This is a genomic window from Roseburia sp. AF15-21, assembly GCF_003479505.1.
GTDB classification, from domain to species: domain Bacteria; phylum Bacillota; class Clostridia; order Lachnospirales; family Lachnospiraceae; genus Roseburia_C; species Roseburia_C amylophila.
Genome location: NZ_QUHG01000010.1, coordinates 1 through 115,343, shown reverse-complemented (window position 1 = coordinate 115,343; position 115,343 = coordinate 1). Strand labels below are relative to the sequence as shown.

Genomic DNA, 115,343 nt, shown 5'->3' with positions numbered 1-115,343 from the left:
GCTTGGAATTTTCAATTCTCATCTTAAATCCGGTAATCTCACCGTCCTCTGCCACCTCCAGAGAATTGCAGAAAATGGTAGGCCAGCCTAATTTCTTCATCAGAGGTCCTGCAAACTGGGTAAAGGTATCACTGATGATGATAACCTGTGTCATGGAACGAAGTTCATCTAAGAACTCTTTTGCTCCCGGCATCGGGTCGATTTTTGCGATGGTTTCCTGAATCTCTTTTAATCCAAGTCCATGTTCTTTTAAGATGCCAAGTCTCCATTTCATCAATTTATCGTAATCCGGTTCGTCTCTTGTAGTTCTCTTTAATTCAGGGATTCCGCTTGCTTCTGCAAATGCAATCCAGATCTCCGGTACCAATACTCCTTCCAGATCAAGGCATACAATGTTCATGTCCATAATTAATCCTCCATACAAACATATTTAATTCAACAAATTACTTCCCTAAAGTATACCTTATTATGAATAAAAGTACAAGAAAGAACCTCATTTTTCAGAAAGCTAAAGCTTTTCTCATAGCCAATATGTGACAAGCTATGTTAATCTTACCAGAGGTATCGGTACACCATACAATTACCTCTGTTGGAAATGTAAGCTTCAGTCTTGCGCAGATTTTCCTGGGTGCAACTCTTTCTTATATTTCCTTAAAGAATCTCGACTTTATTTATGATTATTTCTTTCTGGTAATTGTCAAAATGATTCTGATTCCGGTTGGTGTTGCAGCCGTGGTATCACATTTCCTTACTCCGACCGAAACAACCATTCTTACCCTGATGGCATGTATGCCAGCCATGTCCGCCATTCCGATGATGGCAGAAAACTACCATTCCGATGCGGAATTTGCTTCTAAGACCTGCTTTGTCATGACACTTTGCTCCGTCTTTACGATTCCGCTGGTCTTCTTCCTCTTAGAACTTCTCGGCATCCACATTGGCTGATGATTGGTCTTCTTTCTGAAATATGCTATAATGAGCAGTGCCATCCCATAAAATAATAACCGGTTTTGCTTGCAAAACACCGGTTATCATTTTATGGGATGATAGTGCGAAGCACGTACATCTTGAAAATCTTCGATTTTCAAGATGCACTGCGTACTAACTTAATAGTGACTTATCAAATGCTTATTTTAACTTTAAGAAACCCTTCAGAAAGGAGTCTCCATGAGTATCTTATCCAACCTATCCAGTAAAAAACGTACCTTTGAAGTAGCAGAACCGGACCGGAAATACCTGGCACAGGGCATCTTCTTCATTGCCCTTGGAACCATTCTTATTTCCTGCATTACCGTTACAGAGCTTGATCTGATGCCTCGTTATCTGCTGCTGGCTGCCGGTATTATCCTTGGTATCTTCGGCTGTTTTTGTTTATTGAAATTCTATAAAGACGCCAAAGCTTTCCGGGACTACGAACCTGCCTGGGACAAAGGCAGAGGCATGTATGACCGGTTTGCCAAAGAATATAACCAGTGGAACGAAGATGAAACTCCTCCGGTAAGCTGTGATGGTGATATTACATATTTTCTGAAATTACAGCAGGAACGTCTTAAGGAAAAGGGACTTCATATGGAAAACCGTGTCATTCCGGGAAAGGGAAATACTTTTGGTACTGCCTGTCTCACCCACAAGAGTGCCTGGTATACCTCGGATACAACTTATGAAGAAATCCGCCATAAGTTCTCTTTTTCCAATGCTTCCGGCGAACTCTATTCCCGTGATACCGAGCAGGTTATGTATGAAACAATTGTACACAGCCTTAACGAACAGCAGCTTCCCTTTATTACCGCAACCTGTCCAAGCTGTGGTGCCGTTAATCTGGTTTCCAATCTGACGGAAGGCTGTCCTTACTGCGGTACAAAATTTCGCATAACGGATTTATTTCCCCGTGTCATGAATTTATCCTTTGTAATAAATCCATCCTCCAACCGGAATATGCAGGTATTTCACAATACCATTTTACTTACCATGCTGGCATTTTTTGCTGGATTCTTCCCATTCTTTCTCATTGGAAAACAGGAAATTCTTCCTCTGGCACTGTTCTCTGCTTATCTTGCCGCACTGATTGGTGGCGGATTCTTAGGCTTGCTGTTAGGAGATTTGCTGCTTCTTATGGGGCTTGGCAACCGGGATGGCATGAAACATATTTCGGCTTTTGGCTTTCTGCGTACGAAACGGAAGTTAAAGGATACGATGCTTCGTTATGATCCGAATTTCTCTTATGAAAAGTTTGAAGGCCAGATGATTTCTCTTGTACGCATGGCGGTATTTTCCAATGACCCATCCACGCTTTCTTCCTATCGTGGTGGTACATTAGACGAGCGTTTCAAAGATATCATTGAAATGACTTATACCAGTGGCATGACACTGAGAAATCTGTCCGTGGAAAACCATCAGCTGCATATGACCTTACGAACCTGGTGGATAAATTACAGCGAAAAAAATGGAAATATTTCCAAAACCGGTGACTGTATTGATGTCACTCTTTTGCGAAATATTTCCACTCCGGAACCACCTGGATTCTCCATCAGTTCCGTTATCTGTAATAGCTGCGGTGCCAGCTTTGATGCAGTACGACAGCGGTATTGTCCATTCTGTCACAGCGAATATCATATGGAAGATAAGACTTTTATTATCGAAGATATGAAATTAATCCGATGAACTATTCTTTTTCTTCAAAACCATGCTGCAGGAATTCATTCCATGCAGCATTGGTTTTTTCTAATTCTTTTTTCTGCATAATCGCATTCCGGTCACTTAAAATGGCAAGCATTTCATCTACAATTTCACCCTCCGGCAGATATTCATAGTGTGATAAATACCATAACATCCTCTGTGCTGTAAAATCCGTATTCAGATTCCGGGTAATGACATCACAGAATTCTTCCGGATACCCCCGCTCTGTCATGATATGATAAAGCTCTATACTTTTTTCCGACTTCGGTTTCATTTTCCATTCCTGCCCTTCGTCTCTTAGAATTCATATTTTAATATGGCACAATTCTTCACGCCAAATGCAGCATATTCTTCATTGGTCATTTCATAAAAATAGGACTGCACAACTCTTGATATGCCATTGTGTGCCACCAGAATATAAGTCTTATCGGAAGCTGTTACTTCATCCAGAAGATTGTAAATCCTCTGTGCCAGATGCAGCATAGATTCTCCGCCGTCATAGCGGGTGATAAACTGTCCCTTTGCAATCTTAAATTCTGCTCCATCCCGCGGTGTGGATTCAAATCTGCCAAAGTTCTGCTCCTTTAAACGAAGCTCTTCCCTTGCCGGAATTCCGGTAATTTCTGAAATATGCAATGCAGTATCTTTTGCCCGGATTAATGGGGAATATAATATTTCATCCGCCTTTATGCCTTCTTCTAATATTTTCTTTCCGGTCTCAATTGCCTGCTTATGTCCAAGCTCAGTCAGTGCAATATCTGTTGCACCACATATCTTATTTTCTACATTCCATATGGTCTGTCCGTGCCGGACAAAATATACATATCCCATACTGTTATCTCCCTTAATGCCTTATTTATGTTCTTCGTCATTTTAGCGGTTCACCGGAAAAATGTCAATTTTCATATGTTTAAACAAATTTGAGGAATAATCAGTTTCCAAGTCACTTATTGTCTGAATAATTTTGACATATTTCCCATAAAGTAGTAAAATTATGATAAATATTTAGATTTTCGCTTTTACTTTTACTGTTGCATAACGCAATTGGTGCCATAGTGCCATTGTATATAACAAAGGAGGAACGTTATGTTTGAGAATCTTAAAATTAGAAACCGTCTGGGGAAGGCATTCCGTATTATCGTGACCACCTGCTCCATCGCAGCCACCCTTGGTGTGGTTATGCTGATTGTAACCATGACTCTGTATAAGAGTGCCCTGAACAATTATGGTTTTTCACAGGGTGACATCGGCAAAGCAATGGTTGCCTTTACCGATACCAGATCTGCCACCCGTGCTATTGTCGGATATGATGATGACAGTCTGATTAGTCAGATGTCCGATACCCATGACGAAAGAAAGGCCACTTTTGAACAGTATTGGGAAATTGTAGATGAAGTTACTACCACCAGCAAAGAGCAGGAAATCTATGATTCCATTGATGCCAAGCTGGAAGATTACTGGACTACTGAGCAGAAAGCAATTGATACCGGCAAAACAACCGACCCGGGTCAGAGTGCAAAAGCCCAGAATATAATGATTGATGAAGTAGCCCCATTATATGACGAAATCTATTCCGGAATGAGGGACTTGATGAATACCAAAGTAACAGAAGGAGATCATTTAGCAGATACACTTTCTGTTGTTTCCCTTATTTTTATCATTATCATTGCTGTAATTATTATTGTATCCATCCTTGTTTCTTCCAAGATGGGAGCTTCCATTGCAAAGGGAATTTCAAAACCTTTAGTCGCACTGGAGAATCGTCTTAGCACTTTTGCACAGGGTAATTTACATGACCCTTTCCCGGAAGTGAAATCCAACGATGAAGTTGCAAGTATTGCAGCCACTTCTACTGAAATGGCTGAAACACTGAACGCAGTCATCACTGATGTAGGTGTTCTGATGGAGGGCATGGCAAATGGTGATTACACCATTCAGTCCGAGCATTCCGACAAATATGTCGGTGACTTCGAACAGTTACTGACCGCAATGCGTGGCATGCGTGATGCAATGGTACATACTATCCAGATGATTGGAGAAGCTTCTTCCCAGGTTTCTGCCGGTTCCATGAACCTTGCAGAATCTTCCCAGAGTATGGCAGAAGGTGCTACTGAGCAGGCCGGTGCCGTACAACAGCTTCAGGCAACAATCACTGATATTACAAGTAATATTGAACAGTCCGCTGATCAGGCTCAGATTGCTTATGATCAGGCAAAGCAGTATGCTGCTGAAGCAGAAGACAGCAGTGCTGAAATGAAAGCCATGGTTGATGCTATGGCACGTATTGATGAAACTTCTAAGAAGATTGGAAATATTATTTCTGAAATCGAAGATATTGCTTCCCAGACCAACTTACTTTCTCTGAATGCTTCTATCGAGGCTGCAAGAGCCGGCGAAGCAGGACGTGGATTCGCCGTTGTTGCTGACCAGATTCGTCAGCTTGCAGAGCAGACAACCAAATCTGCTGTAGATACCAGAGACTTAATCGAAGGTGCCCTTCAGGAGATTGCTGAAGGTAATGCTGCTGCAGACCATGCTGCTGAATCTATCGGAAACGTTGTAAATGGTATCCAGCAGATTGCAGAATCTTCCAAGCACATCAGTGATGTTGCTAAGACTCAGGCAAATGCCATGGATCAGGCAGAACAGGGTGTAAACCAGATTTCTGAGGTAGTTCAGTCCAACTCCGCATCCGCAGAAGAGACCTCTGCTACCAGCCAGGAGTTATCTGCGCAGGCAACTTCCTTAGATGAACTTGTTGGAAAATTCATCTTACCAGAAGACACTGAACAGTAAAATATACCAAAGCCCATGAAATCACAAAACAACTTTGATTCCATGGGCTTTTCTTTTATTCCAATTTCTTTATTTCAATTTTCCCTGTTCTTCTGCCAGGCTTCGCAGTTCTTTATTTAACATATTATAAGGTCCGAAATTCTCGCAGGTGCAAATACAGGTTTCACAGCCTGCAAGTATTTTCTTAGCTTCTTCCAGTTGTGCTTCTTCCATCGGATAAAAAGCTTTTGCAGTAATGACTTTTGATGCCAGTGCCGTTGCAACAGGATATTCTACGTCATTTTCAAATAAGATTCCTGCTGCAAATGGAATATGTTCTCTCTGCAGTCTGTAATAAGTTGGTATTGCAGCACCACCGCCTCCGATTACGAATACGTTCGGGGCAGCTTTATTTCCCGGCATCTGCATGATTCCAAGCATGGAATCAAAGTTCTTTTCCTCAATTCCATAAAGCTTCTGTACCAGCGAACCCTGAAAAATTTCCTCCGGTGGTCCAATATGGCTGACGGTGGTCCCATCTACACAGGCTACCATATCCGATACTTTCTGTACCAAGTCAAGTTCATGCAGTGACATAATTACTGCTATATTCCGTTCCCTTGCCAGTTTCCGGATGCTGTTTAAAATATCAAGCTTATAGCGGATATCCAGATAAGAGGTAGGTTCATCCAATACCAGGATTGCTGTATCCTGGCAGATGGCTCTCGCCAACATAACACGCTGTCTCTGTCCGTCACTGATTCTTGTAAATGACTGCTCTGCCACCTCTTCCGCATGAACCATGGTAATTGCCTCATCCACCAGTTTCCAGTCCTGCTTATCTAAGATTCCAAGTCTTCCGGTATAGGGATATCGCCCGGTTGCAACCACATCCCAGCAGGACATCAGTTCCGGATGAATATGCTCTGTCATTACCATGGAAAGGCTCTTTGCAATTTCTGCCTCTTTCATTTCCGAGGTTGCTTTCCCGTTCAGGTATACTACACCACCAAGGGATTTCAACTGCTTTACAATACTCTTTAGAATCGTAGATTTACCGGAACCATTGGGACCAATCAATGTCAATACCCTTCCCGGCTCTGCCATCAGATTGACATTCGAAAGAATGACCTTTTTTCCATATCCAACTGTGAATTTGTCTGTTACAAGCCCCTGTTTTCTTTCAGAAGATTTCATTTTTCCTGCCATGCGTTCTTTCTCTGTGTACTCTGCTTTTCCTGCCATCTGTTTTGTCATCCCCGCTCCTCCTGTCTGCGCAGCATCATTACAATTACCACCGGAACCAAAAAGACCGCTGTAACGGTACTGATACTTACTTCTGTCGGTGCAAAGAGTGTTCTTGCGATTCCATCACAAAACAGTGTCACTACCGCTCCCCCCAGAAAGCAGCCCGGTATCAGCACCAGTGGTTTTGCTGTTCCTGTGGCAGATTTTATCAGATGTGGCACTGCAATTCCTACAAAGGAAATCGGCCCTGCAAAAGCTGTTACACAAGCCGACAATAAGCTGGATAACAGAATCAGGCTTACCCGGAGTACCGTTATATTAACACCCATATTTCTGGCATAAGTCTCTCCCATCTGATAGGCACCAATCGGCTTTGCAAGAAACATTGCCGCAAGAAAGGACAGCAAGGTCAGGATAAATATCATCAGGATATTCGACCAGTTCATTCCGGAGAAGCTGCCCTGGGACCAGTTGTGCAAATTTACGATATTCGAATCATCTGCAAAAGTAACACAGATGTCTGTAATTGCCGAGCAGATATATCCGATTAGAATTCCGCATACAATCAGAAGAGACATTCTATGTACCTTCATGGAAATTAAAAGTACAAATCCCATTGCCAGAAGTGAGCCGGCAAAGGCTGCTGCTACCATTCCAAAAGAACTGATTGCAATGCCCCTTCCCAGAAGATAAATCATTGCCAGTGCTACCATAAGTTTGGCACCGGAAGAAATTCCAAGCACATACGGACCTGCAATTGGATTTCCAAAAAAAGTCTGCAGTAAAAATCCGGAAATGGACAATGCTCCCCCCAGCATGACAGCAGCAAGAATCCGTGGCAGTCTGATATCCCAGATAATATGATAAGCGGTGCCTTCTTCTGTCTGTTTCAGTAAAATATTCCAAAGCTCATCCCAGGAAATCGAAATACTTCCAGAACCAATATTCCAAAGAATTAATCCCACCAGCAATATAATAATTGTTATAAAAGAGACTGCATACCGCTTCATTTTCTTTTACCTCAGTTTCTTTAAATATCCTGCTTCTTCTGTATCTGTATTCCGAATTATTTTATTCAGATCTTCCATAAAATCTCCGATTGCCGTGGATTTCTGGAAGAAATTATTTGTGGTACAATAGACATTTCCATCCTGTACTGCCTGAAAATCTGCAAACAGTGCATTCTTCTGCTTCAATTCCTCCAGCGTACTGATTTCGCCTTCAATTGTACTGTTATATATTAAGATATCGGCATTCTTTGCATCTGCATAGAAATCCTCCATCTGTATGTTCATTGTGGAAAGTGCATTTTCTTCTTCGCCCGCCAGTTGTTCCGGCACATAGGTTCCACCGGAAAGAGCAATCATCTGTGCTACATAATCATTTGATTTCCGTACACTGATTGTTCCGTTTGCTGTCACACTGAAAAATGCTACTGTTACATTGCAGCTTTCTTTCTTCATAATCGGCTCTAATTTTTCTAATTCTGTTTCATAAAAAGAATCTGCTTCTTCCTCTTTATCAAATAATACTCCATATAAACGGATCCATTCCAGTCTGCCCAGCGGGTGTGATTCATAACTGGAACGCTCCACAAGTACAGGTATTCCAAGTTCTTCCAGCTTTTCTTTTACTTCCGGGTTATGATAAATCATTGTATTTTCAATTGCCAGATTGCAGCCTTCATCCAGAATCAGTTCATAGTCCGGAGCATTGTATTTTCCTGCATATAAAATGTCTCCTTCCTCCATGGCTTCCCTGGCTTCTTCTACATACCAGCCATCTTCCTTCGTTCCGGAGAGCCGGATATCTGACATGGCATCAATCTGTCTTACCAAATCCATGACAGAAGTGGATACCAGATATGTTTTATCCAGCGGCTGCTGTAAAACCGTAACATCCTCCGGGATATTCTGCGGCACCACCACGCCCTCCGGAATAAGCAAAAAACGACCGCCATCCACGATCGTAATCATTTTGTACCCGCCATATTCATCGACACTATACTGTGTTGCATAATTTAATTCCATACTCCCAGTCTTGCTGAGAGAACTAAAATCTACGGTATCTGCTTTTTTCTCCTGCTTCTTTGTACCACAGGCACAAAGAGTCAGAAGAAGTATACAGATAACGCTCACTATCATAATTCGTTTTTTCTGCATTTTATTTTACCAGTTTAAAATTCAATGTATATTCAATTTCATGAGGTGTGCTCATTGCAACAGTATCACCCACTACTGCAATGTCACAGTCAAAGCCGGATACCGGAATCGTAAAGGTGGAATTTCCGCCCTTGTTCTCATTCAGATACTTCGTTCCATCTACTAACATGTAATCATAGTTTGGACTGCTCCACACAACGGTTGCAGTAATTTTTCCATCTTTTATCACAACCTTCGCCGGTGAATCCACCGTTGCTCTTCCGGTTCCGCCCCCTAAAGTTACTTCTGCCTCATAAGAGCCATCAGCTAATTTTTTTTTTCAGGATTAGAAACAGATACTTTGTGGTCGTACCATTTTCCCTTTGTTCCAATTAATGCAAGATCAAAGTCTTCATCCACTGCAGGAACCGGAACATCAAAGCCGTATACTTCTTCGCTGGTTCCATCACTGTATTCTACCGTATCTGTAGTAGGCTCAAGAAGCTTCGCACCATCTTTCTGTGCATCTGCTGCTGTTCCAACAAATAAATTTACAATGTTCTTAGATGGAAGTGTGATATGTGCTGTCATTTTTCCATCCTTTACCGTAAGTTCTGCCTTGCCTTCTTTTGCTTCATTTACGTGAAACATTGTGCTGTCTGTGTTGAAGTCTACGGTATAAGTTCCATCCTCTAAGGCTGCAGAGGAATTGGAACCACCTGCTGTTGCAAGTGGTTCTGCCTCTAAAGCAGCCTTTGTATGTGCTACATAAATATCCTGGACTGCTTTGATTCTTCCAAGACCTTCAATCTGTGTATCTACACTGTCAAATGCTTTGGATGCTTCAAACTGGCTCTTCCAGGAATCTTCATCATCTCCAGCCATATCGTTGTTTGCATGGTCTCCGGCAACAACCATTAACGGACGAAGAATTACTTTTTTGTATCCTGCTTCTTTTACTTTTTCAATAACAGCTTCACATGCGGTATCTTCCGGTTCACCCTCTACGGTTCCAACGAATGCATTCTTGTAATTCAGTTTTTCTAACTGGGTCTGCATCTGGTCATAAGTTACATTTGCAGTATGGGAAGTACCATGTCCCATAAATACAAATGCTGTTCCGTCTTCTGCTGCAGCATCCATGCTGTCATATCCAGCAAGTTTAACTGCTTCTGCTGTAATTGCTTCTGCAACGGCAGCCTTGTCTTCGTTGATTACAGTTGCATCGCTTCCAACTTCACCTAACAGAGGTTCTGCGATACGGACTGTTTCAAATTTATCCTGATACTTCTCAATTGCTTCTGCCAGTTCATCATATTCTGCACCATGCATTAAGTGGGTCGGCTGTACCACAAGATTCTTAACGCCATTGTCTACCGCACGCTCTAATGCCTGATCCATGTTATCGATTTTTTCATCATCACGGGCCTGTATATGGTTAATAATAATCTGTGCTGTAAATGCTCTTCTTACAGACCAGTCAGGATTTGCTTCCTGTAATGCTTTTTCAATGCCGCCGATATCCGTTGCGCGGCTGTCATTAAAGGATGTACCAAAGCTTACTACCAAAAGCTCATTCTCTCCAATATCATCCTGATTTAAAGGATCATCCTTTGATGCATCTCCGGTATCTCTTCCAAAGTAATCCGGGTCTGCATTTTCTCCGGATACCAGTTCCTTCTGAGCATCTGTCAGTGCATCCCATGCTTCTTTTGCTGCCTTACACTGTGCATCTGTCTCATCAGTTCTTTCCTGCACATAAATTGCATCAATCAATGCTGCTACCTCATCTGCTTTTGCCTGATCATCCTTTTCATCTTCTGTCGAAACAGCTTCTGTTGTTTCAGTTGTCCCTGTTGTTTTCTTATCACCACATCCTGCAAACATGGTTGCAGCCATAGTAAGTGTAAGAACTACAGTCAATGCTTTCTTTTTCATTTTTTTCTCCTTTTCTCATGTTCTGGTTTCACTTACACATGAAAAAACTCCGTTCCATATTGCTATGAACGAAGTAAATGACATACTAACTACAGGAAATACGCTTTACGGATTTCCCTTGTTATCAAACAGTACAGCCAATTACTCGTGACCCGGAATCTCTTCCCGTACCAGATAAACGGCAGGTTTCCTGACTCAAAGATTAACGCTCCGTAATCACCTTCCCAATGTCTGTGCATCAGTGGCGCTTTTAAAAGCCTGACTACGTTACTCCCTTCTTACAGTGACGAGTTCGTACAGGATTTACACCTGTTTCCCTTTTACCCTGCATATGAATGAATTTCATTGCAGGCACCGGTTATCTTTCTATGAAATCGCTACTATACTAACACACTTTTTATTTTTTCACAAGCCATAGTTCACCCTGCCTCAACAAACTTCACCCTTAAAAAGTCCTCTAGCCTTTCAGCCGGTGGGTCAGTACCTTCATAATGGCATCATAATGTTCTGCCTGATGGGGATACGTACAGTTGGTACAAATCTTAAGTTTTCTGCCATTTGTCTCTTTGTACTCCGGTGTTCCCGGACAATGCTCCATTTCATACATCGGGCAGTAGCAGAACATACAGTTAATCTGCTCAATGTCCCTATGGCAGGGATAATAAGCGCATGCACGATTCTCAAAAAAGCGGCTGCTGTTATGCACCGGCTCATCTTTGGTCTTTACAATCACGATGGTAAAATACCCGCTGTTTTCCGGTATGTTATCCACACCGGAAAAGACTTTTTCTTCCTCTTTTCCACAATCGGAAACACTATACACTTCTAACGGACGGATGGTGCTTTCCTTTTGCAGCATTTCTTTTAACTGCTTCAGCTTCCTTCCGGACTTCATATAGATTCTGGTGCCGGAAAATTGTCTCGATTCTTCTATCTCATAGGAACCGGGAATAATATGAATCTGCTCTTCCTTTTCTCCCAGCGAAATGCCAAGTCTTGCTGCCACTGCACAAAAAGACGGTACACCGCTGACCATTTCCGTATGGCCACCATGCTCTTCGATTTTCTGTGAAAGATAAGTATAGGTGGAATAAATTGCCGGATCCCCCAGCGTTAAAAAGGCAACCTTTTCTCCCCTTGCAAGATATGCTTCTATATTTTCGCATATCTTATCATGGGCTTCTTCTAACTTTTTCTCATCTCTGGTCATGGGAAAATTCCATGCCACAAGCTGATGCTTCCGTATGTCCGGCACCAGTTTTTCTACAATCTGAAAAGCATTACACTCTTCTATCGGTTCGGACGGCACTACTATGGTATCGCAGCATTCTATCACCTGAACCGCTTTATGGGTCAAAAACTCCGGCTCCCCCGGACCTACTCCGATTCCATATAAAATTCCGCTCTGTGCTTTTTCTTTCTGCATCTGTCTTCCTCTTATTTTAAATTATCTTTTACTTCTATTTATCTTTTTGCTTCAATTTCGATTGTTGATACAATCCTGCCTGCTGATAGAAATGCTCCGCAAAAGAAGGGTTGGACGGATAATAAAGATGAGGAAATCCCCACCAGTGGTTTTCTCCTTCCCAGACACATTCCCACCTTCTGCTTCCGGTCGGTTTCTTTGCCACGCAGTCCGTTCCATTTTCCGTACTGTCAAAATAATGGAATTCGTGTCCCCGGATTCCTTCTTTTTCCGGCAGGAAACAGCTCTCTTTCTCAGTAAGCTCCACATAGCCAAAACGCACCAGTTTTCCCCGGTAATCTGCATCTGCATCAATTACGCCCGCCATGGAATATTGTCTGCCTTCCATATCCTTCAGTGATTTATGAAGATAAAGAAAACCCCCACATTCTGCCAGTGACGGAAGTCCGCCCCGGATGGCTTCCCGTATGGCTGTCTTCATGCTGTCATTTTCGGATAATTCCTTTGCAAAAAGTTCCGGATATCCCCCGCCTAACAGTAATCCGCTGATATGCTCCGGCAATTTCTTATCATGCAGGGGAGAAAACGGCACCAGCTCAAAGCCCCTTTTTGAAAGCAGTTTCAGGTTCTCCTGATAATAAAAACAAAATGCCTCATCTCTTGCGATGGCAAGGCGGAGTTTACTTTCATGGGTGTCATTTTCTTTGATATCTGCTCTCTGGAATACCATATCATTTTCATAGATATCTGCTCTCTGATATGTCACTTTGTTTTCGTGACTATCAACTTTTGGGGATGCCGCATCCTTTTCTCCGGCTCCCCCAATTGCTAAAATCCGCTCTATCGATACCGTTTCTTTTAAGCTGTCTGCCCCGCGGCATACCTGTTCTTTTAAATCACGCTTTTCTTCCGGAAGTTTTAAGCCTAAGTGGCGGCTCTCCAGATGAAGCCCCCTCTGTTCCGTAAAACAGCCCAGCACTTCTATGGATAATTCGGTTTCGATTAACTCTTTTAATGACGCATAGAACATTTTGCTGACCCGGTTTAGTATCACGCCCTTTATGATTCCGGCTTTGTCATAGGATAAAAGTCCCTGTATCAGCGGAAGTATCGTTCTTCCCATGCCATGTGCATCAATTACCAGAATCACCGGCAGAGAAATTGCTTTTGCCAGATGATAGGTGGAACCTTCTTCAAAAATTCCGCCAAGTCCGTCATAAAGTCCCATGACACCCTCTACCACTGCAAATGCATCTTCCGGTGTCTCTTCCATAAATATCTCTTTTGTCTTTGCTTCGCCGGTAAAATAAGTATCCAGATTCCCACCCGGTACGCCTAAAATCGTCCGGTGAAACATCGGGTCTATATAATCCGGTCCGCACTTAAATGTGCAGACATTGACTCCTGCTTCTTTCATGGCTTCGATTAACGCACAGGCAATCAATGTCTTTCCACTGCCACTTTTCGGTGCTGCAAGAACTACTCCTTTACGCTTCTGCATCCGCTTCTCCTCCCTGCAAATCAAAGGAACATATCATAACCGGATTTTCTGCCTTTGGCATATAATAAGAACCAAACTCATGATAACGGCTGACCTGCATCTGAATCATTTCAAAATTGCATACCGAAAACCGTTCTTTTACCTGTTTGAATTCTGCCACCGTCTCAAGACTTATAGCATTCATTACAACTCTTATTCTTCTCTTTTTTGCTGCCAGTACTTCTAAAATTTCCATCAGGTGTCCACCGCTTCCCCCGATGAAAACATGGGTTGGCTCCTCTAATCCATTGCATGCTTCCGGTGCCGTTCCCCGGATAATCTCCATATTTGCTACCTGAAACTTCTCTTTATTCTGTGCCAGAAGTGCTAGCGCCTCTTCTTTCTTTTCAATGGCATAGACTTTGATTCCTTTGGATAAATGGGCTGCTTCCACAGCAATCGAACCCGTTCCGCTTCCAATATCATAAAGCACCGAATCTTTCTGAAGCCGCAGGCTACAAAGGCTGACCTGACGCACTTCCCCTTTGGTCATTGGAACTTTCCCACGAATAAAGGCTTCATCCGGGATTCCCGGTGACAAAGTTGCTGGCTCTTCCTGCGCTTCCTGTTCCCTGCGCTTTCCCTGCTCCGCACATTCTTCATTCGCTTTCTGTTCTTCCTTCTCTATCATGACAACATACAATCCTTCCTGTTCTGTCTCTCTGCACGCTTCCGGTGTAAGCACCATCAGCTTCTGCTGCGGATAAGATAACTGGTACCCCACTGTAATTCTGCAATTCTCTTTATCCGAAAAAAGTGCTCCTAATTTCCGGATGTCTTCTGCTCCGGATACCAAAAGAAACAGCCGCCCATTTTCATGCATCCTGCGTATCACTTCTGCCTGCCAGCCATCCGTATCTGTTTTGCCATGTATACTGTAAATTCCGGCATTTTCCCAGCTTACGCCACAGGCTGCTGCCATCATCTGAATGGAAGAAATGCCCGGAATGCTTTGCAAGGTTCCATGAAGTATGCCCTTTTGCAGCGCTTCCTGCAGACAGATTCTTACCTTGCTCCAGCCACTATAAAAACCAATATCCCCGGAAAAAAGGATGACTACCTTCAGTTTTTCATGCACCGCATACTGTCTGCTCTTTTCCTTAAGCCATGTAAGGATTTTATCCGGCAGATAAAGTGCCTCTTTTTCAAGCTTCGGTGTCACCGCCTCTATCAGACGTTTCGCACCTAATACAAGGTCCGCTTCTGCCAATGTTTCCTTTAACCGGACGGTCATCATATCTGCATCCCCCGGTCCGATTCCTGCCAGCGTAATCATAAGCTCCGCCGGTCTTAAGGAAAAGTTTACCCCTGTTAATGTTTCGATTTTCTCACAGACTGCATCAAAGGAAAGTCCGTCTTCCTCTGCTGCCTCCTGACGAATGACCAAAAGCGGGATATGATTTTTTAAAGCTGCTTCTTTTTTTTCTAAAAAGCCTCCGGTAATGCCGCCCTGCTTTGTTACCATACATTTTATCCCGTACTGATGAATCAGTGCATCATTGAATTCTTCAGAAAAAGGTCCCTGCAGTGCCAGAATCTGTTGTGGCAGAATTCCTTCCCTCCGGCAGATTTCAAGACTTTCCAGCCCCGGCAGTACCCGGACGTAAAGACGTTTTTTTACTTCTTCGGATGCGGTATATACGGAAAGTTCCTTGCTTCCTGTAGTAAGAAGAATGTTTCCCTTGATTTCCTTTAATGCTTCTGCACAGGCCTCATTGCTGTCAAAGAAACGAAGTCCTGCTTCTTCTGACGCCTGGATGCTCCGTTTCAGCCGTAAGTAAATGACCTCAAGTCCATCCGCTTTCATTCCGGCAACGCAGCTTTTTATGGTTCTGGTCACTTCCACCGCATAGGGATGAGTGGCATCGATTACAAGGTCAAAGGATTCTTTCCTTAGAAATTCTGACATAGCTTCTTTGGAAAGGCGTCCTTCCTGAATCTTCACCTTCGGATGCGCCTTCATAACCAGCTTTCCATAATCGGTTGCCACCGATACGGTGTGGGCTATGCCTGCTGCCGCCATCAGTTCCGATAATTTTCTTCCTTCTGTTGTTCCTGAAAAAATGATTATTTTTTTCATTGCTCTATCTTATAGCCTCTTGGTGTGATTAATTTTCCATCCTGAATTCTGGTTCTGGAATTTCCAACAAAAACGGTAGTAAACATATTTACTGATTTACTCTGTAATTCTTCTAAAGTACAGGTAACTGTGCTTTCTCCGTCTCTTCCGATATTTTCCACATAACCGCATGCGCGCTCCGGTTCTATCTCCTGAAGCAGAATTTTGCATGCTCTTTCCAAATAGTCTGCCCGCTTCCGGCTGGATGGATTATAAAGTGCAATAGCAAAATCTCCCCGTGCCGCCATAATCAGCCTCTTTTCAATTAACTCCCATGGTGTCATAAGGTCACTGAGACTGATTACACAGTAGTCATGATTTAATGGTGCTCCAAGAACCGCTGCTCCGCTGTTGGCTGCGGTAATTCCCGGTATCACTTCCAGTGAAATCGCCGGATATTCTTTTCCGATCTCATACATCAGTGATGCCATTCCATAGACACCGGCATCGCCGCTGCATACCATTGCCACGCTTTTGCCTTTTTCTGCTTCCTCAAAACACATTCTGCAGCGTTTTTCTTCCTGCCGCATCGGCGTGGAAAGAAATTCCTTGTCTTGAAAACGTTCTCCTAACAAATCAAGGTATACGGTATATCCGATGATTACGTCCACCTGTTCTAATACTTCGATGGCTCTGCCTGTCATCATCTCTTCATTTCCCGGTCCCATTCCAACAATCCATATTTTATTCTTCATATAAAGTCAGTCTCCAATCTTCTTTTGCTATTGCCAGTGTCATTCCATTTTCCGCTTTTTTCTGAAGCACCAGCCTTCCATTATCCCGGCAGGCTGCCATGGCTGCCCGCTCGCAGACATTGTCTACGCCCACCTGGCTTTCCACAAATACCGATGAATCAAAGGTACCGGACACACGGCTTAAGGTTTCTGCATCAAAGGTGAGAAATGGAATGCCATGTTCTGCCGCAAGTTTTAGAATTGCATTTTCATCCTTCTTTTTATCAATCGAAGCAATCGCCCGTATCTGTTTCCAGTCTACTCCGGCTTCCTTTAAACAGTTTTCTGCAAATGCCTTAAGTTCCTGTTCTTCTTTATTCCTTCTGCATCCGATTCCAAGAATATATTCTTTGGGGATTAAGTTCAATAATGGTTCCGGCTTCTGCCCATCCTCTGGTGTGCCGATTGCCACATCCACTTTGGCAGCATATTCCGGAGCGATTGTCATGGAAAGCTTCTTTTTTTCCAGCACCTTTGCAGAAACCTTCTTAATGCCTTCTTTTTTATCAATGGAAAGGTCATGCTTTTTTGCAAATACATCTATGGCAAAGGCATTATTAATGTCGGTCGCTGTGGTAATTACCGGAACTGCTCCTAATAACTCTGCCAGCTGCAGTGCTATCTCATTGGCGCCTCCTACATGCCCGGATAAAAGAGGAATGACATAATTGCCTGCCTCATCCAGTACCAGCACCGGACTGTCTGTCAGCTTGTCCTTAAGAAATGGGGCAATTGTTCGCACTGCAATTCCACATGCTCCGATAAAAATGATTGCATTTCTTAGGGAAAACTGTTCCTTTGTCCACGCGTTCAGATTTTCCACCTGTTTTCTGCCATGATAAGTATGAATTTCATAGGGAAGCTGCTGCTCTTTGGAAAGTCTTTTTATCTTTTCGGCAAGCTCTGCTCCCTTTTCGGTAAAGCTGATGACACTCCATTTCAATGACTGCATTTTCTTTCCGCCTTCTTATGATTTTTTTGCTGCCCGGAATTCTGTGGAGAAATCTTCTGCATACAGTCTGGATTTGCTGTATCCGCTCTTGTTAATGACATCTCCAACGAGAACCAGTGCCGTTTTGGTAATTCCATGTTCTGCCGCTGTCTGTGCCAATGTTTCTACCGTGCAGATATATATTTCTTCCTCCGGCCAGCTTACCTTATAAGCCAGTGCCGCAGTGGTATCCTTTGAATAGCCGCCCTTTATCAGACGCTCAGATAACTTCTCCAACATTCCGGTGCTTAAATAGATTGCCATGGAACACTGATGGGCAGCAAATGCCTCAATGCTTTCTTTCTCCGGAACAGCCGTCCGTCCCTCCATTCTGGTAATGATAAGGGACTGGGAAATATCCGGCAGGGTATACTCCAGATTCATGGCTGCCGCTGCTCCAAAGCAGGCACTTACTCCCGGCGTAGAATCATAGGCTATCTTTTTTGCATCCAGCTCCTGCATCTGCTCCTGCACTGCTCCATATATGCTTGGTTCTCCGGTATGCAGCCGCACCACATCTTTTCCTTCCTGCTCTGCCTCCACCATAACTGCAAGGACTTCTTCCAATGTCATCACTGCACTGTTATATACCTGACAGTCTGCTTTGGCATAATTTAAAAGCTCAGGATTTACCAGTGAACCGGCATAGATAATCACATCCGCTTTTTCCAAAAGATGCATTCCTCTTACGGTAATCAAATCCGGTGCTCCGCACCCTGCTCCAACAAAATGAATCATTGCTTTTCCTCCAACAGTTCTTTTAATAATGCCTCTGCTCCCGGCGTTACACCTAAAAGTCCGATATCATTACTATAAACCATACATTCTATTTCCAGTCCATCCCCGGCACGATGCTTAAGATGGTCTTCAATTTTTTCCATGACATATTCCATGGCAGGTTCTAAAAGTCCGGCTTTTCGAATCCGGTCTACGGCATCCTCTGTACCAATGCAGTCTAATATTTCCCGAAGCAGTGTCACTTCTGCGCCCGCCCGGATTGCTGCCGCCGCCAGAAGCTCCATCCGGCAGTCTGCCTCTTTGGAATGGGTGTTCATAATGCCGCCGGATACCTTTATCAGCTTTCCGATATGACCGGTTAAGAGCATTTTGGAAAATCCAAGTTCTTTTACCATGTCAATGGTCTGTCCGATAAAGTTGCTGCATTTTACACTGCGCTCCAAATCATAACCATAGGTCCGTTTCATAAATTCCAATCCGTAGTTGCCCGGCGATATGGCAACAATAGAATGACCTTCTGCCCGCTTCTGTTTCAATTCCACTGCTATGGTATCCAGCAATGCCTTATCACTCATAGGCTCAACAATACCGCTGGTTCCAAGTATCGAGATTCCGCCCTTTATTCCAAGTCTCGGATTAAAAGTCTGTGCCGCAAGATTTTCTCCTTCCGGCACTGAAATTACGACTTTGATTCCGCCCTGAAAATCAAACAGATGGCAGACCTCTGATACTTCTTTTGCAATCATCTGCCGTGGCACCGTATTAATTGCGGCATTTCCTACCGGCTGGTCTAATCCCGGCCGCGTAACCCTGCCAACACCGTTGCCGCCATCTATTTCTATCTGATTGTTATTTTCTTCACAAATGCTCACCGTTGCATAAATCCATGCCCCCGTTGTCACATCCGGGTCATCCCCGCCGTCCTTTTGTACCGCGCAGGAAACTTCTGTTTCCTGAATTTCGATATACTCCACCGTTGCATGGTAGGGAATTCCCTTTGGTGTCTCAATGGTAATCTCTGTTTTTCTTCTTCCACTCAGCAGCATATAGACTGCTGCCTTTGCTGCGGCTGCGGCACAGCTTCCGGAGGTAAACCCATATTGCATCTTTCTTCCCCCTGATTTTACTATCGTCTTAATTGATACAAAATTGCATTGCAGATAGCTGCGGCAACATTGCTCCCGCCCTTTCTGCCCCGGTTAATGATATACGGTACTTCTGTTTCCATAATCAATTCTTTTGCCGGTACCACATTTACGAAGCCTACCGGAACTCCGATAATAAATGCCGGCTGGTAGCGTCCCTCCGTTATCATTTTATGAAGCTCGATTAACGCCGTCGGTGCATTTCCCACCGCAAAAATAACTGGTTTTTCAATGGCTGCGGCTTTCTCCATGCTGATGGTGGCTCTTGTTACCTGCCGCTCTCTGGCAAGCTGTGCTACATCCAAATCCGCCATAAAGCAATGGGCTTCTCCGCCAAATGATGCCAGTATTTTCTTATTGATTCCGGCAAGTGCCATATTGGTATCCGTTACAATATCGGCGCCCTTAAGAATCAGTTCCTTTGCAATTTCTACTGCATGGTCAGAATAACACATTGTCTCTGCATAATCAAAATCTGCGCTGGTATGTATCACACGCTTGGTAACAGGCTCCTGCTCCTTAGGCAATACAATCTGACGCTTTTCTAATTCCTCTGAAATAATCTCAAAGCTGCGTTTTTCAATCTCTCCCGGCAATACAAATTCGATGGGATTCATTTCTCTGTCACCTCTCTTAATGCGCTTATCAGCCGCTCATTCTCTGCCTGCCCTCTTACTGCAATCCGGTAATATCCTTTGGACAGACCTCTGTAATTTTCACAATTTCGAATCAAAATCTGTTTCTTTAAAAGTAACTCATATAACGGTAACTCTGTGTAAAATAGAATATAATCCGCCTGGGACGGATACACCCGGAAGCCTAAGGATGTCAGCTCTTTTGTCAGAATACTCCGCTGCTCTTTTATGAGTTTTCTGCTTTCCCCGATAAATTCCGTTTCTTTTGCTGCAGCGCATCCTGCCATCTGGGCAAATACCGATAAGTTCCATTCCGGAAGCTGTCTTGCAATCTTCTGACATACTTCCCTGTTCCGGCAGATAAGATAACCCAGCCGGACTCCCGGTATGGCAAAGGTCTTGGTAAATGCTCTCACCTGAATCAGATTCCCACATTTCATGCCCGCTTCCATTTCTTCATAAATCGAAGCCTCCTCACAAAATGGCAGGAAGCATTCATCTACCACCACTATTATATCAAGCTCCTGACACCGCTTTAAAATCCCTTTTAAAATCTCCGGTGGAATTAACTGTCCGGTGGGATTATTGGGATTAGCAAGGTATATAAGCTCCGTTTCTTTATCTAATGCCTCAATAAAGTCCTCTCCCAGCACAAAATTATCCTGTTCCCGCAATGGAAAATAACTTACTTCACACGCTTCCGTTCCGGCAGCCCACTCGTAACCATAAAAAGAAGGAACCGGAATCAGTATTTTCTTTGGTTTTAATGCATGAAGAATTGCAGGAAAAAGTTCAGAAGCTCCATTTCCGCACAATATCTCATCTGCCGCTACCTTATCCATCTCAGCAATGGCTGCCTTCAGCTTCTCCTGCCTGATATCCGGATACCGGCTGCATAAAGACACCGCTTCCCTAAGGGCTGCCTCTACAGATGCCGGTATGCCCAGAGGATTGATATTTACAGAATAATCTAACGATATGCAATTACGGTAGATGTCTCCTCCATGTACCATATTCCTGTTCCTTTCCTGTATTGTTATCCTTTCAATCATATAAAGAATAACAATCCCATCACCAAAAGGCAAATGCCTTCACATAAAAATGCAGTCGCATACAAAAGCCGGTTTGCTCTTCTGATGTCCTCGTATTCCACCGGACGCAGTGCATCTCCGATAAACGGCTTTTTCACCCGTTTGCCAAAATACCAGGCATCTCCTGCAAGCTGTATGGACAGTGCTCCTGCACAAACTGCCTCTGTCTGAGCAGAGTTCGGGCTGGCATGATGATACCGGTCCCTTTTATAAATGTAATATGCATGCTTCCCGTCATATTCCTTTCCAAGGAAATACGTCCCTACAATCATCAGGTATGCACTGATACGGGATGGGATATAATTGCAGATATCATCGAATTTTGCGGCAGCTCTGCCAAAATGAAGATAACGTTCATTCTTATATCCTACCATGGAATCCATCGTATTGACTGCCTTATAAAAAAAGCCCAGAACCGGTCCGCCAAGTGCGGTATACAGCATCGGTGCAATGACTCCATCCGAAGTATTTTCCGCCACCGTTTCAATGGCAGCCCTTGCCACTCCGGTTTCATCCAGCCGCCCGGTATCTCTTCCTACAATCATGGAAACAGCATGTCTTGCCGCTATAAGGTCATTCTCCTTTAAACAATTATATACCTTCATGCTTTCTACTTTCAGGCATTTTGCAGCAAGAATCTGATAGGTCATAATCATTTCCAAGATAACACCTGCCACCGGATGAATCCGGTACGCAAGAATCAGAAGAAGTGCGGTCACCATAAGAACTGTCAGCAAAACAAGCGCAACCACTCCAATGCCTGCTCTTACAAGGTATTTCTCACTGCACTCCTTTTTATTCATTCTTTTTTCCAATATCCCTATAAAATTTCCAATCACCCGGATGGGATGTGGCAGCCAGTATGGATCTCCCAAAAGAAGGTCCAGGCAAAATCCCAGTCCGAACGCAATCATGTGATAAATCATATTGTAATCTCCTCAAGGGAATCTAATTTCCATTCTTCCCCGCAAAGTCTGAGCTTACAGCAGTAGCCGCCTCCATTTTTCACCTGATAATCAAAATAATTTCCGCCTGCAAGAATGTGAAGCAGTGCCATAATTGTGCCGCCGTGTACAACCGCTGTTATATTCCGGGGCTGACTTTCTGTCATCTGATTTTCTGCTATTTGATTTTCTATCATCTGACTTTCTGCTATCTGTTTTTCAGGCTCCCGGAGTTCTGTTATTCGACTCTTTGATAACGGCATTGCAGCATCTGCGATTTCTCCGGTGATTTTTCCCTCTATGATTTTTGTTGCGGCATGAAGTCCCCTTTGGCAACGTTTTATATATTCCTGCTGGCTCTCGCCTTCCGGAAAAGGCAGTGTGCCATTGCTGTCAATCCATTTCTGATAATAGGAATCATTTTTCAAATCTTCGTAATTCTTTCCCTCATATGCACCAAAATTCATCTCCCGCCATTCTTCTATCGGATAAGCTTTCTTTCCCGGAAAAAGTATACCAGCACTCTCCTGACAGCGCAGCATCGGACTGATGAAAAGCAGCCATGGTTTTTTTAAAATGTCTTTTTCTGCAAGAATCTCCAACTGCTTTCTGCCTTCCCCGGATAAAGCTTCTTCTGTTACACCCAAATACCGGTGTTCCCGATTTGACGGGGTCTTTCCATGACGGATAAGCAATAAATTTATTTTAATCTCTGGCTGATTCCACATACAATGCGTTCTACCCTTTCTGCCTTCTCGGCAATCCGTATCTGTAGTCTTCCGGTCCGCTCCCTGTAATCCCGTTCAAGAGCATCCATCGGTACAATTCCGTTTCCAATCTCATCACAGATGAAAATAAGTCCCGGATATGTTTCCAGCAGTTTATCAGTTAACAGTTCCACATCCGCCTGCTGCTCAAGACATTTCCGGACCCACAGGTGTAAATGGTTAATGACCGGATTCTCAAATTCCTGCAGTTCTTTTATCATTCCATCCCAGTCTGCAGGAAGGTTTTCGCCCTCTATCACCTGACCTTTACATTCCGGATGAAGTTTTAACACATATTCCTTTTTTCCCTGGTAACATCCGCCCAAAAATAATTCCATGATTTTTCCTTTCCAGCCTGCTATAAAACAAAGAATGTGCCTTGGCACATTCTCGTGCCTGCGGCGGTCGCTTGCAGCATCTACCTTATACGCCGCAGTGCGCATACTCGCGGAGCGTTTTTTACTTTACAGGAAAGCAATTTCCTATAAAGTGAAAAACAACTACCACTGCAACTGCCATGGCATTTTCGCATAATGACACAAAATATCCTGCGGTATCACCATTGATTCCGCCAAATTCCTTCCGGCTTTTCCAGCTATAATATCCATAACAGAGCAATGCCACAACTACTGCTGCAAGCCCCGCCCACAGGTTTACATAAATCATACATCCACTGTAGACAACTGCCTCTATGATGAGGACTGCCAGCACTCTTTTTTTCTGGGCGCTGTCTGCAAAATAAGCAAGCATACCGTCCTTTTTTGCCGCCTTCAGGCTTACCACACCAATTCCGCTTAAGCTTCGTGATAACGCAAAGCCAATTCCCACTACAAGAATTGCAGACAATTCCGTAAGCTCCGCATATGCTGCTCCATAAATAAGATAATATAAAACCAGCATCAATACGGAAAATGCTCCAATATGCGGGTCCTTTAAAATTTCCAGCTTCTTCTCCTTATCCTGATAGGAATGAAATGCATCCATGGTATCCATAAATCCATCCATATGAAAGCCACCGGTAACAAGCAGTGGAATTGCCACCGCTATCAGTGTTTTGCAAAGATGGCTTATCTCGACTGCATTTCCCAAAAAGAACCAGCCGGCTTCCAATGCACCAATGATAAGACCAATCAATGGGAAGAAGCAGAGGTGATACTGCATATCTTCTTCCTTCCAGTCAAACTGTGGCACCGGTATTTTTGAATATATAGAAAATGCAATGACGAATCCTTTTATAATTTTCATGTATTCCTCTTCTTTCTTAAATTCCATCCTTTTTTATGAAAATCGGAATCCCTGCTACTACTTCAATAACCTGCTCTGCCCGCTCTGCAATCTGCCGGTTTATATCTCCTAACAACCGGATATAATCCATTGTGGATGCGTCATAACGGATTCCGTCTTCAAATATCTGATTCGTGACAATAATCAGTATATCACAGGAATCCTGCAATGCTGTTACTCCACTTATAATTTCATGAGAAAGCTGCTTTATTTTCGCTTCATCCATCACAGCAGACAGATTTTCTTCTGAAAACATTTCGTTGGCAACGAGGTTCGACATACATTCCAGCAAAACTATTTTCCCGGCCGACACTCTTTCTGCTGCAACTTTTCCTGCTGACACTTTTTCGGTTGCCACTTTCTTTGCTGCCTCTTTAAGTCTTCTCGGCTGCTCTATCGTAAGAAAGCCTTTTCCTGCCCGCATTTTCTGGTGACGCTCTACTTTTTTCTTTCCTTCTTCATCATACACCTGCATGGTGGCTACATAAAAGAGGCTGCCGTTGCCTGCGGCTTTCACTGCCATTTGTTCTGCATATGCGGATTTTCCGCTGCCGCTTCCGCCGATTACCAATGCAATCATTCTTCATACCTCTTGTACTGTTCTATCTCAAAATTTGCAAAGGATGCTCCCTGCAAATACACGCCCAGTGCCACATCCAGCAGGGACATCATCATCACTGCACCGGTTCCCTCACCCAGTGCCATATCCGCATCCAATACCGGATCTAAATACAGCTTTTTCATAATCGCTGTCTCTGCCAGTTCCCGGCTCTTATGGGATGGTATCATATAATTTACGGCACCCTTGCAAAAAGTCTCTGCCAAAAGTGCCGCAACGGCACTGATGACGCCATCGATGACAACCGGTATCTGCTCGATTGCTGCTCCGATAAATACGCCTGTCAATCCGGCTATGTCCAGTCCACCTACCGTCTTTAATATGGTAAATGCATCCGCATCACGAAGGGAATATTTTTCTATTGCTTCTTTAATTACCCTGCATTTTCTTTTTAATGCTTCATCCGTTAATCCGGCGCCCTTGCCGGTCACCTGCTCTACCTCTAAATCCAAAAGTGCTGCTGCAACGGCTGTACTAGTGGTTGTATTTCCGATTCCCATCTCTCCTGTAGCAAGTATCTCATACCCTTCTCTATGGCATTGCTGCACCAGTTGTATTCCGGTTTCTATTGCCTTTAAGACCTCTTCTTCTGTCATTGCAGGTTCCTTAGCAAAGTTTTTCGTTCCCTTTGCAACTTTTCGTGGCAATACTCCGGGAATCACTTCGTCTGTATCAATTCCAATGTCCACCGGAATTACATCCACGCCTGCCACTGCTGCCATCTTTCCTATAGAAGAATTATTTACTCCCATGGCTTTTGCCACTGCAAGAGTTACTTCTTTTCCACTCTGGCTGACCTGCTCTTCCACCACGCCATTGTCTGCACACATAACAAGAACTGCTTTTTTCTGAATGGATATTCTGGTCGTCTTCTCTATGGCTCCAATCTGTGCAATCAGATATTCAAACTTTCCAAGCCCATCCAATGGTTTGGCGATTCCATCCAGCTTCTCTTTTACCTTTCGATACCAACTATCCTCCAAAGGCAAAATCTTTATGCTATCCAATTCTGCTTTTGTCATATTCTGCCTCCTGCAGCATTCCATAAACCGCTTCCATATCAAGATATTTCCGCAGTGTATCCGCCAGCAAATCGTACTGGCTCTCCTTATACTGCTGATAATTCATGCCCTGATTATCTTCATAATGCACTCCCTTTTTCTCCGCTAATGCCCGGATAAAAGTGGATGCGATATCTCCCTCATCAAAAATACCATGGACATACGTTCCGTAGACATTTCCCTTCTGCACAACGACTGCATCCTGTGTACTGGATTTCTCCTGTGCATGCACATGAGCTTGAGGCTGCGCCTGTATCTGCTTTGGTGCCTGTATCCGCTCTGGCTTCTGTGTTCCGCCGGTATGTCCCATATGAATCTCGTAGCCTTTGTATTCTTTGCCGGAAAGGGAAGCTAACATACCGGTGAGAGAGTCTATGGTTCCCGTTACCTGACGGCGTACCTTTTCCCGGCTCATCACGGTCTTAAGCGGCAATAGCTCCATGCCCCGTAAGCTGCCGCCTTCCTCTACCGAATAAGGGTCTTCGAGGCTTTCTCCTAACATCTGGTAACCGCCGCAGATTCCAATGACCGGAGTGTCTGCGGAGAGTTTCTTTATCATAGCTTCCATGCCATTTTCGCGCATCCATTTCAGGTCACCCATTGTATTCTTACTGCCCGGCAGAATAATGGCATCCGGATGATGGATTTCCTGCACCGAAGTCACATAGCGCACCGATACTCCCTCCATATGCTCGAAAACATCAAAATCCGTAAAATTAGATATTCTCGGATAACGGATAACTGCCAAGTCTATCAATGCCTCTTTTCGATGCTTGAATTTTCCGGTCAGGCTGTCTTCATCCTCAAGCTGTACCTTCATATAAGGCACCACTCCGCAGACCGGAATGCCGCCTTTTTCCTCTAACATCTGAATGCCCGGTTCCAATATGGATACGTCTCCGCGGAATTTGTTGATGATTAAACCTTTTACACGGGATTTTTCCTGCTCTTCTAAAAGCATCAGTGTTCCTAAAAGCTGTGCAAACACACCGCCCCGGTCAATATCTCCTGCCAGAAGAACCGGTGCATTTACCATCTCCGCCATGCCCATATTTACAATGTCATTTTCCTTGAGATTAATTTCTGCCGGACTTCCGGCCCCTTCTATTACAATAATATCCGCCTGCTCTTCCAGTTTGTGAAATGCCTTTAATATATCCGGGACAAGCTTTTTCTTATAGTTAAAATATTCCCGTGCCGGCATATTACCAATGACCGTACCGTTGACAATCACCTGGGAGCCAATGTCATTGGTTGGCTTTAAAAGAATCGGGTTCATACAGACCTGTGGCTCGATTCCTGCTGCCTCTGCCTGCATAACCTGTGCCCGCCCCATTTCAAGCCCTTCTGTTGTAATATAGGAATTCAATGCCATATTCTGCGACTTAAAAGGTGCCACACGATAACCGTCCTGATGAAAGATGCGGCATAAGCCTGCTGTAATCAGGCTTTTTCCGGCATTCGACATTGTTCCCTGTATCATAATCACTTTTGCCATGTGATAAGTTCCTCGATTTCTTTTGTTTTCTATACTATCTCGCTTCCAGTCCCTGAAGCAGTACCACATAACATGCGAAGTCTCCGATTCGTTTTCGCTCTTCCCCTAACCAATCATCCCAGTCATTGCCCAGCTTATGCTCATACATATAGACGGACAGCTTGTTTTTCGCACTGATTACAAGATTATGACAGCAGGTGCGCTCCGCATCTGCCTGCCCTTTCTCTGCCAGCGATTTCTGGTTCCATCCGTTTCTGATTCGCACATAGTCTACTGCACATTTCAAAAAACGGTCTATGAGTTCCCTGCAGGCTGCATCCGCCTCCCCCTGCTCTGCAATCTGGTTCCAGATCTGCATGGCTTCTTCAAAGGGCAGTGACGTCTCCTGTTTTAAGTACTCTTTGTATGTTGTATACATCGGACATCCTCCGTATATTTTTATCTTAACAGATATATTGTATAACATTCCTTGTTTTTAGAAAAGATACTTTCCCTTTTGATTTAGTCAAAAATAAGACAGTCTCAATTGAGGCGACTGTACCGCCCCCCAAAAGTGGCTGTCTTTTTTTATTTCTGGATTCTATCATCAACACAATTTCCCTTTTCTCTCTTTTCTTCTGCTGAAAATAAAACATCGGATTGTCTACACGCTGTGTCGACAATTTCAAGAAAAAACTTATAAAACTTCAGACAAGATATACATTACTTCTTGAATTTATATTTTCCTTTTCCGTGACCGGACACTGGTTCAATAATATCTGCCTGCACCAAATTGGAAAGAAGTTTTGAAGCACCTGAACCTTTCAGTTCAAGAAGTTCCATAACTGCACTTCTTCCAAACACCTCATCAAAGCCAAACTTCTCAAAAAGTCTATGGATATGAATCGTCGTTTTTACCAAGAAATCACTACTTTTTTCGGAAAGTACACTTTCAATATCCACTTTTATATCCTCAATATCCACTTTTACATCCCCAATGTCCACTTTTTCTTTGTTCAAAAGTCCACTTATATGAAGATTTCGATTATGAAGCTCATTTTCCTCGTTCAAAAGCAAATTTCTGAGAAATGTTTCCAAATACTCTGTTGTTTCGTGAATACCTTTTTGCAGGTTTGTATAGTTTGCACGGACAAGTGCATTTCTGAAATACCACGCATTTTCTGCAAAAATATCATTGGTTGCAGAGAACCCAAGCGTCCTTAAATATTTGATGAAAAACACTGCCGTTGTTCTCGTATTGCCTTCCCCGAAGATATGGATTTGCCATAACCCTGAAATGAATACCGCAAGATGATGAATAATCTCGTCCATTGAAAGCCCTTTATAACTAAAATCCTTCTCCTTCGAAAAATCATATTCAAGTGTAGCTCTCAGTTCTGAAGCACTACCGTACATAACAGTTGCTCCATCAAGCACCCATTCTTTCTTTGTGATGTTGTAATCTCTAATCTTTCCGGCGTGTTTATAAATACCCTGAAAGAGTTTACGGTGGATAGAGATATACTCGTTTGGTGAAAATGAAAACGCTGTTTCCGAAAGAATTTCTGCGATACGGGACGAAACCTTATCTGCTTCTTCGGTACGCTCATCATCGGACAAATGCACTGGTCTTTCTTCATAATAGCTGTCAATAAGACTCTGTGCTTCTTTCATCGTGATTTTACCTTCAATGTTCTGAATGGCGGTATCAATCAGATATTTAGATGGTTTGAGTCCGTCCACTGCCTGAAGTCCAATTGCCGTACTCCAAGCATATCCTTTATGAGCTTTATCCGGTTCAGACTCCCTCAAATATTCCTTAAACGGGTCTTTTTCCATATCCACTACCTCGCTTCATAGTTATTCTAGTCAAAGTTCTTTATTCAGAAAACAACTTGATTTTAGAAAACATTTTATGCAATCTGTACTCATCAAATATCTTATACTCTTCCTTCATTGCTCTTACTTTCTTAACATTATATATCTGAAGATTAGCTTTTTCAAGATTTTACAAAGCTTTGGAGAGCTTGTGGGGATATCCTATTTTCTGCTTTGAAATGTTATAAAATATAATGGGACAGGAACTCAAATAATTTCTGATTCGTTTCTTCATTCAGTTCTTCTGCCTGCAAATATTCCGGCAGTGGAATTCCCTGCTGGCATTCTCCACAGATATCAATGCCAAGTATATTTCCGTTTTCCAGAAAATGTGAGAGCAATCGCTCCAGCATCGGAAGTGACATGTTTCCCTGGCTCCAGTTTGTCTCCGTATATTGTTTATCTAAGATGTCCTTATCTATGGATATATAAACCGGCAGATTCTTTTTTATTTTGGAAATCTTATTTTTATCTTCTCCGGCACGAATCTCTTCTGCAGAAAAAGTAAGGAGTTTTTCTGATATTTCTTTACGATTCATCAAGCCATCATTTTCCCGATAAAGCTGCTCTATATCCTTCGCCTGCGGTCCGATTAATATCAGTTGCTGCAACCATGGATTCGTCTCTAACACCTTTTCTGCCCAGTCTCCGCAGCTTGTCATGTGCTCAATCATCGGCTTTTGCATGTCCGTATGATGGTCAAATACAACAAGCTGGAATTCCTTTTGAATCTGGCTTGTCATAATTTCTGTCACATAATGATAATTTCCGGAATCCAGAAAATGGATTCCATGAATTCCATATGGCTTGATTTTTTCTCTGATTTTCTCTTCTGCCTGTCTGGAACAATACAAATCACACTCCTCAATTTCAGAGCAGTCCAGCCAGTGGATGCCGGTATTCTTTGGTATGTTTTCATCGCAATATACATGCGAAAAATCTAAAATCAGATGATTGGTTGTCATTGTTGTGCCTTTCTTAGTCTTGCTACTTTTCCAAAGGGTGGATTCACATCTTCATTATCAATCAACCAGAGAACCGGAATATCAAGTATATCTGCTTCTTCTGGAAATAAACCATATCCATCAGTAAATATAATAATGACAGCTGACAGGTCGTGTTTCATATTACTTTTTATATAATGAAACACAACCGTAAAATCAGTACCACCTCCACCATATGGTATTATTTTTTCTAATTCATTAATATTTTCAAACGAAATTGGTGTGGTTACATCTGTATCAAAGAACCCAAGCTTTCCCTTTATTTTACCATTAAATTGCTCAATAACACCTCTAATTTCTGCATATACTGCTTCAAGCGCATCTTGATTTACTGAACCGGAAGTATCTGCCCAAAACAAAATTTCTTTTGCGACAAAATCTCTTTCGTTAAAATCTGGCAAGTCTGAACTGTTATATCCAAACAATATCTCGTTTCTTACGAAATCATAAATGGCAGCTATTTTGTTATATTCATCTAATTCTATCCATTTACGATTTTTTATGAGAGACTGTATACTCTCTACATCGAAATTTAGCATTTTAGTCATTTCAAGATATTTCTTCTCCATAATATCGCCTCTCTTTCTTCTTATGGCTCTATTATAGAAAACAAACCTCTAATAAACTTTCAAAAATTCGCTATCTTTTACTGTACTTCTCGCCGGAAGTCCCATCATCCTTTTTACTGTAGATGCAAAATGTGGTGGTGAATCAAATCCTGCGTTTAATGCTGCTTCCGTTATCCGTTTCCCAGCTAATAAATCTTGAAATGCTCTTTCTAACTGATGCAGTGTTAAATATTTTTTAAGCGTTATCCCTACCTGTTCACTAAATAAATGAGATAATCGGCTTGCTGAAATACACAATTTTCCAGCATATTCCTCTATCGAATGTTCTTCACAACTACATTGTTCCAATTAATGACACGATTCGTTCGTTTAGGATATAAATACTTATCTACTAAAACTTACGCCAACACTTCTCTTTCAAAAATGCCTTAATCTCATCTTCATTTCGACCTTCATAATAAGCTACAAGAAGACCCTTGAATTCAGACACAATATTCTCCGGCACAACTAACAATCCAATACCTTTTCCAATCATAAAATGATTAGCAAAGATAATAGAAGCTCTCTTATTACCATCAATAAAAATCTGTGTCTTCATACAATAAAGCGTAAGCTCAATTGCAATATCAACGTCCTCAAGTCCTGAGTTTATAATTTCATCTATTTTCTCTTTTACATCCAACTCATTTGGAATTGGAGGCACATAGCTTGAACCACCAATCGTAACAGGAACAGCTCTAACGGAACCACCATTTTCGAAGAACCCTTCATTTACCAGGCGTGCTATATGACTTACCATATAATAATTGCAAGGAGAAGCCACTACATCCGGATCCACAATAAACTCCCACGCATGCTTCAAATTTAAGATTTTTTGGACATCAGTTGCTTTTACTCCGTTAACTTCGCCATTTTCCAAAATAGTTTCTGTCTGTGGAAATGTAGTGGAAACACCTTCCAATACAGCCTGATCATAAATCAGACTTTTGACATTAGCTCTAGCAAAGTCAATATTAAGCTTTACTCTTGGTGACAGTTCGCTTTCTGTATATCCAAGCTTTGCTAAGTCCTTTTCGATTTTTCTAAGTTGCTTTTTAACCGCTCTTATTTGCTGCGATTGATTAACTGCAAGTGCGTAGAGCTCCTCAGAATATTTATCTATATAATTTGATTTGTATTTTCCAGCTTCTCTTTTTCTAACATAAATATATTTCTGATCATTTACAGTCTTGATTTCAATACTTCCATCAAATGCAGAGATATTAATTTGAGCCTGCAAATCAGCTTTTTCATTTAGTAATCTTTGGATTTCTGTTATATTACTCATTCATCCATCTCCTTTTAGGGTGATTTTATAATTATATATTGGCACTTTTTCACCCTAAATTCAATATATTTTTTAAATTTAGGGTGATTTTTTATTATATTTTTTTCAAATTCACCCTAAATCATATCGGACAGGTTTATTTCTTACTCGCCACCTGTAGAGGCGGGAGTCTTCTCCGATGAGATAAAAATGTTTTAGATTCGTTTCTATCTTTTGTATTCGAAAGCATCCCCTGTGAATTTAGTGCTAATTGTGTTGGATCCTTGGGACATCCGCGATTTACAACTCTAGTAAATGAATCTCCTGTACTAATCATCATAACATCATAATTCCCAGTTTCCTTATTAGTTATTTCAACCATTCGGTAATGATGTTCTTCATTATTAACCCTTGTAATTTTTGAACTTCCACTGTCATCCTTTACATATTAGATAAAAGCATGTAAAATTTCTTTTACATAGCTTAATTGCGGTCTATTTAGCTTGTTTCTTGACTACTCAGGAAAAATATTTCTACCCTCGCCCCACCTGTATTTTCAGAATTTGAAAGTTTAATACCTCCACCATATTTTTCAGCCACAGTTTTTGCAAAAAATAGTCCCATCCCATAATGGGCTTCGCCATTTCTACTTGTGTCATCCATAAAAAACTGCTCTGTGCCATGCAATAATGCTTCTTTTGTAAATCCTGATCCGCTATCCTCCACAATGAATGTCAGCCGGCCATCCTGCTCCTTTGCGTCAATATAAATGATTCCATTTTCTTTTGTATGCTCCACTGCATTCTGAATCACATTCATTACGGCTCGGAACATTGGATCATAAGCAATCGTTACCTTTTTATCACTTTGTTCCGCCTTCCAATCTATCTTCTGGTGATAGATTTCTACCAGTCCGAGTGCCTGTTCCTTTATATCTGCGAAAAAATCTTCTAACCTCACCGTTGTATAGGTAACATCACTGCAATTCCATGATTTTGTGACATCTATCAACTGTTTTACATAACTTTGTATCTGTGTTGTGCCGTTCAAAACATAAGTGATATTTTTCTTCTGTTCTGTGGTCAGTTCAGTCTCTGAAAGTAGTTCTGCATTTCCCCGTACAATCGTAAGAGGTGTTTTAATATCATGCGCCAAAGCAGACATCTGCTGTTTCTTTTCCTGCTCTGTTTTCCACTGCTTTTCTAAAGATTCTCGCAATGCATCTCGCATATCATCGATTGCCGATAAACAGTCATCAAACTCTTTGATACCGGAACAGGATGTCTCATATTCCAGATTTTGATCCTTTATTTGTCCGATTGCGTCTAATACAGGCTGCATCTGCTTTTTGATTCTTTTTCCAAAACGTATGGACGGAATGATGATAATCGCTACCGCTCCAATCACAGACATAATACTCATCACATTCTGTGGTCCTATAAAATGCTCCCTCAAAAAAGCTGAATGATATTGAGGTGTCAGGCGATATTGCAATACAACATATTCATTTTCCCTTACAATTACTTTATAAAAATATTTCCCGGATGCGTTTCCGTACTTTGCAACATTCCATGCTATCTGTTCGTATTGTTCTGACAGATCTCCACCTATTTTCTCTCCATTCTCTGAAAAGATTACATAATCACAAAGTGCAGGAATCATCTCAGCAGTTACTTTATCCGCACGTAAAATCGTATCATATGCTTCATTAATCTTTTGCTCTGCATAATTCGCCGGATAGATACAGCCCACACTAATCAAAAGGTACAGCAGCAGCCAAGCAACAATCACCAAACCTACTAATGATCCAAGCATGACCAGTACATATCTCATAAAAATCCAGCTGAGTGCATTGCTTCTCTTTACTCTTCCCATTTATATCCAATCCCCCAGACTGTTTTTATCGGTGTATAATCATAATCCGCAAATTTTGCTCTTATATTTTTGATATGCGTGATAATGGTACTGTCATTACTCTCACTGTCAAAACCAAAGACCTCTTCTAAAATCTGTTCTTTCGAGAAAACCTGTCCCCTGTTTTTAGCTAGGAATTCACAAATTTCGTACTCCGCTTTTGTAAGAGGAAGTTCCTTATCATCAACCAATAGTTTCTTTTGAGATATTTGAATGCAGACTCTCCCTAAAACCATCCGGACAGAATGTTCCCTGTGCTCTCTTCTAAGATGTGCATGAATCCTTGCCCGAAGTTCCCTCACTCCAAATGGCTTTGAAATATAATCATCTGCTCCCAACGAAAGTCCGCTCACCAGACTTTTTTCCTCCGTTTTTGCGGTAAGAAACAAAATCGGACAATCCACAAGTGCCCTGATTCTTTTGCATAATTCAAAGCCGTCCATTCCAGGCATCATAATGTCAAGTAAAATCAGGTCATAACGATGTAATTCTTCCATATTAAGTTTCAGCGGATTACTTACTTTGGTAACCAGATGTCCATCCTTATTCAAAATGCTTTCTATCATTTCCAGAATTGCCGGTTCATCATCAACTGCCAGTATTTTTGCCATAGTTTCCCTCGATTCTATTCCGATATTCTGTTTCCTTCCCAGTGGTTTACCCACCAAAAATAGTATACCATACTAATCCCTGTTAATATTAAGCAACCTGGTATGAATGACAACCATTCACCTACACTAGTTTCTCCCAATACAGATTGCAGATAAGTATATGGTACTCTACCCGTCCAGCAGACAAATACATATTTCCACACATAATCTCCAAGTCCGGTAAGCATCAATGCACTAATTAGTCCTGATATAATCCCTGCTCCAATGGATACCCCTTTTCCAAACTGAAAAGCCAGAATCAGCTGCCACAGATAAAGTGGAACACTGCTTCCCCACAGTAGCAATGCTGCAACAACACATATTTTTACAATTTCCATATTGCTGTTACTCCAGCTACCACTTGCTGATATCATTCCAAATCCAGTTCCAAATATTAAAGTAGTCAGTAAGACAGAGCCAAGACAAAACATCAGTAACAGCAGAAGTTTCGATATAAATGCCACTCCTTTTTTCGATAAGGATAACATATTCTGAAAGTTACCTGCATTTTGTTCCTGCTCCATCACACTTGCTGTAAAAATTCCAACAAGTACTGGAAGTCCTGCTCCTATTGCCTGATAAAATGCAATCACTTTCATATTTTCATTCCATGGTGAAAAAAGGTAATACACTAAAAATATAACGCTGGTTAGAATCGGAATCAGTACGTGTGCCAGAATCACAGATGTTCCTTTCATCTTTCGCAAGTCTGCATTCAGAGATCTTCCAAGCATCCTATCTCACCTCTCTTTTCTCAAACCATTTCAGAAACAAAAGCGTTGCAAGAACAAACCAGATCATTGAGAGGCAGATCCCCGGAGCAATGACTCCCGTATTCAAAAATGGATTCCCCGATTCTGCCGCAAGACCATTCGGTAAAATATGAAGTAACGGACACATCATTCGCATAGGGATTGCCGAAACAAGTACATACCAGATCCTGGTTTGTGATATTACCACACCACTGACGGTAATAAACAGGCAGACGAACAGGTTTACAATCATTCCAAAGCGTTCGCTTAAAAACAAAGCTACCGGAATCTCCCATAACTCAGAAACCGTCAGAAACAATACTGCAATCAACGCTCCTCCAACTGGAACATGTGTCGTTAGAAGAAAGCCTCCAAGCGTTGCTCCTGCAAACACAATCACATTGGAAAACAGAATCATGTACCCAATATAAATAATTTTCCCCAGCAACAATTTTCTTCTGTCTGTGGGAATAGTCATTAAATGATAGTATTTTATCTTTTTCTCCTGCGCCACAGAAAGATAACAAAATAGGGCAATCATCCCCGGCAGCAAAAGTGTATACCACCAGTTCCAAACACTTTCTGCATAAGCATTTGTCATCCCAAGAGTAAATATAAATGCCATGACAAATGTAAGAAGAGGAAATCCCCAGATAAACTTTTTTCGCATGGTTCTTTTGGCTTTTTGATGTTCTGCTTTTATAATATTAACCATGGATTTCACCTGCTTTCTGGTTTTTTCTTACCACATTCATAAACAAATCTTCAAGATTATCTCCCTGCTTTAATGCTCCTTCGTATCCTAAGATTCCACCTGAAATAATCCCGACTTTATCTGCAAGTAACTGTACCTCTGAGAGAATATGACTGGAGAGAATTACAGTGATTCCCTGTTCCGGAAAAGACCGGATCAGCTCTCGTAATTCCTCGATGCCTATTGGATCTAATCCATTCGTAGGTTCATCCAATATCAAAAGTTCCGGTTCTCCAAGCAATGCCATTGCAATGCCTAGTCTTTGCTTCATCCCCAAAGAAAACTGTCCTGCTTTCTTCTTTCCGGTGTTTGTAAGTGATACAATCTGCAAGACCTCATCAATTCTGTTTTCATCTGTACCAAGCAATAATTGTCTTACCTTCAAATTCTCTCTGGCGGAAAGATTTTCATAAATAGGCGGATTTTCAATTAACGCTCCTATTTTTGATAAATCTTTCCTATCCAAAAGTTTTCCATCAAAGTAAATCTTTCCTTCAGTTGGTTTCATCATACCGGTCAGCATTTTCAATGTGGTAGATTTACCAGCGCCATTCGGTCCAAGCAGTCCATAAATCTGTCCCTTTTCGATATTAAGTGAAACATTATTTACCGCTTTCTGTTTTCTAAAATATTTACATAGATTTTGTGTCTGCAACATCATTTCCATCTTTACTATCCTTCCTTCTATATTTCATTTCTCACTGAAATATAATCTATCAGGGAAAAATAAAGATTTGATGAAGATTTATTCCCGTATGGAATAAACCAACAATTGAATATCATTATCAGAACTCGGCTTTCCACTAAAATCAGCAAAGCTGTTACAAATACAAAGTCCCAATTTACCGAATATCTCCGTGATTTCATCCAAACTATATAACCTTATAGGATTTCCTTCTTTCATTTCAGGCTTATAAAGTGCTTCTCCATACATATAGTCTACCTGCCCATATATCAGCGTTTTTCTATCCTTCTCCCATTCAAAAGCAGATAATGTAAGTCCCTTTTCTCCTGCATCCCATAACTTGCAAGGGAAATGTGTTTGGGCATAGCTTCCATTCATGATATCCATAAAGTGCTTTGAGAAAAGGATTTCTCCTCTCTCAAAGGGCAAGTTGGCAAACTGGAATTTATCTTTTCTTATATGTCACCACAACTCCAACCACCGAAGTCAAAAAAACAATCGGTGCGAGTCTTACAAACAAGAATTCAAACCCATGCAGTATTGTTCCTGCCACTGCCAACTCAGGATCATTGTAATTGTAATTCCAATTCAAATAAAAACTATTCGTAGATGCAAGTGCGATAAATATTACCACTATAACCGCACACAATGAAATAAGAATCCATCGAATCGTTTTTACCTTTGTTATACTTCTTTTTGCAAGCTGCAAATTAATAACTTCTAATTTTTCAGAAAGAATCTTTAAATCATCGGTAGTCGGTTCTGCTACAGGTTCTCCAAGTAATTCACTTACAGTAGTATCCAGTTCATTCGCCAAAATAATCAGCATACTGGAATCTGGAACTGACAAACCATTCTCCCATTTTGATACTGTCTGTCTTACTACGTTCAGTTTAATTGCCAGTTCTTCTTGCGACAGCCCTTTTGACTTTCTAATTCTTTTGATATTTTCATTTAGCATAATCTCTGCCTCCTTGTTTTTGATAGCTCAATTCTATATTCAATAGAGCCGTTGCCACAAGCAATACATATTAACATCCGCTTATTCACGGGCTTTTCACAGACAGTCGAGTAGACTTACACCTCACAATGTAAGCCCCTCACAGAACCGTACGTGCGGCTTTCCCGCATACGGCTCTTCATAATAATATTTACAGTCTCAAAACAAGCTGACATAAATCTTTGGCATTGCCAATGGATAATATTTCAGCATTTCAATGAATCCTTCTCTTGTATAACTCTTTCTGTCACTTCGTCTATTCAGCACCTTAAACAGAAGTTCTCTCACTTGTTGTTTGTAGTTTGAAATCATTCTGCCATTAAAACTTATGCCATAGTATCTATAATGACCTATTAGCTTCAGATTTAGCATACCCATTAGTTTCTTTAGCGATTGGTCTCTATTCGCATATAACCATACCTTGATGTCTCGAATTTTCTGTCTGAATCTCTTAGAGCTTGTCTTTGGCATTATATATGGCATGCCTTTGCGTGAACGCCCACAATAGAATGTGAATCCCAGAAAATCAAATGTTTGTAATCTGATACACTCACCGCTCTTTTGCTTTGCCCTTGCAATATAAGCACCGCTTTGTAAGAGACGACTTTTACTATCTTCTAATTGCAAACCGAACTTTCCCATTCGTTCTTTAAGAAGCTTGTAGTAATTCTCTGCTTCCCATTTATATTGAAATCCTGCAACAAAATCATCTGCATATACAATTAGAAAGTTATCTCCCTTGCATTCTTTGGTAATAATAAACTTATACCATAGTGTCAATACATTGTGCATATATATGTTTGCTAGGATTGGACTTATGATATTGCCTTGAGCTGAACCTTCCTCATTCACCATAAGTTCACCATTATCCAGCACTCCCACTTTAAGATACTTTTTGACAAGACCAATTATGTTGGGGTCTTTAATATAAAGTTTGAGAAACTTGATAATCCATTCATGCTTCATATGGTCGAAGAATCCTTTGATGTCAGCATCCACAATATAGCAGATTTTCGTGTTGTTTAATCTCTTATACAGTTCTTTTATTGCGTTATGACATCCTCGATTTGGTCTGAATCCGTACATGCAGTTCAGAAATCTCGGTTCATAGATAGCTTCCAATATCTTCTTTAATGCTAATTGGACTATTTTGTCCTCATAGCACGCAATTCCTAATGGTCGAAGTTTTCCATTGCTTTTAGGGATATATACCCTAATTGATGGCTGTGGTTTGTATGATTTTCTTTTCAGTCTTTCTACCAAGTCATCTATGTTTTGCTCCAGATTTCTCTCGTACTCTTTCTTAGTAATCTCATCAACACCGACTGCTTTGTTTCCGTCTAATTCTTTGTGACATTGCAAAAGCATTTCTTTATTGATTAAATGATACAACGATGTGAACTCTGGTCTCGGCGAATTTGCCGATATTACTGCTATTCTTTCTAATTTCGTTTCCATCAATACCTCCGTCCCTGAGTACGGTTGATGTGTCCTCAGAAAGACCATTATTATGTAGCTCCCTTTCCTCCGTTAGCATTACCCAACTTCTTCAGTACTATGAAGCTATCCGACTGCCTACTGTTCTTTTGACATTCTCCTGTTTTGCAGTTGTTTGCCATACTTGCATTGGCAAGAAACAATAGGCTCTCCCCAGTTGACTGAATAATCACAATGTAAAACATAAAGTGCTCTTTGACCCCGCAGAAGCAAACCATTTCTCACCAATTCGAATTGATTTGTATTGCTTTCCGTCGAAATTAGAACGTCAGCCTTCTAGATGTCAAAATTTCGAGGCTCAATCACACTCTCTATTTTCTCGCTGTCTACGCTTAGCAACTACCATTACTGGCAGTCACCCAAGACTCGCTACTGGCGGTTGGTTAGACCTTACCAGACAGGCATTCCACCTGCTAGACTACTCGCCCTTGTCTGGGCGCACAATCTCGATTTGTATTTCTGTTTGTTTTAAAAATGGGCAACTCCGATTGGAATTGCCCACTCATTGCACTAATTATGCGATTTTTTCTTGCTTGCACCGATTTCTGCATCAATTGATGTAAATCGCTGTTTTTTCAGTTTTTTATCAAATGAAATACGTCCCGTCTATTCGGTAAAACGGTACATCTTTACATCACGTCGACTGGCGTCTCCGTGCGTTTTTCGCCTTATGTCGGTGTTCGCAAGCGCACACCGCCGCAAGGCTCAGTTTCTCATCTTAATAGAGCTTTGCACCTGCTGGAATGTGGTCATCTACCATCAGAAGATGGAGCTTTTCTTCGCCTTCTTCTTCATGAATAGCACTGAGGAGCATACCGCAAGAGTCAATGCCCATCATCGCTCTCGGTGGAAGATTTGTGATAGCAATAAGAGTCTTTCCAACCAGTTCTTCCGGCTCATAAAAGCTATGAATACCGCTTAAAATGGTTCTGTCTGTGCCTGTTCCGTCATCAAGAGTAAACTGTAACAGTTTCTTTGACTTCGGTACTGCAACACACTCTTTAACCTTTACTGCACGGAAATCTGACTTGCTGAATGTATCAAAGTCTACCATTTCCTCAAACAAAGGCTCAATCTTTACTTTAGAAAAATCAATCTTTTCAGACTCAGTTTTTACATTTTTTTCAGGTGCTTCAGAAGCTGTATTATTTACATCATTTTTCTTATTTACACCATCTAAGGACTTCATTGTCGGGAATTTTTTTAGCATTTCTTCGTTATTCTTCATAACGCTTCGCTGGGCTGTTTCTATTAAATTGTCTTCTCTTCATCATTATTCATGATGAACCATTGTCAGATTATATTTGTTGTCAATTTGATGTCATTTGGTTATTTCTGTTGTCAGATGGAAGTCTTCATAAGCCCTTCTTAAAATACATCCATTGTTGCAGCCAAATGTTCAAATGTTTCCTGTTTTTTCTCCTCGGTCGCTTCGGCATAGATATCCATCGTAGTCTGAATATCCTTATGCCCCATGATCGACTGGATAACCTTCAGGTTGGTTTCTCTTTCACAAAGCCTTGTGCAAAAAGTGTGTCTCAGATTGTGTGCCGAAAAGTTGGGTAACAGCACCGGCTCTCGATGCTCTTTTCTTGCTTCTACTTCTTCCGTCGCATTGTAAGAAGAAGCTATCCTCTTGATTGCCCGATTGACTGACTGCGCATTCATTATATTTCCATAACGGTTACAGAAAATAAATCCTGTCATTCCGTCAATCTCTGCATCCGTCCAGCCTTTCTCTTTCTGTTCTTCCCAGATCATTTCAAAAGCATCTTTGACCGCATCCAACATAGGAATGGTTCGCATCCCAGCTTCTGTTTTCGGTGTTGAAATGTGATTTTCTGAAGCACGATCTTCACCTACCGGATAATACGTCAGATTATGATTGACGCAGATAATCCGCTTCTCATAATTGATGTCTTCCCATCTCAATCCCAACACTTCACCAATACGACAGCCTGTCCCAAGAAAAACCGTAAAGATTGGCCACCAGTGATAATAAATCGGATGCGTGGCAATATATTCCATAAATGCTCTCTGCTGTGGAATTGTCAGTGCATGTCTCACACCGATTTTCATACCTAAATTTTTCTTTAATTCTGCCATGACACCATCCGAAGGATTTTTTCTGATAATGTCATCCCTCACTGCCAGTTGAAAAGTCGGATGCAGTAACGTATGAACTGTTTCCAATGTATTGATCTGCAATTCTTGTTTCTCAACCAGATAATTATAGAATTGCACTACATCTGAATACTTGATTTCTGCTATATTCCGCTTTCCAAATGTATCTCGCACAAAGCGGTCATACATATACAGATAATTGCTCTTGGTCGTCGGTTTCAGATTGTTTTTGAGACTCATGTAACGGTCAAATACAAAATTTACAGTAGCCTTTCCGGCAACATAGATATCCAGACCGTCCATCTGATCTTTCATGAGTTGTGCTTCTTTTTCCCGAAGCGTTACAAGGTCTTGTGCATAAACATACTTACGTCTTCCAAGTGGGTCCGTATAAGTATATACATACCTCTCATCGGAACGTCTCTGTGATTCACCTTTCCGCAGGACTCTGCCCCGCAGATCTTTTCTTGTCTGTGCCATATAAATCCTCCTTCAAATAAAGGAAGGACTCCATATTATTCAGGTCTGTTCAAAACTTTCTCCAGTCCCTGCAAGACAACTTCTGTCACAGTCATTTTGTGTTTTCCGGCATAATCACAGATACGCTTATACATAGAATCTTCCACCCGGATACTCAATACTTTCTTTTTTACATTTTCCGATTTTGGTCTCCCTGTTCTCGCCATATCTGTTCTTATTCCTCCACATCCACATTATAATTTTCGTATGACAAAAAGTCAATCCCTGTTTTTCGTCCTTCCGCAAGTTTCTTCTGTTTTCTACGCAATCCGAAATGTCTCCAGATACTTTTCAAAAATCTCACAGTTTACAAGAGCAACCTTGTCAATCTTATACACTGCTTTGGCTTCTTTCGCCAGCTCCTGGAATTTCGTCAGTCCAATGCTGTAAAGCTCTGCCCCTTCCTGATAACGGACAAATTTCTTTGCTATTTTCTTTGTTTTCTCTACATCTTTACGTGCATATCCCATACACAACACCTCCTTTTGGGCATGAAAAAAGCAGCTACCCTATTTTTTTCATAGACTAACTGCTCGTGTTAAGTTCCATATTCAGTTTTATTCTATAAATCCGACAGTGAAATTCGGTCATATGCGCCATTTTTCTTATCTTCAGGGTGTGGTTCCAGTCCGATAATCGTAATGTCTTTCTGGTCTGGTCCATAAACCCAGTACATTCTCATTGCGCCACTGGTTTTGTTTTCCAGATAAGACTGCCACACTTTCATTCCATAACGTCTGGACAATGGCTCTATCTCATGGGTTTGAAGACTTGGATACCCTGGATCTGCCGATAACAGATTTAAAGCCTTTCCCCATTTTTTATACAACTGTTCTTCCTTCTTTTTTATATTCCCAGAACGATATTTCTCCTGCAGATCTAGCCAAAGTTCCTGCATTTCAGGGATTCCCATTCGTATATTAAAGTTCATTCTTTGTTCCTTTTAAAAATCTGACAGGTCAATAGCCGGAGAAACATCTCCTCTTTTAAAGTTACTTACTGCACGATCCATATCTGCCAGGGTTCTGGCTGAAATGCTCTCTGGCACTGCCAGTTCCCGAGGTTCCAGAATAATGCAGCCATTTCCATATTCTTTTACATTATAATACTGATAAGCAGCTCCTCTGAGGGTAATCCTTTTTTTATTGTCCAGATGAGCAACATAATCTTTCATTGCTTCCATTATCAACACCTCCTACGCAAGCATTTGTGTGGGAAATCCCACCTCTTGCTATTATAATACGCTTTTCTATATTTTCTGTCAATCCAAATTTACTTATTCCTATACACTTAAAAATATCCATACGCCGGCAGGTGGCAGACGGCAGATAAGGTATCTATAAAACGCTGTACCTTCTTAATCTGTCTGCCACCATCCGTTTTTTAATCAGATATTCCTGTTTATTCTTCATTCGGTCTCTTACATCACACATTATCTGCCTGAATGTTTTCTGCTTTTTCACTTTCTTTAGTACACTCATAATCTTCAATGCTTTCCGTCAGTTCATTCTCTATTCCCTGTTTTAATCCATTAAGAATTTTCTCACCTTTTTCTTTATGAACTTTTTTCATTGAATAAAGTTTTTTTGCTCCAACTATTAGTCCTACCCCAGCAAGAGTTGCTGTTGCACCAAACAATGCGCCTTTTCTCATACCGTTTTCTTCAAAAAAATCTACCATAATTTTCATTCCCTCTTTCATATCCCCATCACCGATATTTTTCAGACCATGCGTCATATCCGGTGCAGCTTTACATTCATTAGACAATAACTCTGTTATTTTTTTACTAAGATCACTCATTTGCATCCCCCTTTACATTCTCAATGTTTTTCAATAAATATTCCAGGCTTTTTACCTTTGTTTCTTCATCAACTATTTCCTGTTCAAGCTGGGCAATAGCCTTCTTCTTATTTTTTATATTTGCATTAACCGTTACAAGATTCTCTTTCAATATCTTTTTTATTTCCTCCGAATCAACAGTAGAATTCTTTATTGCTTCACCTTTTTCAATATTCTTTGCTACAAAAGTTCCTAACAACAATGTCGAGGCAGCAACAATTCCTCCTATCGGATTAGCCAATGCAGCTGCATATTTAGGCGTATTCCTTGTGAATTCTCTCAACATTGCATCAGTGATAACACTCCCCTTCTTCCGCGAATCCATATTAGCCTTTAATTTCCCTGAGCGAATCCATCTTCTAACAGTTTCTTCAGACGTATTCATCATTTTGGCAACTTCTTTTACTGTGTACGTGTCCAAAGAATCTCACCTCCTAAAATCAAGTATACGTTTTAATGCTACATTTGTCAATTTTTATAGCATTAAAATGTAGCATTAAATTCAACGATCTATACAATTGTTAAACGTTTCTGATTGGTTGGATTATTCTTTAATATTAATCACACTTTTAACCGAATACAGTTTTCCTGCTTCTCATTTATCCAATACTCCAGTTCATTCTTCATCCGGCTTCTTACATCACGCATTGTCCTCCCGGATATTCCCTGTTCCTTTGCTTTGTCGTCTAATTCCCTGATTGAAATTTCGTTTTTATCAACAAGCAGTTCCTGAATCAGCTTTGCTCCTCGTTCCAGCTTTGTTTCGGTTGCTTTTCCTTCTTTTCCATCTAACAATTCATCTGCCGAAATTTCATAAGCTCCCACCCATCGGAAACCTTCTTCATCTCCCAGTTTAAAAGCCATTGTCTCCCCTGGCGGTGCAAGAGAACTTTTTTCATGAATCAACACTCTCGTTGTCGGATCTTTTCTCACTTTTCCAATAAAAATCAAGCTTCTTACTGCTGCCATGATATCAATAGAGCCAAGCCCCCGGTAAGTACTCTGTGTCCCAGAAGATTTGTTCAAATGACCAATCAGCACGATAGCACAACTGGTTTTCTCTGCAATCATACCCAATTTGCGAAATACCGGACGAACTTCATTTGCCCGGTTCATGTCCACATCTGCTCCGATAAATGCCTGTACCGGATCAATGATTACAAGCTGGACATGATTCTGTCTGACCGCTTTTTCAATCCGATCATCGGATAAGGTCAATACTTCTTCCGAATCATCAATTACCATAACCCGGCTCAGATCTGCTCCTGCTTCCACCAGTCTTGGCTTAATAGTATCGCCCATGCCATCCTCTGCTGTCTGGTAAATCACATTGAATGGCTCAACATCTTCCATGTTTGGAAACAACTTACGGTTCGTGCACGCTGCTGTCAGCATCATGGCAAAATAGGTTTTTCCCTCTCCCGGATTGCCCTGAATGATTGTTAGTTTTCCAAATGGAATATAAGGGAACCACAGCCATTCCACACTGGTCTGTTCAATATCTTTATAACATAACATCGGCACCAGTGCTTCTTTCTCCTGCATTTTCATTGTAACGGTTTCCTGTATCACTTTCTTTCTGTCAGCATTTTCGTCACAGAGAATTTCATTCCAGTCTTTTCTGGCAGGTTTCAACCGGATCACACGATATCCATCCGGAATTTCTCCTGCCAATTTTTCACAAGCTTCATTTCCTGTGTGATCATTATCCAGGCACAGAAAAACCGAAGTAATCTGAGGGCGTTCAGAAAGAAAAGTCATCAGTGCCACACTGGAGACTCCGCCCAGGCTCAGGTAGCTACGTTTCTTCCAGTCTTTTGGAAATAACTGGATAAATGACAGCAGATCAATGGCTGCTTCAAATACAAACAGTTGATTATCCTCTCCTCTGTGACAGAATCCATAAGATTTATCCGAACCAGCTACATCTCCCCGATATTTTATCCCGCCAGTTCCCCTGCAGTGCGCATATCTCGGAATACCGTCTGCATCTCTGCCGACAAATACAACATTATGGTGTTTCTTTTCTTCGTAAATATTCCCACCGGCAATCCATTCCTCCACCAGATCTTTCTCAAGCCTCCTGATTTCTGTCAGATATTTTATGACCGTCTCATTCGTTTCACTTTTCTCCGGTAACCGGAAGTCAGGTGACGGGGCGAGGCAGGACTTCTGCCTGCCTTCGCCTTCTTCACCGATCAACATCTTCACCGCTTCCGGAAATGTGACATGATAAAATTCCATCACAAAATCCACCGGATAGCCACCCTTATTCTGGCTATGACGATACCAGCGATTTCCTGATACCGTTACACTGTCATGCTTTTTCCAACGGTATTCTCTGCCACTTTTTACCAACTGTTCTCCCTGTGCATTCAGAAAAGAAACAAGATCTGTCTGGTTTGCTCTTGCGATCTGTTCTTCTGTATACTGCATTTTCATCATCCTTTCCCGTCTGTCCTGCAACAGATTTTTATAAACTTATCTCATTACTTCGTTTTTTCTTCATTTGTCGATTTTTCACTTTTTTTTCCTCAATCAGTTTCTGGTTCTCCGCCAGTCTGCCATGAATAGAAGATTTCTGTTTCGATTCCCGCTCCGGCATTTCTCTTTTTTCTTCTGAAAGCCCGGAAGTACCTGTTTCTGGCATTTCACGATCTCGCCTGGCAATATCAGCACATCTCTGTACCTTTTTCACAAAGGCAAGCTCATCCTGATAGGGCTGATTATCAGCTTTTAATTCTTCAATCATTATACGGAGATCTTCTTTTTCTTTTTTCCATCTGGATTCTGGCAGCCGTCCCTTTTTATCCCGGTATGGTTTTAGTTCACGCTCACATTTACGATAATAATTGATCGCTTTTTTATGCTCCGTATAAAACTTTTCCCGTCTTTTCTGGAAAAAGAAGTGGTTGTATTCATCTATCAACGGCTGATTCTGCTTCAATACCTGCATCTTCTTTTCCAAATCTTCCAGGTTTTTCAGTTGTTCTCTCTTTTCACTGATTTCAGCTTTGCTGGCAGAAATAATTCCATTCAGTTCCTGAATTCGTGTTTGTAAATCGTCCATTGTCTCAATGTTGTGTACCTGAAGATAATTGATGGATTTTGCAAACTCCTGTAAGTTTGAAATTTTCTTTCCCCTTCGTTCCATCTCCGCATAAAAATTTGAAAGTTTCGGGCTATTCTGCGTTTTTTTATCATAATAATCTTGCAGACTCTCCAAAAGCGTCGGGTTCTGCTGCCTTCGATCCAGTTCCATTTTCATTTCTTCATAGGCTGTTTTCATCCACTGGATAGATTCTTTTAAGGAAATGAACATCTGATTGAATTGCCGGATCGCCCGATTCAACTCTCCAATGATTGTTTTGATTCCCTTCTTCTCCATTGCTCTGACTTCGTACCCTTCATGAATTGTCGGGATCAGATCAATTCCCTGTTCTTTATAGGAACGATGGTCGATTCTTGCTGCCATATGACACTCCCGGAATTTATCATTCACTTTCTCGGTCCATGCCTTTCTCCATTCCTTTAAAAGTTCAGGATCGTTCCAACCGGTAGTAGAAACAGCATTGAAGACATACTTTCCTTTGGCATCTTTTATCCTGTTTCCTTCTTCGTCTAAAACATATTCCCGTTTCTGTTTATTTCCCCAAATTCCTTCTTCTGTAAAAGGACGAATTGGAGCAAGTACATGAAAATGAGGATTATCCGGTTCATCTCCATCTTTTGATTTTCCCTCATGAACTGCCAGATCCACAATCATGCCACGTGCCACAAATTGTTCCTGGCAAAATTCTCTCGCCAGTTGGATATTCTCCTCTAACGTCAGTTCATTCTGCAATGCAATGTCAAAAGAATAGGCAAGCTGTGCCCGCTTGCCCTTTTCTGCTCTCTCTACCTCGTTCCATAATGTTTCCCTGTCTGATAATCGTTCCGGCACATAATCCGGTTTGAGGATTTCTGTAAACATCACACCGGATTTCCTCGTGTAATCATGGACTTGTCCATAATAATCGTTATACAATTTTTGCCCGGAAATATACGCAGCCGAATTCACCACTGTCTGCCCTTTTCCTCTGGATACCTGCTTTACAGAAAAATGATAAAGTGCCATCAGCTATCATCTCCCTTCGTGGTTTTCTTTACTTCTTCAGCAATCTGCTGTCGTTCCTTTCTTCCTGCCTCCAGATATCTATCCCGGACTGTATCTCTGTTGTATTTAAGAACTTTCATTTCATTCATTACTTTCTGGAAATCCTCCTGCTCAAGATCTTTGGACATAGGAAACGCTTTTTCAAACTCAGCACCTTTAACCACCAATCGGTGTGATCGTTCTTTCCTCTCGATCAGCTTTTTTCTCTGTTCCAGAATATTCTTATTGTGCATTGCCTGTTCAAGTTCCTTTTTACTTTTTTCCATGTTGGCTTTCAATTCTTCCAGTGACATGGATTCATATTTGGGGTTCTTCTCTCTGGTCATTGTCTGTCTCTCCTTATTTTCACAAACAAAAAGAACCAGCTTTCTCTCATAAATGCTGATTCCCTGATATAAATGAGATAGGCACCTGTGCCGCAAGGGGAGCTATCCCCTTGTCCGAAATCTATGATTTCGCTACATTCCCGGATTAAGATTTCTCAAATCCGGGAACAGCACCGCAGGTCGCACGATACAGGCAGATGTAATTGCCTGTATAGAAGTGCGCTCTTAGCTTGCTAAGAGAATTATGCCGTATCCGGCGTGCTATTTTCATCATCCGTAAATTCCATCATCTCATCAATGGTACAGTCCATTTTTTTACAGATCTTCTCAACTGTCTCCATGGACACATACTTGTTTTTTCCCATCCGGGCAAGAATATTTCCGCTGATTCCGGCGAGGTATTGCATCTCTACTCGCTTCATATTTTTATCAATGAGCATTTTCCATAATCTGTTATAACTCACACCCATAATCCACACCTCCAACCACTTATTCCAGATTAGTCAAATGGGATCTCACCTTCTGCTGCTTCCATAAATCCTTCCTTATCTGTTTTCGGTGTACCAGTTGAGTTTTCACCACCGCTGTTGTCCTTGTTCTGAGCAAATTCATGCTCTTTCACAATTACATCCGTGGTATAAATCATCTTTCCATCCTTGTCCTTATAATTACCAGTACTGATACGACCACCGATCACAATCCGCATTCCTTTATGAAGATATTTCTGTGCAAACTCTGCACTCTTTCCAAATGTTACACAGGAAATAAAATCTGCTTCCTGTTCCCCATCACGTTTATATCTTCTGTTTACTGCCAGCATGTATCTTGCTACTGCCATATCATTATCTTTCCAGGCATATTTAATTTCCGGATTTTTTGTCAATCTTCCCATTAAAATAACCTTATTCATAGTCATTATCATCCTTTCCAGGCATTTCGCCCTGTGAATATTATTATCAGTTACTTTTTCGCCAGCGGTTTCCGTGCGTTTCCCTGTCACCTGCAGCCATCTCAGACTGCCTCTGCCTGCATATACAGGTCACTGACCATAAGGCTCCGGTCAGCCGCCCATCATCGGGAGTGTCATTATGATCTCGCTCACTTTCAGAAAAGAAAGGTCATAGCAAGACTCCTGGTAGACTTCCAGGGTGCACTTATCAGTTGTCAAGGTTCAACAAAGGAACATTTTCAAAACGTCCTCTAATTACTAAAGTCAAATGACCTGGCACGATGCAAAAAATTCGTGATATTTTTTTGCGTTTTTATTACCTTGCCTTTTGTTTTCGTTAGTTCCTTCATATACTCTGTACTGAGGCGTATAAAAACGGACATGATTTTGAAAAATAATTGTTCCTTTACCTATAAAGCTTTAAAAACGGTATTTACCAACCCTCTTTTGCAAGTTTGTTATACATAAATGAAATATTTCTTCACTAATTACCTGTTACATAGAACGTGAGGGCAGATATTTTCTTAGAAAAATCATTTTTCCACTAATCACACGTGGCAGAGGATATAATGTCAGATGATTTTGAAAAAAAGCAAAAAAATAGGCACTAACCATTTACGGTTAATGCCCTTTAGGATAATCATTATTTATCTGTTTTTATCTGATTGCGAAAGTACACTTGCAGCTAAACTCTTTGTTGTTCCAGAATACTTATTACTGTTCATTACCATAGATGCCTTTGTTTCCATAGCTTTACCAGTAATTTTTCCGGTGTTTCTCTGTGACAATACACTTGCAGCTAATGACTTCTGAATTTGAGAACTATTATTCGATCTCATAATTTTTGAAGCCTGTGTTGATAATTTCTGTCCACTTGATTTTTTATTCATGTTTTGTCTCTCTTTCTTTTTAAGAGAGAATGTGATCATCAAACATTCTCGAACATATTGTTACTTATAATTTATTTATCGTTCTTTTCTTTGGCTTCTTTACGTGGAAAGCAAAATACCTTTTTGCCAACCTGCTTAGCATATAAACGATTTCCATTTCTTAATGTAATATATGCTGTAAAAACCATGTCAGTCTGGTCACATTTTACCATGCAATCTGCCTCCTTTCCAAAAGATTTTTCTCAGACGAATCCGAAAAAGTATGGAAATTGGCAGAAACAAATACTAAAATATATTTGAAAGATATGGTTTTAGTAGATGATCTTTTGTCTCTGCTATTTCCGCCAGAGTTCGTTTGAGGCCCTAATCTCAAATGAACTCTTTTTTTGGAATCAGAAAAGTTGCAAGCCTTATACCATAGTGACTGCTTCATTCAAATCAAACAGCATTAAATTCATTTCTGGAACTAATACGCCATTTACTCGATACGACAACTGACTCAAATCCCAATCACAAATTCTTGCAATCGTGTTAATCAAATCTTTTGCATTCCATCGAACCGACAAAACACCATTTGATTTTTCCTTATAAAACTGTACTGACTTATCATCATGTTCATCACATGCTTGAACCGCAATCTGTTTATCAGATTCGTTTATCAGAAGCTTTACATATGTTGGGTATTTCATCTTCATGATTACAGATTTGTTGAATGTAATACCATTACTTGTAATCGAAATATATGGTACACCCTCGCTAAAGTCAAACGTCTTAAAATTTGATAAATCAATCACTCTGCTCGCCTCCTTTCTGTTTTCTATATGATTATAACATATTCATCCATTCTGTTCAATCCTATTTATTTTCTTGTTTTCTTTTCGTCTTTTATTTGTTTTTTATTCATCTTTTGTTCTTCTATTATTTTATTATTTATTCACTTGTCATTTTATACATTTGTATTAAAACTCATGCGAATACTTTTTATTTAAAAGAATTTAACTGAAAACAGATACAATTTTTATAGTAGTCAAAACAAAAGGCACTAACCATTTGCGGGTAATGCCTTTTCGGTTAATCATTATTTTCTATTTTTCTTCTGTCAGCTTCTGATACATTTTCATCAATTCTGCCACACAATCGGCTTCCGACATTTTAGTGCTGAATCCATAAGCCTCCATCACAGCTCTGTTGTTTGCGTTATGTGCTTTAAGTAATTCCGGCGGCATAGTCAACGGGTCATAAAGATCTGCAAGACTGCTATTTGGATAAAGTGCTCTGGCATTTAAGATTGCCTGTGCAGTTTTCTTTATCTTTTCTTTTTGTTCATCCGTAGGTGACGGCCATGGGAAATTATTGTAAACAATCGTATTAGAATAACTATAATCACTCTTTAATCTGCCACATACAACTCTTGTCCATGCCATATGAACATTCGACATCAATATACCAAACTCATAGCTTGTTGCAGATGGCATTGTAAAAAGTTTATCACCCGGAATAATTTCACCATCCAGATAATCCATTGGAATATATCTTCTGTTTTGTGATGACACCTTCGGTATCGCTATATACGGAGAATCATATTCAAGTATTGATGCAAATAATCCTGGAGTATCTGCAGCTTTTCTTGTATTATTTCTCGTGCTTGCCATTCTAAATTCACGAACTTTATCAATTCTTTCTCTGACAAGCGGACACCGTTTCAATAATGATGGATCTGCCCCAACTAGCCATATACAATATCTTGGTTTTCTATCAATAAAATCTTTTCCCATCATATAATGTCTGATGAAAGACATTGCCTGTGGCTCTTTAGATATCAATTCTTCTTTTTCTTCTTCCGTAAGTATCAAATATCCGCCATCTATTGCCTGTCCTCCTAATGAAATAGGTGGAACATCTGATAAAGGTTTCATTCTTTTTTCAATTGAAATATTATCTGCATCCAGCAGATAACCATTAATATTTTTTGCTACTATTATATCGTCCTTGGAATATATCTTCTTCTGATACTCTGCACCATTTTTTCTACTAAATCCTATAATGACACAATGTACATGTGCTTTGATCGAAGCCTCACTATCCCATATAAATGTTCTATATGCATAATCAATTTGTATTCCATCTTCAAACAGTGGTTTCCACAAAATGGAAACGCTCTCTCCCTGAGTAATTGAATTAGTCGATACAAGAGCTGCTCTGATATTTATATTTTCCTTCATGTAATCAGATGCCTTTTTATACCAGCAACTTACATAATCGAGATTACCTACACTTTTCCATCCAGCAAATATATCAGCAACATCTTCTTTTTGTTTTTCTCCCATCCACCTTGCACCAACGAAAGGTGGATTCCCCATTATATAAGATAATGACTTAGCCAAAACAACGCTGTTCCAATCTACCTTCAGTGCATTACCTTCTGCAATATTTACATACGTCTTCAACGGAAGGAAATCATCATTGAACCCATATACAATATTTTTTGTTTCCTCCATCATCTGTGATTCTGCAATCCACAAAGCTGTCTTTGCTACTGTCACAGCAAAGTCATTGATCTCAATTCCATAAAATTGTTGAATGGATACTCTGATTGGATTATGAACATCTCCCAACGTCATCTGACCACCAACTTTTTCACGAATGACTTCATTTTCTAACCGTCGAAGTGATAAATATGTTTCCGTCAGAAAATTTCCCGAACCACAAGCCGGATCTAAAAATGTCAGTAAAGCCAGTTTATTCTGAAATTCATCCAGACGTTTTACTTTTGTCCTCTGCACCTGTATTTTCAAAATCTCATGAAATTCCGTCTGCAATTTATCGAGAAACAACGGATCAATCACTTTATGTATATTGGAAATACTTGTATAGTGCATTCCACCGGATCTTCTCGTTTCTGGATTTAACGTTGACTCAAACACTGCCCCAAAAATTGTAGGGGATATATCACTCCAGTCAAAATCTTCAGAAGCTTTGGTCAAAAGTAATTCTTTGATTTCTTCTGTCAACGGCGGAATCTCAATAGTTTCATCTGAAAACAATCCACCATTCACATACGGAAACTGTGCTAAATCTTCTTCTAAATATTCGTCTCTCTCAGAGACAGGTGTATCCAAGACTTTAAACAGTTCCAGTAATGCACGCCTACAGTCTTTCACTTCATATGCTTTCAGATAATCATGGAAAATATTCCGTTTTCCAAAAATCCCAGCATCCTCGGCATAAAGACAGAACACAATTCGAACACATAAAGCATTCAGACTTTTCAGTTTATGCTCTCTTTTCTCTTTTTGTTCAATGGTTTCCTCTTTCGCTTTTACTTCTGGAATCTTATACTGTGTAAGGAATGCTTCATAAAGCAGTCCAACAATATCTCCTGCTTTAATCGATACTTCCATCTCGTGAGAGATTTTCTGCACATCTTTCTTTATTAAAATATCAAGCAACGGATACTTACTCGGTATTTCATCCAATGATATTTTTACTGTCTCCGGTACTCTGGCATTCATATCATAAATCCATATATCAGAGAAATTGCTGGTAATGATCCAACGTGCCTTTTCATCATATGGGAGATTATCATTATATCGTTTTGCTTGATCATACGGCGTCAGTTCTATTGAACCAGAATTCATAATCTTATGGTCCAGTGCTTTACCAAGACTCTTTTGTTCAATCAATACATGCGTTTCTGGAATATACACATCAATTCTTTTTGTATTTCCATCTACCACAACTTTTTTCTCAAATTCCACACGATCTGTCACATTCTCCATTCCAAGAACGTTTGACAGAAAATCAATCCAATATGATCTTCCATCCTCATCTTCTCTTCCTCTCCCCTTCCATTTATTTGCAAATTGGCGGGCAGCTTCCCTCTGTTCTGCATCGGTCATCGTTTTTTTCCTCCTGCGTATCCGTAAGCTCTCATATTCATAATCTATTAACTCAGACAGGTAAAGTACCGATACTTATCATGTATCTGTATATCATCATTCATCTGCAAAAATGTGTACTTTTTGACAAGTGCTTTGGAGGTATCGTCAACGAACTTCTATCGTTGGAAGATAGGCTGTTTTATGATATTATGGAGTAGTAGAGAAAAAATGAGCATTTTACAGGAAAGTACACTTTCATGTAAAACACCCACCTTACAATAATTTGGCTTTTTCGTAAATTTCTGCACGATACCGAAAAGTTGATAAGGGCATATTACATTCTTTCGCAGCAGACGTTCCAGTTATTTTCCCGTTTTTCCACCGCTGATACACATCGTGAAAATTATCTGGCAATCTGCTTGGTGGTCTGCCGAACCGCACACCTCTGGCTTTTGCCGCTGCAATACCTTCTGCCTGCCTTTGCCGAATATTTGTTCTTTCGTTTTCTGCTACAAATGACAGTACCTGCAATACAATATCTGACAGAAATGTTCCCATCAAATCTTTTCCCCGGCGAGTGTCAAGTAAAGGCATATCAAGAACTACAATATCAATTCCTTTATCTTTTGTGAGAATTCTCCACTGTTCCAGTATTTCCGCATAGTTACGTCCTAAGCGATCAATACTTTTTATATAAAGAAGATCATCTTTCCGGACACGTCGAATCATTTTTCTGTATTGTGGGCGCTTGAAGTCTTTTCCAGACTGTTTATCAATAAAAATATTCTTTTCTGGGATAGCCAACTCCTTCAATGCAATCAATTGCCGATCTTCGTTCTGATCCCGACTACTGACACGTATATATCCAAATATATTTCCCATCCTTGTTTCCTCCTGCATAGTCTCTGATAGGTGAAAAGCTGTCTTCCCCAAAAGAAAGACAGCTCCCCATGTCTTCTCTGAACTTTTTCACTCTAAACTACTCTCTTATTCAGGACAATGCTTTAAGGATCTGTTTCATGCACTTTTTCAACTTCATCCCATCTTTTAATCCCAGTCGATAAAAGAATTCCTCTGTATCTGCTCCACTGTTGAATATAGCATCACAATATTTCGTAATCGCTTCTTCCTGCTCCGGCGAAAGTGAAGCTATTACTTTTTCATATTCTTCCTCGACTTTATCTGGTTCTGTATCTGTTTGCTGTTTTAATTTCCAGTCCGTATATGCCTTTCCCATGTGTTCTGTTATTGCCAGATTTAAAAATTCTTCAATTTCTTTTGTCATTTTCATAGATTCCCACCTGCTCTTTCTCAATCCTGTATCTCATTTGCCCTCCTATACATACACCAATTCGTTCAATGCAATTTCCTGTGCACGATTCCTGATATTATTTGCCCTGCGAACCCATTCCATAGGATTCTGTGCTTTCAAGTCCTCTGTTACGCCCTCAGCACTTCTCATCCGTGCTTCAATCAGCTCAAAGCGTTCCTGTGCCTGTTCATTCACATCTGCCAGATGACTGTCCAGCCTGGCGGTCAGAAGAAGACAGCTATACATTCCTGATTTATGTTCTTTCAGATATTCCTTCCGTAGCATCCCCCAGTAGCCAATCGGTCTGGTTTCTTTCGGTAAGGATAACACTGGCAGATAATAATCTCCTACCAGTACATAATCCAATCCATTATTATCATCATGTATCTTTTTTCTTAATTCGCTCATGTGCTTGCCTCCCTCAGATTTTCCTTTGCTCACGTAAATATGCTTCAAATATACTTCTTCGAATCAAAACTTTCTTTCCAATCTTATAGACTGCTCCAGCTTCATGTGCCATGCGAATAACAGGTTTCATTCCCAACCGGTAATACTCACACGCCATATTGTAGGTCACATAGTCATGGCTCATAAATTCCAGATCTTCATCGTCAATCTCATCTGAAAACATCCATACATTACCGCTCATCTGTCTTCTTCTCCTTATCTTTTCCTGTTGCCAGTTCATGGAAACGTTCCAGGTAATCATCAAAAATATCACGACGAATCAGTACCGTTCCATCAATTCTGTAAATAGCTCCTGCATCACTGGCAAGCTCTAAGAGTTTCTTATGAGAGATACTGTAAATAATCTCTGCCTGTTGATATCGCAGATACTGTCGGCGTAATTTTCTTAAATGTTCCGGAACTTCCTTCATACTTGTAATCGGTTTGTACTTTTCATTCATAATGCTTTCCTCCAAAATTAGATTTACTGTTTTACAGAAGTTGACTGCCGGAATATAATTTTTCCACGAAAAAAAGCACCTCTTAGATCAACTCTAAGAAGTGCTCTTGCTTCATTGCCAAACCCGTGTCTTTCCACCTAAAATTCGTCATGCTTCATAACGATTCATTATTATCCCAAATTTTGTTGTCAAATTGTTGTCAAATGCGGTCTGACATCATGGTTTTAGACATTTTATATTTAATTTTAGTACAGCTTTGCACCAGCCGGAATGTGGTTATCAACCATCAGAAGATGAAGTTTTTCTTCTCCTTCTTCTTCGTGGATTGCACTAAGCAACATACCACAGGATTCAATTCCCATCATAGCTCTTGGAGGCAGATTTGTGATAGCGATCAGTGTCTTGCCTACCAGTTCTTCTGGCTCGTAATAAGCGTGAATACCGCTTAAAATCGTACGATCTGTGCCTGTTCCGTCATCCAGAGTGAACTGCAGAAGCTTCTTGGATTTCTTAACAGCTTCGCATGCTTTTACCTTTACAGCTCTGAAATCAGACTTGCTAAAAGTATCGAAATCTACAAATTCTTCGAATAACGGCTCCACTTTTACCTTAGAGAAATCGATCACTTCTTCTTTCTCCGGTGCAGCTTCAGAAGTGCTGTTTGTTGTCTTGGAAGCTTTCTTATCAGCGTCCAGTGACTTCATTGTCGGGAGAACATTTGTTTGCACTTTATATTTCTCCAAACTGATTTGCATCCATTTATAATTCATTTTTTAATAAGTTCATTTTTGTTCGGATTTATGCAACTTTTTACGTCTTTTTGTTGTCAGATTGTTGTCATCCATCCTATTTTGTTGTCCTACCTGAAAGTCCCATTTAATATGGACTCTCTTCTAAAAAACATCTAAATTTTTTGCCAGATTTTCAATAGATTCTCTGGTACTTTCTGCATTTACTTCTGCGTAGATATTCATGGTTGTCGATACATCTGCGTGTCCCATTAACTGCTGAATAATTTTTACATTCGTTTCATTCTCACATATTCTTGAAGCAAAAGTATGTCTAAATATATGACACGAAAATCTTGGTAACATAATAGGCTTACGCTTTTCCTTCTTTGCTTCTACTTCCTCTTCAGCATTATGAGCATCCACGATTCTCTTAATAGCTCTATTGATTGATGCCGGATTATGTGGATTACCAAATCGGTTAGTAAAGATGAAGTTTGTCATGCCATCAACTACTGTATCGCAGAAGCCTTCTTCTTGCTGTCTTTCGTATTCCGATTTTAAAACATTATATATAGGTTCCATCATCGGAATGACTCTTTTTCCTGCCTCGGTTTTGGGCAATGATACTCGAAACTCACATACATAAGTTTTTTCTCGCCTTGGATAATATGTCAAACTATGATTAATATCAATCATTCGATTCTCAAGATTTACATCATCCCATCTCAAGCCAATTGCTTCTCCAATTCGACATCCAGTTCCTAATAGAAATGCAAATAACGGATACCATGTGTAAAAGATAGGACTATCAGCAACATAATTCATAAATGACCTCTGCTGCTCTACGCTTAAAGCGTGCCTTGTTTTTTTAGTTCCGCCATTTCGCTTCTTTATTTCAGCATACGCTCCATCGGTAGGATTTTTTCTTATTATATCATCCCTAACAGCCAACTGAAACGTAGGATGTAACACCGTATTTATACTTTCTATCGAACTAATCTGCAATTTCTTCTCAGTTATAAGATAGTTGTAGAAATACAAAACATCTGAATATTTTATATCTCCAATTTTCTTCTTACCGAATCCATCTCTAATGAAATGATTCCATGTGTAAAGATAGTTTGAACGAGTAGTGCTTCTCAGCTCAGATTTAGTTGAAATATAGCGGTCAAATACAAAATTCAAATCTGCACTTCCTGCTACATATACATCTAATCCATCCAGCTGATCCCTTACTAACTGTTCTTCACGTTCTCTTAATTTTGCAAGATTATTTGAGTATATGAATTTTCGATTTCCAAACACATCGTTATATGAATAGGAATATCTCCCATCACTTTTTCGATAGTGTTCGCCTTTTCTCAAGGCTCTTCCTTTTCCATCCTTTCTTGTTGCCAATGTACTCCTCCTTTCTAATACGAAGGAGTCCTTTGCACCTAACACCTATTCAGGATTTTCTCCTGAATACATGACTTAACAGCTTGCGTTACTGTAATATCATGATTCTGCGCATACTCGACTAAAATAGTAAATTCCTCTTCGTTAAGCCTTATAGTAACTCTTTTATCTAACGGCTTTTCACTCTTAGGTCTTCCCATCTTTGCCATCCTATGCACCTCCTCATATAGATATTATACTTTTTGTCTGCCAATAAGTCAAGTGTATTCGTGCAAGTTTCTCCATATATCTTTGAATTTACTTATAGAAATCTTCATCTGTTATACGGAATGTCTCCAGATAAGCGTCCAAAATGTCTAAATTCACCAGTACCAACTGATTGACCTTATAACAGGCTTTCGCATCCTTAGCTAATTCCTGAAATTTTGTCTTTCCCATTGAATACATCTCAGCACCTTCTGAATAACGGACAAATCTTTTATTATTAGTTTTCCTCGTTTTCGCATCCATTTTCTACTTCCTCCATAATCATTTTTCTTGCTGCAGATAAAAGATCCAACTGTAATATCAAACTTCTGTCTATATCATCACGCACCGGTGAATTCTTCGGAATATAACCTGTTTTTCCTCTGATCTTCCCTTTAGAAACAGTCTGCATGTCTTCTGGTATAAAATCCGACTTCGCTTTCAGTTTATATCCCTTTACATCTTCTGGATTAAGTTTCACATGCACAGGATTGTCTTTGAGTTTCGTGCTTAATGGGACAATGCATACCTGTGGTGCATACTCATGGTTACTTCTATCACACGAAACTATTACTCCCGGTCTGATACCGCTTTGAACTCCATGCGGATTATTTCCAAAATCGACATATACAACATCATATTTTCTATATTTCTCATATCTTCTTTTCATCAGAACGCCTCCTTAATATTCAGTCCAAGTCTACCCTCATCCACTGTGACGATTATGCCTCCAGCCTCTACAACTTCACAAACCTTCACATACGCATCCAGAAGATTGACTGATACTGCTGCCATATTGGCAATTACTACACCATCAACCTTTTTTCTTCGGATTTTATCCACAATATCGCTCCATTGCCTGTCAACATCTCTTTGAGAAAATCCATGTCTTCTCATTGTTCCAACAATGCAATACTCCTTGTTTTTCACATACTCATGGATATATTTGCTCTGCTTATCTTCCAGATAATCTACTTTCCTAAGTGGTGCTTCGACTGATAAATACTCTATGCATTCTATTGTCTTACGAATTACTTTGTTTTTATTTGCCATACATTCATCTCCTAAACTATCGCTTCCGCATTTTCCAGCATAAAGAGAAAGGAAGCTGTAAAATACGCTCGCTTCTCTTTTTCCATTTTGGCAAGCCTTGTATCGATGGATTTACAATCCTCCCGTTTATTTATCCCAAGAATTGTATTTGCATCAACTTTATAAAGTTCCATTAACACATAAAGACTTTTCATACTGAGATTTCTTCCACCCTGTTCCATCTGAATCAATGTGGAAACGCTTAATCCTGTTACTTCTGATAACCGTGTCAAGGAATACCCTCTATCTTCACGCAGCTTACGGAGTATCGGTCCAACTACATAACCATCATATTTCATCGCTATATCCTCCATCGACCTTTGCCATTTCTCTTAACATCTCTACAGCTGCATCTTCTGTCTCATACTGACCAAGCCACTTCCCACTTGAATCATGTACAACTGTTCCGAATGCAGTCTGTGTAAATCTGCAATCCTTCACAGCCGGGACTTGTTTGTCCCGACCGGAATGATTTTCTGTTGTCGCTCTACCAAAGAACTCCGTTAGCATCCAAAGTCCTCTGCATGAGATACAATAATTGGCACCGGACCGACTTCAAGAGAATAGAGCCATATGCCCATATCTGTGATGGTCTTAACAAATTCTTCCAAATCATAAATGTCATCGGTGATCTCATTCAGGCTTCTGACTACTACAACCTCAAAATCTTCCTCTTTAAGTATTGCAAAGAAAGCATTCAGTGCTTCTCTGTCATAGTCTCTTGTTATCGAGCGGTCACAATATGCATCGTTAATTATTACTCCGTTAGGCATTGCCTGATCACGCATATTCTCGACCATCTGGACTACATTGAGTTCTGCTCTGCGGGACTTTATAAATGCAATTCCCTTAGCAAGCTCCTGATTATCTGTACCTTCGTTTCCCACTACGTTAAAATCTCTTTTATTCATTTTGTTATCTCCTTTACGATTTCGTATTGGAGAGTTTTGGCGCCTCCACTCTCGTGGTGTGCTGTTCCTTAGCACATGTTTATGGTACTCTATTAAGAAAACCTATGCGCCCACTCTAAAGACTATCTTTTCTGATTTGTAGTCTTTAAAAGACTATTTTTAATTTCTCCCTCTATTCTTCCAGTCACCATTTTTAAATTGTTTACTAATTCCACCATCTCCGGCGAATAATTCATGTGTTCTTCTCCAAACAACAAAAAATCAGCAGAGCAATCCAAGATTTGTGCAATACAATACAATTGTGGTATTGTACAATTTGCTTTTCCACTTTCAATTCGAGACATTTGGTTCTTACCAATACCAAGATAGCTTGCCAACTCTATAGCTTTCATATGTCTTGATTCTCGTATATCTTGAATTCGTATACCAATTTTCGAACAAGTATCAGAATCATATTCTTTTATCTCTTGGATCACTCTGCTCACCTCCCTTACAAAAAAATAAGGAGCCTCTATCATTCAAATATTGAACGATATCGGCTCCCTTTTGCCCTTATCAACTGCCAATTCAGCTGATGTATTATTTAACTTGTATTTTATCTGCCCGCTGTTTTTTTACGGAATAAACCACAAAATTTCCATCTTTATCTCTGCGCACTTCTGCATCATGACCATTTTTAGTTGCTGCCTGTATCTGACGAAATAATAAAACTGTTTTATCTTCTTCCATAAGCACCTCCTATAGACTAATCCATAAATTGATTACGACCATTTATATCTTCAAACAAATCGTCTGTATAATCATCGCATTCTTCATTCATAGAAATTTTCATATTACTATCACGAACACTTCCATCAGGCGATAAAAAAGTGAATTCTTCTATAAATTGTGCTTGCTCCATATCAAATAGCATAATTGTAATCCATGGTTTTACACAAATCCCCTCCAAGGTATCTTTAAGTAATTTATAGAATTTTCTATTAAAAACCACAAACGATAATTTATCTGCTTTGACTTCATCCATATAATATAGTCCTAAAACCATCAATAATTTCTGTCTTAGTTTTATTGTCTGTTTACGAATGGCTTGCTGTTCCGTACCGAGCATTGTCCAAAACTCAAATAGCCATTGTCCCATAGTGTTATCAGAAGTAACGGCATCAGTAGCAATTTCCCAATCAGGTCTATAATGATAATTTAAAGCATTGTAAACCTGAGGTGTCATTGGGACCTGAACTTTATACCCCCTCTTCATAATCTCCGACAGTACTAAGTCAGCTGCATTTTTTTCAAATGCTCTGTATTCTTCTGTATCCACTTTTCCATTTAAATTACGCTTTTTCATGCCATGAGCAGACATAAGCATTTCAAAGGTAACTCCACTATTTGGATCTGCATTCTCCGCAATATTAAATATTAAAGCATCTGAATTTTTGCCCGTTGTTTTTTTGTTTACAATTCTTGAAAGCGTAGACGGATTAACCTCACACTTTTTTGCGAACTGTGACATACTAAGCTCTGGACCTTTTGCTCTCACAACTAATTCTGCCAATCTATCCTTATCCGGAGTACTTATTCTTACATATTCTGATAGAATTGATAAATCTCTTTTCATTAATTTGCTTCCTCCTTTCACAAAGGATACCATAGATTTTGCGTGTAGTCAAATCTTTGCACAACATTTGCATATCAAAGCAAAAACTTTCTATTTTTTGCATGAAAAGATATTTATGCAAAGTACTGTTTATTTATCAAATGCCCTCAACATTTTATCAATTGCCTCTCTCTGGGCAAATGTTATCTTATTTTCCTGTCTGCCCCTTTTGCCCGATATGATATAATCCATACTGTGCTCAAATATCTGTGACATTATATATAACTGCTGTATAGTGCAATTTGCTCTACCATTTTCAATCCGTGACATTTGGTTCCTTGTTATTCCCAATTCCGTTGCCAACTCAATGCTTTTCATATTTTTGTCTAGTCGCATTTCCTGTATTCTCTGCCCTATTTCAAATTGTACATTCTTATCATATTCTCTTATTTCCTTGTTCATATTGTCCATCCTTTAAAACTTGTTACCGTTAACTCGTTTGAGGACGGACAATAACTCCCTAGATATGTAATTTTCAGCAAATAAAAAAGGACACATGAAAAACAGTCCCAGTCCTCAAACTGGTTTCTAATTTTTCATGCGTCCTTAGGATGGCACCTTTGCGTATCATCAGCTTACGCTTATTGCAAGTGTCTCCCATATCATGATGACCACTAATTTAATTGTCTTGTCCTGTTGCGACCAAATATCTGCCGCACCATCTGATGTCTGACTGTATGTATCAGATATAATACTTATCCTGCTCTACTTTATCTAACAGTTCACCTTCCTTGAAATTCTTCAAGGTCATTACTCTGCCACAATGGTGACATTTCATCATTACTCTCGGCAGTACCGGATAATTTCTGTTACCTGTAACCATGTATGAAACTTTCATACTCTTTTTGCACTTCTTACAATAAAAATCTATAACTTTTAACTCTTTGTTCAATTCAGTTCGCTCCTTATTCATACAAAATCATCAATCTACAATTCTGTACTCGTAAAGGAAAGGGAAATCACCTTTGCAAGCCTGTTGCCGGGAGTTCCGATGAATGTCTGCACATTCCCCGGCTTTGCTGATCTAAAGCCAACTGATATGAATTGTGCTGTCAGCACACAATCACATCAGGCTCCGGCTCTTTCCATAAACCACATATTGTTATCTTCATAGAAAAGGAATATTTCCTTTCCATCTACCACACAGGTATAACGCTCTCCAACGCCGCCAGCCCTTGTACTGGCTGCTCTGCGCTTGTCTTTTACTCGTGTAATCTCATACTTTCTGCCATCTTCCCATGTTATCTCTTTGGGAATGAGCAGTCCGTCCTTTGAAAACTCTGCAAGTACATCAACATATACCTTATTGCTCAATGTAATCACCTTCCTTACAAGATTGCTATTGCTCTGGAAGCATCCATCTTCCTTGCTATATAGCCTTTTTCTTCTAATATTTTCAGATGTGCATAAACACTTGAAGTCGATGCCACCCCTACCATCTTGCATATCTCCCTGATAGTAGGAGCATAACCATTCACACGCTGATATTGCATAATGCTTTCATACACATTCTGCTGCTTCTCCGTCAATGGTGCTCTGTCTACCAGATCAATTCTTGCTGCTTCGCTCATGTTCCGCCTCCCTCTTTATCCAAAATACCCATGTGGATGTACTGTGTGTTCTTCTTTTGCATTGACTGCCGACAGAATCCTGTCCCGGTACATGAGTCCCCTCTGGATACTGTAAAATCCAAATCTTCTGCGTATCTCATCCACCGCTGAATCCATCTTCATCTGCTTTTCACGCTTCTCCACACTTGAGAACAAATCAATCTGTTCCCAATAATTATCTGTTACTAAGTCTGCACCTCGGACACCAACACTGCGGATCGGCTTGCTCCAGTTATAGTTTTCCTTAAATATCTGATAAGCATATGCAGCTATCTCTCCGGTGATATTCGTTGCATGGTCAATCTTTTTCTGACGAATAAAAGAGAATAACTCATTATCCCTGACACTTATCTCAACCACTCTGCACCGGAATCCATTCTCACGAAGTCTTGCTGCAACACTCTCAGCCAGAATATAAAGAACAATCTTTACATCCTCATCACATACTAAATCCTTTGGAGTCGTTGTGCTGTTTCCCACCGATTTGATTGGAGCGTGGGTATTCTCTAGCTTGACAGGTGAATCATCATAGCCATTCGCAAATGACCATAAGATACTGCCCATCTTTCCAAGGTGACTGTTAAGCACATCTTCATCTGCTCTTGCAAGATCACCTATGGTTTTAATACCAAATAATGCAAGCTTTCTGTTCGTACTTTTGCCAACGTATAGAAGATCTGCCACCGGAAGTGACCATGCCTTCTGCTTAAACTCACTCTTATACATAGTTGTGATTGCATCAGGTTTCTTATAGTCTGAACCAAGCTTTGCAAATATCTTATTGAAAGAAACACCAACACTTACTGTGATGCCAAGCTCTGACTTCATTCTCCTGCTGATTTCCTGTGCAATGAGCAATCCATCCCCTTTAAGGGAGCTGCTCCCTGTCACATCAAGCCAGCACTCATCAATTCCATATGGCTCCTGCCTGTCCGTATATTCTGCATATATCTCATGTGCCATTCTTGAGAATCGAAGATATAAGTCCATTCTTGGTGAAACAAACGTTATGTCAGGACAGACCTGCTTTGCCTGCCAGAGTGCCATTCCTGTTTTCACACCGTACTTCTTGGCAATATAGTCGGCTGTTAAGACAATCCCATGTCTTGCCTCCGGGTCACCGCCTACTGCCAGTGGCTTTCCTGCAAGCTCCGGATGATGCAGATGCTCAATCGAAGCATAGCAACAGTTGATATCTGAATGAAGTATTACCCTGTCTCCCATCTGCATAACCTCCTGCTGCATTTAATCTGTCACTACCATAACCTTTAGTCCAAGTATATGAGTAATGTTCCTTACAGGGCATAGTATAACCCCAAGAATAATCGACTGTCAACGGACACATGTGTCCTTTTTCTCATTATATTGGATTTTTAACTTGAATAATTGGCACTATTGCTATATACTATGGAGTGAAAAGAGACATTTGAAATCAACAAAATGAAAGAAAAGAGGCGTATGTATGTACTCAATCGGAGAAATCATTTCAACATATAGAAAAAAGAAAGGCTTGCTCCAACAGGATCTCGCTGATGAACTGGCAAAGGAAGGCATTACCATTTCCTATAAAGCCATATCCAACTGGGAGAGAAATCTTGCTGAACCAAGCGTTACCATATTTTACAAAGTGTGTAGAATCCTTGGTATTACTAACATGTATGAGGCATATTTTGGAGTAAATCCTGCCGATCCTTTCTCATCACTAACTGATGAAGGCAGGGAAAAAGCTATGGATTATATCAATCTGCTCCACGCATCCGGAATGTATGAAAAGCAGACTGCTAAGATAATTCCATTCCGTAGCATTGATATTTTTGAAAATGCTGTATCAGCCGGAACCGGTAACTTCCTTGTAGATGGACCGAAAGAGACTGTACGCATAGATGAATCTATCCTGCCAGAAGATACTACTTTCGGTGTCCGTATTAGTGGTGACAGTATGGAACCAGAATTCCACGATGGTCAGATTGCATGGATATTACAGCAGGAATCTGTTGCTAATGGAGAAATCGGCATCTTCGCTCTAAACGGAGAAGCCTATATTAAGAAATTACAAAACGATAAAGAAGGAATTTTCCTTATCTCACTCAATGAAAAGTATGCACCTATCAAGGTTAGTGAAAATGACCGCTTAGACATATTTGGAAAAGTTCTTGGAAAATCTGATGCTTGTGCTATTACAGGACATTGCCGATAAAATTGCAAGTCATTTTTATCGGACACATTATTTTGCATAATTGACAATAAGAAAATATCTATAGAACTGAAAGAAGGGATTTTTATGGCGGTTACCAATAATATAAGAGAAATACGTGAACAGCGAGGCATTTACCAGGATGACCTTGCCGCTGCTATTGGATACAGCACCAAAACTGTCGGCAGGATAGAGCGTGGGGACAGCACCCCATCTGCCGAATTTATGCTGCGGATATCAAAGTACTTTAATATGCTGGTGGAAGATGTATTCCATGTGGAAGATTGAGTCGGAGCAGCAATCCGGTTCACCTTCTATTTTGGACAGCTTTTCATGTCCTTATCAACAACTATAGTTTTTTTGATAAAAAGAGATAAAATCAATATATCCCTTTTCCCCAATTTTTACAACGGCATTGTAGGGCTTTTTCTCTTTGTTTTTGATTCCTTTTACCAGGGTTTCTTTTCCCTCCAGTAATTCTTTTACATTCGTTTTGGTTAGTTTTTTCTTTCTAAAATGTTCAGCTAAAGTAAACTTACATTCAGGATAATTTGAACAACCATAAAACGATTTTTTTAATACAATATTGTTGCCACACTTAGGACATTTTCCTACAAGGGGTCCCGAGCGCTTAGTGGGAATTTGTACCCCTTATCGATACAAATTCCCCGTAGGCGCTAGGGACCTCTTTAGCTTCTTGGAAGCTGTCAGTAGTATATCTAATAATTTATCTCCATTCCCTTTAGTAACGTGTAACTTTCCAAATTTAAAAAAGCGACTCATAGAATTATTTCCTCCCGTTAAATAATAGATAACTATTAAAAATAGACAATACTTGCTCATAAGTAATGGTACTTAAATTGTTTACTTTGGCGTGTTTCATTGCTTGATGAAACTGATTTTTAGTAAACAGTTGACGATATTCTCGATTGACCCATTTTGAAACAAAGTACGTATATAGCTTCCAATATTTATCTGGAACATCTGTGGTATGGCGGGTAAGTTTTATTAAGACACTGTTTACTTTTGGTTTAGGATGAAAGCATTCCGCTGGCAGCTTAAGCAATTGCTGAATCGAGACTTGAGTGTGCAAGAGCAACCCTAGTGTTCGGTGAATATCCAAGGTACGCTTGTAGAATCCTTCTTCAACAATCAGATAGATGTCAGACGCACGGCTTTCAAAAACCACTTTTTTAATAATTTGTGTGCTTAAATGGTAAGGAATATTCCCAACAATTTTATACCTCTGTTTGTTAGGGAATTGAAACTGTAGAATATCTTGGTGAATTAAAGTGACACGAGTATTCAGTTTTAATTTTTCTGACGATAAGTTGAATAGATGACTGTCTAATTCAATAGACGTTACCTGTTTACTTATTTTAGCCAGTTTCGTCGTTAAATGCCCTTTACCTGTTCAAATTTCGTAAACGGTATCGGTTTCTTTTAAATTCAATTGTTTTATTATTTGGTTGAGTACTTTTTCACTCGTTAAAAAGTTTTGAGAATATTTTATATTTTTGTTCATGTAATCACTCCTGAAGTGATTACATCTGTAAATAAATACAGAAGTTAAACGATTTGTTTGTAATTTTAGTTATCTGTTTAAAAAGTCATAAGATTAGTCACTGGTAGGAATTAATCTAACGTATTTATTTATCTGCGTAATCACTGTTTTTAGTCTGTTTCAAAACAGTAGATGTTTTATCTACATTACACATTTGGAATACCAACATGACGAATCCCTCCTTCTTAATTACAAATTTTTAGCATCTAATTTAACTTCAATTCCTATTATACAAAATTTTAAGATAACAGTCAAGAACATATCTGCACAAGTTGTAGATATACCATAAATGCTGATAATCAACATGATTACGCTTACCATCAAATAAGTAAGTGTTTCTTGCTTATTAAAATTATCCATAGTACAACGTGAATTCCAGAGAAAAAGAGAAATCGCACCAAGAATAATACTTAAAACAAAAATGACATTTCTTTTTTTACTGTCACGGAACATTTTCTTTTCATTTTGTTTGTCAAAATAAAGAAAATCACGTATCGTCATTTTACTTATTCTTCTTAATAGATTAAGCAAAACCAAAACATAAATAGTTAAAAAATAAATTATCAATAGTCCAATAGAAACGAAATTCAAAGAAATAAAGAGAGTTTTTGGAATACCCAGTAAGTTTACAATTACTAACGACACAAACTGGCTGAATAAAAAGCCAATAGGAATAGCTAATACAAATGCTAAAATTCCCAACAGTATATTTTCAATTACAACTAAGTGGGCAATTTCTTTTTTCTTAATGCCAAGAAGCATATATGTTCCTAATTCTTTACTTCTTTTTTCAAACATAAATTTCGTTGTATAGTTGATCAAAAAGCATATCACAAAAATAATAAGAATATTTACAGCGAACAATGAATTCTTAAATGCATCCATACTGGAACATAACTTTACAATTTCATCAGAATTTGCCACCAAATTAAAAGCAAATATAAGAGAAAAGGATGCAGTAACGGTTATCAGATAAATCAAATAATCTTTAATATTTCTTTTTGTATTTCTATACGCTAACTTACCTAACATTTCCCACTTCACCTCCGAGCAAGGTTAATATATCCAGTATTTCATTGAAGAAATCTTTTCTGCTTTTTTCCCCTCTGAAAATTTCATTGAATATTTTACCGTCTTTCAAGAACAAAATACGTTCACAGAAAGACGCACTAAACGGGTCATGTGTTACCATTAAAATAGTAGCCTGCATTTTCTTGTTGATTTCAGACATTGTTTCCAGTAATAATCTGGAAGCTTTTGAGTCCAAAGCTCCCGTCGGTTCATCAGCTAAAATCAGTTTCGGTTCATTGATTAAGGCTCTAGCACAAGCACAACGCTGTTTTTGTCCGCCAGAAACTTCATAAGGAAATTTCGATAAAATATCACGAATACCCAATTTATCGGCGATAGCATGAACTCTTTTCTCAATATCAGTAGGGTTCTGTTTGTTGATAACCAATGATAAAGAAATGTTTTCTCCAATCGTTAAAGTATCTAAAAGGTTGAAATCTTGAAAAATGAACCCTAAATTTTCACGTCTGAAATCAGCAAAATCTTTATCCTTGATTTTGGTAATATCTTGATTATTGACTGTAATGTGTCCGCTGGTTACAGTATCAATCGTAGAGATACAGTTTAATAGGGTAGTCTTTCCAGAACCACTAGCTCCCATGATTGCGACAAATTCGCCCTTATCTACATACATAGAAATACCGTCTACTGCCTTTGTGATATTTCCAGAGTTACCCCCGTAGTATTTTTTTACTTGCTCTAAATTTAAAATGTGTTCCATTAAAAATCGCTCCTTTCTTCCTGCCACATTTATTTGTTTTGGAATACAATTAAATTATAGCAAGGGCAGTATTCAATTACACTTACAGTTTTGAAAGTAAACAGAGAGTAAAAGAGCCGTGATAATGCAGATCACAATTTTGTGAAGCATTTCCACGACCCTTTTATTATAATTTTGCCTTTGTCTTTTTCGTAATGATATAAATATATTCTTCTGGTGTAGGGCGTTTATTCCCAAAATACTTTTTGAAATTTGCCTGCACCTCTGGGTCGGTGCTATTCATAGCTTCATCAATCGTAGCTTCAATATCCGCCCGAACATCAGCCAATGATACACCGCCAGCTTTTGCACCAGCTTTCAATGCCTTTTTTATATCTCTTTTGTTCAGTCCTATCATATTCATACCTCAATTCTACTTTTTAAAGCTAATAAGTTTTCCATTGTATTTTACAATGATGAATATGATATAAAACACTCCTACAACAATCAAAATAAGACCTATGTAATAGCCTAATTCAGAATGAGAGATTAAATTGATAATCGGCATAACAAGAATACCAATACTAACCAGTAAAGTGCCTATTCCTATTTTTTTTGTAAACACCTTTTTATCTTTAGGGTCAAGTTGTGTATAATGATAACCATGTAATAAAGTAATATTCTCTTTTATACCTATTTGATAAGATGTAAAAAGTAAAAACAATCCTATAACTATTTCAACAATCAATTCCTCTAATTCCATAATCGTTCTCTCCTTTAATCAAAATAAAATAATTCTTCAAATTTTTTATCTAAAGCTATACAAAGCACTAATGCCAATTTTGCTGTTGGATTAAATTGTCCAGTTTCAATAGAACTAACTGTATTCCGAGAAACCCCGACTAGTTCAGCTAATTCTGTTTGTGATAATTTTTTTTCTTTTCGTACAGTTTTTAATCTGTTTCGCAAAATTAAATGTTCGTCCATTCTATAAACCTACCATTAAAAATTTATAAAAGTAATACCCCATAAATAGAAAAAAGAATAAAGCAATAACAAATTTGGATTTATTTTTTGAAATATGTGCTTCATAACCCATAGAGCCAAATGCCACAGACCCAATAATTGTCATTATGTCATAGTAAGGTTCTTTACAAACTGCTTTAATGAAAAGAATTAAAATGCAGATAAATAAAACAAACATTAAGCCAAAAGATTTCCCTTGAAGTTTAATATGTTTTTCGTATTCATCAAGATATAGATTCTCTTTTTTGTTTTGTGATAGTATTTTTTCTTTATCCATTATATAACGCTCCCTTCAAATAATACCAAGTACACTTGTCATTTATATTATAGCATTCGGTCATTACAAGTCAATATTTTTGCACAGTTTTCTTGTCGTTTTGTAAAAGCGTGCAAATCTGATAGGAAATGCACGCTATATCATTTATCCTACAATCTTCCAGTTACTATCCTTATGTAGCACAAGCTCATACTGCGATACCTGCGTCGCTTTTGTCTGATTATCAATGAATTTTACCGCAACCTTGACTTTCACATTGTCGCCGTCCTTTATAAAGATAGGGTTTACCAGTTCAGAATAAAGGTAGTCCCTGCCGATAGGTTCAATCACATTTCCCAATACATAGTAAGCAAGCTCTTTTTCCGTCGCTGTTGGGTACAGCTTAAAGAATGTTTCCAGAAAAGCGGTAGCGTCATTTACCGTATCAGCGTCCACGCTTGCGTCTGCTTCTGGTGTCTTAGGCTCATAGTCTGATTTTTCAACTGCTGGTGCAAGGGTAGGGTTTTGAACGATTACCATATCCCCGTCTGCGTCCACATAGACTTTTACAGTATAGGTTGCTTTCACATTGCTTGTCTGTTCTCCCTCTTTTATCTGCTGATCTACTTCGTAGGTAGCAGAAAAAGTGTCCGCTCCCGATTGCTCGATATGCCATACAATCACATCTGTAACCGTGGAGCTGGTCGGTATATCGGTTCTAATGGTGTCTACATTTAAGTCCTGCAATTCCTTTGTCAGATAACCGCTGATTGCCTGCGTCCTTGCTTCGATAGCTTCTTTGCTGTTATCCCATGTGTAATAGGACTTCGCAAAGTTTTTCACGAAATTTTCTATCCCGTTGGTGTCCTGCAAGCAAAGTTCAATGATTTCTTTTTCATGGGTGGTGTGCTGGTCGATAGCCGTAAAATTCTTATACACCCCAAAGCTCACGCTTGCGACAAGCACCACCCACAACGCAATCACGGTTTTCTTATGTGTGCCTACCTTGACAGTACGCACCTTTTTTTCTTTTGGTTCTTTGATAGTTTCTGTCTGTTTCTTATTCTTCTTAAACATATTTTTCAAGTCCTTTCTATTGTTTTACTCGTCCTGCACCGATTAAGTGCTGTTGCCAGTAACTACTACTTAGGTCTGCATATCCTATCGGGTCGCCTGCGTGGTACATCTGTGTCGGCGAAACAAGAATACCGACGTGTGTTACATACGAACCAGCGTTATAGGTGGAATGGAAAAACACCAAATCGCCTGCTTTTGCCTGCGAGAGTGGCAGATGTTGGGTTGCGTCATACTGTGCTTGTGCTGTTCTCGGTAAGGAGATACCAGCTTTTCCATAGCACCATTGCGTCAATCCCGAACAATCAAAGGAAGTATTCGGGTTACTGCCACCATACACATACTTCCAGCCTTGATATTTCAACGCTTCATTCATTACCTTTTGTGCCAGTTCTCCCGATACCTGCGGAACTGCTAAATACTGATTGACTACTTCCACATAGAACATATTTCCATAGCCATACCGCCAGCCCCCATTCTTAGCAACGGCTATCGGGTTGGTGTAGGTTACTTTCTTTCCACCCGATTTCTCACGGGCGAAGCTCTCTGCAAGATTAAAAGTGTGTTTTTTTCCTTTTCCTGCCACATATCCCACATAGCCACCGCCATAGTTATAAGACTGTATCGCTACATTCAAGTCGTCGATACCTTGATTTTTGCAGGAAGAAAGCAGGGACGCAAAATACTTACACCCCTGCTTGATTGAGCTTTCCGTATCTAAGGAATTAGGCGGTAAACCAAGACTTTCCGAACTCTGCATAACATCTTCTGCCGTACCGCCACTTTCTACTTGAATGATAGCAAGTAACACATTGACATACTCGGAGATACCGTTTTCTCTGGCGTATTTTTCTACCATAGGCTGATGTTTCAAGACTTCTGCGGATAGGTTCATACCCGTAATGCCAGAAGAAAAATTGCTGTTCTCGTCGTCGCTGTCCGCACTAATGAGGACGCCAAAGAAAAGCACCAGAGAAAAGAGGATAGGAAACAGACTGCCAATGATAGCGATATGTTTCAGTTTCATTTTTTCTTCTGTCCTTTCTTCGTTACAAGGTTACGGGTTTTCTCTATGGTCTGCTGGTTCTTCTGGACGCTCTGGGTCTGCTGAACCTTTATCCTGCGGTCTTTGGTGTCATTCTGGCGTGTTTCCTGCGATACCACTTTTTCTACATTCTGCCTATGTACTGTCTGTGTAGGCTGGGGTGCTTTCTTATCAGAAGCACCAGAAGATAACGGACGCTCTTTGATAACATTTGTCTTGACTGGCTCACTTGCTTTCGGAGTTGGAGCTGTGGCTGGGCGTTTGACTTCCTGCATTTTTTCAACACTCGGCTTTGGAATGGTTGAAGCTGTGACTGGTCGCTCATGGGGACGGGTAGCTCCCGTTGTCGCTGATCCGTCAGCCTTTCGCTGTACCTGCCTTGCTTCTTGTGCCTTTTGAAGCTCCATACGTTTGTCAGCGATATTTTTCTTACGCTGTTCCTGCTTTTCCAAGCGTCCCGTCTGTCTGGACTGCTGTTCCTGCACCATGCCACGCTTGAAGTCGGACACGCTGGACTTTGCCTTTTCCTTTGCGGAATACACCGCATAAGCGGTCTGTGTCGGCATATCCTTGATATTCTCTTTGACAGCGTTTGCCTTGTCTTTCACTTTATTTTTCGTATCTAAAACAGCACCGACTTTTGAACCTGCACGCTGTCCCATGCTGGAAGTGGTATTGCCCCGATTTTCTTTAGAAGCCGTATTTTTTCTTTCGGCTCTCTTGCCAGCAACGGCACTTCCAGCCACCGCACCAGCTACACCGCCCGAAATACCGCCAGCACTTACCGCCCTTGCAATACGGTGTTCCATACGCCTAGCCCGATGTCGCATAAACAGATACGGTCTGCGGAATATGCGTCGTCCCATGCTTTGACTGTCGCCAGCATTAAGTGAGAACATACTCATTAAGTCGCCCAGCTTCATGTAGATACCAGCGAAACATACTATCTGCAAGAACGCCACCATAAAGAATGGGTAGTCTGTGGAAATGTTGTAAAACATACTGGAAATACTAAATGCCACCGTTACAATGAGCGTTATTCCTGCCCGTGTCATTATGGTATTAAATACTCTCACGATTGCCTGCTTTGCCATGCTTTCATAGCTCGGTATCATGGAAAGTAAAAAACTGATAGGTAAAAACATTGCAAAGATAATAAAAAGTATCTGGCTGAACAACATCATGCCCGTAAGCAAGAATACAAATATCGTGATACCCAAGTTAAAGAACAAGAGGAAGAACACCATACCCAAACGGTTCACGACCTGCGGTATTGTCAGATTGTTATTGTCGTTGTCCTCGATTTCTGTTTTCACGACTTCCTCTCTGGTTTTCCCGTCCTCGTCCTCTGGACTTGCCGATACGAGAGCTTCTACACGGTCTGTCCCGATTTCTTCTGCGTTGCTGTTCCCGAATTGAAGCAAGAGCCACGGCTGTTCCACTTGAATAGAAAATAGGCTGTCCCGTATCAAGTCCACGCTGTCCTTACCCTCGCTGTCGGAGTTAGGGAGCATGATTTTTGTTCCCAAATCCAAAGAAGCGGTACTGATGTCTGATGAAAATTCATTTATCTTCTTGATATAGTCGGGAGCATAAGCAATAAATGAAGCGGACAGCACGAACACCACCACAAAGTTGATAACAGCGTGAAGTGCTTTGCTGGTTTCCCGTTTTATCAGTCCCGTATAAGCAACGTACATTCCCACCACTAAGATAATGAGAAGCAGGAAACCAACATAGAAGCCCGTAGAAGAAAAGCCGTTCTCGGTAACGCCTGCAAGGGTCTGTATGCTCTTTCCGATACTGTCTGCCATATCATTGATGAAGTCCAGCTTATAGGCTTCCTGCACCACATAGCCCGTTGCATTACTCAAATACAAACTGATAGTCCAGACAAAGTTGGTAATGCAGTACAGCCCGTATTGTACCGATTTTCCGATACCGTCGAGCCAGTTCCACGGAAGCCACGACCAGCTATTATCGACGAAAAAATCAAGCTGGTAGTTGGAAAGGGGATATTTTGAATAAAGATTTTCTGCGTTTATGGTATCGTCTACAAGCCCCGTCGCATGAGCCACCGTCCCCAAAAGTGAAAGCAGGATAAGGGAGAGTGCCACCACGAACAGAGCCATTTTGAGAAAGTGGAAAATCTTCTTTTTTGTGAACACACCTTTTATCCTTTCTTTCATCACTCCACCTCATTTCTCTGTACGGGCGGTCTGGTATCAAAGGCGTGTAGCAGTTCTTCAAAGACTGGGTGTATCTGCACCACACCGACACGCCCGTATAAGTCCTGCAATAAGCATTGTCCGTTCTCCAAATCACGCAAGCGTTTCTGGTTGTTCTCATCGTCCTTGTCGATACCGAAAAACTCTAAGGTCTGCTTTATCTCGTTTATATCCGTGCTTCTAAATGCAAACTTTAAGCCGATATTGTTTTTCAGACTTTCCTTTGACACGTCATAGGCAGACTGGGTAACGAAATAAACGCCTGCCTGCATAGCTCGCCCAGCACGAACCAGCTTATTTGATAAGGTTTCTCCTTGTGCCACATTTAAGAACGCCCACGCTTCGTCTAAATCGACAATCTTAAAAATGCTTCTGTCCGAATGGATAAAATCAAGGGCAAAGGTACTAATCACAATCAGCATAGACACAGACAACAATTCAATGGTCGTGTATTCTTCAAAAGTGGTATCTTTATCTGGCAGTACAAGGTCGGCTACTTGAATGATATTGAGCTGATTATCCAGACTGATAGCATTTTCTACCGTACCGTCTGAAAACAGCAGGTGTGCAAAGTCGTAGTCCGTGAAGCTGTCGATATGGTCTGCGATATTTCTTGATATGGGCGTATCTTCACGGCGTAGCTCGTCTATCACATGGAGCAAGCCCCGACTGTCGCTCTGGGTAACGGAGCGTACTGCCTTACGAAGTACGGGGAATTTTTCGCCGTCCCTTGAAGAAATACCCGTAAGGAATGTTAAGATGTCGATTGCCAGACTTTCAGCGTCTTTTACATTCTTCATAATCACAAACGGGTCAAGAAGCCCTGCATTGTCCTTATCGCTGGTAAGATTTACGATATTGATTTCATGTGCAATCTCTGGGAGCGTTTCTTTCCAGTTACCACGCTCACTTTTAGGGTCTAACAGAAGTGCTTGACCGCCAAACAGCACCGCATAATATACCAGAAGATTGTTACAGAACGATTTCCCACCGCCAAGCGAACCGACAAAAGCAGACGCTAAAGCGTTGGTAACTGTACCTTTTACACCTTGACTGGCAAGGGACGGTTGCAGGTACACATTTCTTCCCGTATCAACAGAATAGCCCATATAGATACCCGTAGTTTCTCCTAACTGCTGTGTCGCACCAAAGCCAAGCCCAGCTAAAAAATCTGATTTTACATACTGCACATAGTCATTGATATATCGCTTGCTGGCTGGTAAAAATTCAGAATGAAGCCCCAGCATATCCCCAGCAGGACGCACCAGCTTTACATTGAGGTCGTCGTAAAAGTCCTTGACTTCATCACAACGGCGTTTCAGCTCGTCAAGATCGGGTGCAGACACCCGTATGACGTAGCTTAACTTATACATACTTTCTTTTGTCTGGTCTAAATCAGTTTCCAGCTCGTCCACGCTGTCTAAAGCGTCCACCACATTTGAGCTGGTTTCACTTCCTGCTTGATAGGCGTGATTATCAAGGTCTTTCAGTTCCTTTTTCTTGTTGCGGACGGTCGTTAATGCTTTCCGATTTTCCACGATTTCTACATTCATGCTCGTATCAACGGGGAATGTGAATTGCTGTTGCTGGAAATAGAAGATTTCAGACGACGGAAAATCAAGCTCTCCTACAATCGCATTGACGGTAAAATAGGACACATAGCTTTCCTTGTCCTCATGTTCCAATCGTAAATACCGCTGGCTTTCCTCAATCACACACCTTGTCGGACGGATAAGGTCGTAGTATTTTATCAGCGTCTCTTTGTTCAATTTTTTCTTTGGTAGCTGGTACTCATAATCTTCATAAGCGATACCGTCCCTGCCGTAAAGATGTTCCATGAGATACCCAAAATCATGGATTTCCAAGCGACGCACCTTAAAGCGACGGGAGATTTTATTTTCCAGTAACTTTTCCATTTTTATGTAACGGTTGATTTCATCATTCGGCATGGAAACAAAATCATTCATCAGCGTGTGGTTCACTTCATGGAGAAATTCTGTGAACGTCAGCCACACCGATTTTTTGATGTTCTTCAGATTGAGCTGTTCTTCCGTAACCATGAGCTTAAAGCCAAGAAAAAAGCGGTAGTCCACTTGATTGTCCCCAATCATAGATACTAACGCTTCGGTCTGTTCGTCTATCTTCTGGCAGGCAACTTCCTTTAATTTTCCAGTTACCAGCTTCTTTGACTGTTCCTGCATACTGCGGATTGAGCTTTCTGTGGCAATCTGCAACGCATGAATTTTACCCTCACGGGACTGTGCGATAAGCTGTCGGAAACTGTCATGCACGATAAATTTCTGCTCTGCGGATAGAAAAGAATAGTTGTATGGTATCAGCTCATAGTAGGCGAACACCTCATTGTCCTTGTTCCAGACAAGGTTATTGTCAATATATTTTATCGGGAACATAGTTCACACTCCTTACTGCCGTGATTGTTTCATTCAATATCTGCTTATGCAGTTTTACGGCTTTTCCTGCATAAGTGATTTTTGGTCGCAGGGCATAGGTTATCTGTGATTTCAAAAAGCTGTACGGCTTCTTTCCGTCAAAGGTTTTCTGCGACATGAACCAAGTGAGAGCAACGGGAATACCAAAGTATTTGAGAAATGCTCCCTCAATCATGGAAAGTGGGGGAATATCCCCAAACAGAATGATGATAAATTCCGTAATCACAAACCATGTAATCTGTGTAAAAGTAACGGGAAAGGGTAAGTTAAAGTCATTGATTGCATACAAGACTTTTTCCACGTTCCAGATACCCGTGTAGCTTTTAATCTTTTTCAAGTTCTTTCAGCTCCTTTCAAAATAGAAAAGGACAGCCATTTTCAGACTGTCCCTTAAAGAGAAATACGCTGTCAGTAGCAACAATGCTTGTCGCTGATCTTCCAGCGTTAATATGGTATCTCGCACATACCTCGGCTTGTTTCAATAAAGCAACCGCCCATATCCAAATCTCGCCCGTAGGCTTCATAGTCAATGTAATTCTGTAAGCTGGGTGGAATGTCCCCAAGTGCCTGCAATTCGTCTATGTAGTAGTAGGCAACATCTGTCATGGTTTCACAGTCGGGATAATAGTAAATATCGTCCTTATGTTCCACGACTTCTTCCAGCGTCCCATAGTGGCTGATAAATTCGTCCAGACACTCTACAATATAGTCGGGAAGTTCCTCTATCATTTCATACATCTCATTGAGTTCTTCAATGGAAACATACTCGCCAATCGCAATGGGAAAGTTGTCGGTATCATGGATAGCGTATTCCTCATACTGTTCATTCAAGCCGATTTTTTCTTTCACATCTTCCTCGTCAATGGGGAACGTGAACCAAGCACCGACTAAATAGCCCTCATTGTATTTGCCAAGATTAGCAATATAAACCGCCATATCATCAATCATAAGCACCACCTCATTTCCTACTCTGGCAGTTCAAAGATACCGTGTTCTGTTACTAAAAATTTCCCGTGTTCCTGCAAGTGAGAAGCGTAGGCTTCAAAGTCAAAGTAGTATTCTTGACAGTCCTCGGATAAATGCTTGAACATCGGGTCGTTCATCAGCTTTTGCCTTGCAACATCTATCATGCTTTTACAGTCGGGATAAACAATAATCACGTTCCTGCAAATATAAAGTGCTTCTAAATTTTCAAACACCGTAAGTAGTGATACATATTCTTCCTGCATATCACTTGAAAGCTGGCGGTACATAAAATCTAATTCGTTGAGCTGGTACACGCTGGTGTGTTCGTGGACTTCATCAGCATAAGGCAACACCTTTTCGATAATACGATAATCCCCACTTTCTGCACCGATACCTAACTTTTCTTCAAACTCGGCAACATCTATCGGCAGGTCGAACCAGTATGATATTGTTTCTTCGCCAGTTGTTCCTCTCGTTTCCACCAGCACCCTTGTTTCCTGCATTGTTCCTCACGTCCTTTCTGTTGCTTCATCACATCTTTTAAGCTCTGGTACGACATACCAAACACATACTTTGAAAAATCTTCTAACTGTTTTATATCATAATTCGTAAGCGGTAATCGCTTCATTTCATGCCACACTTTACGCTTGTAAGAGGGCAGGTTAGAAATATAATCACAGCCGACGTTTGCCTGCATATCCTTAAAAATATCGCTCATTTCATCACTCCAATCTGATTTTAGGTAAGAAAAAAGCAGTCAATCCTAAGACTAACTGCTTTATGTATATGGATATAATTTGATTAAGTTTTAAAACCAGTTTGTTTTTTCATCTCTAAATTGAGGGTTATCGCTGTGTTGATATGGATTATAGTTATTCAGATTGCAACCATATTCTTTTAATGATTTGATTTTGTTATCTTCTGTCCATTCAATTAAGGAAATACCGTCAAATTCTTCAACGCTTCCCGTATTCATTTCATTTTTAAAATACCATTCTACGACAGTTTGATTTTCTTTATGAAAGAACTGTTTAATATCCCAAATAATGACTTTACCACGAGTATTCCATTCATTAAACCAATGTTTTACTGTTTTAAGATTTTCATATTTAGGACACCAGCTTTCCGTATAAACAACATCTTCTGTAAAAATTTTATCTATTCCTAAGTCTTGCTGTTTCAACCACATATCAAACCATAAACGAATAATTTTTTCTCTCTCATTCAAAATAGAACACCTCGATTACTTCTTTTTTCACATTATAGCACCCATACATCAGCCCCACAATAAAATTTTATGCACCGATAATCTTATTGAACAGCTCTAACAGTACATCTTTCACACCGCCAGCATTGAATACCAAGCCGACAGCAATCAAGGCAACTACCAAGAAACCGATAAGTTTTGAAAACTCACGCTTGAACCCTAAGTAGATACCGATAACCACAATCGACATAAGCACTAAGCTCTGTGCGTTGCTTAAAAACCATTGATACAAATTTTGCCCGAAATTCATGTTATTTGTCCTCGCTTTCTTTTAATTTCTTCATTTCATAGTCAGCTCCTTTGCCAACACTTAAAATACACATCAAGGCTACGCCGATACCCGTTCCAACAGATACCAGCAGGAAGTCTTTCAATAATTCCCACATTTTTTCATCACTCCTAACTTTCTACTAAATCTTTTGCAGGGGTCGTCTGCTGTTTGATTATCATTTCATGCTTTTCTGTGAGCTTTGCCTGCTGTTCGATAGTTTTCATGTAGTCTGTTCCGTTTCCCTTATCAATCCTTTTCAGCATTTTCAAGGTCGGTGCTACCTGCCGTTGTACCCACCGCAATGTACGGTCTAAGGTGTAAGGCTCTGGCTTTGTCGTCAGCTTCAAGCTCTGTCTGTTATCGCCGATAAACCACGCCCAGCGGTCATTGAGTTTCCAGTCATTTTTTCGCTTGTCTGCTTCTTCATCAACAAACCGCACATACTGGTTGATGATAGAAAAGGCAGTCTGCTCTGCGTCATAATAGGTCAGCAAATCTCGTACTGCATAATAGGCACGTTCATTTCTAAGCCGTATCTCAAAACGGTTGATAATGTCGGCTTCTTCCAGCGGTGTCCCTAACTTGACGTACTGCTCATAGTCCTTTTCATAGATACAGAAATACACATCTGATTTTAGCGAACCAAGATAAAGGGTGCGTCCCATATATTCTCTGTCGTCCTCTCTATGCTTGATAAGCTCGCCCGACTGATAAAACTTATAACTTCTGGACTTTCCGATATATTCCCGTTTCCTGCATTTTTCCGCAAGCTCTGGAATATCCAAAATACCCGTATGGTCGTTGATAGCAAGGTCGATACGCTTCATCACGCCACCGTCTATGAGTGCGTCCATGAGAAAGTCATACCAACTTCTTTGTTGTGCCAGCAGGTAACTTTCAAACTGTCGGCAACCACGCCCCTTTAACTCTAAAAGGACACCTTTTTCTTCGTCAGCCGACGTATAGATAAAGATGTCCCCTAAAGAATAATGCTCCGTATAACTGTAATGTCCGTAATCTTCATGGAGCATATAATTGATATTCAGTTTTAATATATCTTTGATGATGTGCTGTATATCCAGCGTGGGAAAACGAATTTTCACATAATCAAACAGCATGGTAAGCGGTACTTCTGGATTGAACCTTGCCAGTTCCTTATGCAGAGTTTCCAGAAGTTCCTTTGACGGCTTCATTTTTCCACTTTCTATCTTGTTGAAATATTCCCTTGTGATACCAGAAGCCACCGCCAGCCTGCCTTGTGAGATACCGTAAGCAATCCGTTTCTCCCGTAATTCTTTTATCCGTTGTTCTTCATTCAGAACCATACCCCCAATCTGTAAAGTGTGAAGTTTTTTAAGGCGACTTCACAGCCGATTTTTGCTAGAAAACCATGCCAGAAGCCTTATGTTTCCTATGTTTTTTGTCTATTGTCTATTTGCAAACGTACCCCTCTGTTAGATACCGAGGGGTTTTACCTGCTGGCGTGGCTTACGCCACACCAGCAACGGCTAGTCCGTGCCGTCGCCTTTCGCTTCGCACGTCGCCGTCCCGTCCTGCCTTGCTTGTGCAAGAGAACCGATAGTCTGTAAAAAATCATGTCCTTTCGGGACTAAAGGCGTGTAAAATTCACTGATGACGCTTGTTCCAACATCACAATAGCCACGCCCCTTGATACGTTTCTGGAAAAACTGTTTCTTCACATCAGAACCGAACAGCATACCGTAACCTAATTCGCTGATACGCCCAAGTCCTACACGGAAATTGAAGTTATCTCTGATACCGTCCGAGAAATACTTTGCGTCTGGACGCTGGCAGGCAACGATAAGGAAATAACCTGCTTGTCGTCCTAACATAACGATTTTCTTTAACTGGCTAAGTAAGCTCACACTTTCTTTCGTCCCCAGCATTTCAAAAAATGCTACATATTCATCAAAGATAAGAAAGCAGGGTGGCAGTCCCAGATAGGCATAGTTTTCGCCCGTCTTATAGTTCGGGTGTCGCTTCATTTCCTCACTTCGCTGTACCATGCCCTCATAAAAGGCATTGACGCAATCAATCATTTCTTCTTTGGTGTGATACACATTTTCCATAACTGTCCCTAAGTCTGCAAGGTCAGCGTTCTTCGGGTCTAAGATATAAAGGACAGCGTTTGTATGCAGTAAGGCTTCAATGAGTGTCAGCAGAAAATATGTTTTACCGCCACCAGTCCCACCAGCAATCAGAGCGTGAGGGAGTGCGTCATATTCCCAGACAAGATTTTTCATCAATCTAAGACAACCGTTTTCTGCCCGTACTTCATCAATGGTAATGCGGTTCGCTATCATATCATAAAGCAGGGTATATTCGATATAGCCGTCATGCAGGGTCTTGTCGGTCAGCTCACAATACAAGCCACTTTCCAACTTATCCTCCAACCGTAAAAGCTGGTCTTGATATTTTCCCAGCGTAATTTCACAGCGGATATGAAGAAGTCCTTTTTCCATTTGATAATAAATCTTTGGAAACCAGACGATTTTTTCCCTTGATCTGCTTTGCAGGTCAGTAAAAAAACCGCTGTCTTGTACGGTATCGGCTTCATACCACTTATTTTCCAGTATCATTCTTGCCAGCTTTTGACGGTGCAGTAGCTTCTTGAAACTGTCGTAACAGAAGCGGTAATACAGAAAAGCGACCAATGCACAAACACCAGTCGCTATCAGTATGGTTATGAAGTTGTAAAGGGAAAGCGTAAAGCCATTGTCTAATAAGCTGAAATGTTCCCAGTCGGTACGCATGAGCTGTTTGCTATTCAGTAGCAGGAGAACTGCCACGAACACAAACAGAAGCGTCTCTATGGAAAAATGATAAACAAGGTGCTTGTCGCTGGCTCTGATACGGTGTCCTTTGTTCCAAATCATACGCATAAATCAATCACTCCTTTCTGGGTATGAAAAAAGCAGTCAATCCTAAGACTAACTGCTTTGTGTGTAGGGATATAAAATTGTAAAACTAAGATTGCATTTCAGATATGGATTTGAAACCCCTCATAGCTGAATATACCATTCCCTTGTTTTAATTTCCCTTCATTTGACAAGTTGTGAAAAGCTGTCTCTATCTTGTCAATTATAGTAACTGGAATAGATAAATGATGATGTCCTGGCAAAATTCGACTTATCTTTAAAGATTGAATTTTTCTAACAGACTTCCAAAATTCTTGTGGGTTTGTTGATGGATAAAAAGCATCAAGGCAACCGCTATATATCAAATCGCCGGAATACAGATATTTTCTATCCGCTTCATAGAAACAACAATGTCCGGGAGAATGACCGGGCGTGTGAATAACTACCAACTTTCTGTTCCCTAAGTCAATACAATCTTCATCATGTAAAATCATTTGCGGAACCCCTTGAAAAATCTGATATTTCTCTACCTTAAAATCCGAGGGGAAATCACATGGATTGCACATAATATTGTTTTTTACCACTTGCAAAGGTATAGGGAATTTGACCGATAGCCATTCTTTTTCTGCTTCATGAACTGCAATAGACCGAAAATATTTATGTCCACCGATATGATCCCAATGAACATGAGTAGTGATTACTGTAACGGGCAGTTTCGTCAATCCATCAATAACCTCTCTGATGTTGGAAACACCTAAACCTGTATCAATCAGAATGGCTCTTTTTGTCCCACACAATAGATAACAATGTGTTTCTTCCCAGTGTTTGTATTCGCTGATGACGAATGTATCTTGGTCTATTTGTTCGACGGTAAACCAACTGTCCATATACTATTCTCACTCCCTAAAAATTTTAATTTGTCGCTTTCTTCATACCCATATTATAACAGTTCCGTATATCCTCTACAACGAAAATCTATTCAGCAAGTCTATTTTTTCGGTTGTCCCTGCGGTGTATGGTTCTGTGTATTGCCTGCGTTCTGGTTGCTTTTATTCTTCAATACAATATCCTCTGCCTTTACATACCAGTCCACATCTGCACCCGTATAGGTTTTTCTTGATACCGTATCGGCTACTGGATTGACAAGCTCCACAACCGCATTGTACGGAAATTCCCTTAACGGTACTTCTGGCGGTACGGACACGGGGATAATTCCACCATGCAGACTGCACTTCAAATCATAGATACGCTTTTTAAGCTGGGTACTCGGTGTCCCGTCCTCATTCTGCAAGAACACATCTCGCACCGCTGTAAATTTTAATTCTCCAAATGTTTTCTCTTTGTCAATAACAAACCCGTTTGATAATCTCATAAATTCTTCACTCCTTTACTTTTCTTCAACTGCTACAATATCATCAGCAAGCAACACATAATCGGTATGTCCCATATCCCCGATTGCGTAACCTCTGCCATATAACTTCGGATTGACAAGTTTTACTTTCTGTTCATACTTGAAATGCTTTTCGCCAGCCTGCACGGGAATTTCTACCACAACATTTTCGCCTTTTTGTACGTCAGAATAAAGGTTATAGCTTCGTCTGGCTAAGACCCTGCGGTTATTTTTATCTCTTTCAAAGACTGGCTCACTTTCGCCTGCAAATTCAAGAGTTCCAAAAGACTGTGCCATATCTGGCACGACATATTTCATTTCCATAGTGTTTTACCTCATTTCTTTCTATTTTTGATAAGTTTTTTGATTGTGATTTCTTATTCTGGCGGTTTGGGAAGTACCAGCAATCCCCCAGATAGTAAAGGGTAAAATCAATGCTTACGCACCCTTGACTATCCGTGTTCTTGCAGGTAAGTAGCAGACAATCCAGAATAAGCGGAAGTCTGCCGACACGGTATCGGCGGAGAACGTGATTTTTCTTTTCTCATACCGTTACCGCCTTATGATTTCTTCATTTTACGGCGTTTGCAGAAGAAGATACCTGCCAGTCCAGCACCAGAAGTCAAAAGAAGTGCAAGCAGTCCGTAAAGGTTTGTGCTATCGCCAGTTTTTGGACTGTCTGTTTTATGCGGTGTATCTGGTGTCTGTGGTGTTTCGGGTTTCTTTGGTTCTTCTGGGACTTTGGTTTTTTCCTTAAAGGTAATCGTCTGTCCCTTATCCTCAATATCCTTATGCTCGGTAACTTTCTTCGGCTCGTCTGGATTGCTTAAATCGTACAATTCTTCAAAAGTTACAAGCTGTTTGCCGTCAAGAGAAGTAGTGTCAAAGGTAAAGGCAACTTCCACTTTCATAGTTTCGCTGTCAGCAGTAAAAGTGTAATCACTTTTCACACGTTTTCCATTGATAAGAAGCTCTGCATTTTCTTCTTTCAACATCTGCCAGCCCACAAGTTTGTACTGTGTACCGACTTCTAAGCCCTCTAAGATTACGGTATCAATGATTGTAACGTCTTTTCCAGCTTCAAGCTCTTTGTTGCCGTCCTTATCCGTAGCAGTCGTATGAATTTTGACGATACGCTCTGTGATAAGTACCGTCTGTCCGTCGTCCTCAATGTCTTTATGTTCCGCAACTTTTACGGGTTCGTCTGGATTGCTTAAATCATACAATTCTTCAAAGGTAACAAGGTTTTTGCCACCTAAAGCAGACGCATTAAATGTATAGGAAATTTCCACTTTCATTTCTTCATCATCAGCGACAAAGGTATAATCATTTTCCACACGTTTTCCATTGATAAGAAGTTCTACATTTTCTTCTTTTAACATCTGCCAGCCTTTTAACTGATACTTTGTGCCTTTTGTAAGTCCGTCTAATTTGACAGTATCAACAATCGTAATCTCTTTTCCTGCAAGGATAGTCTTTTCGCCGTCTTTGCTGGTCGCTGTGGTATGGATAGAGATTTCTTTTTCGTATTCATCAGTCAGCGTTCCTAAATCAATCACAAGGTTATTTCTTGATACCACGATTTCAAAAGGTGGGATAAGTTCAAAACCTTTGTTACTATCAGAGCGTAATTCTTCAATGATATAGGTATCATAAGGTAACGCACCTTTGCTGTCATCTGGTTCAGAAGTTCCAAACCACACACCGTCCTCGCTGGTCTTTCCTGCGTTTGTATTGTGCTTATGAGAAGCCCATTCAGCAGAAGTGGAGAATTGCCCGTTATCATCAGTTACCACGACATGATTTTCGCCCGTCATCTTGCTTGTGATCCTAAAGGGAACATTAGCAAGACGCTTGTGTGTACCTGCACCGATTTTTACACCCTCAATATCTCCACGCTTAATCTGATTATAGATAGAATGAGCTTCGTCGGTTAAGTCCACGATTTTTCCGTTTTCTGTGATTGTAAAATCAATCGGCTTTGCACCGTCAGTTAAGTAACCGTCGGGAGCTTCACTTTCAACGATACGGAATTTTCCATAAGGTAAAAGGTCAGAAGAAGTAGAAGCGACACCCTCAATATCGGTATGGATTGTTTTTACCACTTCATTTTTCTTGTATAATTTGCCCTCAACCAATACCGCATTATCATTTAAGGAAATGATGTCAAAAGCAGTATCTTTCAAGGTAGCACTTCCTTGTGGCTTTGTATCGCCCGTTTCTAAATCTCGTTTCTGAATTTTCACACCACCACGGATAACCTTGTCTGATACAGAAAACTGGTTACTTCCAGTAAGTACGGCAAGGTCGCCGTCCTCTGTAATCTGTGTTACATATAAGCCTTTTATCTGTTCGGACTTATCGCCAGCCTGCATATATGCACCGTCTAACAAGTAGCCGTTTGGAGCTTTCGTTTCCTCAACGGTTAGCGTTCCAAGTGGAAGAACCGCCTTGCCGTCCTGCATATAGAAGCTATCGCCAGATACCTTGTATGCGTCCGCTAATTTTGCGATGTAGTGAGTTGTCCCGTCGCTGTCTGTTTCAGCGATTGTCTTTGTAACCCATGTACGAGTAGCTTCGGCAGGGAGATTGTCTTTATTATAGAAGCCTGCATAATACTTCCATGTAAATTCCGCACCTGCTAAAGAAGCGTTCCCTTGCGGATTGTCTTTCTGTGTTTCCATATCAATCTTGAAAAGCTCAATCAAAGTGTCCGTTACTTTTGGCGTATCTGATACTTTCAAAATTGCTGTCTTTCCAACTTCAACCTTTAAGGAATATATGGTTTTATCTACTTTATATCCTGCTGGTGCGGATAACTCCTTGATATAAACTGTGCCAGCCTTTACCTCTACAACATCTGTATTTCCGTTTTCATCAGTCGTAAGGGTGGCAAGCTGTTTCGTACAGTCCTTATCAGAAAAGACACCATAGGTTGCACCTGCAATAGAGTAATTCCCGTTACCGTCGGTAATGCTGGTATTACTGGAAGTCTTTTGCAGTTTCGCATTTCCGACATTCAGCTTCGCCCAGAATTGTCCTAATTCCTGCCCCTCGCCAGAGTAGATATAACCGCCACATTCATAGCGTCCTTTATTTTCTTTGATAAAGGCTTTTGCACCAGAGAAAACTTCGTCCTGTGTTGCCTTTGGAATTTCATCATAAGAAGCTCGCACGTTATCACATTGCCAGCCAAAATGTACGCTCAATCTCTGCCAGACTACACATTGTTCCAACAGATAGACTTGTTTGTAGTTCAGTTCCTTGTGAGCTTCGCCATACTGTTTGACATACTCTAAGGATAACGCCACATCTGAAATCTGGTCAGCACTCATGCGTGAGCTTGCGTCAGCTCTGGTCTTGTAACCGTTCTTAAAGTTTGTGTTAATGTCGATACAATAGGCAGTTTCGCCCTCGACTTTCATATAGCCCTCATTGAATGTCGAACCGATAGAACCGTCATTCATTACTTTTTCAATGATACCGACACGCTCTGCACTTTCCGTCCAGTATTGCTTACTTTCTGCATGGACGGGTGTAGTCGGTAAAGCAGTAACGACAGTTGCAAGAGCTAAGAAGCCCGTACACAATCGTTTTAACATCTTTTTCATAAATCTAATGCTCCTTTCATTTTGGGTAATAAAATAGCCGTCCAATAAGAACGGCTGGAAATAGAAAAGGAACGTCATGTTAGGCGTTCCATAGTCTATGAGTTATTCAATTTTTTCTTATTTTAATACTGATGTGCTGTACCATATCTTTGCATATCTAGGAAAACTTGCGTATCAAGGCTCATTCGTTAGTAGTAAATAAGTAGTAAATTGATGTATTTGTTTTCTTGAAAATGCTGATAGATACTGTGTTTTAGCGGATAATCAGATTTTTATTGTGTTTTTAATATAAATGCTTGACTGTAAACCTTGTTTATAGCTTATTATTAAGTAAAATAGAGTTGCTCGAAAGGAGGGCATAATATGACTATAAAAGACGTAGAAGAGCGAACAGGTTTATCCCGTTCTAATATCCGTTTTTATGAAAAGGAAAAACTTATTGAGCCTTCGAGAAATGAAAGTAATGGTTATAGAGATTATTCTAAAAATGATGTGGAAAATATAAAGAAGATTGCATATCTACGTACATTGGGAATTTCTATTGAAGATATACGAAATATTATATCCGAAAAAGTAACATTGCAGGAAATGCTTGAGAAGCAAAAGGAAGTATTAAAAAATCAGATTACTGATTTGAATAAGGCGAAACTCATGTGCGAAAAAATGCTGGATGAAGGAAGTATTAGTTATGAAAAATTACAGGTAGAACAGTATGTAACAGATTTTCATGACTATTGGAAAGATAATCGAACTGTTTTCAAACTGGATTCAGTCAGCTTTTTGTATATATGGGGAAGTATGCTTACCTGGACTATGATTACCGCACTATGCTTGATTATTGGGGCTTTGTCTTATTCTAAGTTGCCGACAGAAATTCCAGTACAATGGAGTAAAGGAGTGGCAACATCCCTAGTTAATAAAAACTGGATTTTTATTTGTCCTGTTATATGTATCATAATCCGTTATTTATTAAAACCTTTTATCTATGCGAAATTGCAGATGAACAATTATTATGGAGAAATTATAACAGAGTATTTGACAAATTATATGTGTTTTATGAATAAAAAAGCCCCGCCGCAGCGGGGTTTTTTTATAGGAATTTATCAAGTTCAGTCTCGACACGCTTATTTATTTTAACTTTAGGATTTTCCATAATCGTTCCTCTTGCGACAACCATTTTTACATGTCGTAATGCTCTGAGGTCATCGAGTGGGTTTTCCTCGGTTACAATCATATCTGCACATTTATCTTTTTCGAGCGTACCGGTAATATCACCGATTCCCGCCATTTCGGCAGCTCTTGCGGTTGCCGTATACAGTGCAAACGCATTGGAAACGCCCGTATATTTGTGGAAATAATACAATTCTCTCCAGAAATCATACTGTGTAATCCACGGACATCCGACATCATTGCCAAGAACGACAGGTATATCATTTTCAAGTGCCGCTTTCGCACATGCAATTATTCCCTCAAACACAACATTTCCGTTAAACTGTTCAACTTCAGTTGCGTTGGTAATCGAACGATCAAACAATGCATACGGAAGTGCAGGCGAAATTGTTGTGCAAAGAAATGCTTTTCTTTCCTTGAATAACTTAATTGTATCATCATCAATTTTTGCACCGTGTTCAATTGAGTCAACACCATTTTCAAGAGCAACACGCACCCCCTGCGGAGATTCGACATGTGCAGCAACTAAATAGCCATTTTCATGTGCCTTGTCACAGACTACCTTTACCATTTCCGGAGACATTTTCAGTTCACCCGGAACACCTTTTTCTTTTGCGTCCATTACGCCGCCAGTAATCATAAGCTTTATCAAATCAACCTTTTCTTTTTCCGATTGCTCCAGATGTTTTAAGGCTGTATCTATACTGTCCGCCGCAACAGCAACAGAGCCAGCCATATGTCCGCCAGGCACGGAAATCCCTTCATTAGCGGCAAGTATTCTAGGTCCCATCTTTGTTCCTGCATTAATCTCATCTCTTAATTTTGTATCAAAACTTCCAAGTCCGCCAACCGTTCTTATTGTTGTCACACCGCTCATAAGCTCTGTTTTTGCAAATCCGGCAACCATACCGTATGCAATTGAACGCATAAGTGCATTTCCCATAAGTATTTTTACAAGTTTCTCATTATCACGCTGTTTTTTCTGCGGCTTGCCATTACCTGCAAGGTGAACATGCATATTTATAAGACCGGGCATAATATATCTGCGTTTTAAATCAACTTTTTCATATCCATTCAAATCCGTGCCTGCCTTGACAATATCCTCAATTTTATCATTGTCCGTAAGTATGACGAAGCCCTCTTTTACCTGCATATCTTTGGTTCCGTCAAGTATTTTTCCGTTAATATAAGCATATTTCATATTTTTATACCCCGTGTTTTTGAAATGTTTATTTAATACCAATTAATCAAAATCTTACGCACTGATTGACTTTCCTGTGTAAAGCTGATAGTATCTGCCTTTTTCTTCCATAAGCTGGTCATGTGTACCACGCTCAATAATTCTTCCCTGTTCCATAACCATAATACAGTCTGCATTCCGTACCGTAGAAAGACGATGAGCGATAACAAATGAAGTTCTTCCTGTCATAAGTGCATCCATACCACGCTGTACAAGTTTTTCTGTACGTGTATCAATAGAAGAAGTCGCCTCATCAAGAATAAGAACAGGAGGATCTGCAACTGCCGCCCTCGCTATTGCAAGAAGCTGACGCTGTCCCTGACTAAGGTTCGCACCACCGCCGGTAAGCACTGTGTTATAACCATCAGGAAGTCTTTTTATAAATCCATCAGCATTAGCAAGCTTTGCGGCAGCTATACATTCTTCATCAGCTGCATTGAGTCTTCCATATCTGATATTGTCCATAATCGTGCCTGTAAAAAGGTTGGTATCCTGTAAAACAATGCCCAGGCTTCGGCGTAAATCGTCTTTTTTAATATGATTAATATTAATTCCATCATAACGGATTTTACCATCCTGTATATCATAAAACCTGTTAATAAGGTTGGTAATTGTTGTCTTTCCGGCACCGGTAGAACCTACAAACGCAAGCTTCTGACCAGGTTTTGCGAACATTTTTATATCGTGAAGCACGATTTTGTCAGGATTATATCCAAAATCAACTCCATCAAATGTAACATCACCCTGAAGTCTTGTATACATTTCATCTTTGTTTGCAGCATTTGGTTTTTTCCATGCCCACATCTCTGTCAGTTCTTCAGTTTCATGGATTTCACCATTTGAATCATAACATATATTTACAAGTTCAACATCACCTTCATCTGTCTCTGGTACTTCATCACAAAGGTCAAATACCCTGCCGGCACCTGCCATAGCCATTACAATACTGCTTACCTGCTGGCTTATCTCTGTTACAGGCTGTGTGAAACTCTTGTTTAATGAAAGAAATGCTACAAGTGTACCAATTGTAAGTCCTGAAAAGCCGCTTAATGCAAGCACACCACCTACAAGTGCACACAAAACATAACTTATATTTCCTATATTTTCATTGATAGGCATTGTAATATTTGCAATTTTATTAGCATTGTTGGCACTTTCTCTTAACTTGTTATTAATCTGCTTAAACTGTTCAAGACTTTCCTGCTCATGACAGAATACCTTAACAACCTTCTGCCCTTCCATCATTTCCTCAATATAAGCATTTACTTTACCGATATCTTTCTGCTGTTCAATGAAATATCTGCCAGATGCAGCGGAAAGCTTTGATGTCACAAAAAGCATAATTGCAACCATAATAACAGATACAATTGTAAGTGGTATATCAAGAACTATCATACTTACAAATGTTGATACAAGTGTTATAAGTGAATTAAGAACCTGTGGAATACTCTGGCTTATAAGCTGTCTTAATGTATCAATATCATTTGTATATACCGACATTATATCTCCATGTGCATGTGTATCAAAATATCTGATTGGAAGTGATTCCATGTTAGTAAACATCTCTGTACGGAGCTTTTTCATAGTACCCTGACCAACATTTACCATAATTCTGTTATATCCGTAGGAACATAAAACACCCACTGCAAATATTGCTACAAGTTTTAAAAGAGCCTGTGCAAGCGGTGAATAATCAGGAACTGCCATCTGGGTAAGAGGCACAATGTAATTATCAATAAGTTTCTGTATAAATAAAGTTCCACATAATGTCGTAAGTGCCGAAACCAATATGCAAACGACCACCATGAAACATGCCAATTTATAATTTTTTACTATATAAGAAAGAAGTCTTTTTAATAATAAAAGCGGATTCTTCTCTTTGTTCTCATTTTTATTTTTCATGTCTTCCTCCTATTCTCACTATTCTGCCGATTCGTCGAAATCGCCGCCGCCCTGCATCTGAACTTCACAGATTTCGCGGTAAACTTTGTTATTTTCCATAAGATTCTCATGTGTATCAAAGCCACTGACTTTTCCATCTTCAAGAACAATAATTCTGTCGGCATCCTGAATACTTGAAATTCTCTGCGAAACTATAAGCTTTGTTGTTCCCGGAATTTTCTGGGCAAATGCCTGTTTGATTTTTGCGTCTGTTGCAGTATCTACAGCACTTGTCGAATCATCAAGAATAAGAACCTTTGGTTTTTTAAGCAATGCTCTCGCAATACAGAGTCTCTGTCTCTGACCACCTGAAACATTAGTACCGCCCTGTTCTATCCATGTATCATACTTCTTAGGCATTCTCTCGATAAATTCATCAGCACATGCCTGTTTACATGCCTCAACACAATCTTCATATGAAGCATTGTCATCACCCCATCTGAGATTGTCAAGTATTGTTCCTGAAAACAGGACATTTTTCTGTAATACTACAGCCACCTGATTACGGAGTGCATCCATATCATAAGTTCTTACATCTTTTCCGCCAACACATACAGAACCTTCAGTAACATCATAAAGACGGCTTATAAGGCTCACAAAACTTGATTTTCCGCATCCTGTACCACCAATAATACCAATTGTCTCACCTGCATTAATATGAATATCAATATCATGTAAAGTATCCTCTGTACTGTTTTTTCTGTATGAAAAATTAACATGATTAAAATCGATTCTTCCGTCTTCCACTTCTTCATAAGGTTTTTCCGGATTGGCAAGGTCCGCTTTTTCATTAAGAACTTCTGAAATACGCCTTGCACTTGCCGCACTCATTGAAACCATTACAAATATCATTGAAAGTATCATAAGTGCCATAAGCATGTTCATTACGTAACTGAACATTGATGTAAGATTACCAGTTGTAATTGAACCCGACACAATAAAATGTGAAGCAAACCATGACAATGCAACAATACATCCATATACAACAAGCATCATAGTCGGATTGTTAAATGCAAGAAATGACTCGGCTTTAACAAATGTTTTATAAAGATTATCTGCCGCTTTATTAAACTTTTTATTTTCATGCTCCTCACGTACAAATGCCTTAACAACACGGATTCCTGAAATATTCTCCTGAACGCTCGCATTGAGTTCATCATATTTTTCAAAACCTGATGTAAAAACCGGTGTTACTTTATATATAATAAAGAAAAGTACAAATCCTAAAAATATAAGTGCAACAAGAAATATAATACTTAATCTCGGACTTATTATTACACACATTGTAATACTGCAAATCATCATGAGAGGTGCTCTCACAACACTCCTTATTATCATCTGATAAGCATTCTGTACATTAGTTACATCAGTTGTCATACGTGTTACAAGACCTGCTGTACTGAATTTATCAATATTAGAAAATGAAAATGTCTGTATATTTTCATACATTTTCTCTCTCAGATTACACGCAAATCCTGTTGATGCTGCCGCCCCATACTTTCCTGCCTGTATACCACAAAAAAGGCTCAAAAATGCTATAATAAGCATTATTCCACCATAAATACCAACCTTTCTCATATCTCCGGCCTGTATTCCTTTATCAATTATTGAGGCTGTTATAAATGGAATAAGAATTTCCAAAAAAACTTCAACTGCAGTAAATATTGGCGTTATAATTGATTCTTTTTTATATTTGCCCATACATTTTGCTAATGTTTTTATCATATTTTTATCATTCTCCCTTCGATTAAATTCACCTTATAAGTCTACAGTCAGCATGACTTGATACTGTCATATACTTTCTGCAAAAGATTTCTAAGCTGTCCTTTTTCATCATCATTAAGTGCCTTTAAAAGTTCCCTCTCATTTTCATCCATTGAAGCTCTTGCCGTCTTGCATATCTCCTCACCTTTTGCCGTGAGCTTTACATGTTTGATTCTTTTATCATTTGAATCATAAAACCCCTCTATCATCCCATTTTTTTCCAGACGTGCAGCAATTCCTGCCATCGTTGCCTGTTTAACTTCAAAATGCTTTTCAAGTTCTTTTAGCGTTATCGTCTCATCGGCTGCCTCGCTGATAGTTGCGAGGACCTTAATCTGCGAAAGGGTGACATCATTGCACATCAACGTATTATTAGCCTTTCTTCCAAGTGCATCGTTAAGTCTCTTTATAAGTTCACCGCAATGCAATGTTTCTCCAAACATATGCTCATTCCTTTTCATAAAATTTGATAAATAGTTTCTTCTAGATGCTCTAATATATTACAAAAATAATCGGCTCTGCGTCTTAAGCGTCTGGCTCTTTGATGACAGTTATCTTCAAGTTGTCAACTTTAATCAATCTTTCTTGTCTGCATTTTGGACAATAAAGGGGATAATTCTCCAAAACAGTGTCCTTCCTAATTTTATTACGGGTTTTGCTCCCACAAACAGGACACAATATCCATTCGCATTTCATCATAATTAGTCTCTAATCCTTTCAAATCTCATTTTATATGACTTTTGCAAGCTGTTAAGCTAACTTGTGGAACATATGCCGAACCTTATCTATACGGCTATTCGGGCGGCGGGGTTGGCAAATAAATTTACCAATAGCTGGCTGGTATCCTTTTAACTCTGTCAAGCAGACTCCCTGCCCATTTGTGAAATAAGTTAAATCGTTCCTGTATTCTTGAATACATCTAGCAGGGATTTCTCCTTTCAGAATGACCTCGTCATTCTTTATCTGAGTACTTACAATATCTGCACAATACCTTGGAGCATCATGATACGCCAGTGAGAGATATTCCTGCGGTGCATAAATTTCAAAGTGGAGATATGGCTCTAATAGTTCTGTCCCTGCTTTTTTTAAAGCCTGCTCCAATACGATAGGGGAAAGCAGCCGAAAGTCTGCGGGGGTACTTACAGGACTATAATACAATCCATATTCAAAACAGATTTTACAGTCTGTCACTTTCCATCCATACAGCCCCTGCTCGCAGCCATAAAGAACCCCCTCCATAACCGCATTTTGGAACGATTGATTTAAATATCCAAGTGAAACTCTGCTTTCATACTGCACTCCGCTTCCAATAGGGAGCGGCTCTATGGACAACCCGACAGAAGCCCAGAAAGGATTTGGCGGGACTTCTATGTGGATGGTATATTCTGCTTTTCTAAGCGGTCTTTCCATATATATAACAGTAGGCTCTTTTATTTCTGCCTCCACATGATATTTTTCCTCAAGGATGGCACAAATGACTTCCATCTGCACATTCCCCAAAAAAGATAACATAATCTCATGGGTAACAGTATCAATGTCAAAATGCAAAAGAGGGTCTGTATCAGCAATCTCTGCGAGGGCATTTAACAGGGCTTCCCTTTGCTCCGGCTTTTGCGGCTCTACCGTTGTCCGAAGTAATGGCATGGGATTATCAATCCGTGTTTTGTGAGGCAGGAGTTTTTCATTTCCCAGGATATCGTTCAGTTTCAAAGTATCATCAGCTAAAATAACAATTTCTCCCGGACAGGCATGGTCAGCCGGGACGATTTCACCGTTTGTCGGAACACACATCTCTGTGATTTTTATTTTCTCTTTTTCAGATATTCTAATAACATCCCTCAAATGCAATGTTCCGCTATATATACGCACATAAACAAAACGCCGCCTTTTCTCTGAATATTCAATCTTAAAAACCTGCCCGCATAATTCAGATTGACCTTCAGGCGTTGATGAATAAAATTTACTGGCAATCACTTCTATAAGCTGCCGAATCCCCAGATTGTTTTTAGCGCTTCCGTGATAAACGGGAAATAACGTTCCGTTTTGGAATCTCCTGTTTTCTTCCTGTTCCAGTTCTGACATTTTAAACGGTTTCCCTGACATATATTTCTCTAATAGTTCATCGTTTCCCATAATTACCGCATCCCACTGTTCCATATCGTCATTGTCCGTTACATTTATATGGGGATGCTGCCCAACCTTTTGCTTCACTATAATTTCCGAAGAAAGCTTTGCTTTCATTTCCCGATATACCATTGGCAAATCAATCCCCTCTTGGTCAATTTTATTGATGAAAAAGATTGTCGGAATCTTCATTGTCTGTAGTGCATGAAACAGTATACGGGTCTGTGCCTGTATGCCATCCTTTGCAGAAACTAATAATACTGCTCCGTCTAAAACGGATAAAGAACGGTATACTTCCGCCAAAAAATCCATATGGCCTGGCGTATCTATAATGTTGACTTTTACATCCTCCCACTGAAAAGATGTCACTGCTGTCTGGATAGTGATTCCCCTTTGACGCTCCAAATTCATTGTATCTGTCCTTGTTGTGCCTTCATCTACGCTCCCTAGTTCTGCAATTGCACCACTGGTATATAATAAACTTTCCGTTAATGTTGTCTTTCCTGCGTCAACGTGAGCCAGAATGCCTAAGTTAATTATTTTCATGTGATTTTCCTCCTATCAACACCCAAAAAAGGGCATAAAAATACCCAGTGATAAATACTCCTATCACTGGGTAAATAACTCCAATAGCCCCAAAACACTTATATGTTTTCGGGCATATAAAATTACATGATAAAAGTATTCTTAAACTGGGTACAAAAAACTAAGCCCCATATTAAAAGTGAAACGGGACTGCTACTTTTTGTTCCCACTATCAAATTGACAGTTTATTTAAGAATACCTTGCCGCATATTTATTAACTCCTTGTATAAAACTGAATCTAATTATATTCCTTAACCCTTTATTTGTCAAGCCCTTTTTAGCATTATTGACAAGAGTATCTTCCTGCATTTCTTTGATCTGGTTCTGCATATTGGTGAGTTCTTCCGTCATGGAATCAATCTTTTTCTCCAGTCCATCCACATAGCTGCATATCTCAAATACATCGTTTGCCTGCTCTTTCATGGCATTTTTCTTTAATAAGTCGAGAAGTTCTCTTATGACCTCCTCATTGGTAAGTGTTTTTCCTGCTTCCATATCCATTCTGTTTCCTCCATTCTGTAAATGGGGCAGCCTTGGCCGCCCCTGTACTCTGATTACTGATTATCGAAAGGGCGTCGCCTCTTTGTCCTTCTCTTTATCGGGATTGCCATGATGTTTCTCTGCACTCTCTCTTGCATTTTCGTTGCTCTTATCCTTTGCTTTCTCATATTCAGAGATAATCTCATTATAGAGTTTTTCCCTGAAATCCTTTGTGACCGGATAGCAGACATCCTGGTAGATTGGCTTGCCCTGCTCGTCCACCTGCTTTGTCTTATAAGAAGGCATTGATACAAAGATTTTCTCTTTGCCCTGCACGATATTGATGTTATTTACGATGAAACTGTTTTCAAAATAAATGCGTGCAAGTCCCTTGATGTTACTACCTTCCCTCTCATAAGGTGTTACAGTTACGGAAAACTCCGGCATTTCCTGTGTACGCTCCTGCTTCTGTGTCTCCTCTTTCTCCGGTTCCTTAATTCTTGCATAGGCATCAAGGATATTGGTATAGAGTTCCTCTCGAAACTCTGCTGTGATAGGATTGCACACATCCTTATAGATCACACCGTTGCTTTCATCACGCTCATTGGAGCGGTATCTTGGCATTGATACAAAAAGCTCTCCCTTATCCTTATTCTCAAGGATTGCAATATTGGTAATCTTAAATGAATCACCAAATACTACTGTTGCAAATCCTTTGATGTTGCTGCCCTCTTTTGCTCTTACTTCGTTTACTTTAATTGAATACTTCATATGCTATTCCTCGCTTTCTTTTTGTTCTTTGTTTTGCTCCGGTATGATAAGCTCACACCAAAGCTGTTCTATCTGTTCACAAGACAATCTGCCATTAAGCCAGTTGCCAAGTGTAACGACCATTCCATCCTGCTCGTAATAGAGCCACTCCTGTGTTTCAATGTTCCCCTCATACACGATAGTCACATCAAAATCAGGCATAAATAATCCTTCCTCTGCATCCCATACACAGGCTATTCCCTGTCTGAGTGTCAGATTCAGGCTTTCGACATACACAGACCAGCCGCTTACGACTATCTGAAAGTCATCATCAATCTCAGCAATATCATCCTCGATGTCAATTAGCTCTTCCATTTCTGCTACTGCCTCTTCTATCTCACCTAATCGGTATCTCTTATTCATCCATCACCGCCTCCTTATAAATGCACCTGACCACAAAACGCATGGTTCCTTTCTGGGAACAGGTAAAAAGAGTTAATTCTTTTTCTGTACCCTGTGTCTTGATGCTGTTATCATACGGATTTACTACCTCTGTCTCTATTACCTCATAGATATGCTTCAGCCCATTTTTGTCGGTTATCATTACTTCATCACCTATGGATATCTGACTTAGTGGTGTAAAAAATGTGCCATATCTGCTGCCATTATGACCGCACAATACACAGTTGCCACTTTCTCCGATTCCTGCAGTCTCTTCTATATGACCAATCCCTGCATTAAGCACTTTACTTGTGGTTCCTTCCATTACCGGATACCTGATATCTAAGCCCGGTATCTCAATGATGCCGATAACACCGCCTTCTTTAAGAATGGCTTCATCCTCTTTACTAATGGAGGTTTGCTCTTCCTCCACATCTGTTTCTTCATCGTAATCATCCTCCAATGTCTGCTCAAATTCACTTATGAGCTGTTCTGTCTGTTTTTCTCCGGTTGTCCGCCAGAAAAAAGGGACTGCCATAATGGCAATCCCTGCTGCAATCAGTAGTCCTGCGACCACTTTTCTTATGCTCATATTATTCACTCTCCTATCGTGTTCTGCCCTCTCTGTCGGCTGGATAAGCACCTTTATCCTCTGCTACAATTGCTGCAGATTCCATTCTGTCATCAGCTTCTCTTTCTTCCTCCGGTCCGCTCAGGTCTGCATCCACAGCCTTTGCGTTCTCAAGGTCAAGCTGGGCATTCAGTTTACACTGCCTAGCCAGCTTTTCTTCCAGTTCCTTGCTGTACGCAAATGGCTTGTCATACTCTGCCTTTGATGCTTCAAGGTCATTCTGGTACTGCTCAATCTTCTTTTCAAAGAAATCAATGTTCTCATGGAGTCCATTGAACAGGTTTTCCAGCTTCACCATGCTGCCGACAGGACTTGTGGAAAGCTCTGCTTTATACTCTGTCTTTCCACGAAGCACCATATAATTGATGCCAAGGAAGTTCTTTTCCACAAGCAGCTCAAATCCGTGGAATTTACCGATTACAGTTGTCTCTCCGGTCTTACATTTACTGATTGCTTCAAGCATCATCGTTCCGCCATCCACACGCTCTGTGTAAGTTACTTTGCCTATGGTAATGGCAAATTCCGGATTATCAATCAGCTCTTTATCCCTTGCCTTTACATCCTCTCTTACATTGGCAAGCTTTTCTGTTGCTGTCTTAATCAGCTTCGGATACTTAATCATAAAGTTATCCTGCAAGCCATATCTCTGATTGTCATAGGATGCCTTTAAGAGCTTTAATCTCTGGACATCATTGTCAATCTCCATCTTTTCCTTGATTAAAGGATTGCCTGTGGCAACCGCTTTAATCTCTGCATAGGAAAGTGTTGCCTCGTCGATATCCTCACAGCTTCGGCTTACAGCCTTGCTTGTCATGACCTGACTGATGAATCGCTGCTTATTTTCAACAAGCGACCAGTTGTATGCATCAAATGTCCCTTTGGTGACATATCTGTAGATTGCCACCTCTTCATTTTCATTACCCTGTCGTATGCCTCGTCCTTCCCTCTGTTCAATAGAAGAAGGCTTCCAAGGGCAATCCACATGATGCATTGCAACAAGGTGTGTCTGCACATTGACACCTGTTCCACACTTGTCCGTTGAACCGATAAGAACCTTCTTTTTACCTGTCCTCATCTCCTTAAAAAGTGCGTCCCTTTGTGCATCCGTCTTGGCATCATGAATAAAAGCTATCTCATCTGCCGGAATACCATACTGGATCAGTGTTTCTTTCAGATAATCGTAGATGGTAAAGTCCTTATCTGGTCCCGGTGTGCCGATGTCCGAAAAAATAAGCTGGCAGCCTATATGACCATCAGCATTTCCTTTCTCATATTCTTTCCATACATTCTCCGCTACCTTATTGAGTTTTCCATCCGGATTGTTCGGCGCATCCTTATCAATCAGTCTGGCATCCGTTCCAAGAAGTCTTGCCTCATGGGTAATCTTTAGAAAGTTATCCACGCTTGGATCAACTCCACCGCCTCTGATACGCTCTGCCCTCACAACAAAGTCTTCCATGACCTGCTTCACATACCAGTCAGGCTCCGACTCCACTATAATAGGCTTGCCGCCACGGAGAGCTGGCACATCAAGGTCAAGCATGTCTGCGGTCTGCACATCTGCTACCTCACGGAAGATATTCATAAGCTCCGGCAGATTCGTAAACTTATTAAATCTGCTCTTAAAACGAAATCCGCTTCCCTCTACAGTAAGCTCAAGTGCTGTTGTCACTTCACCAAAGTTTGCTGCCCAAGAATCAAAGTGATAAATCCCCATCTCTTCAAGTGCCGCTTTCTGTAAGTAAAGCTGCATGACATACATCTCACACATGGTATTGGATATTGGTGTACCTGTTGCAAACACAATACCCCTGCCATCATTTATCTCAGACAAATACTGGCATTTAAGCTGCATATCCGTTGACTTCTTAGCTCCGCTACTGCTGATACCTGACACATTATTCATCTTGGAAAAAATCGCAAGGTTCTTAAAATTATGTGCTTCGTCTACCATAATAGAATCTACACCCAGTTCCTCAAAGGTAATAAGGTCATCCTTCCTGCTCTCATCTGACAAGGATTTCAGCTGTTCCTCCAGTTTTTTCTTCTGGCTTTCCATCTGCTTTACAGTCCATCGCTCTCCGTTACGCTCCTTCATCTCATCAATCGCATAGCTGATTTCATCAATCTGCTCGTTAAGCATTCGCTCCTTTCTCTCTGCGGAGATTGGGATTTTCTCAAACTGTGAGTGTGACATGATGATACAGTCATAGTCACCAGTTGCAATCCTTGATACGAACTGCTTTCTGCGGCTTTTTTCAAAATCACGCTCCGTGGCAACTAAGATATTTGCTGACGGATAAAGCCTTAAAAACTCTGATGCCGTCTGACCGATAAGCGGCTTTGGTACAACCATGATTGTCTTATTGGCAAGTCCAAGTCTCTTCTGCTCCATGCAGGCAGCCATCATCTCAAATGACTTTCCGGCACCGACACAGTGTGCCAGCAGAGTATTTCCCCCAAGAAGAATTCTTGCCACCGCATTTTTCTGGTGTGGCTTTAACTCAATCGCCGGATTCATTCCCGGAAACTGTAAGTGACTTCCGTCATACTCACGCAGGCGGATGTTATTAAATGTCTCGTTGTAATACTCCACATATTTCTGTCTTCGCTCCGGCTCTGCAAACAGCCACTCCTTGAACTTCTCCTTGATCATGTTCTGCTTTTCCCTTGCAAGCATTGTCTCATTCTTATTGACTTCGTAATGATACCTGCCATCACCGTCATCAATCCTGTCCCTGACTGTTACTGTCTTTAGATTCAGCGTATCCTCAAAAATAGAATAAGCATCCATGCGGCTTGTACCATAGGTCTTAGTAGCCGCCACTGAATGCTTATCCATGCTTTTATTCTCGATGAACCATTCCATGCTCATCTTATTTAAGTGTACCTGAATGCCTGTATTGTAAAACTGGCTTCTGACTGCCCTTGCCCGTCTTGGTGTATTGAGAAGCTCATAGATAAACTGCTCATAATCAAGCGGCTCAATCCATGTCGTGCCAATCTTTACATCAATATCCGAGGCTTCAATCCACTCCGGCTGTACCTTTTCAAGTGCTGCCACATTGCCTGCAAATTTTTCTGCCTGCGGATTGCCTGTATCCGCTGCCATAGCCTTTGCTACACGAAGCTTGTCTCTCACATTGCCGGAAAGATACTCGTCTGCCGTCTCCCAGCCGATGTCGGGATTGTTCTCGTTGTAGCGGTCGGGATTTAGGAAAATCAATCCATCCAGCTCTTCCACAAGAACTGCCCTTCTAAGCTCTGCCAAAGCATCATCACTAAATGTTATCTCATCAGCTGTCTGCCCGGACTTTTCTGCAAGTTCTTCCTTTACATTAGTAATATCCGGCTCATAGATAGAGAGCATATAGGCAAGATTTACATATCCAAATTCATTGACGGATACATTCAATGCTTCCACAGCAGTCTCAACCCTGTCTATGACAGTCTTTGCCTTAATCGTCTGCTTATAAAACATATCCGCTTTTTTCACCTCCCCGTCTTCATTTACTTCTTCAAGACTGCAAAGAAGTGGGTAATCGCTGTCATCTCTGAAAGCTATTCTGTTTGCTTTTGAAGTAATGGCTCCATACTGCTTTACGAAGGCATCATATTTTACATTAAGAAGTCTCTGCTTATCAGAAAGCTCCTCCTCGCTGCAGCCATCCATCTGGATATCAATCAGATCTCTTGTTATCTGTCTGATTTCATCAAGGCTTCTGATTCGCTCCTCGGCAGTCTGTGATACTTCTTTTCTTACCATCTCGGAATTTTCCCTGTAATAGAGTTTTCCTTCAAAAAATGTGTAAGTGTAGTTTCTCACATCCGGATCAGCCGGGATAACTTCCTCCGTCTGCTCCGCCTCATCTGCCACTCTCTCAAAATCTGTCATCTGGGCTTTGATATTACCGATAGCTTTGTTTAATGCTTCATAAATATTGAAGTTCTCATCATCATTCACGCAGACTGTGTATCTGCTGTCCTGTCCGTAAATCCTTGTGTCATATTCCATAGATCCAAGCATCATTTCCGGATGCTCTGCAAAATAAGAGTTGACTGCAATGCCATTCTCAGTTACACCAAGGTGTACCCAGTCCGGCTCAATATCAATCTTTCTCTCCCTTTTCTGCAAAAACAGGATATCTGCTGTCACTTCGGTTCCTGCATTATCTTTAAATGCAGTATTCGGAAGTCTTATCGCTCCCACAAGCTCTGCTCTTTCAGCCAGATACTTTCGGATAGTAGGATTTGCCTTATCAAGTGTTCCCTTTGTGGTAATCACCGCAACCATGCCTCCCGGTCTTACCTGATCAAGTGCTTTTGCCAGAAAATAATCGTGGATACGGAAGTTATACTTGTTGTACTTCGGATCAAAAACCTTATAATCACCAAATGGCACATTTCCGACAACTACATCAAAGAAGTTATCCGGATATGTGGTATTCTCAAATCCTGTGATACTGATATTGGCATTCTGATAAAGCTGCTTTGCAATTCTTCCCGAAATGCTGTCAAGCTCCACCCCATACAGCTTACTTCTCTGCATAGGTGCCGGCATACTCCCAAAGAAGTTACCGATACCCATAGATGGTTCTAATACATTGCCGCCTCTGAAACCAAACTGGACAAGTGCCGAGTTCATGCACATGGCAATCTCCGGTGAAGTATAAAAGGCATTGTTTACTGTTGCCCTAGCTGCAGCATACTCTTCATCCGATAACATCTCTTTGAGTTCTTTGTACTCTTTGCTCCAGCCTGCGTTTTCCTCGTCAAATGCCTGTGACAGTCCGCCCCATCCGACAAACTTCGACAAGGTTTTCTGTTCCTCCGGTGTTGCAAGCCTGTTTTCTGATTCAATCTGCTTTAAAGTACGAATTGCATCCATATTCCACTGATATCTGGTCTTGGCACCGCCTTTTTCCATTTCCCAGAGATTGTAATGGAAGTTGTGCTTCGTCTGCCCGGCAACATTCTTCTCATTTTCAAGACTTTCTACTTGCTGTACTGGTTCCTGCTTTGGTGTAAAATCTACAGTTTCCTGTGATTCTGTATCAGCCTGAATATCATCCACAGATACTGATACCACATCATCTGAAACTACATGTCCATTCTCATCAATCTTGGTTTCCCATCCATTCGCTATTGCTCTTTCCCTGGTTTCAAGACGATTAGCTTTTACACTATCCTCGATGTCAAAGAATCTCTTATAGACCGGATTCATCTTATCCCTGTCAGCCTTCTGCTTTATCTCTTGATAATACTTTTTCTGGTCTTCTCCGCAGTAAAATGGCTGTTTTACCATATAGGATAAAATCTCATATAACTCACGCCAGTCGAGAGCACCTTCCTTACGCACACCATTCCTGTTCTTATAGCTGATCTTCACATATCCACTTCTGATTGAGTACTCCACAAGACCATACTTATTGTTGGAATATGCCTTTCTTTCTGCATTATCTGTCCCTAATGCAATATCCCTGATAAGGTCAAGTTTATTGGGCATAAATGCAAAATCAGACTGCACCACATCCATAAGGAATGCCCTAAACGGAGTGTAGCAGCTGCAATCTGTTACAAGAATCTCCGCCGCATCACGCAGGTCTTCATCAAGCTCTGCAATACGCTTGGCATAATCAATCGGTGTAATATACTGAAGCTCTGATGGATCTTTTTCAGTTGTTTCAGCTTCTATCTCTGCACCATATTCTGCCTGTGTTACCATGCGGTCTTCATCGGCAGTTTCCTGTGGTGTCATGCCTTTTGCACTTACATAATCTCTGTTAGAAGCATAGCTCTCCGGCTCATCCGGTATTGCATAATCATCAATCTCTGATTCTGCCTCCTCCGGTTCCACTTCCCGGTATTCGGCATCAATGACCTCATCATCCTCACGGAGTCCGTCCATCGCAAGCTCATCAATACGAGGTGTCTCAGGCTGGTATTCCCCTGTAAGAATAAGGACACCAAGCTCTTTTTCGATATCTTTCCACGAAACATATCCTTCAACCTCTCCATCCTCATCTCGCCACTGAAAACGCAGTCCATTCCCATGAAATGTGTCATATCCGTGCAGTCCCAGTCCGTCAACCGGCCAGCCTGCACCTCCCTGACCATATTCTGCTTTGATACGCTTTGCCCTGGTTCCTGCATCAATCTCTGTTTCAAAAATCTTGCATACCCTGCCCTTACCACCGATAAAACCTGTACCTCTCATAAGCACCTGTTTGATATACTCACTTGGTACTGTTGCAGACTTTTTGGGATTCAGGTAATTGTATTTACCTGCTAATGCAGCTTTTCTGTCCTGCTCGAACTGACGCATAAACTGATTATTGTTTTCGTCCTCAGTATGAATGGTGCCAATGCTTGCCTGCCCGTTCTGGTCGAAAAAAAAGGAAGCCTGTGTATATTCGGCTTCCTTACTAACACCCAATGAATTGATTTCATCAAGTTCCCTATTCAGTTCTGTATCATCTGATTCTAGTGGAATCGCATCACTATCTGATTCAGTACCACTTCCTCTGCCTGCATCTTCGCCTGCTCTCTTATCTTCCACATCTCCATTGTCGATGACGGATTCTGTGGCTTGTGCTTCGCCAGATACTGCATCTCCAGCTGGTCGTACAGCTGGTTCGCTTCCTCCTCTACCGCTGACATCTTCTCGTACATCTTCCCGAATCTCATCAGCGTCTTGTATCTTGCCGGCTCGTTCTCCTTTAGATAGTTCATCGCCATCCTTCCGTATTTGCCCAGCTTCGTGAGATCCTCCGTCTCGTCCGGCATCTCTATCTGCGGATAAAGCAGTCCGTCCACTTCCTTGTAAGTCATTTCTTCTAACATATCCAATTCTCCTTTCGCTCTCGATTGCCTTTAAGTTACGACTAAATTCTCTAAGAACACTACAGGAGACATCGCATACAATGGAACCAAGACGGTAAATGATCTCTTCGTCTTTGATATTTACGATCTGACTAAAATCCTGTTCTTGCACAGATAAGTCAAATCCGCATCTCGTCCCTACAGCATACATGACACTTGCATATACAAGCTGCTCCATGTCCATTTCCTGCTGTAAGCCATTGCGTTTCTTACTTTCTTCCTTTATCACACTACCTGATAGCTGCATAAGCTCGGTCATTCGGTCTCCGAACTCTTCTTTTATTATAAACCAAACATCTGTTCCTGTAAACTGTTTTAATATATTTTTTAGAGACTCCCTGTCGCTGTTATCGTACTGCTCAATCTGACCTTCTGACACAAGAAAATCCACATAATCTTTAAGATTTTCTCCCTCAAGGTCCCATGTCAACTTAACATTCTTCCCTCCGGTATCACTGATATCAAAGATATACCTCATGCGTGGATTCAGTGCCCTTGACGGGAAGATGGCGCAGCCTTTCGCACCACGCTTTACATATCTTCCCACCTTTTTCCAGGTATCATAATCTGCCATGAGTGTGCTTTTTTCCGGAGGTCTCTGAGCTGTTACCATAACGATATTGTCAAATTCATAGCGGTATAACTGACCTGCGACCTTTAACACATCCTTCCAGTTCTTTTCTGATCTTGTGATGTTACCAATTTCAGAATCGTATATCGCTTTGACCTTCATATCAACGCCCATACCTTTGTCCTCCTCTACTTAAACATCTCTGCAAACAATCCCTTAAATAGCTTTAACTCATCCTTATCCAGCTCGATTGCAAATTTATTGTCGATTGCCTGTTTTTCGCATTTATCCTTTTTCTTTGCAATCTTACGCACCACACGAAGAATCACATAGCACTCCTTGGACTTTGCAATGCTCTGTTTAAAGGTCAGCTCATCCTCATCGACTGACTTCTGTGTCTGATAGATAATCTCTTTTAACTTATCATTGATACCATCTACTTCCTCAAGGGAAATAATAACGGATGCCTTAGAAGCACCCGATCTGTCCCACTCCTTATGAAGTTCCTTTACTAAAAACTCCATGTTCTTAATTACTGTTGTTGAATCACTTTTCATCTTGCTTTTCCTCCGTTTTCTTTTAATGAATAAGGGAGCTGACCTTCGCTGATAGGCGCAAAATCAACTCCCTTCATGTCCTCTGCTCCAAGGACTATCTGCTCTGCATAATACATATCCATTGCCTTATTGATGGCATCGTCAAGCGACTCTGCCTTTACTTTCTGTACTCGTGAAAGCACTTCTTTTATCTCAACATCAAATTCCTGTTCCATATGATATCGCCTCCTGTAAAAATCTCATCACCGGCTCTTTTCTTCCTTTACCTGTCTTTCCTTAAAGCCTTCATCGTACTTTCCATCTTCCAGCCTGTCGTAAAAACAGTCCTCTTCAATCGTTCCAAAATCCTCATACATCTGGTGAAGGAAGTCATTCTGCAGCTTCTTCGGTACATCATCATCCTTTGACATATCCTGATAAAAATAGAACTTCTGCTTTAGCTTTGCCCTGTAATCATAGATATCCTCTATCTTTTCCGGTGTGCCATACTCCCTCTTGCATGCCTTGAAATTTGTAGTTGAAAGTGTGGAACCTAGATAAATGCCATGCTCCCACGATACCCCGATTGTGGTATTGTCCTTTGTAGGCTTCTCATCCTTCGGATAACGCTTATACTCTGTCGCACCAAGGGCGATTGTAAGAGAACCTGACTTCATATCCATCACCACAAGATTTCTTGGTGATAATGCTTCAAGCACCATGTAATCATGGTCATTGAAGTTATGAAATGTCTGTCCCCTTTCAAATGAGCGGTTCTCCATTTCATAATGCAGGTTAAAATCATCCACCCAGCCCTTATCGGTCATTCCAATCTCCTTAAGCTTTGCAACACATTCAGAAGAACTGGCTTCTTTATCAAACCGAAATTTTTTGGAATCGTTATAAAATCCCTGAAGAAAATGTCCCAGCTGAATATCATCCAGACAGAATCTCGCAGATACAGTTACATTTGCTGCCCTGTAATACTCTGTGAAGTTATCTGCTTCACCAAGTGTCCTTCCAAGCTGCAACAGATGGTCTGCAAGCTCTGACATGTCATCAATTGCTATAAAACTCTTATAATCATCCAGAGTCATCAGCATATTTATCTCTGTTCCCCTGTCGTTTTCTGTTACCAGTATCATATCTTTTAAATCCATTCTTACCTCCAGTCTCAGAGAGGGACTATGCCCTCTCAGCAAATTTTCTGTTATGGTCTTCCAATCACAACAATCTTTCCTGTGCTTGCCACATCCCTGTAGACCACACCAAGACTTTCATTAAGTGCCTCTACCACCTTGCCATTTCCGACATATACTGCCACATGGCTGATGTTCTTATATCTTCCGTTGCTTGTAAAACTGTAGAAGATAAGGTCTCCCGGCTGTAACTCATCAAAGGAGACTGTCTTTCCGGCTTCATCCAGTCCCTGTGCCTCCGCTGCCGCTGTGGTTGCACCGCCGTAACTAATATCCACGCCTGCATCCTTCCATGAATAATAGGCTAAGGAGCTGCAGTCATAATAGTTACCGCTGTCTCTTAAATCCTGACTATAAGGGAAGCCAACTCTGTGAAGTGCATAGGAGCAGACTGTTTTCTGCCTGCTGTCTGTAATTCCGTTTAGGATGGCATTGATTTCATCCTCAGTCATGGAGCTTACTCCAGGACTTCCGCCTCCGCCGCCACTTCCGCTTCCGGCATATCCAAGCTGTCCCATAAACTCCGGACTCATGATCTGCTCAAGCATTTCCACCTGATCAGAATTAAATCCATAGACCGAAATCATATCCCTGTACGATTTTAGTGTGACATTCACATACAGAACCGACTTTGTGACAGTAGTTACACTGCCGTCTGCATCCGTTTCTTCCACATCCTTTGTTCCGGTGCTTGTGGTGTATGAACACATATCATTTACAACTGCCTGCAGCCAGCCTTTTGAAGTATCATTCATGACTGTTGCTGTATCTCCGACACCATGCTTGACCATATAGACTGCCATGATGTCATAGTAATTGCTTGGGTTTTCTTCCATACCTTCATAATCCACATATACAAGCTCTCCAAGGTCATATCCGGTATGCTCATTCACTTTCGTATTAACATCCCGGTTAAACTCCTGCACATAAGCACTCGTTACTGTCTGCACGGTATCTCCTGATTCAAGTGGTGGCAGAAATAAAGCAAATGGAGAATTGTAAAGGATTGCTATCACCGCTATAACCGGAACCGCAATCATGGCAACTACAAGAACAAGTAATAAAAGCACCAATCCGATAATCGGTGCAGCTGCCTTTACCCAGGTAATCGCTTTTCGCACAATCAGATCCTTTACCAGCTTTGCCACGCTGTCTGTCTGATTCTCCTGTGCTTTCATCTTATCCAGAAAGAACTTTATCTTCCTGCTCCGGTTGGTCATCTTTTCATCCTTGACCTCTATGGACACACCTGCAGCATATCCGGCAGCCATGCCGATTGCAGTGCCAACTCCCGGTGCAACCGCTGTTCCTGCCGCTGTAGCAGCTGCCTTTGTTGCAGTTTTTGTTACAACCTTGGCAGTAGTCTTGGCTGTTTCTTTTGCCGTCTCTTTAGCTACCGCCTTGGCTGTATCTTTGGCAGCTTTCTTTGCTGTCTTTTTTGCCAGCTTCTTTCCTGCCTCTACCTTCTTGATACGCTTCTTTGCCTCGGCTGCCGCCTTTTTCCTGAAAAGTGCTGCGCCCTTAGAAGCAGTTCCGGTAACAGGGCGGCTTGCTTCATATGCAAGATATGCTGCCTGCGATACCTCCTGCCCGCCTTCCACCTGCTCTGTTACTGCCCCGGCTGCAAGTGCTCCAGTTCTTCCTGCAATGTGAAGATTGGTATTCTTGGTCTTGATTGAAGTTCCTGACTCTCTGATGTTACGCTTAAACTTAGAAAGACCTTTATCCTTAGCCTCCGACTGATGAATGGTACTCTTTCTATAAGTACTCTTTCCATCAGTACTTTTCTGAAGCATCAATTTTGCAGATGCTTTTTTATCCATTTCATTGGCTTTAGCATCATGCACTTTCGGTCCTCTCTCTACTGTATAGATATTGCTGCCTTTAATCTTGGCACCCTTTGGCTCGTGGGCATGAATCTTGGCTTTCTCCTTGGTGTGAATGACCATTGGTTTGTCATCCACTTTCTTTATCTTCAATGTTCTCACCTTCTTTCACTCAATATGCAAAACAGCCACCCAGCTTCCCGGATGGCTATGCTTTGAGGTCGCAAATTGCGACCTCTATCAGCATTATTCGACATTGTTCTGCATTTCACGCTTCTTCTGTTCTGCAATCTTCTCATGAATGTTGGTGTTATACAGTCTGTAAAGGTCTGTATCCTTGCTAATCTGATTATCAAACGGAATCACCACAGAGCCACACTTGATAAGTCCCATTCCCGATGCGGTATTGGTTACGAATCTAAGCTGTGCCTCTGATACCCCGATAACTTCCGCCATCTTGGAACTGTCTGTATTCGCCTGTTTTAAGAGTGCCACAAACTCAGAGTTTGCAAGCATTGTGGTTGCTGTATAGTTCTGCAACAGATCGACGACATTCTGCGTGATACCGGTACAAAGTCCTCCCTGCTTTCTTACTTTCTTCCAGAGCTGCTGCAGATATTTTGCAGAATACTCGGAATTAAGCAGGACGTGAAACTCATCAATATAGAGCCATGTTGCCTTGCCTCTCTTGCCATTCTCAACAATCCTGTTCTGAATAGACTCCATCATGACAAGCATTGTGATAGGACTAAGCTCCGTACCTAAGTCCCTGATGCCATATACTGTGAATCTGTTATCCACATCCACATTTGTCTGATGATTGAAGATATTAAGTGAACCATTTACGAAAAGCTCCAAAGACAATGCAATGTCCTTTGCCTCATCCTCCGGCTGTGCCATAAGGATATCGTAAAAATCACTCATCACCGGGATATACTTCTCTTTGCTCCTTGCAATGTCGATATACAGCTTTCTCACACAACGATCAATGATTGACTTCTGTCTTGAATTTAAGCTGTCTCCGATACACTGCTCACAAAGTCCAAGCATAAACTCGCCCTTTTCTCTTACCATTCCTTTGGAATCATTCGGATCAAGACTCCATACGTCCATCTCCAGCGGATTCACATAGTTATCCGTGTAGGTGGACATATTTACTACAGTTCCACCATAAGTATCAGCTATATCAAAGTATTCGTTCATTGGATCTATGACGATTATCTCATCATCTCCCGACAAGAATACGCTGCCCATCTCCATCTTACAGAAGAAGGATTTACCGGAACCCGGCACTCCGAAAACGAAGCCATTTCCGTTGATGAGCTTCTTTCTGTTACCGATATTCACATTCTTGCTGATCTGGTTGATACCATAGTAATTGCCGGTGCTGTCATTAAGTTCCTGCACATTGAATGGCATAAGCACCGCAAGTGACTGGGTAAGTAGGGTACGCATTGTCTCCACCTGTCTTACTCCAATCGGAAGTGCTGTGTTGAGTGCTTCCCTCTGCTTTAAGTAGTGTGTATCAATCGTGCAGCTGTTACGTTTTCCGATAGTCTCCACAGTCTCACATACACTCTCAAGCTCCTTCTTGCTTTCTGCCATAAGAATAATAGTTACTCCCACGAAGAAAAGGCACTGGTCATTCTCACGGACATCATCCATGATTTCCTCAATCTCCTTTTTCTCCGTTCTCTTGGCATATGAGATTTCCGTAGAAAAATCGTTATTCTTATTACGGACTCTCTGCTGCTTAATGATATCCGACTCAATGCCAAGGTATTTCTTCTGAAGCACCTTTGTGGTCAAATCCTTGGGAACAGGCACCACATCAATGCTCGTGATGGAATGAACCGGAAGTGAAGTAATCTCATTGATGAATCTGTCTGATAAACTGCTCGGATACTTTTTGATGAAAAGTGCCTTGCAGAATTTACTCTCATCCTCAAAATGGTCTGGGAAATATTTCACCATGCCATTGCACAGATCATTTCTAAAATCTGCCCCGACCTTCTTAGCCTTTTTGATATCAAAATCAAAGCTGCCCTCATCTCCAAGATGATAATAGTCATAGAGCACTTTCAGTCTCTCATTGCCATTAAGCGGTACAATCTCCGCACCAAGCTCAATGAAAGCCTTGTGTATCGTTGCCTCAAGGGTTGCAAACTGTGCCTTTGCCTCCTCAAAGTTCTTTCTCTCTATCGTGATCGTCAGGTATCTCTCCTGCTCAATCCCCTGTCTGCCCTCAATAATCTTCTCCTCAATGATGTCATTGTAGATACTTCTATAATTATTGAAGCCATCATTTTTCTCAGCAATCAGAACCTTGTCACGGAGTTCATCCATGTTTTTGTTCTTATTGTTGATCGTAATCTTATAATTACAGTCCAGCGAATTTAAGAACTTACAGTATCTCTCAAATATGCCGATCTGCTCATCCTCGGTTGCTGTCGTGTAATTGATGTCCTGAAAGCGGTAGCATTTGGAATACTTATTTTTGCTTACTTCAAAAATGCCGTTTTCAGCCACCGCCATAATCTCTATGGTTTCCTGAATGGATTTAGGTGTCTTATACAAAGGCTCACTCGCCTTCTTTAATAACTTAAATCCGTCTGTAAATAAACCCATGTCTCTAACCTCGCTTTCTTATAATGAAAGCCCGCCGGGAACTTCACCCTGCGGGCTGTGTTCCCGACCTTGCGGTCAGATACTATTCGTTTCTAATGCATTGCCTTATATGCTGCAATGCCTGCTACTGCCGCCACAATGACTGCGACAAGTCCAAGCAGCATGTTTCTCGTCTTTTTCTTCATTGCTTCAAACTCCTCCTGCTTCTTTACAGCCGAATCAGCTGTTACAGTCTCCTGTTCTGCCTTTCTGCCTTTCTTCTTTACCTGTTCATTCTGTTCTGCTTCTAACTGCTTTATTGCAGGTTCTCCCTCTGTTGATACATAGGTAAGCGCCCTGTTGCCAAACATAAAATGCAGTTTCTTTCCCATATACTCGTAGAAATTCATCCCATTAAAGGAATAAAATCCGCCAAGAGCAATCGGTGCCACACATGGAATTGCCACATAAGCAGAACCCGTAAGACCGATATACTTGTAAAGAAGAAGGACAATACTGCCACCGACCACTACGCTTGCAATGGAAAATATAAGCTGCCTTGCAGTAAGTCCCATCGCAACCGATTCCTGATAGCGGTCAATATCCTTGTTTACTTCGATTACCATTGTCCCTGCCTCCTATCTTGATAAATCCTTTGTTTCCGGCTTTCTTGTCATTCCAATATTCGCCTCATACTTATCCATTCCATCCGGACACAGTTCCCTAAGCTTATCCACATTGAACAGATAAAGCGGATATTCGCAGAAACCGCTCCTTTGCGTGAATCCTGTAAACTCTCCAAGGTCATTGTCTGTAATAAACTTTTCAATATCCGGCATGTCATTCACATTCAGATATCCGCAGTAATTTGGTGCTGCAACCGACAAATTCACAGTCACATCCCCAAAAGGCTCCTCATATCCATCTTCATTACACATAAGACCGATAAACATTGCCCTGTTATTCATATACTGCTGGATATCAAATGTCACCTGCGTTTCTCCGGTTATGCTTGAATTATAAGTAACCTGTTTCTTTTCATTATCCATTTCTGCCTCCCTCTATAATCCAAATGCCTTGCTTGTAAGTGTCTGTGCACCCTTCACGCTTCCAACAGTCATTGCTATCGTAAATGTCATTTCACACAAATAAATAAGCGTCTGTGCCCAGTCAGCGTAACTTCCTGTAAATGCCGGAAGTCCTGCATTGATAAATGCATTACATACCACAATTGCAAGTGCCATCGTTACTGCCTCGAATACACACGAAAGAAAATATTTGCAGTAGGTAGCCATTGTATGACTGACCATTCTGTTTCCTGCCATTGTGGAGCATGCAATCGCACCAAGCGGCACAATAATCAGTATCTTTAAGAACCTGAAATACACTGTGTAAATGATAAAGAATCCACAGATAATAATGATGATTGCAAGCAAAGCTGTAAGTATCAGCATTACCAGACTCTCACCAAATCCGAGTCCCTTAATGATGTCTGCCTGTGTACTGTCAATGGCAAGCTGCGTCGTTGTCCCCGCAGATATAAGTCCCACCAGATTTCCTATGGAAGTAAAAAACGCTTTCATAATCGTGACATTATTTGCAACAAACCATTCTGCAAGTCCCAGTCGGATAAGCATACGAAATATAGACTCAAACCTCATCTCATCTTTTACATCTATGCTTTCCGAGCAGAAACCGATAACAAAGAACAGCACAACGAGGGAAGAGCCGACCGCTACAAAGACCGGCTCTATACCCTCAATGACTGCCCAGGGACCTCCGCCCTTGAAACTGACCGGTGACTGTCCAAGCATTGCAAAGACCAGGGATATCTGATTGTTCCAAAACCCAAACACTGCCTCAAGAAGTGCAAGGATCTTATCACCAAGCTTAAAAATATCCATACTTGTTATTCACCTCTTTCCTTTTACTAAAAGGGGAAATGCATTTCCCTAATCTTAGAAGCCTAAGAATGTCAGAACTGTTGAAATACCAGCCATCATGACACCTGCCACAATTCCTTTCAGAGCGGAGTTCATGGTAGATGAATCCTGCTGCTGGTAGGCTTGTGCGAACTCCATAACATTCTTTGCAAGAATGATGACACCAACCGCACCAATGACTGCAATGATAAGTGTCTTTAAATTCTCAAGCGGCTGTGTTACTGCGGAAGTACCTGTACCTGCTGCAAAACAAGTAGTGCTCATAAGCATTACTCCCATAAGTGCTCCGGATACTGCCGGAACCATTCTTTTCTTAAAATGAAGTAATCTTCTCTTCATGCCTTTTCCCTCCAAACCCTTGTTTTCTGCACTATTGCAGACTGAATTGTTAGTTACTGTAATCTGTTCTTTTCTCATGATAAAAATCTCCTTTTTCTTGATGTGTGACAGATATGGAAAAAGCCAGAAAGGAATGTACACATTCCAATCCGGCTGATTTCCGAATGGAATATATACATTCCTCTCTGTCTTTGTTTTTTTACTATATGATTATCAGGCAATGCCTGTTGTAAAGATTAATCGGGCTTTCCCCGATGCGTTGTGCTTCAATCACCTCCTTTTATGGCATGAAAAAAGCACTCTAACCTATTATTGGCTAAAGTGCTTTGTAAAACAGTTATTAAATTATTTATCAGTCAGACAAACTGTTAAGGAAACAATCGGAGTTGGTGTAAACGAAAAAGCAGCCTTGAGTTCT

125 protein-coding genes, 5 pseudogenes and 1 riboswitch (1 of these 131 running past the window's edge) are annotated in these 115,343 nt (G+C 40.6%); of the genes and pseudogenes, 7 read left to right on the top strand and 123 right to left on the bottom strand.

Going from position 1 to position 115,343, the window contains the following annotated elements; all coding sequences use genetic code 11:
• Positions 1-400: the 5' portion of a bifunctional phosphoserine phosphatase/homoserine phosphotransferase ThrH gene (thrH, locus tag DWW33_RS13015; RefSeq protein ID WP_117697433.1), read on the bottom strand. It extends 200 nt beyond the left edge of the window; 400 of the gene's 600 nt are visible here — the first part of the coding sequence; its start codon is at positions 398-400; the stop codon falls past the left edge of the window.
• A gap of 143 nt (positions 401-543) precedes the next feature.
• Here thrH and DWW33_RS13010 point away from each other — a divergent pair, with 143 nt between their 5' ends.
• Together DWW33_RS13010 and DWW33_RS13005 are read left to right on the top strand one after the other, a co-directional pair.
• A complete protein-coding gene (locus DWW33_RS13010; RefSeq protein WP_118639666.1) occupies positions 544-945 on the top strand; it encodes an AEC family transporter in 402 nt (133 codons plus the stop codon).
• 222 nt (positions 946-1,167) lie between these two features.
• A complete protein-coding gene (locus tag DWW33_RS13005; RefSeq protein WP_118639665.1) occupies positions 1,168-2,661 on the top strand; it encodes a hypothetical protein in 1,494 nt (497 codons plus the stop codon).
• 1 nt (position 2,662) lies between these two features.
• Here the strand turns inward: DWW33_RS13005 and DWW33_RS13000 are convergent, their stop codons facing one another.
• Both DWW33_RS13000 and DWW33_RS12995 read right to left on the bottom strand, forming a co-directional pair.
• Positions 2,663-2,950 (bottom strand): hypothetical protein, encoded by a 288-nt coding sequence (locus tag DWW33_RS13000; protein WP_197420827.1) that lies wholly within the window; start codon positions 2,948-2,950, stop codon positions 2,663-2,665.
• Positions 2,951-2,973: 23 nt separating this feature from the next.
• Positions 2,974-3,507: a histidine phosphatase family protein gene (locus DWW33_RS12995; RefSeq protein ID WP_118177384.1), complete on the bottom strand. Its 534-nt coding sequence runs from the start codon at positions 3,505-3,507 to the stop codon at positions 2,974-2,976.
• A 255-nt stretch (positions 3,508-3,762) separates the two neighbouring features.
• Between DWW33_RS12995 and DWW33_RS12990 the strand changes: the two genes are divergently transcribed.
• Positions 3,763-5,472, top strand: coding sequence for a methyl-accepting chemotaxis protein (locus DWW33_RS12990; protein ID WP_118173616.1), 1,710 nt, complete (start codon positions 3,763-3,765; stop codon positions 5,470-5,472).
• A gap of 69 nt (positions 5,473-5,541) precedes the next feature.
• On the opposite strand, the gene DWW33_RS12985 is transcribed toward DWW33_RS12990, so the two are convergent.
• From DWW33_RS12985 to dinB, 74 genes and pseudogenes are all read right to left on the bottom strand, one after another.
• Entirely contained in the window at positions 5,542-6,648 is a 1,107-nt protein-coding gene (locus tag DWW33_RS12985) for an ABC transporter ATP-binding protein (RefSeq protein WP_118639675.1), read from the bottom strand.
• A 56-nt stretch (positions 6,649-6,704) separates the two neighbouring features.
• Positions 6,705-7,709, bottom strand: coding sequence for a FecCD family ABC transporter permease (locus tag DWW33_RS12980; RefSeq protein WP_117841939.1), 1,005 nt, complete (start codon positions 7,707-7,709; stop codon positions 6,705-6,707).
• 6 nt (positions 7,710-7,715) lie between these two features.
• On the bottom strand, positions 7,716-8,861 hold the full coding sequence (locus DWW33_RS12975; RefSeq protein WP_118639664.1) for an ABC transporter substrate-binding protein: 1,146 nt from the start codon (positions 8,859-8,861) through the stop codon (positions 7,716-7,718).
• Position 8,862: 1 nt separating this feature from the next.
• Entirely contained in the window at positions 8,863-9,111 is a 249-nt protein-coding gene (locus DWW33_RS12970; RefSeq protein ID WP_022244140.1) for a hypothetical protein, read from the bottom strand.
• Positions 9,112-9,575: 464 nt separating this feature from the next.
• Positions 9,576-10,778 (bottom strand): annotated as a pseudogene (locus tag DWW33_RS12965) (sirohydrochlorin cobaltochelatase); the annotation flags it as partial.
• A gap of 163 nt (positions 10,779-10,941) precedes the next feature.
• Positions 10,942-11,152: riboswitch (cobalamin riboswitch) on the bottom strand.
• An 83-nt stretch (positions 11,153-11,235) separates the two neighbouring features.
• Positions 11,236-12,204, bottom strand: a complete 969-nt coding sequence (gene cobI, locus DWW33_RS12960) for a precorrin-2 C(20)-methyltransferase (protein WP_158577493.1) — start codon at positions 12,202-12,204, stop codon at positions 11,236-11,238.
• A 34-nt stretch (positions 12,205-12,238) separates the two neighbouring features.
• Complete coding sequence (locus DWW33_RS12955; RefSeq protein WP_118639662.1) at positions 12,239-13,705, bottom strand: cobyrinate a,c-diamide synthase; 1,467 nt, start codon at positions 13,703-13,705, stop codon at positions 12,239-12,241.
• Complete coding sequence (gene cobK, locus DWW33_RS12950) at positions 13,692-15,824, bottom strand: precorrin-6A reductase (RefSeq protein WP_118639661.1); 2,133 nt, start codon at positions 15,822-15,824, stop codon at positions 13,692-13,694. The genes DWW33_RS12955 and cobK overlap by 14 nt, the downstream gene beginning before the upstream one ends.
• Positions 15,821-16,558: a precorrin-3B C(17)-methyltransferase gene (cobJ, locus tag DWW33_RS12945; RefSeq protein WP_118177392.1), complete on the bottom strand. Its 738-nt coding sequence runs from the start codon at positions 16,556-16,558 to the stop codon at positions 15,821-15,823. Before cobJ ends, cobK begins: the two co-directional genes overlap by 4 nt.
• Complete coding sequence (locus tag DWW33_RS12940) at positions 16,548-17,549, bottom strand: cobalt-precorrin 5A hydrolase (RefSeq protein ID WP_243088669.1); 1,002 nt, start codon at positions 17,547-17,549, stop codon at positions 16,548-16,550. The genes cobJ and DWW33_RS12940 overlap by 11 nt, the downstream gene beginning before the upstream one ends.
• 15 nt (positions 17,550-17,564) lie before the next feature.
• Positions 17,565-18,326 carry a precorrin-4 C(11)-methyltransferase gene (cobM, locus tag DWW33_RS12935; protein WP_118639660.1) on the bottom strand — a complete coding sequence of 254 codons (762 nt, stop codon included), beginning with the start codon at positions 18,324-18,326 and terminating at the stop codon, positions 17,565-17,567.
• The gene (cbiD, locus tag DWW33_RS12930) at positions 18,323-19,432 is read right to left on the bottom strand and encodes a cobalt-precorrin-5B (C(1))-methyltransferase CbiD (RefSeq protein WP_118639659.1); all 1,110 of its coding nucleotides are present in this window, start codon (positions 19,430-19,432) and stop codon (positions 18,323-18,325) included. Before cbiD ends, cobM begins: the two co-directional genes overlap by 4 nt.
• A 20-nt stretch (positions 19,433-19,452) precedes the next feature.
• Positions 19,453-20,088 (bottom strand): precorrin-8X methylmutase, encoded by a 636-nt coding sequence (locus tag DWW33_RS12925; protein ID WP_022244149.1) that lies wholly within the window; start codon positions 20,086-20,088, stop codon positions 19,453-19,455.
• A complete protein-coding gene (locus DWW33_RS12920; RefSeq protein WP_118639658.1) occupies positions 20,085-21,119 on the bottom strand; it encodes a pyridoxal phosphate-dependent aminotransferase in 1,035 nt (344 codons plus the stop codon). The genes DWW33_RS12925 and DWW33_RS12920 overlap by 4 nt, the downstream gene beginning before the upstream one ends.
• A 35-nt stretch (positions 21,120-21,154) precedes the next feature.
• The gene (gene cbiB, locus DWW33_RS12915) at positions 21,155-22,123 is read right to left on the bottom strand and encodes an adenosylcobinamide-phosphate synthase CbiB (RefSeq protein WP_118639657.1); all 969 of its coding nucleotides are present in this window, start codon (positions 22,121-22,123) and stop codon (positions 21,155-21,157) included.
• The gene (locus tag DWW33_RS12910; protein WP_118639656.1) at positions 22,120-22,869 is read right to left on the bottom strand and encodes a histidine phosphatase family protein; all 750 of its coding nucleotides are present in this window, start codon (positions 22,867-22,869) and stop codon (positions 22,120-22,122) included. Before DWW33_RS12910 ends, cbiB begins: the two co-directional genes overlap by 4 nt.
• Positions 22,842-23,246 (bottom strand): bifunctional adenosylcobinamide kinase/adenosylcobinamide-phosphate guanylyltransferase, encoded by a 405-nt coding sequence (locus DWW33_RS12905; RefSeq protein WP_118639655.1) that lies wholly within the window; start codon positions 23,244-23,246, stop codon positions 22,842-22,844. The genes DWW33_RS12910 and DWW33_RS12905 overlap by 28 nt, the downstream gene beginning before the upstream one ends.
• Positions 23,247-23,367: 121 nt before the next feature.
• Positions 23,368-24,153: an adenosylcobinamide-GDP ribazoletransferase gene (locus tag DWW33_RS12900; RefSeq protein ID WP_118639673.1), complete on the bottom strand. Its 786-nt coding sequence runs from the start codon at positions 24,151-24,153 to the stop codon at positions 23,368-23,370.
• Positions 24,154-24,169: 16 nt separating this feature from the next.
• Complete coding sequence (locus tag DWW33_RS12895) at positions 24,170-24,772, bottom strand: bifunctional adenosylcobinamide kinase/adenosylcobinamide-phosphate guanylyltransferase (protein ID WP_118639654.1); 603 nt, start codon at positions 24,770-24,772, stop codon at positions 24,170-24,172.
• Entirely contained in the window at positions 24,769-25,833 is a 1,065-nt protein-coding gene (gene cobT, locus DWW33_RS12890; RefSeq protein WP_243088667.1) for a nicotinate-nucleotide--dimethylbenzimidazole phosphoribosyltransferase, read from the bottom strand. The genes DWW33_RS12895 and cobT overlap by 4 nt, the downstream gene beginning before the upstream one ends.
• Positions 25,811-27,370, bottom strand: coding sequence for a cobyric acid synthase (locus DWW33_RS12885; RefSeq protein ID WP_118639652.1), 1,560 nt, complete (start codon positions 27,368-27,370; stop codon positions 25,811-25,813). Before DWW33_RS12885 ends, cobT begins: the two co-directional genes overlap by 23 nt.
• A 34-nt stretch (positions 27,371-27,404) precedes the next feature.
• Positions 27,405-27,788, bottom strand: coding sequence for a hypothetical protein (locus DWW33_RS12880; protein ID WP_117841924.1), 384 nt, complete (start codon positions 27,786-27,788; stop codon positions 27,405-27,407).
• A 284-nt stretch (positions 27,789-28,072) separates the two neighbouring features.
• Entirely contained in the window at positions 28,073-29,188 is a 1,116-nt protein-coding gene (locus DWW33_RS12875; protein WP_118639651.1) for a Fic family protein, read from the bottom strand.
• Between the two features lie 221 nt (positions 29,189-29,409).
• Positions 29,410-30,192: an arginase family protein gene (locus DWW33_RS12870; RefSeq protein ID WP_118639650.1), complete on the bottom strand. Its 783-nt coding sequence runs from the start codon at positions 30,190-30,192 to the stop codon at positions 29,410-29,412.
• Positions 30,189-30,800, bottom strand: a complete 612-nt coding sequence (locus tag DWW33_RS12865) for a VWA-like domain-containing protein (RefSeq protein ID WP_118639649.1) — start codon at positions 30,798-30,800, stop codon at positions 30,189-30,191. The genes DWW33_RS12870 and DWW33_RS12865 overlap by 4 nt, the downstream gene beginning before the upstream one ends.
• Before the next feature lie 48 nt (positions 30,801-30,848).
• Entirely contained in the window at positions 30,849-31,097 is a 249-nt protein-coding gene (locus DWW33_RS12860; protein WP_243088664.1) for a helix-turn-helix domain-containing protein, read from the bottom strand.
• A gap of 94 nt (positions 31,098-31,191) precedes the next feature.
• A complete protein-coding gene (locus DWW33_RS12855) occupies positions 31,192-32,127 on the bottom strand; it encodes a Fic family protein (RefSeq protein ID WP_118639647.1) in 936 nt (311 codons plus the stop codon).
• Between the two features lie 477 nt (positions 32,128-32,604).
• A complete protein-coding gene (locus DWW33_RS12850; RefSeq protein WP_117841910.1) occupies positions 32,605-33,981 on the bottom strand; it encodes a sensor histidine kinase in 1,377 nt (458 codons plus the stop codon).
• Entirely contained in the window at positions 33,969-34,631 is a 663-nt protein-coding gene (locus DWW33_RS12845; RefSeq protein ID WP_118639646.1) for a response regulator transcription factor, read from the bottom strand. The genes DWW33_RS12850 and DWW33_RS12845 overlap by 13 nt, the downstream gene beginning before the upstream one ends.
• Before the next feature lie 14 nt (positions 34,632-34,645).
• A complete protein-coding gene (locus tag DWW33_RS12840; protein ID WP_117947906.1) occupies positions 34,646-35,404 on the bottom strand; it encodes a lantibiotic immunity ABC transporter MutG family permease subunit in 759 nt (252 codons plus the stop codon).
• A gap of 1 nt (position 35,405) precedes the next feature.
• Positions 35,406-36,137 (bottom strand): lantibiotic immunity ABC transporter MutE/EpiE family permease subunit, encoded by a 732-nt coding sequence (locus tag DWW33_RS12835; protein ID WP_117947907.1) that lies wholly within the window; start codon positions 36,135-36,137, stop codon positions 35,406-35,408.
• Positions 36,130-36,843 (bottom strand): lantibiotic protection ABC transporter ATP-binding protein, encoded by a 714-nt coding sequence (locus DWW33_RS12830; protein WP_118639645.1) that lies wholly within the window; start codon positions 36,841-36,843, stop codon positions 36,130-36,132. Before DWW33_RS12830 ends, DWW33_RS12835 begins: the two co-directional genes overlap by 8 nt.
• 78 nt (positions 36,844-36,921) lie before the next feature.
• Positions 36,922-37,110: a hypothetical protein gene (locus DWW33_RS12825; protein ID WP_118639672.1), complete on the bottom strand. Its 189-nt coding sequence runs from the start codon at positions 37,108-37,110 to the stop codon at positions 36,922-36,924.
• Between the two features lie 196 nt (positions 37,111-37,306).
• Complete coding sequence (locus tag DWW33_RS12820; protein ID WP_118639644.1) at positions 37,307-37,822, bottom strand: helix-turn-helix domain-containing protein; 516 nt, start codon at positions 37,820-37,822, stop codon at positions 37,307-37,309.
• A gap of 198 nt (positions 37,823-38,020) precedes the next feature.
• Positions 38,021-39,319, bottom strand: a complete 1,299-nt coding sequence (gene ltrA / locus DWW33_RS12815; RefSeq protein WP_118639643.1) for a group II intron reverse transcriptase/maturase — start codon at positions 39,317-39,319, stop codon at positions 38,021-38,023.
• Positions 39,320-40,076: 757 nt separating this feature from the next.
• Positions 40,077-40,556 (bottom strand): annotated as a pseudogene (locus DWW33_RS12805) (lysine--tRNA ligase); the annotation flags it as partial.
• A 170-nt stretch (positions 40,557-40,726) separates the two neighbouring features.
• On the bottom strand, positions 40,727-41,962 hold the full coding sequence (locus tag DWW33_RS12800) for a tyrosine-type recombinase/integrase (protein WP_118063368.1): 1,236 nt from the start codon (positions 41,960-41,962) through the stop codon (positions 40,727-40,729).
• Between the two features lie 35 nt (positions 41,963-41,997).
• On the bottom strand, positions 41,998-42,168 hold the full coding sequence (locus DWW33_RS15850; protein WP_015526701.1) for a hypothetical protein: 171 nt from the start codon (positions 42,166-42,168) through the stop codon (positions 41,998-42,000).
• A 93-nt stretch (positions 42,169-42,261) separates the two neighbouring features.
• Positions 42,262-42,471 carry a DUF6462 family protein gene (locus tag DWW33_RS12795; RefSeq protein ID WP_005609464.1) on the bottom strand — a complete coding sequence of 70 codons (210 nt, stop codon included), beginning with the start codon at positions 42,469-42,471 and terminating at the stop codon, positions 42,262-42,264.
• Between the two features lie 92 nt (positions 42,472-42,563).
• Positions 42,564-42,932, bottom strand: a complete 369-nt coding sequence (locus DWW33_RS12790) for a hypothetical protein (protein WP_118639642.1) — start codon at positions 42,930-42,932, stop codon at positions 42,564-42,566.
• 12 nt (positions 42,933-42,944) lie between these two features.
• On the bottom strand, positions 42,945-43,184 hold the full coding sequence (locus tag DWW33_RS12785) for a hypothetical protein (RefSeq protein ID WP_005609451.1): 240 nt from the start codon (positions 43,182-43,184) through the stop codon (positions 42,945-42,947).
• A gap of 242 nt (positions 43,185-43,426) precedes the next feature.
• On the bottom strand, positions 43,427-43,801 hold the full coding sequence (locus DWW33_RS12780; protein ID WP_118063366.1) for a hypothetical protein: 375 nt from the start codon (positions 43,799-43,801) through the stop codon (positions 43,427-43,429).
• Positions 43,794-44,261 carry a helix-turn-helix domain-containing protein gene (locus tag DWW33_RS12775; RefSeq protein ID WP_044961321.1) on the bottom strand — a complete coding sequence of 156 codons (468 nt, stop codon included), beginning with the start codon at positions 44,259-44,261 and terminating at the stop codon, positions 43,794-43,796. The genes DWW33_RS12780 and DWW33_RS12775 overlap by 8 nt, the downstream gene beginning before the upstream one ends.
• Positions 44,262-44,401: 140 nt before the next feature.
• Entirely contained in the window at positions 44,402-46,276 is a 1,875-nt protein-coding gene (locus tag DWW33_RS12770; protein ID WP_199650783.1) for an AAA family ATPase, read from the bottom strand.
• A 37-nt stretch (positions 46,277-46,313) separates the two neighbouring features.
• Positions 46,314-47,957 carry a MobQ family relaxase gene (mobQ, locus tag DWW33_RS12765; protein ID WP_118639640.1) on the bottom strand — a complete coding sequence of 548 codons (1,644 nt, stop codon included), beginning with the start codon at positions 47,955-47,957 and terminating at the stop codon, positions 46,314-46,316.
• Positions 47,957-48,322, bottom strand: a complete 366-nt coding sequence (locus DWW33_RS12760) for a DUF3847 domain-containing protein (RefSeq protein WP_021651159.1) — start codon at positions 48,320-48,322, stop codon at positions 47,957-47,959. Before DWW33_RS12760 ends, mobQ begins: the two co-directional genes overlap by 1 nt.
• A 242-nt stretch (positions 48,323-48,564) precedes the next feature.
• Positions 48,565-48,792, bottom strand: coding sequence for a helix-turn-helix domain-containing protein (locus DWW33_RS12755; protein WP_015526709.1), 228 nt, complete (start codon positions 48,790-48,792; stop codon positions 48,565-48,567).
• A 29-nt stretch (positions 48,793-48,821) separates the two neighbouring features.
• Positions 48,822-49,232: a single-stranded DNA-binding protein gene (locus DWW33_RS12750; RefSeq protein WP_118639639.1), complete on the bottom strand. Its 411-nt coding sequence runs from the start codon at positions 49,230-49,232 to the stop codon at positions 48,822-48,824.
• 686 nt (positions 49,233-49,918) lie between these two features.
• Positions 49,919-50,161: a hypothetical protein gene (locus DWW33_RS12745; protein WP_044961316.1), complete on the bottom strand. Its 243-nt coding sequence runs from the start codon at positions 50,159-50,161 to the stop codon at positions 49,919-49,921.
• Between the two features lie 71 nt (positions 50,162-50,232).
• Positions 50,233-50,373, bottom strand: coding sequence for a hypothetical protein (locus DWW33_RS15845; RefSeq protein ID WP_015526712.1), 141 nt, complete (start codon positions 50,371-50,373; stop codon positions 50,233-50,235).
• A 198-nt stretch (positions 50,374-50,571) separates the two neighbouring features.
• Positions 50,572-50,955, bottom strand: coding sequence for a hypothetical protein (locus DWW33_RS12740; protein ID WP_180211098.1), 384 nt, complete (start codon positions 50,953-50,955; stop codon positions 50,572-50,574).
• A 291-nt stretch (positions 50,956-51,246) separates the two neighbouring features.
• Complete coding sequence (locus DWW33_RS12735; protein WP_118639638.1) at positions 51,247-54,060, bottom strand: DNA methyltransferase; 2,814 nt, start codon at positions 54,058-54,060, stop codon at positions 51,247-51,249.
• A gap of 255 nt (positions 54,061-54,315) precedes the next feature.
• The gene (locus tag DWW33_RS12730) at positions 54,316-54,924 is read right to left on the bottom strand and encodes a recombinase family protein (RefSeq protein WP_015526714.1); all 609 of its coding nucleotides are present in this window, start codon (positions 54,922-54,924) and stop codon (positions 54,316-54,318) included.
• Between the two features lie 109 nt (positions 54,925-55,033).
• A complete protein-coding gene (locus tag DWW33_RS12725) occupies positions 55,034-55,333 on the bottom strand; it encodes a hypothetical protein (protein ID WP_243003885.1) in 300 nt (99 codons plus the stop codon).
• A 45-nt stretch (positions 55,334-55,378) separates the two neighbouring features.
• Complete coding sequence (locus DWW33_RS12720; RefSeq protein WP_118063362.1) at positions 55,379-55,762, bottom strand: TnpV protein; 384 nt, start codon at positions 55,760-55,762, stop codon at positions 55,379-55,381.
• A 13-nt stretch (positions 55,763-55,775) separates the two neighbouring features.
• Positions 55,776-56,003 (bottom strand): excisionase, encoded by a 228-nt coding sequence (locus DWW33_RS12715; RefSeq protein WP_015526718.1) that lies wholly within the window; start codon positions 56,001-56,003, stop codon positions 55,776-55,778.
• Positions 55,993-56,262, bottom strand: a complete 270-nt coding sequence (locus DWW33_RS12710; RefSeq protein WP_118063360.1) for a DUF6462 family protein — start codon at positions 56,260-56,262, stop codon at positions 55,993-55,995. Before DWW33_RS12710 ends, DWW33_RS12715 begins: the two co-directional genes overlap by 11 nt.
• A 245-nt stretch (positions 56,263-56,507) precedes the next feature.
• Positions 56,508-56,978, bottom strand: a pseudogene (locus DWW33_RS12705) (methionine--tRNA ligase subunit beta); the annotation flags it as partial.
• 177 nt (positions 56,979-57,155) lie between these two features.
• Positions 57,156-58,391 carry a tyrosine-type recombinase/integrase gene (locus DWW33_RS12700; protein ID WP_117813441.1) on the bottom strand — a complete coding sequence of 412 codons (1,236 nt, stop codon included), beginning with the start codon at positions 58,389-58,391 and terminating at the stop codon, positions 57,156-57,158.
• A gap of 38 nt (positions 58,392-58,429) precedes the next feature.
• Complete coding sequence (locus DWW33_RS12695) at positions 58,430-58,600, bottom strand: DUF6290 family protein (protein ID WP_117788085.1); 171 nt, start codon at positions 58,598-58,600, stop codon at positions 58,430-58,432.
• 88 nt (positions 58,601-58,688) lie between these two features.
• The gene (locus tag DWW33_RS12690; RefSeq protein ID WP_117813341.1) at positions 58,689-58,901 is read right to left on the bottom strand and encodes a DUF6462 family protein; all 213 of its coding nucleotides are present in this window, start codon (positions 58,899-58,901) and stop codon (positions 58,689-58,691) included.
• A complete protein-coding gene (locus tag DWW33_RS12685; protein ID WP_117813342.1) occupies positions 58,876-59,307 on the bottom strand; it encodes a type II toxin-antitoxin system PemK/MazF family toxin in 432 nt (143 codons plus the stop codon). Before DWW33_RS12685 ends, DWW33_RS12690 begins: the two co-directional genes overlap by 26 nt.
• Positions 59,307-59,690: a resolvase gene (locus tag DWW33_RS12680; RefSeq protein WP_117788090.1), complete on the bottom strand. Its 384-nt coding sequence runs from the start codon at positions 59,688-59,690 to the stop codon at positions 59,307-59,309. The genes DWW33_RS12685 and DWW33_RS12680 overlap by 1 nt, the downstream gene beginning before the upstream one ends.
• A gap of 11 nt (positions 59,691-59,701) precedes the next feature.
• Positions 59,702-60,028 carry a helix-turn-helix domain-containing protein gene (locus tag DWW33_RS12675; RefSeq protein ID WP_117813344.1) on the bottom strand — a complete coding sequence of 109 codons (327 nt, stop codon included), beginning with the start codon at positions 60,026-60,028 and terminating at the stop codon, positions 59,702-59,704.
• Complete coding sequence (locus DWW33_RS12670) at positions 60,018-60,239, bottom strand: terpene synthase (RefSeq protein WP_117813346.1); 222 nt, start codon at positions 60,237-60,239, stop codon at positions 60,018-60,020. The genes DWW33_RS12675 and DWW33_RS12670 overlap by 11 nt, the downstream gene beginning before the upstream one ends.
• Positions 60,233-60,640, bottom strand: a complete 408-nt coding sequence (locus DWW33_RS12665) for a recombinase family protein (protein WP_118639636.1) — start codon at positions 60,638-60,640, stop codon at positions 60,233-60,235. The genes DWW33_RS12670 and DWW33_RS12665 overlap by 7 nt, the downstream gene beginning before the upstream one ends.
• Positions 60,641-60,762: 122 nt before the next feature.
• Positions 60,763-61,116 carry a helix-turn-helix domain-containing protein gene (locus DWW33_RS12660; protein ID WP_118589283.1) on the bottom strand — a complete coding sequence of 118 codons (354 nt, stop codon included), beginning with the start codon at positions 61,114-61,116 and terminating at the stop codon, positions 60,763-60,765.
• 103 nt (positions 61,117-61,219) lie between these two features.
• Positions 61,220-61,369: a hypothetical protein gene (locus tag DWW33_RS15725; protein WP_156454676.1), complete on the bottom strand. Its 150-nt coding sequence runs from the start codon at positions 61,367-61,369 to the stop codon at positions 61,220-61,222.
• Between the two features lie 16 nt (positions 61,370-61,385).
• Positions 61,386-62,255 (bottom strand): hypothetical protein, encoded by an 870-nt coding sequence (locus DWW33_RS12655; protein ID WP_117529004.1) that lies wholly within the window; start codon positions 62,253-62,255, stop codon positions 61,386-61,388.
• A 129-nt stretch (positions 62,256-62,384) separates the two neighbouring features.
• A complete protein-coding gene (locus tag DWW33_RS12650; protein WP_158565043.1) occupies positions 62,385-62,696 on the bottom strand; it encodes a helix-turn-helix domain-containing protein in 312 nt (103 codons plus the stop codon).
• Between the two features lie 280 nt (positions 62,697-62,976).
• The gene (locus DWW33_RS12645; RefSeq protein WP_022293003.1) at positions 62,977-63,186 is read right to left on the bottom strand and encodes a hypothetical protein; all 210 of its coding nucleotides are present in this window, start codon (positions 63,184-63,186) and stop codon (positions 62,977-62,979) included.
• 176 nt (positions 63,187-63,362) lie between these two features.
• The gene (locus DWW33_RS12640; protein WP_004611568.1) at positions 63,363-63,617 is read right to left on the bottom strand and encodes a hypothetical protein; all 255 of its coding nucleotides are present in this window, start codon (positions 63,615-63,617) and stop codon (positions 63,363-63,365) included.
• Positions 63,618-63,622: 5 nt separating this feature from the next.
• Entirely contained in the window at positions 63,623-63,865 is a 243-nt protein-coding gene (locus DWW33_RS12635; protein ID WP_004611567.1) for a LexA family protein, read from the bottom strand.
• 15 nt (positions 63,866-63,880) lie between these two features.
• A complete protein-coding gene (gene dinB / locus DWW33_RS12630) occupies positions 63,881-65,128 on the bottom strand; it encodes a DNA polymerase IV (protein WP_117529002.1) in 1,248 nt (415 codons plus the stop codon).
• Positions 65,129-65,366: 238 nt separating this feature from the next.
• Here dinB and DWW33_RS12625 point away from each other — a divergent pair, with 238 nt between their 5' ends.
• Together DWW33_RS12625 and DWW33_RS12620 are read left to right on the top strand one after the other, a co-directional pair.
• A complete protein-coding gene (locus DWW33_RS12625) occupies positions 65,367-66,101 on the top strand; it encodes a helix-turn-helix domain-containing protein (protein ID WP_117482444.1) in 735 nt (244 codons plus the stop codon).
• Positions 66,102-66,185: 84 nt separating this feature from the next.
• Entirely contained in the window at positions 66,186-66,386 is a 201-nt protein-coding gene (locus DWW33_RS12620) for a helix-turn-helix transcriptional regulator (protein WP_004611564.1), read from the top strand.
• Positions 66,387-66,440: 54 nt separating this feature from the next.
• Here DWW33_RS12620 and DWW33_RS12615 read toward each other — a convergent pair whose 3' ends face one another.
• The 26 genes and pseudogenes from DWW33_RS12615 to DWW33_RS12475 all read right to left on the bottom strand — a co-directional run bounded on the left by DWW33_RS12615 (position 66,441) and on the right by DWW33_RS12475 (position 87,896).
• A complete protein-coding gene (locus DWW33_RS12615) occupies positions 66,441-66,740 on the bottom strand; it encodes a topoisomerase C-terminal repeat-containing protein (RefSeq protein ID WP_118639671.1) in 300 nt (99 codons plus the stop codon).
• Between the two features lie 145 nt (positions 66,741-66,885).
• Positions 66,886-67,623: pseudogene (gene erm(B), locus DWW33_RS12605) on the bottom strand (23S rRNA (adenine(2058)-N(6))-methyltransferase Erm(B)).
• Between the two features lie 124 nt (positions 67,624-67,747).
• Positions 67,748-67,831, bottom strand: coding sequence for a 23S rRNA methyltransferase attenuation leader peptide (locus DWW33_RS12600; protein ID WP_032491781.1), 84 nt, complete (start codon positions 67,829-67,831; stop codon positions 67,748-67,750).
• 20 nt (positions 67,832-67,851) lie between these two features.
• A complete protein-coding gene (locus DWW33_RS12595; RefSeq protein ID WP_003060411.1) occupies positions 67,852-68,694 on the bottom strand; it encodes an FtsX-like permease family protein in 843 nt (280 codons plus the stop codon).
• Entirely contained in the window at positions 68,684-69,454 is a 771-nt protein-coding gene (locus DWW33_RS12590) for an ABC transporter ATP-binding protein (RefSeq protein WP_003061398.1), read from the bottom strand. Before DWW33_RS12590 ends, DWW33_RS12595 begins: the two co-directional genes overlap by 11 nt.
• A 166-nt stretch (positions 69,455-69,620) precedes the next feature.
• Complete coding sequence (locus DWW33_RS12580) at positions 69,621-69,851, bottom strand: hypothetical protein (protein WP_003060191.1); 231 nt, start codon at positions 69,849-69,851, stop codon at positions 69,621-69,623.
• A gap of 15 nt (positions 69,852-69,866) precedes the next feature.
• A complete protein-coding gene (locus DWW33_RS12575) occupies positions 69,867-70,196 on the bottom strand; it encodes a DUF3784 domain-containing protein (protein WP_003061243.1) in 330 nt (109 codons plus the stop codon).
• Positions 70,197-70,210: 14 nt separating this feature from the next.
• Positions 70,211-70,420 (bottom strand): helix-turn-helix transcriptional regulator, encoded by a 210-nt coding sequence (locus DWW33_RS12570; protein ID WP_007286202.1) that lies wholly within the window; start codon positions 70,418-70,420, stop codon positions 70,211-70,213.
• A gap of 1 nt (position 70,421) precedes the next feature.
• Positions 70,422-70,736: a DUF6442 family protein gene (locus DWW33_RS12565; RefSeq protein WP_003061887.1), complete on the bottom strand. Its 315-nt coding sequence runs from the start codon at positions 70,734-70,736 to the stop codon at positions 70,422-70,424.
• A 144-nt stretch (positions 70,737-70,880) separates the two neighbouring features.
• On the bottom strand, positions 70,881-71,792 hold the full coding sequence (locus DWW33_RS12560; protein ID WP_003062215.1) for a conjugal transfer protein: 912 nt from the start codon (positions 71,790-71,792) through the stop codon (positions 70,881-70,883).
• 16 nt (positions 71,793-71,808) lie between these two features.
• Positions 71,809-72,816 carry a bifunctional lytic transglycosylase/C40 family peptidase gene (locus tag DWW33_RS12555; protein WP_003059774.1) on the bottom strand — a complete coding sequence of 336 codons (1,008 nt, stop codon included), beginning with the start codon at positions 72,814-72,816 and terminating at the stop codon, positions 71,809-71,811.
• The gene (locus DWW33_RS12550; protein ID WP_003060083.1) at positions 72,813-75,023 is read right to left on the bottom strand and encodes a CD3337/EF1877 family mobilome membrane protein; all 2,211 of its coding nucleotides are present in this window, start codon (positions 75,021-75,023) and stop codon (positions 72,813-72,815) included. Before DWW33_RS12550 ends, DWW33_RS12555 begins: the two co-directional genes overlap by 4 nt.
• Positions 75,023-77,473 carry an ATP-binding protein gene (locus DWW33_RS12545; RefSeq protein ID WP_003060327.1) on the bottom strand — a complete coding sequence of 817 codons (2,451 nt, stop codon included), beginning with the start codon at positions 77,471-77,473 and terminating at the stop codon, positions 75,023-75,025. Before DWW33_RS12545 ends, DWW33_RS12550 begins: the two co-directional genes overlap by 1 nt.
• Positions 77,451-77,849 (bottom strand): conjugal transfer protein, encoded by a 399-nt coding sequence (locus DWW33_RS12540; RefSeq protein ID WP_003061368.1) that lies wholly within the window; start codon positions 77,847-77,849, stop codon positions 77,451-77,453. The genes DWW33_RS12545 and DWW33_RS12540 overlap by 23 nt, the downstream gene beginning before the upstream one ends.
• Before the next feature lie 107 nt (positions 77,850-77,956).
• On the bottom strand, positions 77,957-78,460 hold the full coding sequence (locus tag DWW33_RS12535; RefSeq protein WP_002323345.1) for an antirestriction protein ArdA: 504 nt from the start codon (positions 78,458-78,460) through the stop codon (positions 77,957-77,959).
• A gap of 17 nt (positions 78,461-78,477) precedes the next feature.
• A complete protein-coding gene (locus DWW33_RS12530) occupies positions 78,478-78,981 on the bottom strand; it encodes an antirestriction protein ArdA (protein ID WP_003062492.1) in 504 nt (167 codons plus the stop codon).
• Positions 78,900-79,196, bottom strand: a complete 297-nt coding sequence (locus DWW33_RS12525) for a hypothetical protein (protein ID WP_008687105.1) — start codon at positions 79,194-79,196, stop codon at positions 78,900-78,902. Before DWW33_RS12525 ends, DWW33_RS12530 begins: the two co-directional genes overlap by 82 nt.
• A 90-nt stretch (positions 79,197-79,286) precedes the next feature.
• Positions 79,287-79,706 carry a nuclear transport factor 2 family protein gene (locus DWW33_RS12520; protein ID WP_003060053.1) on the bottom strand — a complete coding sequence of 140 codons (420 nt, stop codon included), beginning with the start codon at positions 79,704-79,706 and terminating at the stop codon, positions 79,287-79,289.
• A 67-nt stretch (positions 79,707-79,773) separates the two neighbouring features.
• The gene (locus DWW33_RS12515) at positions 79,774-79,995 is read right to left on the bottom strand and encodes a hypothetical protein (RefSeq protein WP_003060793.1); all 222 of its coding nucleotides are present in this window, start codon (positions 79,993-79,995) and stop codon (positions 79,774-79,776) included.
• Between the two features lies 1 nt (position 79,996).
• Positions 79,997-80,131, bottom strand: coding sequence for a DUF3789 domain-containing protein (locus tag DWW33_RS12510; RefSeq protein ID WP_003061156.1), 135 nt, complete (start codon positions 80,129-80,131; stop codon positions 79,997-79,999).
• 13 nt (positions 80,132-80,144) lie between these two features.
• The gene (mobT, locus tag DWW33_RS12505) at positions 80,145-81,341 is read right to left on the bottom strand and encodes a MobT family relaxase (protein WP_003062030.1); all 1,197 of its coding nucleotides are present in this window, start codon (positions 81,339-81,341) and stop codon (positions 80,145-80,147) included.
• A 183-nt stretch (positions 81,342-81,524) separates the two neighbouring features.
• Positions 81,525-82,919: an FtsK/SpoIIIE domain-containing protein gene (locus DWW33_RS12500; RefSeq protein WP_076627806.1), complete on the bottom strand. Its 1,395-nt coding sequence runs from the start codon at positions 82,917-82,919 to the stop codon at positions 81,525-81,527.
• 98 nt (positions 82,920-83,017) lie between these two features.
• The gene (locus DWW33_RS12495; protein WP_008687118.1) at positions 83,018-83,782 is read right to left on the bottom strand and encodes an MBL fold metallo-hydrolase; all 765 of its coding nucleotides are present in this window, start codon (positions 83,780-83,782) and stop codon (positions 83,018-83,020) included.
• Between the two features lie 101 nt (positions 83,783-83,883).
• Positions 83,884-84,267: a YdcP family protein gene (locus DWW33_RS12490; protein WP_008687119.1), complete on the bottom strand. Its 384-nt coding sequence runs from the start codon at positions 84,265-84,267 to the stop codon at positions 83,884-83,886.
• Positions 84,268-84,282: 15 nt separating this feature from the next.
• The gene (locus tag DWW33_RS12485) at positions 84,283-84,609 is read right to left on the bottom strand and encodes a YdcP family protein (RefSeq protein ID WP_008792581.1); all 327 of its coding nucleotides are present in this window, start codon (positions 84,607-84,609) and stop codon (positions 84,283-84,285) included.
• Positions 84,610-84,845: 236 nt separating this feature from the next.
• The gene (locus DWW33_RS12475; protein ID WP_118639635.1) at positions 84,846-87,896 is read right to left on the bottom strand and encodes an SrtB-anchored collagen-binding adhesin; all 3,051 of its coding nucleotides are present in this window, start codon (positions 87,894-87,896) and stop codon (positions 84,846-84,848) included.
• 363 nt (positions 87,897-88,259) lie between these two features.
• Between DWW33_RS12475 and DWW33_RS12470 the strand changes: the two genes are divergently transcribed.
• Positions 88,260-89,033: a MerR family transcriptional regulator gene (locus tag DWW33_RS12470; RefSeq protein WP_242991902.1), complete on the top strand. Its 774-nt coding sequence runs from the start codon at positions 88,260-88,262 to the stop codon at positions 89,031-89,033.
• On the opposite strand, the gene DWW33_RS12465 is transcribed toward DWW33_RS12470, so the two are convergent.
• From DWW33_RS12465 to DWW33_RS12370, 20 genes and pseudogenes are all read right to left on the bottom strand, one after another.
• Complete coding sequence (locus DWW33_RS12465; protein WP_117529001.1) at positions 88,987-90,267, bottom strand: amidohydrolase family protein; 1,281 nt, start codon at positions 90,265-90,267, stop codon at positions 88,987-88,989. The genes DWW33_RS12470 and DWW33_RS12465 overlap by 47 nt on opposite strands.
• 54 nt (positions 90,268-90,321) lie before the next feature.
• Positions 90,322-92,208, bottom strand: a complete 1,887-nt coding sequence (locus tag DWW33_RS12460) for an ABC transporter ATP-binding protein (protein WP_117761253.1) — start codon at positions 92,206-92,208, stop codon at positions 90,322-90,324.
• A gap of 18 nt (positions 92,209-92,226) precedes the next feature.
• Positions 92,227-93,972, bottom strand: coding sequence for an ABC transporter ATP-binding protein (locus DWW33_RS12455; RefSeq protein ID WP_117761255.1), 1,746 nt, complete (start codon positions 93,970-93,972; stop codon positions 92,227-92,229).
• Positions 93,973-94,019: 47 nt separating this feature from the next.
• Complete coding sequence (locus DWW33_RS12450; RefSeq protein WP_158550875.1) at positions 94,020-94,454, bottom strand: MarR family winged helix-turn-helix transcriptional regulator; 435 nt, start codon at positions 94,452-94,454, stop codon at positions 94,020-94,022.
• Positions 94,455-94,536: 82 nt separating this feature from the next.
• Positions 94,537-94,707, bottom strand: a complete 171-nt coding sequence (locus tag DWW33_RS12445; RefSeq protein WP_004614788.1) for a cysteine-rich KTR domain-containing protein — start codon at positions 94,705-94,707, stop codon at positions 94,537-94,539.
• 54 nt (positions 94,708-94,761) lie between these two features.
• Entirely contained in the window at positions 94,762-96,681 is a 1,920-nt protein-coding gene (gene tet(O) / locus DWW33_RS12440; RefSeq protein ID WP_118639634.1) for a tetracycline resistance ribosomal protection protein Tet(O), read from the bottom strand.
• Between the two features lie 303 nt (positions 96,682-96,984).
• A pseudogene (locus DWW33_RS12435) lies at positions 96,985-97,221 on the bottom strand (DUF6674 family protein); the annotation flags it as partial.
• A 60-nt stretch (positions 97,222-97,281) separates the two neighbouring features.
• Complete coding sequence (locus DWW33_RS12430) at positions 97,282-97,971, bottom strand: SpoVG family protein (RefSeq protein ID WP_117477954.1); 690 nt, start codon at positions 97,969-97,971, stop codon at positions 97,282-97,284.
• 3 nt (positions 97,972-97,974) lie between these two features.
• A complete protein-coding gene (locus DWW33_RS12425) occupies positions 97,975-98,373 on the bottom strand; it encodes a hypothetical protein (RefSeq protein ID WP_117477953.1) in 399 nt (132 codons plus the stop codon).
• Positions 98,366-98,983 (bottom strand): class D sortase, encoded by a 618-nt coding sequence (locus DWW33_RS12420; RefSeq protein ID WP_117477952.1) that lies wholly within the window; start codon positions 98,981-98,983, stop codon positions 98,366-98,368. Before DWW33_RS12420 ends, DWW33_RS12425 begins: the two co-directional genes overlap by 8 nt.
• A 13-nt stretch (positions 98,984-98,996) precedes the next feature.
• The gene (locus tag DWW33_RS16335) at positions 98,997-106,649 is read right to left on the bottom strand and encodes a helicase-related protein (protein ID WP_118639633.1); all 7,653 of its coding nucleotides are present in this window, start codon (positions 106,647-106,649) and stop codon (positions 98,997-98,999) included.
• A 14-nt stretch (positions 106,650-106,663) separates the two neighbouring features.
• A complete protein-coding gene (locus tag DWW33_RS12410) occupies positions 106,664-107,032 on the bottom strand; it encodes a hypothetical protein (protein ID WP_118639632.1) in 369 nt (122 codons plus the stop codon).
• Positions 107,029-107,247: a DpnD/PcfM family protein gene (locus DWW33_RS12405; RefSeq protein WP_106765261.1), complete on the bottom strand. Its 219-nt coding sequence runs from the start codon at positions 107,245-107,247 to the stop codon at positions 107,029-107,031. The genes DWW33_RS12410 and DWW33_RS12405 overlap by 4 nt, the downstream gene beginning before the upstream one ends.
• 27 nt (positions 107,248-107,274) lie before the next feature.
• Positions 107,275-108,171, bottom strand: coding sequence for a hypothetical protein (locus DWW33_RS12400; RefSeq protein WP_118639631.1), 897 nt, complete (start codon positions 108,169-108,171; stop codon positions 107,275-107,277).
• A gap of 50 nt (positions 108,172-108,221) precedes the next feature.
• Positions 108,222-110,159 (bottom strand): C40 family peptidase, encoded by a 1,938-nt coding sequence (locus tag DWW33_RS12395; RefSeq protein WP_118639670.1) that lies wholly within the window; start codon positions 110,157-110,159, stop codon positions 108,222-108,224.
• A 123-nt stretch (positions 110,160-110,282) separates the two neighbouring features.
• A complete protein-coding gene (locus DWW33_RS12390; protein ID WP_117482438.1) occupies positions 110,283-112,664 on the bottom strand; it encodes a VirB4-like conjugal transfer ATPase, CD1110 family in 2,382 nt (793 codons plus the stop codon).
• 92 nt (positions 112,665-112,756) lie between these two features.
• Positions 112,757-113,269, bottom strand: coding sequence for a PrgI family protein (locus tag DWW33_RS12385; protein WP_118173456.1), 513 nt, complete (start codon positions 113,267-113,269; stop codon positions 112,757-112,759).
• A 12-nt stretch (positions 113,270-113,281) separates the two neighbouring features.
• Entirely contained in the window at positions 113,282-113,692 is a 411-nt protein-coding gene (locus tag DWW33_RS12380; RefSeq protein ID WP_006858871.1) for a DUF4313 domain-containing protein, read from the bottom strand.
• 12 nt (positions 113,693-113,704) lie between these two features.
• A complete protein-coding gene (locus DWW33_RS12375; protein ID WP_004611540.1) occupies positions 113,705-114,547 on the bottom strand; it encodes a hypothetical protein in 843 nt (280 codons plus the stop codon).
• 54 nt (positions 114,548-114,601) lie between these two features.
• Entirely contained in the window at positions 114,602-115,003 is a 402-nt protein-coding gene (locus DWW33_RS12370; protein WP_044986705.1) for a hypothetical protein, read from the bottom strand.
• Between the two features lie 142 nt (positions 115,004-115,145).
• On the opposite strand from DWW33_RS12370, the gene DWW33_RS15880 reads away from it, so the two are divergent.
• A partial coding sequence (locus DWW33_RS15880; RefSeq protein ID WP_207664206.1) for a hypothetical protein occupies positions 115,146-115,343 on the top strand: 198 nt, incomplete at its 3' end.

Coding starts and splice junctions, on each gene's coding strand:
- DWW33_RS12515 (WP_003060793.1), bottom strand. CDS start 79,995: ATGAATTTCGGGCAAAATTTGTATCAATGGTTTTTAAGCAACGCACAG.
- DWW33_RS12735 (WP_118639638.1), bottom strand. CDS start 54,060: ATGACCGATGCAGAACAGAGGGAAGCTGCCCGCCAATTTGCAAATAAA.
- cobM (WP_118639660.1), bottom strand. CDS start 18,326: ATGATTCATTTTGTTGGAGCAGGGTGCGGAGCACCGGATTTGATTACC.
- cbiB (WP_118639657.1), bottom strand. CDS start 22,123: ATGATTTATCACATGATTGCGTTCGGACTGGGATTTTGCCTGGACCTT.
- DWW33_RS12390 (WP_117482438.1), bottom strand. CDS start 112,664: ATGGGTTTATTTACAGACGGATTTAAGTTATTAAAGAAGGCGAGTGAG.
- DWW33_RS12715 (WP_015526718.1), bottom strand. CDS start 56,003: ATGAGCGGTAATGTATGGATGTTTTCAGATGAGATTGACGATGAAGAT.
- DWW33_RS12845 (WP_118639646.1), bottom strand. CDS start 34,631: ATGGCAAAAATACTGGCAGTTGATGATGAACCGGCAATTCTGGAAATG.
- DWW33_RS12485 (WP_008792581.1), bottom strand. CDS start 84,609: ATGGAAATGAAATATGTCGTGCCAGATATGGCACAGTCTTTTGGAACT.
- DWW33_RS12685 (WP_117813342.1), bottom strand. CDS start 59,307: ATGAAAAGAAGATATGAGAAATATAGAAAATATGATGTTGTATATGTC.
- DWW33_RS12635 (WP_004611567.1), bottom strand. CDS start 63,865: ATGAGCGAAGCAGCAAGAATTGATCTGGTAGACAGAGCACCATTGACG.
- DWW33_RS12825 (WP_118639672.1), bottom strand. CDS start 37,110: ATGTATGGAGAAGCACTTTATAAGCCTGAAATGAAAGAAGGAAATCCT.
- DWW33_RS12470 (WP_242991902.1), top strand. CDS start 88,260: ATGACTATAAAAGACGTAGAAGAGCGAACAGGTTTATCCCGTTCTAAT.
- DWW33_RS12465 (WP_117529001.1), bottom strand. CDS start 90,267: ATGAAATATGCTTATATTAACGGAAAAATACTTGACGGAACCAAAGAT.
- DWW33_RS12375 (WP_004611540.1), bottom strand. CDS start 114,547: ATGGATATTTTTAAGCTTGGTGATAAGATCCTTGCACTTCTTGAGGCA.
- DWW33_RS12425 (WP_117477953.1), bottom strand. CDS start 98,373: ATGAATAAGAGATACCGATTAGGTGAGATAGAAGAGGCAGTAGCAGAA.
- DWW33_RS15845 (WP_015526712.1), bottom strand. CDS start 50,373: ATGGTAAAATGTGACCAGACTGACATGGTTTTTACAGCATATATTACA.
- DWW33_RS12905 (WP_118639655.1), bottom strand. CDS start 23,246: ATGGAATTATTTTTGGGCGGATGTTACCAGGGAAAAAAGGAATATGTG.
- DWW33_RS12500 (WP_076627806.1), bottom strand. CDS start 82,919: ATGCGTATGATTTGGAACAAAGGACACCGTATCAGAGCCAGCGACAAG.
- DWW33_RS12920 (WP_118639658.1), bottom strand. CDS start 21,119: ATGGTACATGGAGGAGACATCTACCGTAATTGCATATCGTTAGATTAT.
- DWW33_RS12400 (WP_118639631.1), bottom strand. CDS start 108,171: ATGGATTTAAAAGATATGATACTGGTAACAGAAAACGACAGGGGAACA.
- DWW33_RS15725 (WP_156454676.1), bottom strand. CDS start 61,369: ATGGAAGAAGATAAAACAGTTTTATTATTTCGTCAGATACAGGCAGCA.
- DWW33_RS13010 (WP_118639666.1), top strand. CDS start 544: ATGTTAATCTTACCAGAGGTATCGGTACACCATACAATTACCTCTGTT.
- DWW33_RS12995 (WP_118177384.1), bottom strand. CDS start 3,507: ATGGGATATGTATATTTTGTCCGGCACGGACAGACCATATGGAATGTA.
- DWW33_RS12625 (WP_117482444.1), top strand. CDS start 65,367: ATGTACTCAATCGGAGAAATCATTTCAACATATAGAAAAAAGAAAGGC.
- DWW33_RS12670 (WP_117813346.1), bottom strand. CDS start 60,239: ATGCTAACGGAGTTCTTTGGTAGAGCGACAACAGAAAATCATTCCGGT.
- DWW33_RS12710 (WP_118063360.1), bottom strand. CDS start 56,262: ATGAATGAAAAGTACAAACCGATTACAAGTATGAAGGAAGTTCCGGAA.
- mobT (WP_003062030.1), bottom strand. CDS start 81,341: ATGGTTCTGAATGAAGAACAACGGATAAAAGAATTACGGGAGAAACGG.
- DWW33_RS12865 (WP_118639649.1), bottom strand. CDS start 30,800: ATGGAGAAGAAATATCTTGAAATGACTAAAATGCTAAATTTCGATGTA.
- DWW33_RS12730 (WP_015526714.1), bottom strand. CDS start 54,924: ATGGGAAATATATTTGGATATATACGTGTCAGTAGTCGGGATCAGAAC.
- DWW33_RS12650 (WP_158565043.1), bottom strand. CDS start 62,696: ATGAACAAGGAAATAAGAGAATATGATAAGAATGTACAATTTGAAATA.
- DWW33_RS12895 (WP_118639654.1), bottom strand. CDS start 24,772: ATGATTGCATTGGTAATCGGCGGAAGCGGCAGCGGAAAATCCGCATAT.
- mobQ (WP_118639640.1), bottom strand. CDS start 47,957: ATGGCACTTTATCATTTTTCTGTAAAGCAGGTATCCAGAGGAAAAGGG.
- DWW33_RS12760 (WP_021651159.1), bottom strand. CDS start 48,322: ATGACCAGAGAGAAGAACCCCAAATATGAATCCATGTCACTGGAAGAA.
- DWW33_RS12575 (WP_003061243.1), bottom strand. CDS start 70,196: ATGGAATTAGAGGAATTGATTGTTGAAATAGTTATAGGATTGTTTTTA.
- DWW33_RS12840 (WP_117947906.1), bottom strand. CDS start 35,404: ATGCTTGGAAGATCTCTGAATGCAGACTTGCGAAAGATGAAAGGAACA.
- DWW33_RS12525 (WP_008687105.1), bottom strand. CDS start 79,196: ATGAGCGATATTTTTAAGGATATGCAGGCAAACGTCGGCTGTGATTAT.
- ltrA (WP_118639643.1), bottom strand. CDS start 39,319: ATGGAAACGAAATTAGAAAGAATAGCAGTAATATCGGCAAATTCGCCG.
- DWW33_RS12535 (WP_002323345.1), bottom strand. CDS start 78,460: ATGATTGATGATATGGCGGTTTATATTGCTAATCTTGGCAAATACAAT.
- DWW33_RS12980 (WP_117841939.1), bottom strand. CDS start 7,709: ATGAAGCGGTATGCAGTCTCTTTTATAACAATTATTATATTGCTGGTG.
- DWW33_RS12955 (WP_118639662.1), bottom strand. CDS start 13,705: ATGCAGAAGCGTAAAGGAGTAGTTCTTGCAGCACCGAAAAGTGGCAGT.
- DWW33_RS12510 (WP_003061156.1), bottom strand. CDS start 80,131: ATGTGGGAATTATTGAAAGACTTCCTGCTGGTATCTGTTGGAACGGGT.
- DWW33_RS12725 (WP_243003885.1), bottom strand. CDS start 55,333: ATGAAAATGACAAAAGAAATTGAAGAATTTTTAAATCTGGCAATAACA.
- DWW33_RS12985 (WP_118639675.1), bottom strand. CDS start 6,648: ATGAAATCTTCTGAAAGAAAACAGGGGCTTGTAACAGACAAATTCACA.
- DWW33_RS12555 (WP_003059774.1), bottom strand. CDS start 72,816: ATGAAACTGAAACATATCGCTATCATTGGCAGTCTGTTTCCTATCCTC.
- DWW33_RS12850 (WP_117841910.1), bottom strand. CDS start 33,981: ATGGGAAGAGTAAAGAGAAGCAATGCACTCAGCTGGATTTTTATGAGA.
- DWW33_RS12595 (WP_003060411.1), bottom strand. CDS start 68,694: ATGTTAGGTAAGTTAGCGTATAGAAATACAAAAAGAAATATTAAAGAT.
- DWW33_RS12490 (WP_008687119.1), bottom strand. CDS start 84,267: ATGAGATTATCAAACGGGTTTGTTATTGACAAAGAGAAAACATTTGGA.
- dinB (WP_117529002.1), bottom strand. CDS start 65,128: ATGGGAGACAGGGTAATACTTCATTCAGATATCAACTGTTGCTATGCT.
- DWW33_RS12755 (WP_015526709.1), bottom strand. CDS start 48,792: ATGGGTGTGAGTTATAACAGATTATGGAAAATGCTCATTGATAAAAAT.
- DWW33_RS12570 (WP_007286202.1), bottom strand. CDS start 70,420: ATGGACGAACATTTAATTTTGCGAAACAGATTAAAAACTGTACGAAAA.
- DWW33_RS12835 (WP_117947907.1), bottom strand. CDS start 36,137: ATGGTTAATATTATAAAAGCAGAACATCAAAAAGCCAAAAGAACCATG.
- DWW33_RS12910 (WP_118639656.1), bottom strand. CDS start 22,869: ATGTGGAATCAGCCAGAGATTAAAATAAATTTATTGCTTATCCGTCAT.
- DWW33_RS12530 (WP_003062492.1), bottom strand. CDS start 78,981: ATGCAGGAAACAAGGGTGCTGGTGGAAACGAGAGGAACAACTGGCGAA.
- DWW33_RS12600 (WP_032491781.1), bottom strand. CDS start 67,831: ATGTTGGTATTCCAAATGTGTAATGTAGATAAAACATCTACTGTTTTG.
- DWW33_RS12880 (WP_117841924.1), bottom strand. CDS start 27,788: ATGTATACAACATACAAAGAGTACTTAAAACAGGAGACGTCACTGCCC.
- DWW33_RS12990 (WP_118173616.1), top strand. CDS start 3,763: ATGTTTGAGAATCTTAAAATTAGAAACCGTCTGGGGAAGGCATTCCGT.
- DWW33_RS12900 (WP_118639673.1), bottom strand. CDS start 24,153: ATGAAAATTATAAAAGGATTCGTCATTGCATTTTCTATATATTCAAAA.
- DWW33_RS12940 (WP_243088669.1), bottom strand. CDS start 17,549: ATGCAGTCATTGAAATGGAGTGTCATCAGCTTTACCGAAAAGGGAGCA.
- DWW33_RS12455 (WP_117761255.1), bottom strand. CDS start 93,972: ATGATAAAAACATTAGCAAAATGTATGGGCAAATATAAAAAAGAATCA.
- DWW33_RS12475 (WP_118639635.1), bottom strand. CDS start 87,896: ATGAAAAAGATGTTAAAACGATTGTGTACGGGCTTCTTAGCTCTTGCA.
- DWW33_RS12655 (WP_117529004.1), bottom strand. CDS start 62,255: ATGAAAAGAGATTTATCAATTCTATCAGAATATGTAAGAATAAGTACT.
- DWW33_RS12975 (WP_118639664.1), bottom strand. CDS start 8,861: ATGCAGAAAAAACGAATTATGATAGTGAGCGTTATCTGTATACTTCTT.
- DWW33_RS12410 (WP_118639632.1), bottom strand. CDS start 107,032: ATGAAAAGTGATTCAACAACAGTAATTAAGAACATGGAGTTTTTAGTA.
- DWW33_RS12855 (WP_118639647.1), bottom strand. CDS start 32,127: ATGAGTAATATAACAGAAATCCAAAGATTACTAAATGAAAAAGCTGAT.
- DWW33_RS12780 (WP_118063366.1), bottom strand. CDS start 43,801: ATGAGTGATCTTAGTAAAAAAATAACAGAGTTATTGTCTAATGAATGT.
- DWW33_RS12885 (WP_118639652.1), bottom strand. CDS start 27,370: ATGGCAAAAGTGATTATGATACAGGGAACAATGTCGAATGCCGGAAAA.
- DWW33_RS12830 (WP_118639645.1), bottom strand. CDS start 36,843: ATGGAAATGATGTTGCAGACACAAAATCTATGTAAATATTTTAGAAAA.
- cobI (WP_158577493.1), bottom strand. CDS start 12,204: ATGCAGAAAGAAAAAGCACAGAGCGGAATTTTATATGGAATCGGAGTA.
- DWW33_RS12420 (WP_117477952.1), bottom strand. CDS start 98,983: ATGAGCATAAGAAAAGTGGTCGCAGGACTACTGATTGCAGCAGGGATT.
- DWW33_RS12750 (WP_118639639.1), bottom strand. CDS start 49,232: ATGAATAAGGTTATTTTAATGGGAAGATTGACAAAAAATCCGGAAATT.
- DWW33_RS12785 (WP_005609451.1), bottom strand. CDS start 43,184: ATGGAAGCAATGAAAGATTATGTTGCTCATCTGGACAATAAAAAAAGG.
- DWW33_RS12580 (WP_003060191.1), bottom strand. CDS start 69,851: ATGATAGGACTGAACAAAAGAGATATAAAAAAGGCATTGAAAGCTGGT.
- DWW33_RS12380 (WP_006858871.1), bottom strand. CDS start 113,692: ATGGATAATGAAAAGAAACAGGTTACTTATAATTCAAGCATAACCGGA.
- DWW33_RS12870 (WP_118639650.1), bottom strand. CDS start 30,192: ATGACAACCAATCATCTGATTTTAGATTTTTCGCATGTATATTGCGAT.
- DWW33_RS12800 (WP_118063368.1), bottom strand. CDS start 41,962: ATGGCACAGACAAGAAAAGATCTGCGGGGCAGAGTCCTGCGGAAAGGT.
- DWW33_RS12675 (WP_117813344.1), bottom strand. CDS start 60,028: ATGAAATATGATGGTTATGTAGTTGGACCGATACTCCGTAAGCTGCGT.
- DWW33_RS12925 (WP_022244149.1), bottom strand. CDS start 20,088: ATGAATCCCATCGAATTTGTATTGCCGGGAGAGATTGAAAAACGCAGC.
- cbiD (WP_118639659.1), bottom strand. CDS start 19,432: ATGCAATATGGGTTTACCTCCGGAAGCTGTGCCGCAGCCGCAGCAAAG.
- DWW33_RS12745 (WP_044961316.1), bottom strand. CDS start 50,161: ATGAATAAAAAATCAAGTGGACAGAAATTATCAACACAGGCTTCAAAA.
- DWW33_RS12450 (WP_158550875.1), bottom strand. CDS start 94,454: ATGTTTGGAGAAACATTGCATTGCGGTGAACTTATAAAGAGACTTAAC.
- cobK (WP_118639661.1), bottom strand. CDS start 15,824: ATGAAAAAAATAATCATTTTTTCAGGAACAACAGAAGGAAGAAAATTA.
- DWW33_RS13005 (WP_118639665.1), top strand. CDS start 1,168: ATGAGTATCTTATCCAACCTATCCAGTAAAAAACGTACCTTTGAAGTA.
- DWW33_RS12620 (WP_004611564.1), top strand. CDS start 66,186: ATGGCGGTTACCAATAATATAAGAGAAATACGTGAACAGCGAGGCATT.
- DWW33_RS12770 (WP_199650783.1), bottom strand. CDS start 46,276: ATGCAGTATACAGAAGAACAGATCGCAAGAGCAAACCAGACAGATCTT.
- cobT (WP_243088667.1), bottom strand. CDS start 25,833: ATGACAAAAGCAGAATTGGATAGCATAAAGATTTTGCCTTTGGAGGAT.
- DWW33_RS12550 (WP_003060083.1), bottom strand. CDS start 75,023: ATGAAAGAAAGGATAAAAGGTGTGTTCACAAAAAAGAAGATTTTCCAC.
- DWW33_RS12820 (WP_118639644.1), bottom strand. CDS start 37,822: ATGCTAAATGAAAATATCAAAAGAATTAGAAAGTCAAAAGGGCTGTCG.
- DWW33_RS12665 (WP_118639636.1), bottom strand. CDS start 60,640: ATGAATAAAAGAGATTTTAACGTAGTGGGAAACGAAGGTACAGATAAT.
- DWW33_RS12560 (WP_003062215.1), bottom strand. CDS start 71,792: ATGTTTAAGAAGAATAAGAAACAGACAGAAACTATCAAAGAACCAAAA.
- cobJ (WP_118177392.1), bottom strand. CDS start 16,558: ATGAAGAATAAAATATGGATTGTTGGAATGGGACCGGGAAATGAAGAG.
- DWW33_RS12565 (WP_003061887.1), bottom strand. CDS start 70,736: ATGGATAAAGAAAAAATACTATCACAAAACAAAAAAGAGAATCTATAT.
- DWW33_RS12545 (WP_003060327.1), bottom strand. CDS start 77,473: ATGTTCCCGATAAAATATATTGACAATAACCTTGTCTGGAACAAGGAC.
- DWW33_RS12495 (WP_008687118.1), bottom strand. CDS start 83,782: ATGGACAGTTGGTTTACCGTCGAACAAATAGACCAAGATACATTCGTC.
- DWW33_RS16335 (WP_118639633.1), bottom strand. CDS start 106,649: ATGGGCGTTGATATGAAGGTCAAAGCGATATACGATTCTGAAATTGGT.
- DWW33_RS12875 (WP_118639651.1), bottom strand. CDS start 29,188: ATGGAAAAAGACCCGTTTAAGGAATATTTGAGGGAGTCTGAACCGGAT.
- DWW33_RS12720 (WP_118063362.1), bottom strand. CDS start 55,762: ATGAGCGAATTAAGAAAAAAGATACATGATGATAATAATGGATTGGAT.
- DWW33_RS12445 (WP_004614788.1), bottom strand. CDS start 94,707: ATGAAATGCGAATGGATATTGTGTCCTGTTTGTGGGAGCAAAACCCGT.
- DWW33_RS12680 (WP_117788090.1), bottom strand. CDS start 59,690: ATGGCAAATAAAAACAAAGTAATTCGTAAGACAATAGAATGCATAGAG.
- DWW33_RS12795 (WP_005609464.1), bottom strand. CDS start 42,471: ATGGGATATGCACGTAAAGATGTAGAGAAAACAAAGAAAATAGCAAAG.
- DWW33_RS12690 (WP_117813341.1), bottom strand. CDS start 58,901: ATGGATGCGAAAACGAGGAAAACTAATAATAAAAGATTTGTCCGTTAT.
- DWW33_RS15850 (WP_015526701.1), bottom strand. CDS start 42,168: ATGGCGAGAACAGGGAGACCAAAATCGGAAAATGTAAAAAAGAAAGTA.
- DWW33_RS12790 (WP_118639642.1), bottom strand. CDS start 42,932: ATGAACTTTAATATACGAATGGGAATCCCTGAAATGCAGGAACTTTGG.
- DWW33_RS12590 (WP_003061398.1), bottom strand. CDS start 69,454: ATGGAACACATTTTAAATTTAGAGCAAGTAAAAAAATACTACGGGGGT.
- DWW33_RS12395 (WP_118639670.1), bottom strand. CDS start 110,159: ATGGTCATTCACACCAAGGAGAAAGCCAAGATTCATGCCCACGAGCCA.
- DWW33_RS12405 (WP_106765261.1), bottom strand. CDS start 107,247: ATGGAACAGGAATTTGATGTTGAGATAAAAGAAGTGCTTTCACGAGTA.
- DWW33_RS12430 (WP_117477954.1), bottom strand. CDS start 97,971: ATGAAGTATTCAATTAAAGTAAACGAAGTAAGAGCAAAAGAGGGCAGC.
- DWW33_RS13000 (WP_197420827.1), bottom strand. CDS start 2,950: ATGAAACCGAAGTCGGAAAAAAGTATAGAGCTTTATCATATCATGACA.
- DWW33_RS12460 (WP_117761253.1), bottom strand. CDS start 92,208: ATGAAAAATAAAAATGAGAACAAAGAGAAGAATCCGCTTTTATTATTA.
- DWW33_RS12385 (WP_118173456.1), bottom strand. CDS start 113,269: ATGGTAATCGAAGTAAACAAGGATATTGACCGCTATCAGGAATCGGTT.
- DWW33_RS12370 (WP_044986705.1), bottom strand. CDS start 115,003: ATGAGAAAAGAACAGATTACAGTAACTAACAATTCAGTCTGCAATAGT.
- DWW33_RS12695 (WP_117788085.1), bottom strand. CDS start 58,600: ATGGCAAAGATGGGAAGACCTAAGAGTGAAAAGCCGTTAGATAAAAGA.